Origin of the sequence: Pseudomonas sp. BP01 (assembly GCF_022760795.1) — a bacterium.
Lineage (GTDB): Bacteria > Pseudomonadota > Gammaproteobacteria > Pseudomonadales > Pseudomonadaceae > Aquipseudomonas > Aquipseudomonas putida_Q.
This window is the reverse complement of the sequence record NZ_JAFBKA010000002.1, coordinates 228,423-318,268: the sequence shown is the minus strand read 5'-3', so window position 1 is coordinate 318,268 and position 89,846 is coordinate 228,423. Positions and strand designations below refer to the sequence as shown.

The 89,846-nt window shown below is 61.3% G+C and carries 92 protein-coding genes and 2 pseudogenes (1 of these 94 only partly in view); 44 read left to right on the top strand and 50 right to left on the bottom strand.

The genetic code is table 11. The features are described from left to right. Positions 1–126 precede the first annotated feature (126 nt). A pseudogene (locus JOY50_RS03580) lies at positions 127–291 on the top strand (alanine:cation symporter family protein); the annotation flags it as partial. A 244-nt stretch (positions 292–535) separates the two neighbouring features. Here JOY50_RS03580 and JOY50_RS03575 read toward each other — a convergent pair. The 8 genes from JOY50_RS03575 to JOY50_RS03540 all read right to left on the bottom strand — a co-directional run bounded on the left by JOY50_RS03575 (position 536) and on the right by JOY50_RS03540 (position 10,620). Beyond that, on the bottom strand, positions 536–2,056 hold the full coding sequence (locus JOY50_RS03575; RefSeq protein WP_243054785.1) for a class I adenylate-forming enzyme family protein: 1,521 nt from the start codon (positions 2,054–2,056) through the stop codon (positions 536–538). A gap of 80 nt (positions 2,057–2,136) precedes the next feature. After that, complete coding sequence (locus JOY50_RS03570; protein ID WP_243054784.1) at positions 2,137–3,588, bottom strand: aldehyde dehydrogenase family protein; 1,452 nt, start codon at positions 3,586–3,588, stop codon at positions 2,137–2,139. 59 nt (positions 3,589–3,647) lie between these two features. Then, complete coding sequence (locus JOY50_RS03565) at positions 3,648–4,859, bottom strand: cytochrome P450 (RefSeq protein ID WP_243054783.1); 1,212 nt, start codon at positions 4,857–4,859, stop codon at positions 3,648–3,650. 29 nt (positions 4,860–4,888) lie between these two features. Next, a complete protein-coding gene (locus JOY50_RS03560) occupies positions 4,889–5,842 on the bottom strand; it encodes a PDR/VanB family oxidoreductase (protein WP_243054782.1) in 954 nt (317 codons plus the stop codon). A gap of 96 nt (positions 5,843–5,938) precedes the next feature. Continuing rightward, positions 5,939–6,991: an adenosine deaminase gene (add, locus tag JOY50_RS03555; protein ID WP_243054781.1), complete on the bottom strand. Its 1,053-nt coding sequence runs from the start codon at positions 6,989–6,991 to the stop codon at positions 5,939–5,941. 179 nt (positions 6,992–7,170) lie between these two features. Next, positions 7,171–8,355 carry an MFS transporter gene (locus JOY50_RS03550; protein WP_243054780.1) on the bottom strand — a complete coding sequence of 395 codons (1,185 nt, stop codon included), beginning with the start codon at positions 8,353–8,355 and terminating at the stop codon, positions 7,171–7,173. A gap of 34 nt (positions 8,356–8,389) precedes the next feature. Next, a complete protein-coding gene (gene tsx, locus JOY50_RS03545; protein ID WP_405045962.1) occupies positions 8,390–9,295 on the bottom strand; it encodes a nucleoside-specific channel-forming protein Tsx in 906 nt (301 codons plus the stop codon). Between the two features lie 779 nt (positions 9,296–10,074). Beyond that, entirely contained in the window at positions 10,075–10,620 is a 546-nt protein-coding gene (locus JOY50_RS03540) for a MarR family winged helix-turn-helix transcriptional regulator (protein WP_243054778.1), read from the bottom strand. 594 nt (positions 10,621–11,214) lie between these two features. Between JOY50_RS03540 and JOY50_RS03535 the strand changes: the two genes are divergently transcribed. Further along, the gene (locus tag JOY50_RS03535; RefSeq protein WP_243054777.1) at positions 11,215–11,565 is read left to right on the top strand and encodes a hypothetical protein; all 351 of its coding nucleotides are present in this window, start codon (positions 11,215–11,217) and stop codon (positions 11,563–11,565) included. Between the two features lie 43 nt (positions 11,566–11,608). Here JOY50_RS03535 and JOY50_RS03530 read toward each other — a convergent pair whose 3' ends face one another. Next, on the bottom strand, positions 11,609–11,890 hold the full coding sequence (locus JOY50_RS03530) for a hypothetical protein (RefSeq protein ID WP_243054776.1): 282 nt from the start codon (positions 11,888–11,890) through the stop codon (positions 11,609–11,611). A gap of 1,008 nt (positions 11,891–12,898) precedes the next feature. On the opposite strand from JOY50_RS03530, the gene JOY50_RS03525 reads away from it, so the two are divergent. Together JOY50_RS03525 and JOY50_RS03520 are read left to right on the top strand one after the other, a co-directional pair. Then, on the top strand, positions 12,899–14,242 hold the full coding sequence (locus JOY50_RS03525; RefSeq protein ID WP_243054775.1) for an MATE family efflux transporter: 1,344 nt from the start codon (positions 12,899–12,901) through the stop codon (positions 14,240–14,242). A 53-nt stretch (positions 14,243–14,295) separates the two neighbouring features. Beyond that, positions 14,296–14,937 carry a TetR/AcrR family transcriptional regulator gene (locus JOY50_RS03520; RefSeq protein ID WP_132840321.1) on the top strand — a complete coding sequence of 214 codons (642 nt, stop codon included), beginning with the start codon at positions 14,296–14,298 and terminating at the stop codon, positions 14,935–14,937. Between the two features lie 34 nt (positions 14,938–14,971). Here the strand turns inward: JOY50_RS03520 and JOY50_RS03515 are convergent, their stop codons facing one another. Together JOY50_RS03515 and JOY50_RS03510 are read right to left on the bottom strand one after the other, a co-directional pair. Continuing rightward, entirely contained in the window at positions 14,972–17,686 is a 2,715-nt protein-coding gene (locus tag JOY50_RS03515) for a glycoside hydrolase family 3 protein (protein WP_243054774.1), read from the bottom strand. Continuing rightward, positions 17,683–17,925 (bottom strand): hypothetical protein, encoded by a 243-nt coding sequence (locus tag JOY50_RS03510; RefSeq protein ID WP_132840317.1) that lies wholly within the window; start codon positions 17,923–17,925, stop codon positions 17,683–17,685. Before JOY50_RS03510 ends, JOY50_RS03515 begins: the two co-directional genes overlap by 4 nt. Positions 17,926–18,414: 489 nt before the next feature. On the opposite strand from JOY50_RS03510, the gene gspE reads away from it, so the two are divergent. From gspE to JOY50_RS03445, 13 genes are read left to right on the top strand one after another with little or no spacing between them, the layout of a single operon-like run. Beyond that, positions 18,415–20,103: a type II secretion system ATPase GspE gene (gspE, locus tag JOY50_RS03505; protein WP_028613744.1), complete on the top strand. Its 1,689-nt coding sequence runs from the start codon at positions 18,415–18,417 to the stop codon at positions 20,101–20,103. 1 nt (position 20,104) lies between these two features. Then, positions 20,105–21,304, top strand: a complete 1,200-nt coding sequence (locus JOY50_RS03500; RefSeq protein WP_132840314.1) for a type II secretion system F family protein — start codon at positions 20,105–20,107, stop codon at positions 21,302–21,304. Between the two features lie 10 nt (positions 21,305–21,314). After that, entirely contained in the window at positions 21,315–21,737 is a 423-nt protein-coding gene (gspG, locus tag JOY50_RS03495; RefSeq protein ID WP_132840312.1) for a type II secretion system major pseudopilin GspG, read from the top strand. Positions 21,738–21,739: 2 nt separating this feature from the next. Beyond that, positions 21,740–22,180, top strand: coding sequence for a GspH/FimT family pseudopilin (locus JOY50_RS03490; RefSeq protein ID WP_028613741.1), 441 nt, complete (start codon positions 21,740–21,742; stop codon positions 22,178–22,180). Further along, positions 22,177–22,539, top strand: a complete 363-nt coding sequence (locus tag JOY50_RS03485; RefSeq protein ID WP_028613740.1) for a prepilin-type N-terminal cleavage/methylation domain-containing protein — start codon at positions 22,177–22,179, stop codon at positions 22,537–22,539. Before JOY50_RS03490 ends, JOY50_RS03485 begins: the two co-directional genes overlap by 4 nt. Further along, positions 22,536–23,144, top strand: a complete 609-nt coding sequence (locus tag JOY50_RS03480; RefSeq protein ID WP_243054773.1) for a prepilin-type N-terminal cleavage/methylation domain-containing protein — start codon at positions 22,536–22,538, stop codon at positions 23,142–23,144. The genes JOY50_RS03485 and JOY50_RS03480 overlap by 4 nt, the downstream gene beginning before the upstream one ends. Beyond that, positions 23,141–23,854 carry a general secretion pathway protein GspK gene (locus tag JOY50_RS03475; protein ID WP_243054772.1) on the top strand — a complete coding sequence of 238 codons (714 nt, stop codon included), beginning with the start codon at positions 23,141–23,143 and terminating at the stop codon, positions 23,852–23,854. Before JOY50_RS03480 ends, JOY50_RS03475 begins: the two co-directional genes overlap by 4 nt. Continuing rightward, entirely contained in the window at positions 23,851–24,894 is a 1,044-nt protein-coding gene (locus tag JOY50_RS03470) for a general secretion pathway protein GspL (RefSeq protein ID WP_132840306.1), read from the top strand. The genes JOY50_RS03475 and JOY50_RS03470 overlap by 4 nt, the downstream gene beginning before the upstream one ends. Then, positions 24,875–25,489, top strand: a complete 615-nt coding sequence (gene gspM / locus JOY50_RS03465; RefSeq protein ID WP_132840304.1) for a type II secretion system protein GspM — start codon at positions 24,875–24,877, stop codon at positions 25,487–25,489. Before JOY50_RS03470 ends, gspM begins: the two co-directional genes overlap by 20 nt. Beyond that, positions 25,486–25,998 carry a hypothetical protein gene (locus tag JOY50_RS03460; RefSeq protein WP_052751906.1) on the top strand — a complete coding sequence of 171 codons (513 nt, stop codon included), beginning with the start codon at positions 25,486–25,488 and terminating at the stop codon, positions 25,996–25,998. Before gspM ends, JOY50_RS03460 begins: the two co-directional genes overlap by 4 nt. Beyond that, the gene (gspD, locus tag JOY50_RS03455) at positions 25,995–28,229 is read left to right on the top strand and encodes a type II secretion system secretin GspD (RefSeq protein WP_238342176.1); all 2,235 of its coding nucleotides are present in this window, start codon (positions 25,995–25,997) and stop codon (positions 28,227–28,229) included. The genes JOY50_RS03460 and gspD overlap by 4 nt, the downstream gene beginning before the upstream one ends. After that, positions 28,226–28,366: a hypothetical protein gene (locus JOY50_RS03450; protein ID WP_165931592.1), complete on the top strand. Its 141-nt coding sequence runs from the start codon at positions 28,226–28,228 to the stop codon at positions 28,364–28,366. The genes gspD and JOY50_RS03450 overlap by 4 nt, the downstream gene beginning before the upstream one ends. Positions 28,367–28,368: 2 nt before the next feature. Then, a complete protein-coding gene (locus JOY50_RS03445) occupies positions 28,369–28,812 on the top strand; it encodes a heme-binding protein (RefSeq protein ID WP_243054771.1) in 444 nt (147 codons plus the stop codon). 23 nt (positions 28,813–28,835) lie between these two features. Here JOY50_RS03445 and JOY50_RS03440 read toward each other — a convergent pair whose 3' ends face one another. Beyond that, complete coding sequence (locus JOY50_RS03440; RefSeq protein WP_132840302.1) at positions 28,836–29,723, bottom strand: MerR family transcriptional regulator; 888 nt, start codon at positions 29,721–29,723, stop codon at positions 28,836–28,838. Between the two features lie 154 nt (positions 29,724–29,877). Between JOY50_RS03440 and JOY50_RS03435 the strand changes: the two genes are divergently transcribed. The 7 genes from JOY50_RS03435 (at position 29,878) to JOY50_RS03405 (ending at position 35,384) form a co-directional block, all read left to right on the top strand. Beyond that, positions 29,878–30,312 carry a PAS domain S-box protein gene (locus JOY50_RS03435; RefSeq protein WP_028613713.1) on the top strand — a complete coding sequence of 145 codons (435 nt, stop codon included), beginning with the start codon at positions 29,878–29,880 and terminating at the stop codon, positions 30,310–30,312. Between the two features lie 115 nt (positions 30,313–30,427). Beyond that, the gene (locus JOY50_RS03430; RefSeq protein WP_132840300.1) at positions 30,428–30,850 is read left to right on the top strand and encodes a nuclear transport factor 2 family protein; all 423 of its coding nucleotides are present in this window, start codon (positions 30,428–30,430) and stop codon (positions 30,848–30,850) included. Next, a complete protein-coding gene (locus JOY50_RS03425) occupies positions 30,847–31,599 on the top strand; it encodes an SDR family oxidoreductase (protein ID WP_132840298.1) in 753 nt (250 codons plus the stop codon). The genes JOY50_RS03430 and JOY50_RS03425 overlap by 4 nt, the downstream gene beginning before the upstream one ends. 6 nt (positions 31,600–31,605) lie before the next feature. Beyond that, complete coding sequence (locus JOY50_RS03420) at positions 31,606–32,853, top strand: NAD(P)/FAD-dependent oxidoreductase (protein ID WP_132840296.1); 1,248 nt, start codon at positions 31,606–31,608, stop codon at positions 32,851–32,853. Next, the gene (locus JOY50_RS03415; RefSeq protein ID WP_132840294.1) at positions 32,850–33,659 is read left to right on the top strand and encodes a DUF1365 domain-containing protein; all 810 of its coding nucleotides are present in this window, start codon (positions 32,850–32,852) and stop codon (positions 33,657–33,659) included. Before JOY50_RS03420 ends, JOY50_RS03415 begins: the two co-directional genes overlap by 4 nt. Then, complete coding sequence (locus JOY50_RS03410; RefSeq protein WP_132840291.1) at positions 33,634–34,896, top strand: cyclopropane-fatty-acyl-phospholipid synthase family protein; 1,263 nt, start codon at positions 33,634–33,636, stop codon at positions 34,894–34,896. Before JOY50_RS03415 ends, JOY50_RS03410 begins: the two co-directional genes overlap by 26 nt. Next, positions 34,896–35,384 carry a DUF2878 domain-containing protein gene (locus tag JOY50_RS03405; RefSeq protein WP_243054770.1) on the top strand — a complete coding sequence of 163 codons (489 nt, stop codon included), beginning with the start codon at positions 34,896–34,898 and terminating at the stop codon, positions 35,382–35,384. Before JOY50_RS03410 ends, JOY50_RS03405 begins: the two co-directional genes overlap by 1 nt. On the opposite strand, the gene JOY50_RS03400 is transcribed toward JOY50_RS03405, so the two are convergent. The 6 genes from JOY50_RS03400 to JOY50_RS03375 form a co-directional block, all read right to left on the bottom strand. Further along, positions 35,322–35,504 carry a DUF2256 domain-containing protein gene (locus tag JOY50_RS03400; RefSeq protein ID WP_132840289.1) on the bottom strand — a complete coding sequence of 61 codons (183 nt, stop codon included), beginning with the start codon at positions 35,502–35,504 and terminating at the stop codon, positions 35,322–35,324. The genes JOY50_RS03405 and JOY50_RS03400 overlap by 63 nt on opposite strands. Then, entirely contained in the window at positions 35,501–37,027 is a 1,527-nt protein-coding gene (locus tag JOY50_RS03395; protein ID WP_132840286.1) for a cryptochrome/photolyase family protein, read from the bottom strand. The genes JOY50_RS03400 and JOY50_RS03395 overlap by 4 nt, the downstream gene beginning before the upstream one ends. An 8-nt stretch (positions 37,028–37,035) precedes the next feature. After that, complete coding sequence (locus JOY50_RS03390) at positions 37,036–37,341, bottom strand: DUF6482 family protein (RefSeq protein WP_132840283.1); 306 nt, start codon at positions 37,339–37,341, stop codon at positions 37,036–37,038. Next, positions 37,338–37,874 (bottom strand): DUF3833 domain-containing protein, encoded by a 537-nt coding sequence (locus tag JOY50_RS03385; RefSeq protein WP_243054769.1) that lies wholly within the window; start codon positions 37,872–37,874, stop codon positions 37,338–37,340. The genes JOY50_RS03390 and JOY50_RS03385 overlap by 4 nt, the downstream gene beginning before the upstream one ends. A 2-nt stretch (positions 37,875–37,876) precedes the next feature. Further along, positions 37,877–38,416, bottom strand: a complete 540-nt coding sequence (locus JOY50_RS03380; protein WP_132840277.1) for a chalcone isomerase family protein — start codon at positions 38,414–38,416, stop codon at positions 37,877–37,879. Between the two features lie 97 nt (positions 38,417–38,513). Beyond that, entirely contained in the window at positions 38,514–39,074 is a 561-nt protein-coding gene (locus JOY50_RS03375; protein WP_028613702.1) for a hypothetical protein, read from the bottom strand. Positions 39,075–39,261: 187 nt separating this feature from the next. Here JOY50_RS03375 and chrA point away from each other — a divergent pair, with 187 nt between their 5' ends. After that, on the top strand, positions 39,262–40,479 hold the full coding sequence (gene chrA / locus JOY50_RS03370; RefSeq protein WP_132840274.1) for a chromate efflux transporter: 1,218 nt from the start codon (positions 39,262–39,264) through the stop codon (positions 40,477–40,479). Positions 40,480–40,505: 26 nt separating this feature from the next. On the opposite strand, the gene JOY50_RS03365 is transcribed toward chrA, so the two are convergent. From JOY50_RS03365 to JOY50_RS03335, 7 genes are read right to left on the bottom strand one after another with little or no spacing between them, the layout of a single operon-like run. Next, complete coding sequence (locus JOY50_RS03365; RefSeq protein WP_132840271.1) at positions 40,506–41,870, bottom strand: ATP-binding protein; 1,365 nt, start codon at positions 41,868–41,870, stop codon at positions 40,506–40,508. Further along, positions 41,867–42,529, bottom strand: coding sequence for a response regulator (locus JOY50_RS03360; RefSeq protein ID WP_132840269.1), 663 nt, complete (start codon positions 42,527–42,529; stop codon positions 41,867–41,869). Before JOY50_RS03360 ends, JOY50_RS03365 begins: the two co-directional genes overlap by 4 nt. Positions 42,530–42,531: 2 nt before the next feature. After that, positions 42,532–43,173: a hypothetical protein gene (locus tag JOY50_RS03355; RefSeq protein ID WP_132840266.1), complete on the bottom strand. Its 642-nt coding sequence runs from the start codon at positions 43,171–43,173 to the stop codon at positions 42,532–42,534. Continuing rightward, a complete protein-coding gene (locus JOY50_RS03350; protein WP_132840264.1) occupies positions 43,170–43,976 on the bottom strand; it encodes an SDR family oxidoreductase in 807 nt (268 codons plus the stop codon). The genes JOY50_RS03355 and JOY50_RS03350 overlap by 4 nt, the downstream gene beginning before the upstream one ends. Then, positions 43,963–44,643, bottom strand: coding sequence for a TenA family transcriptional regulator (locus JOY50_RS03345; protein WP_132840261.1), 681 nt, complete (start codon positions 44,641–44,643; stop codon positions 43,963–43,965). Before JOY50_RS03345 ends, JOY50_RS03350 begins: the two co-directional genes overlap by 14 nt. 8 nt (positions 44,644–44,651) lie before the next feature. After that, complete coding sequence (locus JOY50_RS03340; protein ID WP_132840259.1) at positions 44,652–46,115, bottom strand: AMP-binding protein; 1,464 nt, start codon at positions 46,113–46,115, stop codon at positions 44,652–44,654. After that, positions 46,105–46,782: a thermostable hemolysin gene (locus JOY50_RS03335; RefSeq protein ID WP_132840256.1), complete on the bottom strand. Its 678-nt coding sequence runs from the start codon at positions 46,780–46,782 to the stop codon at positions 46,105–46,107. Before JOY50_RS03335 ends, JOY50_RS03340 begins: the two co-directional genes overlap by 11 nt. A 104-nt stretch (positions 46,783–46,886) precedes the next feature. Here JOY50_RS03335 and JOY50_RS03330 point away from each other — a divergent pair, with 104 nt between their 5' ends. Beyond that, positions 46,887–47,312, top strand: coding sequence for a potassium channel family protein (locus JOY50_RS03330; RefSeq protein WP_132840254.1), 426 nt, complete (start codon positions 46,887–46,889; stop codon positions 47,310–47,312). 150 nt (positions 47,313–47,462) lie between these two features. Next, entirely contained in the window at positions 47,463–48,536 is a 1,074-nt protein-coding gene (locus JOY50_RS03325; RefSeq protein ID WP_138736572.1) for an NAD(P)-dependent alcohol dehydrogenase, read from the top strand. A 2-nt stretch (positions 48,537–48,538) separates the two neighbouring features. Here the strand turns inward: JOY50_RS03325 and JOY50_RS03320 are convergent. The 6 genes and pseudogenes from JOY50_RS03320 to JOY50_RS03295 all read right to left on the bottom strand — a co-directional run. Beyond that, a pseudogene (locus tag JOY50_RS03320) lies at positions 48,539–48,614 on the bottom strand (KUP/HAK/KT family potassium transporter); the annotation flags it as partial. 6 nt (positions 48,615–48,620) lie between these two features. Beyond that, complete coding sequence (locus tag JOY50_RS03315; RefSeq protein ID WP_132840249.1) at positions 48,621–49,364, bottom strand: energy transducer TonB; 744 nt, start codon at positions 49,362–49,364, stop codon at positions 48,621–48,623. Positions 49,365–49,366: 2 nt separating this feature from the next. Then, entirely contained in the window at positions 49,367–49,810 is a 444-nt protein-coding gene (gene tolR / locus JOY50_RS03310) for a protein TolR (protein ID WP_028613700.1), read from the bottom strand. Positions 49,811–49,823: 13 nt separating this feature from the next. Further along, positions 49,824–50,534, bottom strand: coding sequence for a protein TolQ (gene tolQ, locus JOY50_RS03305; protein WP_132840245.1), 711 nt, complete (start codon positions 50,532–50,534; stop codon positions 49,824–49,826). A gap of 67 nt (positions 50,535–50,601) precedes the next feature. Beyond that, the gene (locus JOY50_RS03300; RefSeq protein WP_405045961.1) at positions 50,602–52,488 is read right to left on the bottom strand and encodes a phytase; all 1,887 of its coding nucleotides are present in this window, start codon (positions 52,486–52,488) and stop codon (positions 50,602–50,604) included. 34 nt (positions 52,489–52,522) lie between these two features. Further along, the gene (locus JOY50_RS03295) at positions 52,523–54,988 is read right to left on the bottom strand and encodes a TonB-dependent receptor (protein WP_132840239.1); all 2,466 of its coding nucleotides are present in this window, start codon (positions 54,986–54,988) and stop codon (positions 52,523–52,525) included. 370 nt (positions 54,989–55,358) lie between these two features. Between JOY50_RS03295 and JOY50_RS03290 the strand changes: the two genes are divergently transcribed. The 3 genes from JOY50_RS03290 to JOY50_RS03280 all read left to right on the top strand — a co-directional run bounded on the left by JOY50_RS03290 (position 55,359) and on the right by JOY50_RS03280 (position 58,789). Continuing rightward, entirely contained in the window at positions 55,359–56,759 is a 1,401-nt protein-coding gene (locus tag JOY50_RS03290; RefSeq protein WP_243054767.1) for a metallophosphoesterase family protein, read from the top strand. Positions 56,760–56,852: 93 nt separating this feature from the next. Continuing rightward, positions 56,853–57,773, top strand: a complete 921-nt coding sequence (locus JOY50_RS03285; RefSeq protein WP_132840234.1) for a GGDEF domain-containing protein — start codon at positions 56,853–56,855, stop codon at positions 57,771–57,773. Beyond that, positions 57,770–58,789, top strand: coding sequence for an AraC family transcriptional regulator (locus tag JOY50_RS03280; protein ID WP_243054766.1), 1,020 nt, complete (start codon positions 57,770–57,772; stop codon positions 58,787–58,789). Before JOY50_RS03285 ends, JOY50_RS03280 begins: the two co-directional genes overlap by 4 nt. A 23-nt stretch (positions 58,790–58,812) precedes the next feature. Here the strand turns inward: JOY50_RS03280 and JOY50_RS03275 are convergent, their stop codons facing one another. Then, on the bottom strand, positions 58,813–59,667 hold the full coding sequence (locus JOY50_RS03275; RefSeq protein ID WP_138736566.1) for a Ku protein: 855 nt from the start codon (positions 59,665–59,667) through the stop codon (positions 58,813–58,815). Positions 59,668–59,785: 118 nt separating this feature from the next. Beyond that, complete coding sequence (locus tag JOY50_RS03270; protein WP_132840227.1) at positions 59,786–60,736, bottom strand: GlxA family transcriptional regulator; 951 nt, start codon at positions 60,734–60,736, stop codon at positions 59,786–59,788. A 105-nt stretch (positions 60,737–60,841) separates the two neighbouring features. On the opposite strand from JOY50_RS03270, the gene JOY50_RS03265 reads away from it, so the two are divergent. After that, the gene (locus tag JOY50_RS03265) at positions 60,842–61,639 is read left to right on the top strand and encodes an SDR family oxidoreductase (protein ID WP_243054765.1); all 798 of its coding nucleotides are present in this window, start codon (positions 60,842–60,844) and stop codon (positions 61,637–61,639) included. Between the two features lie 172 nt (positions 61,640–61,811). Beyond that, the gene (locus tag JOY50_RS03260; RefSeq protein WP_243054764.1) at positions 61,812–62,819 is read left to right on the top strand and encodes a zinc-binding alcohol dehydrogenase family protein; all 1,008 of its coding nucleotides are present in this window, start codon (positions 61,812–61,814) and stop codon (positions 62,817–62,819) included. Positions 62,820–62,826: 7 nt separating this feature from the next. On the opposite strand, the gene JOY50_RS03255 is transcribed toward JOY50_RS03260, so the two are convergent. The 3 genes from JOY50_RS03255 to JOY50_RS03245 are packed head-to-tail and all read right to left on the bottom strand — an operon-like array spanning position 62,827 to position 65,842. Beyond that, positions 62,827–63,771: a LysR family transcriptional regulator gene (locus JOY50_RS03255; RefSeq protein ID WP_132840221.1), complete on the bottom strand. Its 945-nt coding sequence runs from the start codon at positions 63,769–63,771 to the stop codon at positions 62,827–62,829. A gap of 16 nt (positions 63,772–63,787) precedes the next feature. Further along, positions 63,788–64,831, bottom strand: a complete 1,044-nt coding sequence (locus tag JOY50_RS03250) for a methionine synthase (RefSeq protein ID WP_132840219.1) — start codon at positions 64,829–64,831, stop codon at positions 63,788–63,790. Positions 64,832–64,855: 24 nt separating this feature from the next. Continuing rightward, positions 64,856–65,842, bottom strand: a complete 987-nt coding sequence (locus JOY50_RS03245; protein ID WP_243054763.1) for a DUF1852 domain-containing protein — start codon at positions 65,840–65,842, stop codon at positions 64,856–64,858. A 275-nt stretch (positions 65,843–66,117) separates the two neighbouring features. Between JOY50_RS03245 and JOY50_RS03240 the strand changes: the two genes are divergently transcribed. Next, positions 66,118–66,783 (top strand): tellurite resistance TerB family protein, encoded by a 666-nt coding sequence (locus JOY50_RS03240; protein WP_243054762.1) that lies wholly within the window; start codon positions 66,118–66,120, stop codon positions 66,781–66,783. Positions 66,784–66,854: 71 nt separating this feature from the next. Here the strand turns inward: JOY50_RS03240 and JOY50_RS03235 are convergent, their stop codons facing one another. Further along, entirely contained in the window at positions 66,855–67,166 is a 312-nt protein-coding gene (locus JOY50_RS03235) for a hypothetical protein (RefSeq protein WP_019473310.1), read from the bottom strand. A 296-nt stretch (positions 67,167–67,462) separates the two neighbouring features. Between JOY50_RS03235 and JOY50_RS03230 the strand changes: the two genes are divergently transcribed. Next, positions 67,463–67,972 carry a ProQ/FinO family protein gene (locus tag JOY50_RS03230; RefSeq protein WP_132840213.1) on the top strand — a complete coding sequence of 170 codons (510 nt, stop codon included), beginning with the start codon at positions 67,463–67,465 and terminating at the stop codon, positions 67,970–67,972. 27 nt (positions 67,973–67,999) lie between these two features. Here JOY50_RS03230 and JOY50_RS03225 read toward each other — a convergent pair whose 3' ends face one another. Next, complete coding sequence (locus JOY50_RS03225) at positions 68,000–68,935, bottom strand: LysR substrate-binding domain-containing protein (protein ID WP_243054761.1); 936 nt, start codon at positions 68,933–68,935, stop codon at positions 68,000–68,002. 123 nt (positions 68,936–69,058) lie between these two features. Here JOY50_RS03225 and JOY50_RS03220 point away from each other — a divergent pair, with 123 nt between their 5' ends. The 3 genes from JOY50_RS03220 (at position 69,059) to JOY50_RS03210 (ending at position 72,278) form a co-directional block, all read left to right on the top strand. After that, positions 69,059–69,694, top strand: coding sequence for a glutathione S-transferase family protein (locus JOY50_RS03220; RefSeq protein WP_243054760.1), 636 nt, complete (start codon positions 69,059–69,061; stop codon positions 69,692–69,694). Positions 69,695–69,713: 19 nt separating this feature from the next. After that, on the top strand, positions 69,714–70,739 hold the full coding sequence (locus JOY50_RS03215) for an LLM class oxidoreductase (protein ID WP_243054759.1): 1,026 nt from the start codon (positions 69,714–69,716) through the stop codon (positions 70,737–70,739). Between the two features lie 405 nt (positions 70,740–71,144). Next, positions 71,145–72,278: an aminotransferase class V-fold PLP-dependent enzyme gene (locus JOY50_RS03210; RefSeq protein WP_243054758.1), complete on the top strand. Its 1,134-nt coding sequence runs from the start codon at positions 71,145–71,147 to the stop codon at positions 72,276–72,278. Positions 72,279–72,456: 178 nt separating this feature from the next. Here the strand turns inward: JOY50_RS03210 and JOY50_RS03205 are convergent, their stop codons facing one another. Then, positions 72,457–72,729, bottom strand: a complete 273-nt coding sequence (locus JOY50_RS03205) for a PepSY domain-containing protein (RefSeq protein WP_019473302.1) — start codon at positions 72,727–72,729, stop codon at positions 72,457–72,459. 159 nt (positions 72,730–72,888) lie between these two features. Here JOY50_RS03205 and JOY50_RS03200 point away from each other — a divergent pair, with 159 nt between their 5' ends. After that, positions 72,889–73,581 carry a DUF421 domain-containing protein gene (locus JOY50_RS03200; protein ID WP_019473301.1) on the top strand — a complete coding sequence of 231 codons (693 nt, stop codon included), beginning with the start codon at positions 72,889–72,891 and terminating at the stop codon, positions 73,579–73,581. A gap of 67 nt (positions 73,582–73,648) precedes the next feature. Here the strand turns inward: JOY50_RS03200 and JOY50_RS03195 are convergent, their stop codons facing one another. The 3 genes from JOY50_RS03195 to JOY50_RS03185 are packed head-to-tail and all read right to left on the bottom strand — an operon-like array spanning position 73,649 to position 75,476. After that, complete coding sequence (locus JOY50_RS03195) at positions 73,649–74,455, bottom strand: DUF3618 domain-containing protein (protein WP_132840200.1); 807 nt, start codon at positions 74,453–74,455, stop codon at positions 73,649–73,651. Further along, complete coding sequence (locus tag JOY50_RS03190; RefSeq protein ID WP_019473299.1) at positions 74,452–74,880, bottom strand: phage holin family protein; 429 nt, start codon at positions 74,878–74,880, stop codon at positions 74,452–74,454. Before JOY50_RS03190 ends, JOY50_RS03195 begins: the two co-directional genes overlap by 4 nt. Continuing rightward, positions 74,880–75,476, bottom strand: a complete 597-nt coding sequence (locus JOY50_RS03185) for a hypothetical protein (protein WP_132840198.1) — start codon at positions 75,474–75,476, stop codon at positions 74,880–74,882. Before JOY50_RS03185 ends, JOY50_RS03190 begins: the two co-directional genes overlap by 1 nt. Before the next feature lie 131 nt (positions 75,477–75,607). On the opposite strand from JOY50_RS03185, the gene JOY50_RS03180 reads away from it, so the two are divergent. The 4 genes from JOY50_RS03180 (at position 75,608) to JOY50_RS03165 (ending at position 80,147) form a co-directional block, all read left to right on the top strand. Next, positions 75,608–76,159 carry a hypothetical protein gene (locus JOY50_RS03180; protein ID WP_243054757.1) on the top strand — a complete coding sequence of 184 codons (552 nt, stop codon included), beginning with the start codon at positions 75,608–75,610 and terminating at the stop codon, positions 76,157–76,159. A gap of 267 nt (positions 76,160–76,426) precedes the next feature. Continuing rightward, positions 76,427–76,954, top strand: coding sequence for a (2Fe-2S)-binding protein (locus JOY50_RS03175; RefSeq protein WP_132840196.1), 528 nt, complete (start codon positions 76,427–76,429; stop codon positions 76,952–76,954). Further along, a complete protein-coding gene (locus tag JOY50_RS03170) occupies positions 76,951–77,952 on the top strand; it encodes a xanthine dehydrogenase family protein subunit M (RefSeq protein ID WP_132840194.1) in 1,002 nt (333 codons plus the stop codon). The genes JOY50_RS03175 and JOY50_RS03170 overlap by 4 nt, the downstream gene beginning before the upstream one ends. Continuing rightward, positions 77,949–80,147 carry a xanthine dehydrogenase family protein molybdopterin-binding subunit gene (locus tag JOY50_RS03165; protein WP_243054756.1) on the top strand — a complete coding sequence of 733 codons (2,199 nt, stop codon included), beginning with the start codon at positions 77,949–77,951 and terminating at the stop codon, positions 80,145–80,147. The genes JOY50_RS03170 and JOY50_RS03165 overlap by 4 nt, the downstream gene beginning before the upstream one ends. A 9-nt stretch (positions 80,148–80,156) precedes the next feature. Here JOY50_RS03165 and JOY50_RS03160 read toward each other — a convergent pair whose 3' ends face one another. Then, positions 80,157–80,876 carry a DUF72 domain-containing protein gene (locus JOY50_RS03160; RefSeq protein WP_243054755.1) on the bottom strand — a complete coding sequence of 240 codons (720 nt, stop codon included), beginning with the start codon at positions 80,874–80,876 and terminating at the stop codon, positions 80,157–80,159. Between the two features lie 226 nt (positions 80,877–81,102). Between JOY50_RS03160 and JOY50_RS03155 the strand changes: the two genes are divergently transcribed. Then, positions 81,103–82,452: an SDR family oxidoreductase gene (locus JOY50_RS03155; RefSeq protein ID WP_243054754.1), complete on the top strand. Its 1,350-nt coding sequence runs from the start codon at positions 81,103–81,105 to the stop codon at positions 82,450–82,452. Between the two features lie 32 nt (positions 82,453–82,484). Here the strand turns inward: JOY50_RS03155 and JOY50_RS03150 are convergent, their stop codons facing one another. The 7 genes from JOY50_RS03150 to JOY50_RS03120 all read right to left on the bottom strand — a co-directional run bounded on the left by JOY50_RS03150 (position 82,485) and on the right by JOY50_RS03120 (position 89,436). Further along, positions 82,485–83,825 (bottom strand): sodium:proton antiporter, encoded by a 1,341-nt coding sequence (locus JOY50_RS03150; RefSeq protein WP_132840185.1) that lies wholly within the window; start codon positions 83,823–83,825, stop codon positions 82,485–82,487. 180 nt (positions 83,826–84,005) lie between these two features. Further along, on the bottom strand, positions 84,006–85,952 hold the full coding sequence (locus tag JOY50_RS03145; RefSeq protein ID WP_132840183.1) for a response regulator: 1,947 nt from the start codon (positions 85,950–85,952) through the stop codon (positions 84,006–84,008). After that, positions 85,942–86,817: a sensor histidine kinase KdpD gene (locus JOY50_RS03140; RefSeq protein ID WP_132840181.1), complete on the bottom strand. Its 876-nt coding sequence runs from the start codon at positions 86,815–86,817 to the stop codon at positions 85,942–85,944. Before JOY50_RS03140 ends, JOY50_RS03145 begins: the two co-directional genes overlap by 11 nt. After that, a complete protein-coding gene (locus JOY50_RS03135) occupies positions 86,810–87,826 on the bottom strand; it encodes an ATP-binding protein (protein WP_132840178.1) in 1,017 nt (338 codons plus the stop codon). The genes JOY50_RS03140 and JOY50_RS03135 overlap by 8 nt, the downstream gene beginning before the upstream one ends. Then, positions 87,817–88,221: an anti-sigma regulatory factor gene (locus JOY50_RS03130; protein ID WP_019473915.1), complete on the bottom strand. Its 405-nt coding sequence runs from the start codon at positions 88,219–88,221 to the stop codon at positions 87,817–87,819. Before JOY50_RS03130 ends, JOY50_RS03135 begins: the two co-directional genes overlap by 10 nt. After that, positions 88,218–88,580, bottom strand: a complete 363-nt coding sequence (locus tag JOY50_RS03125; RefSeq protein ID WP_016500103.1) for an STAS domain-containing protein — start codon at positions 88,578–88,580, stop codon at positions 88,218–88,220. The genes JOY50_RS03130 and JOY50_RS03125 overlap by 4 nt, the downstream gene beginning before the upstream one ends. A gap of 4 nt (positions 88,581–88,584) precedes the next feature. Further along, positions 88,585–89,436 carry an STAS domain-containing protein gene (locus JOY50_RS03120; RefSeq protein WP_019473916.1) on the bottom strand — a complete coding sequence of 284 codons (852 nt, stop codon included), beginning with the start codon at positions 89,434–89,436 and terminating at the stop codon, positions 88,585–88,587. A gap of 273 nt (positions 89,437–89,709) precedes the next feature. On the opposite strand from JOY50_RS03120, the gene JOY50_RS03115 reads away from it, so the two are divergent. Further along, positions 89,710–89,846, top strand: partial view of a type 1 glutamine amidotransferase domain-containing protein gene (locus JOY50_RS03115; protein WP_243054753.1) — the 5' portion only. It continues 403 nt past the right edge of the window; only the first 137 of its 540 coding nucleotides appear in the window; its start codon is at positions 89,710–89,712; its stop codon lies off the right edge, out of view.

Genomic DNA, 89,846 nt, shown 5'->3' with positions numbered 1-89,846 from the left:
CTTTCTCGGTCACTTGCTTGACCGCTTCGATCTTGAATTCTTCAGGGTAACGCTGACGACTCATGGCACCTCCTATTTGGGCCTCATTATGAGGCTTGGAGGTGTCTACGAAACCAGGGGCGATTCAGACAACCAATTTCTCAAGGTGTGGTACAGGCGTTTAGCGTGTTCTTCGACACGTTCGTCATTTGTACCTGTACTGCTCTGGTGATCCTGTTATCCGGCTTCTACACCACCGGCTGTGCCGGTGACGGTCTGGTTCTGACCCAGAACTCACTCGCTGCGGTTATCGATCAGGGTGTCTAGGCTGAACAATCCCCAGCCCCGTTAGATGACCGCAGTTGTGTTTAGCCACCGCTAAACCTGGCTATGGCGATGGGGCGCGCTACTGGGCCCCATTGCCTGCATTGCCAAGGTTCAACGTGAATGCGAGCCTACCGCCTTCACCGCAGATCTGCATTTGCGCGAGAAAGGCTCTGCATCGACCTGAGCAATGCTCACCATGACTACCCGGACGGCACTACTCACCGTGGCTTTAACCTCGCAGGGCACGGCGAAGAATCTTCCCCGTGGAGGTCACTGGTAAAGACTCGATGAACTCGATGATCCTTGGAACTTTATAAGATGCCAGTTCACGTTTGCAGTGAGCCATCAACTCTTCCTCCGAGCAGCTCATGCTCGGCCTCAACACCACAAAAGCCTTCGCCAACTCACCTTTCATAACATCGGCTACAGAAACAACAGCCGACAGGGCGACGGCCGGATGCTTCGCCAATGCCTGCTCCACCTCCGCAGGATAGATGTTATACCCAGCAGTAATGATGATATCCTTGAGCCTGTCGACAATGTAAATATACCCCTGCCCGTCGATAGTTGCGATATCACCCGTTCTCAACCACCCGCCGGGCAAGATACTGGCTTCGGTCGCGTCTTTGTTGTTGTAATAGCCGAGCATTACCGTTACACCGCGTAACTGCAGTTCCCCCGATTGGTCATGGGAGAGTATTTGCCCAGGATCAGCGCAGTCGGCAACGCGCACCTCCAGCCCGGGGAAAGGCATACCGACAGAACCAGGTTTAGAGGGGAGGTACGGTGAATGAGTGGTGGCCGGCCCCGCCACTTCTGTCATGCCCCACAGCTCAAGGAGGGGGCAGCCAAATACTTCGGTAATTTCTTCGACCTTAGAAACCGGCATGCTTTGGCCGCCTACCGTACAGCGACGAAGCGAGCTGAAATCAACATCCCCAACCTCCGGGTGCCCCATCATGTAGTGATACATGGTCGGCACACCCTCAAACAGGGTGGCTTTCTTTTCCTGTATTTTTCGGAAAGCCCAATCAACCTCAAATTTTCTGGTAGTTATTAACGCCATGCCTACCAAGAAGCATGAGTTCATGACGACGTTGCCGTACACATGTGGGAAAGGTAAAGCGCTGATTACTCGCTCACCTTCGCTTCTGACATGAATCGTTGAAGAGTGAGCAATACTGTGGAAAACGGCTGCATGCGTTAACATCGCCCCTTTGGGGGCACCTGTCGTTCCAGAGGTGTACGCGATTGTCCATAGATCGCCCGGCTCCAGATCGACAGGCAGCATCCCCTTAGACGCAAGTAGATCATCAAAGGTTAAAGCCCCTTGATGCATTGAGGTTTTCTGTGATCCATTCGCGTGAATCAGACACGTGAGCGTGGTGCTCTCACCTACAACTGCACTGAGCCTGGCGCAACGTTCTGAAGGACCGATGAAGCATTTGGCCTGACAATCGGCAACGATGTAGGCGACCTCTTCGGTGCTCAGTAGAAAGTTAGCGGGTATGACAACCGCGCCGACGCGAGCAATCGCATAGTATGCAACCACCCACTGCCAATCATTTGGGAGATGGAGAATTACGCGATCACCCCGACCAATGCCACGCTCGCTGAGCCCGCTAGCAAAACGGCCTGCCAGATCGTCTACTTCCTTGAACGTCAGGGTCGCCTCATCGGTTTCAAGCGCGACAGAGGCTCCGAAACGTTGGGCAGCGTTGATCGTCAGCAAGCTAATTATTGGTTTCATCAAATGAACCTTTTATTTTCCATAGCTAATGCAGCAGTCGCCAGGAAGCCACTTCCTGGCGACGATGTTAATCCAACCGATCAATATTCACGCGCCATCAGTGTCTGCAAATTTGTATATTCTGCAAGACCATCCAAGGCATTCTCTATACCGAATCCAGACTGCTTATGCCCCCCGAAAGGCGTGCATGGCGAAAACTGGTGAATTTGGTTAATCCAGACTGTTCCAGCCTGAATCTGTGCAGCCAGTTCCTGGGCTTTCACCAAGTCCCGCCCCCAAATGGAGCCCGCCAGACCAAAGGGTGTATCGTTCGCTCGACGAATGACTTCATCATATTCGCTGTATTTCAGAAGTGGTAGCAGTGGCCCAAACGCTTCCTCAGTGACACAGCGAGCGTTGTCAGGCGGGTTATCGACAATGGTGACTGGGATACAGTAGCCTGGCGCGCTTGGGACATCTCCACCTGTCAGGAACTTGAGTCCTTGCTGTTTGCTGTGTGCTATCAACTCACACACTTTATCAAACTGCATTTTATTCTGGATGGGCCCCAGGTCGGTGGCCGCTCCCAATCCATTGCCCACTCGAATTGTCTCAGCATATCTTTTCAGCGCTTGGGCAAATTCATCATAAATCGCTTCATGCACGAATAGCCTTTTGGTAGCGACGCAGAATTGACCGCTATTCTGGAATGCCGCCCAGAACAGTTTTTGCGCAGCATCCTCCACATCCACGTCAGGTAAAACGATCGCCGGGTCGTTACCCCCAAGCTCCAGGGTGATTCTCTTCAGGTTTGAAGCAGCACTTTGCATCACTTTGCGCCCGGTCTCAGTGGAGCCAGTGAATGCCACCTTCGCGACATCAGGGTGTTCGGTGAGGACTTGCCCCAGTTCGTTGCCGCCCGCGACGACATTCAGCACTCCCGGAGGCAATACCTGTTGTGCCAATTCACCAAACCAAAGGGTACAAAGGGGGGTGAAAGGTGACGGCTTCACAACAATGGTGTTACCCGCAGCCAAAGCTGGGGCGATCTTCCAGATGGCGAGCAACAACGGGAAATTCCATGGCGTGATTGCTGCGACTACCCCTAGTGGCACATGACGAGTGACAATCACCGATCCTTGGCCATCTTGTCGATGGGACTCCGGCAGCGTCTGGTTGGCAACTTCACGCAGCCAGTGGATGCACCCTCCAATCTCCCACTCAGCACCCTTGAGAGGCTTCCCTTGTTCGAGTGTGAGGAGATTCATGAATGCTGTTTTGTTGTTCTCGATGAGATCTGCCAACTGTGAGAGGCAAGCTCGCCGCTCCTCACCTGGCACATGCCGCCAGCGCTCGAAAGCACTGCGCGCAGCGGCCACCGCTTCTCGCATCGTATCAACATCACCCACCGAGTGAGAGGTCAGCACCTGCTCGGTTGCTGGGTTCAACACATGCGAGGTTTCAACAGTGCTTACTAATTTGCCATCAATCGATAATGGGAATTGGGTTTTAGGCAGCAAAAGCGTTGGGAAGGATTCAGAGATTAGAGTCATTTTTGTTCTCTCAAGGGGCGTTTTCCAACAGCTAAATTCAGGTCGACTTGATCAATCGATTAAATCGTTACCTTCAAAGACTGCACTGTGATGTTACGGGCAGTAAACGTTTGTTCCAGCGGTGCAATCAAAGCCAGGTCTGGGAATTCTTCCGCCAGTGTAGCGATACCCTCTTCAAGCTCCAGGAGGCTCAGTAGCATACCAAGGCACATATACACGCCGCCCCCAAAGACGAGGTGAGGACGCTCGCTAACTCGGCCTAGGTCGTAGCGTGCAGCTTCAGGCAGACCCGTCGTATCACGTTGAGCGCCTAATATGGACACAGAGATCCATGAACCCGCGGGAATACTGACGCCGTTCACCACGGTGTCAATGTTTGCTATACGATTGATGGTGGTAACTTTAGGCGTGATCCTAATCGACTCATCGATGGCATTTTTAATGAGCCCCGGGTTGTCCTTGATGTGCTGCCAACGCTCAGGCACCGATAGCAGATGATGCATCGTCAACGCAAACTGGTTGCCCGTATTATCAACACTTGCCTCCAACAGCATGGCGACATTGTTCACGAGTTCGTCGTGGGAGAGCGCACCTTCTTCCCGCTTGCCAATCAGGTAGGATACGAGGTCGTCGCCTCGATTCAAGGTGCGCTCGGCAATTAGATTTTCGGTGTACGTTTTCAGTCGATTGCCGGCGCTGATGATACGATCTCGATTTTTCGGATCCTGATCAAAGATCGTAAGAATCTCATCTGAGGTATGGGCTAAAAACGCCGCATCTTCATCGGGGCGAGCAATCAACCTGCAGAAGAGGTACGCGGGCAGTACGAGGCAAACATCCCGGGCAAGATCCAGCGCCCCCTCTTTGGCAGAGATTTTGACCCGTGAGCGTACGATATCCCGGACGTGCGAACGCCAGCGCCCAATTGCACGGGGGCCGAAAAACTCTAAGAAAATACTCTTAAGCTTCACGTGAGCAGGGCCCTGCACGTTTGCGAGGGTGCTCCCCATATGGTGATAGATCCACCCGTCCTCTGGTGTCAGCCCGGAATTTTCACTCAACTTACCGAACGGAGAGGCAAAATCCCTACTGCGCAAGATGCTCGAGGCTTCTGCATAGCGAAAAATTTCAAAGCCCCGAATACTACGTGCGCCCCACGATTCCAATCGGCATGCGTCAAGAGTGGCTAACAGCGCCTCCCCCTCGCCGAGATCTCCATCGCTTGCCCAAGTCACTACCGGCAATTCAGCCGTAACCAACAGATCGTTCATTTAATATGCTCCCCTTCCGCAAGCCGTGTTTATAAATCCAGTACAAGATTGGCTGTCTTGGCCCTGGAGCAACAAACCAGCATCTGATCGTTGTGAGACTTCTCAGTATCCGAAAGGAACTGATCCCGGTGATCAGGAATACCATCCAGGACCCGGGTCAAACATGATCCGCAAACACCTTGCTCGCAGAAAACAGGCACCTCAACGCCTGCAGCGATCAGAGCAGTTGCAATGCTCTCGTCTGGACCTACCTCAATGGTTACCCCGCTACGCAAAGCCGTGACCCGCGCTGCTTCATTGACCACGGATGAGTCGATAGCGGCAGCAAAAAACTCCCTATGTATACATTCATCCTGCCAACCTAAATCTTTTGCAGTAGCCAGCACCGCCTCGATAAGCCCAGCAGGCCCGCACACATAGACATGGACACTTGAGGAGGGATTTGCCAACGCGCTCTTCAAATCCAATGTTGAACCGGTTTCATCAAATGCATAATTAACAGCACCGCTGACCAAGCTTGAGTTCAAGCGATCGACGAATGCGGCAGAGCGCTGCGAGCGAGCGCCATAATGCATTTCAAATGACTTGCCCTGTCGCTGCAGTGCCTCGGCCATGGCAAGAATCGGGGTGATACCAATGCCACCCGCGATCAAAATCGAGTGTTCCGCTTCCACATTTAAAGGAAAATGATTTCGAGGTACCGAAATTCGCAGCGTGGACCCCACCCCGATAGTTTCGACGATCCCTCGGGAACCACCACGGGAGTTGGGGTCGTTGAGGACGCCAATTTGATAATTAGGGCTATCAGGCGACTGGCAAAGAGAGTATTGGCGCACGAGCCCGGGTGCAACTTCTACATCAATATGCGAGCCCGCGTCGACACGGGGCAGTTGAATATTTTGCATGGACGACAAGATGAAGCAATATACCTCACTTGCCTCCTGCCACTTCTCGACGACATTTACTTCAAGCCAATTCTGCATGACGCACCTCAATCTAGACTTCACGCCTGGCACAGCGGCACAACTAAGCCCCCAACCCCCCAATGACTACCATTGGGCTACAGGGCCAGCTGAGCGCTACACGCTCACCGACGTTAATTTGTTGTATTTATTCACTAAAGCCTGTGCTTCTTCTTCCCAAGCGGCGCGCAACGCTAATTTAGTTTTGTCGTCAAGCCAGGAAGCTTCAATACTACGGACAGCCAATTTGACCATGTTTTCAACCGGCAGACCTAAAGACAGGTACTCGCCTGTGAGATCACACTGAAAAAAACCTGGGTCATCCGTATTAATCATGATATTCAGGCCTGCATCAAGCATGGCATGAATAGCATGTGATCGGTCAGAAGGGTCTTTCCAGATGGTCGTGTGCCGTGTCGTCGTTGGGCAGCACGTAAACCATATGCCACTGTGCTTATAGCGAGAAAGTAGATTTTCATCATCTACAACGTGATAACCGTGATCAATTCGATCGCAACCCAACACTGCAACACAACTGCGCACATAGGTGCTTGGCCCGTCTTCACCGGCATGTGCCGTAAGGCGAAGGCCTGCACGAGCCGCTGCCTGATAAAGCTCACGGTACTCATCAGGTGGGTAGGGATGTTCTGCGAACTCTAGGCCGATACCCACAACTTCGGGAACTCGATACGATTGCACCATATCCAAGAACTCGAGTCCCGCTTTAGCACCCAGCATGCGATTGTGCGAAGGGATGACGAAGGACGTGATACCAAATTCCTGACGCGCGTCATTCATACCCATGATTATTCCATCCATCATGGATTTATACGACATGACCGGGTGTGACGATGGACTGAAGAAGAACTCGACATGCCTTGCGCCATGGCTGGCCGACTGCCTCAGCATTTCATAGGTTGTCCGCCGGAAATCATCCTCATCCAACATCACCGAGAATGTCAAACTCGCCACGCGAATGAAATCATCCAAGTTTTTGAAATCAAATACGACAGCAGGATGGACATCGGGCGGCAGTTGTACACCGTGCTTATGCGCGAGTTCAATCAGGGTACGCACAGACATGGCGCCCTCCAAATGCAGATGCAACTCTGCTTTTGGAAGGGCTTTCACCAGTTCGTACAATTCGTTCTTTTCATCAACAGGACTCATGGTCTCACCTAACGAGTTGACAGTTTCAACAACTCAACAGCTGTCCTTAGCCGTTAAGTCATCACATTCTCAAAAACCGCAAATGTAGTCAAGGCCTTTACTATTTTTCTCGCAAATGCGCCTGAACGTGTCTATCTCGGCACTTACAGTGGTCAGAGTAAGCTGGAGAGCAGCTATTTCTAGTGGGTTTCGATGATTTTCTTCGACGCGACGCCCCTCCGCTGCCTGAGAATCAGGAGCAGGATCGGCAACACACATGCAAACTGCAGACTGGCACCCAGGATACCGAGTTGTCCGAAGCCCTGGCTCAGATCCGTGAAAGCGGCAATTACCATCGGGCCGATAAGCAACCCCAGAGAGTCTGCACTCCCCACTGCGGCGGTCGACCTGCCGGTACTGTCAATGTAAGCGGAGTACATGCGGGCGTAAGCCATCAAGAACAGGTAGATCGTCGACATCACAATGACAGTGATCCACCACCCCGTTACCGTAGTTTTGACATATTCCAGCATGCACACGCCCAAGACAGTAGTGGCAATGAACATCGGCCAGACGGATTTATTTTTTGCGAAAATGGCGGTAGCGATAAAGGGCGCGATCGCGGATACAAGTGTGGCCACAGATGCACACAGACCTACGGCTGGTGCAGACAGACCGTTAGCCTCGCCGACTTGCTGGAGGTAGATCCACCCCGAACTGCATGCCACGCTGGCAAGCAGGCAGAGAATGAATACTGCTACGTTGCTCGCGTCAACTTTGAAACCTTGCGAGAACGTTTTTTCTGCAAGCTTTTCAATTTTTGTGCCAGGCAGTATGAAAGCCAGTGGCAGGGCAATCACTGCCAAAATGGTATTGAACTGGAAAATGGTCGTCATCCCCAGCGTGCCTTCGAGTGCAGGCACCACAAGGAAGCCCAGCCATGTAATCAGCGCAGTCACACCCCCCACCCAAGAAAGGAATTTAATGCCACCCTGCATCTGAGCGAGGCTTGCCAGACCCAAGCCAATACATAACCCTTTACCCACGCCCGCTAACGCCCTGGCCGCTACCACGACAGCGAAGGAGTCGGTGAGTATCGAGATCACTTCGCCAGCCAAGAACACACTCACCGCAACTATCATTGTCGTGCGAGGACGCAGTTTAGCCAGGATGGCTGATACCGATAAGGTCAGCAGAGAGATACAGCCAATTTCAGCAGTGGTGGCAATTGTTGCAGTGGCACTGTCCACATTGAACTTTACAATGATCGCATTGAAAATCATGGGTATGCCCATGATGGTAAAATAAGCGAAGCATGGCAAAAGCAAGCCTGCAAGGCGTTGCGCCAGCGTTGCCTGGTACCGGACCGATTGTTCAATAGCCATTATCATTCCCCAGCTCTATTCATTATAGGAAATTTTAGAATTTATAACCAAGCCCGACGGTATAACCTATGCCATCAGCGTTAGCTTTGAACGGTCCATCACCGTAATCGATTTCCGCGCCATCTCGGTAGTAACTGCTATTGTGGAAGTAATAAGCCGTGAGCATCACCTGAAAATGCCCATCCAGATAGGTAAACCGGTTCGCCAACACCAACGAATTATCGGCGTATGCGCCTCCCTGCTTTTCTTTTGTTTTCGAGTCAAAATCGTAATTGGTGTAACCCGAGTAACTCAAAGAACGACCACCGCCAAAATCTGCAACGGGTAAATTGTAGTTGAATTGAGCGCGGTATCCGTCCCAGCTGTATTCGGTGGCGGCGCTGTAATTCTCCCAGTTGCGTTTGGCGTATAGATTGAAGGACAGATTCAGCGGACTGCGGGTTTCAATATCCGTACCCAACCCGGAGTACAAGACATTCGACCTACTCTGCGACGTATCGCCATGGTCATATAACCAGTCAAACGCCACATAAAACTCTTTGAATGGGCCGAATGCGAAGCTTCGCCCGGCGAGTCCGTCTATCGATATTCTGGGTTCATGCTCCATGAATAATGGCGAGCCGTCGTCCCATGCTCCGTGATCGTTCTTGTTTCCTACACCGAAAATTTTCGGCAGGTCGATATAACCGTAATACTCGAGAACACCTGTTCTGCCATAGTACTCATACTCAGCATAAACGTCGTCAACAGGCTTGGGACCAAACTTGATATTACTCGAACCCACGACACTTACGCTGTGTGAGAAAAAGTCTCGACTAGGCGGGGTGCGCTCTTCGGTGGTGAGTGTCGGGTCGAGACTTTGGCCTTGGGCGCTCGTACTGGCTAAGTCCTCACTCACCCTTGAATCAGCAACCGCACTAGCGGTTACCAAAGTACTCATCAAACCTACGAGAACGCCAGCATGAATTACCCGAACGCTTCGCGATGGAGCAGCACCACTCAAACCAAAACGATCATTGATTTCGTACATGAGTAAATCACCAAGATGGATCTACAAAAGCCGCCCTAGACACGGGCGAGACCATTTTTATTTTTTTTCCAGACCTTAGTTGCGCATTCACCACACCTCCGCTAGCAAACCCCCGATATAGTTAAGGCCTTAACCATGTGATTAAGGCATTAAGCAGTTTGCATGCCAACGCGTTGCCGTGGCCTGGAAAGCGCCGTCCGGGGAAGATGATTTGCTCATGGAGCAAGAGGTGCGCACTGAATCGGTGCTAATGCCCCGAAATGCCACAGTACGCAGGCCGCCAAGGCGTAGATGGACCGACAACGGACCTCAATGCGCCTGGAACTGAAAACTGGGAGCAGAGTGGACTACCCATCACTTGGATGTCGCTCCGAGCTCCGAAACGCGCATGTGAATTCGGGTATTGCTACTGATGTACACAGTTGGATTGCGCCGGGCGACGCTGAATCAGTTCATGGACTTGCCCTGGGCTGAGAAACGACAGCAATTTGCGTCGTCACAATATAGATGCATCACAACTGCTGTTGTGACGGAGCGCTCTAGGACGTGATTTGGGATGATGCTGGCGATCCGGTGAAGCCTGGTTGCCTGCAGTTTGAAAGTGTTACCGTCTGGGTCGAAGGTCGGTCGAGTGCCTGCCTTGAAAAGTAGGGGAGACGTGAAGACACCAAAGTCGATCTCACCCTGGGTTACTTACGACGTTTGGCATCCTGACCACCTTCAGCAAGCTTAGCCAGCAAACCTACCAAGGTTGAGACCTCGTCACCTGTGAGCGCGCTCACCCACGTGCAATAGCGATCATTGGTCTTGACGAAGATGGCTTCAAACTCTGCCCTACCAGAAGGCGTGAGGTTGAGAATGACAGAACGACCATCATTCGGATGGCGCGTCCGAGCCAGATGACCCGACCGTTCGAGCGTATTGGATATACCAGAGATGGTTGCGCGGCTCACGCCCATCAGCGATGCAGCAGTCGACGCTTCTGCTGGCCCGATCAGCCATAAGATCCAGCACAGATGGAAACCAGATGAGCTGATACCTTCTGGCCGCTGCACTGCGGCCTCCAGATCGTAGAGGAGCGCATCAGAGATCCGGATCAGCATGAGCACGAGGCGACTTGCCGGGATGTCGATGGCTGGCAGATCGCTCGCTGTGATATCCAAGGCGGTGTCGATAAACCCGACGACATCATTATCTTCGCAGCGTTCGATAAGCTCCTTTCTCAATTTACTCATACTGTCCTCACGCTGCAGATTGACCGCTGATCTTATAGAATAATGGGAGTCTCTGCTAGAGGGTGGTCACAAACTCGATATCCAGGTTTTGGTGGCTCCCTATGCTAGAGGTATTAGCAACCGCGCCTTTGTGATCACCGTATCGTCACGATTGGACCGGAGCCCTCGCTGGCTCAATCTCGAGCCATTCGCCGTGATTAGTGTTTGAAAATAGCCGTACCTCACCCCTACCCTAAACTTTTTTAGCGCTATCGTTAGACGAATAAGTTAACAATTCACACCATAAGCTTATACCTGATCCTTATAACAATTTTCCCAAATTAAGGTCAGAGCTTGACCCTTTAAAAAAACTCACCTTGCCATTTAATCGACAAGCACCACTAGCATATAATTAAGCGTGACTAGCACATAGCATTAACTAATATCAAAACCCGCCGCAGTAAGTAATGGCAGCATGGAACCGAGCCTAGGTATCGATGTCACCATCATTGGATTCGAAAAATGATTTTTCGGACCCCCGGCTCGCTCGACAGAGGTCTTACATTGAGGCCCCGCCAGCGATTCTAGGATGAACGCAGCTGGAGGCTGTGTGCCATGAATTCAATAAGAAGCTCTTATCACCCTATTGATGCCGCGATGCTGTGGTGTGATCTTGCCGCCTACCAAGAAGAGGTACGGCGTGCCGACCTACTGGTCTGGTTCGTGCGTACTTTTCCTGATCAGAGACCCTCATTCCTGTTTCCTCCAAATCCTCATCATTCAGGATGCGTCAGCTTGAACGCTCATTTGGTGCAGGAAGCAGAAATTGACGCTTCCCAGCGCACCATTGAAAAGCTGCGCCAAAGAGCTCGCAGTAACTACCGAGGAAACGGCAACGCTTTTGAGGTGCAACAGAGAGTTGTCAGAACGGTTGGATGCCTGCGGTATTCCTTCCGAGGCCTCTGAGAGAATGCACAACACCATCGTCGGTGCCATGCTGGAGGCCACGCTAGGAAAAACGTAAGGCGGCCAAGTGCAATCCATCTATCCCGGCCAAGCGGCCTTGGTGGAAGAAATCACCCGCCGTTTCCCGGGAGTGAGCGGCCTTAGCAAAAGTACCCTTGATCGGAGATTTGCCGAGGCTCGTCGCCATTTCGCGCAGGTTTTCCGGGCGTAACGCAGCATTGTCAGGCAATGCCGGCCATTGCCTGACAATGTTTTTTCCCGTCACAAAGCCTTCCCCTCCCCCCTCGACCTCGAAGACACCGGTAGAACCGCCGTCACTGCTCAATACAGGCCTGACGGATCCGGACGAGCGCCTCAGGGTCTGGAAGCTGAAGTCCCCGGAGAAACGAACTGCGCAGGACGTTAGAGAAAGACTCCAGGAAAGGGAAAATCGCCGACCATGACCAGGGAACGCCTGACGATCCTTGATTCCATGCGCCGCAACGTACCGGAAGACAGCGTCGCCATCAACGATAGTTCTCGAGCAGTCGGACAGGTTCTGCCACGCCGTGGAGGTATACTGAAATCCAGTGTGCACCACCTCGATAGCTGTCAGAAATCGCCATTCTCGATTGCGCATCCCACTGAGGGTATCAGCAGGTACTTATGCGGGTACATTTTTGCTTTCGCGAAGCCGAAATGCCGCCCTAGAGCAACGCCGAAATGTTTTTCTGATTTATGCCCGCTCGGGCTTGCCGCGGATTTAGCGCTCTCTCCGAGTAGGGGTATTTCCCCGTGAGCTGGATTTTCATCGCCCATAAAAGAATCCAGTCACCGCTAAGTGACTGGATTCTTTGGAGTTGTTTGGTCGGGACGGAGTGATTCGAACACTCGACCCCTTGCACACCATGCAAGCGGCGTTTTGGCAACCCGAAAATATCAGCTCAATGCTTTTTTCGACCAAGTGGGAAAGCAACACGCCAGAGGGTACCAGCACAAGACTCTGGACATCCCGCCGGCGATCGTAGCCCGCAGCTGCCAGCGAAGGAACGCGGTGTAGTAATACCAGGTGCTTGGCACCCCGCGCTGAGCAACCAGCTACCCAACCACCCTCCCACGCAAGCCGAGCCTGACGTACACTGAAAACCGTGGGCGGCCATTCTGCTTCACGTCAGAATTCGCCAATCACGGTCGCCCGCGTACCAAGCGGGACTGGGGGCATAATTGGGGGCACATATTCCATTTTCCGCGCTGAAGCCTGCGTTCTAGAGACCTGTCCAAATGTTCTTTGGGGACCCCGACAGCTTGTGAGCCCCCTTCAGAATCGAGCTGGTCCGCCCGCTGGCGAATCCACATGAAGATCCCGACCACCACTTTTACCCGCGGCGTCATTGGCCACCATGTGCTGGTGATGTCATCGACCAGCGCCCTCGCCCTGCTCGCCATATTTCTCACGGACATCCTGACACTCACCTACATCGCAATGCTGCGGGACGAGGCGCTGGTGGCCGCCGTCGGCATTGCCAAGACACTGGCGTTCTTCAACTCCAGCCTGGTAGCCGGCATCATCGTCGCCGCAGGCACCATGATTTCGCGTCGCGTCGGCCAAGGTGCATGTGCCTCGTTACCGGCACTGGTTACACACATGCTGATACTGGCGACACTGGCCTCGGCCCTGGTGGCATTCATCCAGTGGCTGTTTCTGGGTTTCTTTGCCGGTTTGCTCGGGGCCAATGCCCCAACGTCCGGCGTTGCCCGCCAGTTCATAGCCATGACCCTGCTGGCCTCACCCCTGATGACCATCACACAGGCCGCTGCCCAGGGGCTACGTGCCTGCGGGCATAGCGTGCGGGCACTGGCCGTGGTACTGGCGGCAGCCATGTGCCTCGCAGTCGTCGACCCGCTGCTGATCTTCGTGCTCGACTTCAAGCTGTGGGGTGCCGGCCTGTCTTGCCTGCTTGCTGCGGCAACAGGCGCCCTGCTTGGCCTACAGCAACTGCACCGGCATGTGGGACTGACCGCCAGGATCCGCTGGCGCCTGCTGCGCCTGTACGGCGGCAGAATCAACCGCGTCGCCCTGCCCTTCACCCTTGGCAGCCTGGCCATGCCGCTGGCGCTTACCTACACCATGGCGCAACTGGCCACCTTCGGCGTTTCGGTCATGGCCGGCATGGCGCTGATGGACCGCGTCCTGCAGATCGCCTATTGCCTGTATTTCGCCCTGCCGGGCGCGCTGGTCCCGATCCTCGCGCAGAACCTCGGCGCCGGCGATGGCCTGCGTGTGCAGGCAACGCTGCGCAGCGCCTGCAAGGTGGTGCTAGGCCATGGGCTGGCGGTCTGGGCTGTGCTGCTACTGGTGTCTGGGTGGTTGGGGCCACAGTTCGGGCTGTCCGGTCCCGGGCAGCATCTGGTCGAACAGCTCTGCCGCTTCGGCCCCGGGCCGTGGCTGTTGATCGGCCTGGATTTCATCGCGATTTCGCTGTTCATCAGCCGTGGGCGGGTCTGGTGGGTGCCGGCTTATGCCTGGCTGCGCGCCACCTTGGGCACGGTGCCTTTCATCTGGGTGGGTGCGCAAGCCTACGGTGCCAGCGGTGTCATGCTCGGCCTGTGGTGCGGCAACGCGCTGGTAGCCCTGATTTCGATCGCCACTGCCGTGACCGTCAACCGCCGTGGCAGGTATTGGGCGCATGAACATTAGATGTTTGTCATAATCAGCGCCTCGCATTCTTCAACACAGTTCCCAGTGGATTTATGTCAGAACAGGACCACACCGAAACAGCTGACGCGCCGGCAACCAAGCGCCGCCGCGCGCCCAAGGGCGAAATGCGCCGCGCTGCGCTGCTGGATGCGGCAACGCTGGTGTTCGCCAAGGATGGCTATGGCGCGGCCTCCATGCGTGATGTCGCCGAGCTGGCCGGCATCACCACGGTCGGCCTGCTGCACCACTTTCCCAACAAGGTCTCGCTGCTGCGGGCGCTGATCGACCGCCGTGATCAACGGGTCACCGAGCAGTTCGCCGAGCTGGAGCTGGCGCCGACGCTGGACAGCTTCCTGGCTTTCGTGCGCATGAGCATGCGCTTCAGCGTGCAGAGCCTGCCGGAATGCCAGGCGGCGATGAAAATCAGTGTCGAGAGCCTGTCGGAACAGCACCCGGCCTGGCCTTGGTACAGGGAAAAGTTCGAGCTCACGCATGCCCATGCCCACGCGCACCTGACCACGCTCGTGGAGCATGGCCAGGTGCGTGCCGACGTCGACCTGAAGGCACTGGCCACGGAGATCTTCGCCGTCATGGACGGCTTGCAGATCCAGTGGCTGCGTGGCCCGGAACAGGTCGATGTCAGCGCAACGTTCGACGCCTACCTGCAACGCCTGGCTAACGCCATCCGCGCCTGAACGGCCGGCTCGTCCCTGAGCCGGCACGGCTGCATCAGTAGGCTTGCGAGGCGCTGACCTGCACGGCGGCACGCAGCGGTGCCGGCAGCGGGTTGCTGTCGCGGGTGGTCAAGTGCTGCGGGATCAGGGTCAGCAACGTGCGCTGTAGTGCCAGGTGCTCGGAGTCCGGGCCCACCCAGACCTTGAACTTGCCGGCATCGACATCCCAGCTATCGCTGTTCTGCACGAAGTACGCCAGCGAGCGCGAGTCGATCGGCAGGCTCACGGTCTTGCTTTCACCGGGCTGCAGATACACCTTGGTGAAGCCCTTGAGCTCCTTCTTCGGACGGTCGGTCTGCGGGTCGATCGGCTGGATGTATAGCTGGGCGACTTCGAAGCCTGCCTTGTCTCCGGTGTTGGTCAGGGTGAACCTGGCATCGATGGTGTTGCCAGGCGTCATCACGTTGCTCGACAGTTTCAGGTCCGAATAGTCGAAAGTGGTGTACGACAAGCCGAAGCCGAACGGGTACAGCGGTTTGCTGTGACGCTTGTCGTAGCCACGGTAGCCCAGGTACAAGCCCTCGCTGTAGTCGATCTCGGTCAGCGGGTTGTCACCGCGGTAGGCGGTCGGGTCCGGGTACGAAGCATAGCTGGGGTTGTCTTCGATCTGCTTGTCGATGGTCACCGGCAGCTTGCCGGACGGATTTACCTTGCCGTACAGGATCTCGGCCAGCGCCTGTCCACCCTGCTGGCCCGGGAACCAGGCATGCAGCGTGGCGCCCACCTTGTTGGCCCAAGGCTGCATGTTGGCGACACCGCCGCCGTGCATGACCACGATGGTGTTCGGGTTGGCCTTGGCAACGAACTTGATCAGGTCGGCTTGCTGGTCTGGCAGGTCATAGCCATGGTCAGAACCTTCGCCTTCGTTCTCGTAGTTGGTGCCGGCGGCAACCACCACGGCATCGTATTGCGCCAGGTCTTCTGGCGGGCGCAGCGACGCCCAGCTCATCTGCACGCCGGCCAGGCCACCCAGTGCCGGGGTGAAATTACCTTGTACGCGGCGGTATTCGAGCTTGACGGTGTACGACTTGCCGGCCACCAGTGCGGCGCTCTGGCCGGAGGTGACCAGGGCATTGACCACGTCGGAAGAGTACGGCACGCCGTCGCTTTCCAGCACTAGCTTGTCGTTGACCCACAGCTTGTACGGGCCATCGGCGCGCACCTTGAACACCTGCTTGCCAGAGATGGTCGGTTTGATGGTCGCGGTAAAACGCGCAGAGAACGCGCCGGCGGTCGGGCTGAAGCCACTCACGGCGGTGCTGCCGTTGTTGGTCTCGTTGGTGCTGGTGGTCCAGTTCAGATTCACACCGGGTTCTACTCGGGCCAACGCCGGCGAGCCGCTCAGGGTGGCATTGTCGAAGTACTCGGCTTTGACCCCGGCATTGCTGACGTTGCCTTTGCCGCTGCTCGGCTGGTACCACACCGACGCTTTGGGGTTCAGGCTCAGTGCTGGCAGATAGGTGACATTACTGCTGCTCGAGGCCAGCTGCTGCAAGCCGCTGAGCTCGGTCACGTAACTGTTGGGTGGCGAGTTGGCGGTACCGAACGGCGAAGCCGGTGCCTGGGCGGCCCAGTCACCGATCACCGCAATCTTGGCCGTGCGCGCCAGGGGCAGCAACGGCTTGCCGGAAGCAGTGTCAGCGTTGCGCAGCAGCACGATGGACTCACGCGCCAGGTTCAGCGAGGCGCGCTGCCCGTACTCGGTGTGTTCCAGCGCCTGCGCGGTATTCATGTGCTCCTGCAGGTCGTAGCTGACGATACCGCGCAGGTTGCGCTTGACCTTGTCGTCGATCACGTTCTGGGTCAGCTGGCCGCTCCACAGATACGGCAGCAGGTTGGCTTCGGTGAACTGCAGGCCCGACGGCATATCAATGTCGGTGCCGGCCCACGCCCCTTTGAATGGGTCGTGAATGGCATTGAAGTCGCTGATCACCATACCCTGGTAGCCCCACTCGCCCTTGAGAATCTCGGTGATCAGGTGGTGGTTTTCACAGGCGTAGTCGCCATTGACCTTGTTGAACCCGCACATGATCGAGGCGACGTTGGCATTCTTCACCATCGACTCGAAGCCCGGCAGGTACAGCTCGCGCAGGGTGCGCTCGTCGGCCACCACGTTGACCGCCTGGCGGTTGGCCTCCTGCTCGTTGGCCAGGTAGTGCTTGCCGCTGGCCTGGATGCCCTGGGCCTGTATGCCGTTGACCACGGCCGGTGCCAGCACGGCACCGAGGAACGGGTCTTCTCCGCTCAGGTATTCGGCGGAGCGCCCATTGTAAGGCGTGCGGTACAAGTTGACCCCTGGCGAGAGCATCTGCTGGCCGCCGGAAATACGCGTTTCATAGGCAATGGCCAGGCCAAACTCCTTCGCCCGATTGATGCTCCAGCTCGCCGCAAGTGCCGACTGCGAGGGGTATTGCGCGCCGAAGGTGGCATTGTTGACGTGCACGCCCATCGACGAGTCGTAGGCCACGGTGCCCTGGATGCCCCACTTGAGCAGCGAGGGGATCATGTGGCCGTCATTGACCCGGGTAAAGTTGATCTTCTCGGCCATGTTCATGTTGTCGAGGATCGAGCTGACCCGCGCCTCGACTTCGTTGCCCGTGGTCGGTGCTGCGGCCAGGGCGCTCGACGCCTGTATCACGCCAAGCGCCAACAGGCTCAGGCCCAGGGTGTGTTTCAGAGGGTTCACGCGGCGGTTCCTTGTACGGCTCATGGCTGGCTGACCTGCGGCGGAGCATCGCTGGTGTCGACGGGGGCATCGACCATGGCGTTGGAGCCGGCGGCCTCCTGGCTGACCCGGTCTACGCCCGTGATGCGTGCGCGCTGGGTATCGAGCTGTTCACGCGCGTTCTGGGTAGTCGCCTGCTGACGGGCAGTCGAAGTGTCTGCAAAGGCATTGATATGCGTGGCCAGCAGCGCCGAACAGGCGAGCGACAGCATTAGTCTATTCATCGAATAGTTCTCGATTAAAGGGTTTGAAATGAACGACATGGCCCGGGCCCAGGCATGCAGCCGGCGTAAGTCTGGGCACTGCGAGAAAAAGTTCAAGTCACAGAAACATTCAGCCGAGTGCGCAAGCTAAATAGTGATAGAAAAGTCAGTTAAATCTGGTTAATCGCGGTTCTTCAGAGCACACCAAAGCATGAACTCGCCCAATAAAATTATTTTTAATTGCTGCGTAATGAGTTTCATTGGCAGGTTTAGTCTTTGTTGTGACGTTTAAAGCCATTTTTCTCCATTCACTAAACCTAGTTGCAGATAGGTTTAGCGATCTGATAAGCTCCCGTCGCCGCCAGGAAAGTCGACGATTAATATCGGGCATTTATCCCGTTGCGCACTCTATTGCGCCTCGAAAGGTAACGACGTATTCTCCGGCCACCTTCAAATCAGCAACTAATTAAATGCCGCCATATAGCCAGCACATTGCATAAAGCCATCACCATGACCTTTAAAATCCCTACCCCCGACGCGATATGTAAGTGGCTGCTAAGTGCAAGCGCACTGCAACCGGCTGATATACAGCGCGCCGTTCGGTTGGGTGTGGCACAGGGCATTTCCGAGGATGAAAAACTGCACACGCTGCTGCGCCTGGGGGCGGTCAAGGATGGGCAGATGGCAGCCGCCTACGCTCACTTGCTCGGTGTTGCACGCCTGGCTGACGAAGTTGTAGAAATGGCGCCTGCTGTCACCGAGCGGTTCGCCCGTCACCATGGCGTGGTTACCCTGAGCGAGACCGCCAGCCACCTGCGCGTGGCGGCTGCCGTTCCGCTGTCTGCCTACGCACTGTCGGCGCTGGGCTATCACGCCGACAAAACTGTCGAGCCGGTCATCGCCACTGCCGAACAGGTGGCCGGGTTGATCGAACAAGCTTACGGCGCTGGTCGTTCGGCCATGGGCGCACTGGTCGAGGCGCTGGACGACGAAAGCGTCAGCGATGGCGATATCGAGCATCTCAAGGACATGGCGTCCGAGGCGCCGGTGGTGCGCATGGTCAACCTGATGCTGCAGCATGCCGTCGACCAGCGCGCCTCGGACATCCACGTCGAGCCCTTTGAAAGCCAGCTGAAGGTGCGCTACCGGGTCGATGGCGTGCTGCTCGAGGGCGAAGCACCACCCAGTGGCTATGCCGCGGCGATCATTTCGCGCCTGAAGATCATGGCCCGCCTGGACATCGCCGAGCGCCGCCTGCCTCAGGATGGCCGGATCATGCTGCGCATGCAGGGGCGCGAGCTCGACCTGCGGGTGTCCACCGTACCCACCAGCTTCGGCGAATCGGTGGTGATGCGCCTGCTCGACCGGCAGACCGTCAGCTTCGACTTCGCCAGCCTCGGCATCAGCGCCCAGGTCCTGCGCAGCATCGAGCAGTTGCTGGCACGCCCGCACGGGATCTTTCTGGTCACCGGCCCGACCGGCTCGGGCAAGACCACCACGCTGTACACCGCGCTGTCCGGCCTGAACAGCTCCGAACGCAAGATCATCACTGTCGAAGACCCGGTCGAGTACCAGCTCACCGGTATCAACCAGATCCAGGTCAAACCCGCGATCGGCCTGGGCTTCGCTACCGCCCTGCGCTCGATCGTGCGCCAGGACCCGGACGTGATCATGATCGGTGAAATGCGCGACCTGGAAACCTGCAGCATCGCCATCCAGTCATCACTCACCGGTCATCTGGTGCTGTCGTCGTTGCACACCAACAGCGCGGCGGCGAGCATCACTCGCCTGCTTGACATGGGCGTCGAAGGCTACCTGCTGGCCTCTACCCTGCAAGGTATCCTCGCCCAGCGCCTGGTGCGCCGCCTGGACCCGCGCACCCGCATCGCCTTCGAAGCACCAGCAGAACTGGTCGAGCGCCACCAGCTGCAGCGTTACACCGAGCAGCGACCGATCCTGTTGTACCGCCCCGACGAACAAAGCCCTGGCGGGGGCTACCATGGCCGCAGCGCAATCACCGAGCTGCTGGTGATGGACGATGAGTTGCGCAGCCTGCTGATGCGCCAGAGCGATGCCGCTAGCCTCGAGGCTGCGGCGCGGGACAAAGGCCTGGTCACGCTCTACGAAGAAGGCCTGCGCCAGGCCCTGGCCGGCATCACCTCGCTCGAAGAAGTGCTGCGCGTGACGGGTGGCGACTGAGATGCCGGTATATGCCTACAGCGCGCTGGACAGCGAAGGCCGCAAGCAGCGAGGCGAAGTGCAGGCCACCGACCAGGCACTGGCCGCACGCCAGTTACACCAGCGCGGCCTCCTGGTGCTCAGCCTCAAGCCAGGCAGCCGCCTGCTGCGCGCCGGCAGCCAACGCAGTGTGCTCAAGCCTGCCGAGCTGATCAGCTTCACCCAGCAGCTCACCACCTTGATCAGTGCCGGCCAGCCACTCGATAAAGCCCTGGCCACCTTGCTGAAGAACCTGCGCAAGCCCGCAGCAAAAGCCTTGCTCGAACGCGTGCGCGGCCAGGTCAAGGCCGGCCAGCCGTTGTCGCTGGCACTCGAGGAGCATCCGGCGACATTCACCCCGTTCTACACCAGCCTGGTGCGTGCCGGTGAAGCCGGCGGCGTATTGGAAATCACCCTGGCGCAACTGGCCAGCTACCTGGAACGCAGCCACACGTTGCGGGCCGAAGTGCTCAACGCGCTTATCTATCCGGCGTTTCTGGTGATCGGTGTGATCGGTTCGCTGGGCTTGCTGCTGGCCTACGTGGTGCCGCAGTTCGTGCCGATCTTCCAGGACCTCGGCGTGCCGATCCCCTGGGTAACCCGGGCCATCCTGGCGTTGGGCGACGTGGTCAACGCCTGGGGGCTGGTCAGCCTGGGCACGCTGAGCGCAACCTTCTGCCTGCTCCTCGCGACACGCCGCAATCCGCAACGGCGCATCGCCCAGGACCGCTGGCTGTGGCGCAGCCGACTGCTCGGTCCACTGCTGCAGAAACTCGAAACCGCACGACTGGCGCGAACCCTCGGCACCTTGCTGAGCAACAGCGTCACCCTGCTTGCTGCGCTGTCGATCGGCCGCGATGTCAGCGCCAACCAGGCGTTGCGTGAACACGTCGGGCAGGTTGGCGAAGCGGTCCGCCAGGGCGGCAGCCTGCCTCATGCGCTGGCTGCCGACCCGCTGCTGCCTGACCTGGCCTTGCAGATGATTGAGGTCGGCGAGCAATCCGCCAGCCTCGGCGCCATGTTGCTCAAGGTCGCGGATGTGTACGACATCGAAAGCAAACGCACCATCGACCGCCTGCTGGCGGCCCTGGTGCCGACCCTGACCATCGTAATGGCGGTACTGGTGGCAGCAATCATGCTCGCCATCATGCTGCCGCTCATGAGCCTCACCAGCACAATCTAGGAAACCGCCCATGCGCTCCCGCTCCCGTTCTACCGCCCGCCAGGCGGGCTTCACCCTGCTCGAAATGCTCGCGGTCATCGTCCTGTTGGGCATCGTCGCGACCATCGTTGTGCGCCAGGTCGGCGGCAACGTCGACAAGGGCAAATACGGCGCCGGAAAGGCGCAGCTGGCCAGCCTCAGCATGAAAGTCGACAGCTATGCCCTGGACGTCGGTGCCCCGCCGGCCAACCTCGACCAGCTGCTACACAAGCCCGCCAGCGCTAGCCAGTGGGCCGGCCCCTACGCCAAGCCGTCCGACCTGCTCGACCCGTTCGGGCATGCCTTCGCCTACCGCTACCCTGGCAAGCATGGCAGCTTCGACCTGATCTTCCTCGGCCAGGACGGCGCCCCGGGCGGCGAAGGCTACAAGGCCGACCTGGGCAACTGGCAGTAACCATGGGCGCGCCGCGGCACCACCAGCGTGGTTTCACGCTGTTCGAACTGTTGCTGGTGATCGTGCTGGTGGGCGTGGCCACGTCAATATTGGCGGTCGGGGTCGGCCGCGGCTTGCACAGCGCCCAGGAACGCACTGCCCTGTCGAACATGGTCAGCGCCCTGCGCAGTGCGCGCGTGCAGGCAATCGGCAGCGGCCGGCCCGTGCGTGCCGGCTTCGACCTGCAGCGGCGCCAGGTATTGATGGCCGGGCATGCACCCGCCGGCTGGCCTGAAGATTTCACCGTGCGCCTGAACACCGCCGAAGGCCTGGGCGCCGCATTCGAGTTTTACCCTGATGGCGCTGCCAGCGGCGGCAACATACAGATTGCCCGTGGCGAGCGGCGCTGGCGCATCGACGTCGGCTGGCTGACCGGCCGCGTGACGCTGAAGGCACTGCCATGAACAGGCAGCGCGGCTTCACCCTGCTGGAAATGCTCGCCGCTATCGCCCTGCTGGTGATCGCCGCGTCGGTCCTGCTCGGCGCCTTCGCCCAGAGTGGCCGCTCGCTGCAACAGGTGGCGCGCGCCGACCGACACGACAGTGCCGCACGCTCGCTGATCGATGACTTCGACCTCGGCGCACTCGAGCCCGGCCCGCAGCGTGGTCGCTGGCAAGGCCTGCCGTGGACCCTGGAGGTGAGCCAGGCAGTGACTTCGCCAGGGCGCGTAACCCTGTACCGGCTCGACCTGACGGTCGGTGAAGGCCGTCACGCCTCACACTACAGTACCTTGCGAGCCCGCACCTCAGAGGCGGGGCAATGAAGCGCCAGGCCGGCTTCACCCTGCTGGAAGTACTGGTGGTGATCAGCTTGCTGGGGCTGCTGCTGGGCCTGGTCGGCAGCGCCCTGGTAGCCTCGACCCGCGCAGTGGCCAAAGCCCAGCGCTACAGCGACAGCCTGGATGAACACCGCGCCGCACAACGTTTTTTGCGCCAGTCCCTGAGCCAGGTACTGCCGCTGACCGGGCGCACGGCCGAAGGCCGTCACACCAGCACCTTCGAAGGTGCCGGCGACAGCGTGCTGTTCTATGCGCCACTGCCAAGCTCGGTGGGGGGCGGGTTATACCGCCAGCGCCTGCGGGTAAGCGGCCATCGCCTCGAAGTGCAATTGGCCAGGCTCGATGGCCGACAGCTGCAGGCGTGGGGCGAGCCACAGCGGCTGCTGGATGGCGTCGAAGCGTTGAGCCTGCACTACCGCGGCTACACCCCGCTGGGCAAGGCGACCGGCTGGCTGACGCAATGGCCCTGGCCAGAGCGGGTGCCGCAGGCAATACGGGTGGACCTGCGCCTGCACGGCAGCCAGCAAGCCTGGCCCACCCTGCAGGTGAACCTGCTGCTGGACCTTTCCGGCGACGGAGGCCGGCCGTGAAGCGCCAGCGCGGTGCCGCGCTGTTGCTGGCGTTGTGGGTGATCGCGCTGCTGAGCGTGCTGCTCGGTGGCCTGGCCGTGGCCGTGCAACTGCAACAGCGCCAGGCCCTCTGGCAAGGCCGCCAGACCCAGGCGGCACTGGCCGCACAGGCCGGCCTGGAGCTGGCCGTGGCCAATCTGCTGGGGCGCGGGCCCCAGCGCTGGCAGCCCGATGGCCAACTGCATGCCGAGCAGTTCGCCGGCAACACCCTGCGCATCAGGGTTACCAGCGAACGCGGCAAGCTCGACCTCAACGCGACCCCGGTCGCACCGCTCGAACGTCTGCTGCGCGCCGCTGGCGCCAGCGCCGCTCGGGCCAAAACCATCACCCACGCTTTAAGGACGAGGCGCAACCAGGTACCCCTGCGAATGCTCGAAGAATTTCGCCAACTGCCCCGCATGGACTATGCGCTCTACCAGCGCGTGCTGCCGTCGATAACCGTGTGGGCCGGTACCGCCGAGCCCGACCCGGGCCTGGTCGAGCCGCAACTGGCCCGTGCGCTCGGCCTTCGCCGGGGCCAAGGCCAGGCCTCCGACCCCGGGCAGATCCTCAGCGTCTACAGCGAGGCGACCCTGGCAGGTGGCTTTGCCGCGCATGTGCAGGCCACCTTCGTCCTGCTACCGGCCCACGCGGGTGGCAAACCGTATCGCGTGTTGCGGTGGCAGGAATGACCCTCGTGCCCCCACGCTGCTCGGCAGCATTTGCCGCCTACCGGCGATCCTGCGCTGCAGGTTGGCAACAGAGCCTTGCCAGGCGCTGGCTGCTGGCCTGGCGCATGGAGCTGACCGGCCTGTTACCGGCCGTGCTGGCCGAACGCCTCGGTCGGCGCAATGCGCCGCAGGTACTGCGCTGGCCCTTGCCAACCGAGCTTCAGGCCAGCTACCCCGCTGTACTTGTGCTCGATCCCCGGCAAGTGCTGGCGCAGCGCATCAGCCTGCCGCTGGCGGCCACGCGCAACCTTGGGGAAGTGCTGACCTACGAAATCGACAAGTACACCCCCTATACCGCCGAACAGGTTCACTTCGTCGCCCGGGTGGTGCGCCGACAGCCACCGAACGCCGAGGTCGAACTGGTGGCCATCGCCCGCCAGCGCCTCGATGCCCTGCTGGAAGCGTGCCGTGAACGCAACCTGCCACTGGTGGCCATTGACGTTCAGGGCAGCGACGGCCAGCGCCTGGGGCTGGACCTGCTACCCGCAGGCAGCGATACCGGCCTGGCCCGCCCTTCCCGCCTTGATCAGGGCTTGTGGCTGAGCCTGGCGGCCTGCTGCCTGCTTCTGGCCGGCGGGTTCATCGACCAGCGCCAGAGCCTGGTGGCGGCCATGCAGCAGCAAGTGGCCAGCCAGCGCCAGGCGGTGCAGCACATTGAACAATTGCGCCAGGCACTCGACAGCAGCGTCGGCGCCGCCTCGTACCTGGCCAGCCGCAAGGCCGGCCAGCCCACCGTCAGCGCGCTGCTGGCAGACCTCACCGGTTGCCTGGGTGACGAGACCTGGATCGAGCAACTGGAAGTCCACGAAACCGGCGAGGTCACGTTCTCCGGCCAGAGCGCGCGCAGCAGCGCCGTGATCACCCAGGTCAAGGCCTGCAAGACCCTGGAGCATGCCCAGTTCCAGGGGGTGATCCTGCCGGACAAAGCCACCGGGCTGGAGCGTTTTTCGATCAGCGCCCAGCTCAAGCGGGAGGTGCCCCATGCGCCCGTTCAACCCTAGGGAACGCAAGATCGTCGCGCTTGGCGTGCTCGGCCTGTTGCTCTGGGCCGGCTGGTACCTGTTCGTCGACAGCCTGCTGCTTGCCCCGCTGCGCGACCTCGACGAACAGGCGCAGACACTGCGTGAACAACAACGTCGCTACGCCAGCCTGATGCTTCAGCAGCCGCAACTGGAAGCGCGCCTCAGGCAGGCGCGCAACGACCCGGCGCAGCGCAACAGCCTGCTGCCCGGTGACGACCCCAACGCCGTGGCTGCCGATCTCATGCAATACGCCGTCGAGCAGGTCCGCCGCCAGGCCTCGACCGGTGCAGGCTGCGAGGTGACCCAGCGCATGCCGATTGCCCCCGCCGAACGCGATGATGCCCAGGCCGAGCCCTATCGGCCGGTCAAGGTCAGCCTGACCCTGGCATGCGCAATCGAACCGCTGGCCGCACTGCTGCATGCCTTGGAGTACGGCCAGCCGAGCCTGTTCATCGAGCAGCTGAGCATCCGCCGCAGCACCAGCGCTGCAGCACAGAGCCCGGCCGGGCACCTTGAAGTGCACCTGCTGATTCGCGGCTACCTGCAGGCAGCAGGCCAAGGGGGCCAGCCATGAAAGTACCGGCCATGCGCCTGGCACTGCTGACCGCCAACGTGACGCTGCTGGCCAGCGTAGCCTGGGTGTTCGCGACACCCGCCCAGCCACACTGGTTCGAAGCGCATGCACGCTCGAACACCGCGCCAAGCCAGCCGCCCGTGCGCCTGGTCGAGCCGGGCAAAGCGCAGCTGGCGGCCGTGTGGCTGCACCCGCTGTTCAGCCCGGGCCGCCAGCCGGACGCCCATGGCCCGCAAGGGCAGGCTCCGGCGCTTGCCGGCATGATCTTGAGCGGTGTGCTGCTGGACGGAGAAAGCCGCTTCGCATACCTGCGCGAAGGCCGCAAACCGACAACCAAGGTCGCTCTGGGCAGCACCCTCGCCAGTGGCTGGACCTTGAGCCAGCTCGGCACCACCAGCGCCACCTTCACCCGCGCCGGGCAAACCCAAACGCTCAGCATGCCGTTGCTACGCCTGCCGCCGCCCTCCACCACTCCCGCCATCACCCTTCCGCGTACGACGACACCATGACCATGCCGCATTTCCCCCGTTTCTCTCTCCTTACCCTGCGGGCTCCTTTGCTGGGCCTGAGTGTTGCCGTCACATTGGCCGGCTGCGCCCTGCCGCGGCAAGATCTACACGGTGACCCGGCGCTGCTGCAGGAAGCTCTGGAAGGTGCCGATGCGCCGGCGCCGGCGAGCAAACCGGACGACACCCCGGTTGCGCCCAGGGAGAGCACCGCGCCCACCCGACAGATCATTCAGGGCAACCAGCGCTTCACCCGCCCCGCCAGCAGGCCGGCGGCCAGAGCCGCCAGCGACCAGGGCGATATCGTCTTCAACTTCACCGACCAGCCGATCGAGGCGGTGATCAACAGCGTGATGGGCGATCTGCTGCATGAGAACTACAGCATCAGCCAGGGCGTGAAAGGCAGTGTCAGCTTCTCCACCTCCAAACCTGTGAACAAGCAGCAGGCGCTGTCAATTCTGGAAACGCTGCTGTCCTGGACCGACAACGCCATGATCCGCCAAGGCGACCGCTACGTGATCCTGCCCGCCGACAAGGCTGTGGCCGGTAAGCTGGTCCCAGAAGTCGCCGTGGCGCAGCCCCCAGGCGGCCTGGCTGCGCGGCTGTTCAACCTGCGCTACATCGGTGCCAGCGAAATGCAGAAGCTGCTGCAGCCGTTCGTGCGTGACAATGCCTTCCTGCTGGTGGACCCGGCGCGCAATGTGATCAGCCTGGCCGGCACCCCGGAGGAACTGGCCAACTACCAGGACACCATCGACACCTTCGACGTCGACTGGCTCAAAGGCATGTCGATCGGCGTGTACGGCCTGCAGCGCGCCTCGGTGGCCGAACTGATGCCGCAACTGCAGAAGCTGTTCGGCCCGGACAGCGGCATGCCGTTGTCCGATATGGTCAAGTTCATGCCCAACGAGCGGACCAACTCGATTGTCGCTATTTCGTCGCAGCCGCAGTACCTGCAAGAGGTCGGCGAGTGGATTCGGACCATCGACGAAGGCGGTGGCAACGAGCCGCAGCTGTTCGTCTACGACGTGCGCAACATGAAGGCCGCCGACCTGGCGCGCTACCTGCGCCAGATATACGGTTCGGGCAAGGTCAGCGACGACCCGGCGGCCAAGGTCGCCCCAGGCCTGAAGACCACCAGCCTGACCTCGCTGAACGGCACCGGCACCCAGGGCCTGAACGGCAGCGGTATGACCGCCCAGGCTGACAAGGCCGACGACGAGCAGAGCGAAGCGTACGACGAGCCCTCCGACCAAGGCAGCGACAGCGAAACAGGTAGCGCGTCCGCAGAAGCGGGCGAAAGCGACGTCAAGAGCCTTGCCGAGTCGGTGCGCATCACGGCGCAGAAAAGCAGCAACCAGCTGCTGGTGCGCACGCGACCGGCACAGTGGAAAGAAATCGAAGCCGCGATCAAGCGCCTGGACAGCCCACCCCTGCAAGTGCAGATCGAAACCCGCATCCTCGAGGTCAAGCTCAGCGGCGATCTCGACCAGGGTGTGCAATGGTATCTGGGCCGCCTGGCAGGCAATTCCTCCAGCACCAGCGTGGCCAACGAAAGCGGCAGCCAAGGTGCCTTGGGCGCCGGTGGCGTGGCGCTGGGCAGCAGTTCGATGTTCTACTCGTTCGTCAGCAGCAACCTGCAAGTCGCCTTGCGCGCCCTGGAGACCCGTGGCCTGACCCAGGTGCTGTCGGCGCCATCGCTGGTGGTGCTGAACAACCAGCAGGCGCAGATCCAGGTCGGCGACAACATCCCGATCAGCCAGACCACCGTCAACACCAGCACCTCTGACACCACCCTGAGCAGCGTCGAATATGTGCAGACCGGGGTCATTCTCGACGTGGTGCCGCGCATCAATCCAGGCGGGCTGGTGTACATGGACATCCAGCAGCAGGTCAGCGACGCCGATGACAGCGCGGTGACCACCACCCAGCCCAACCCACGCATCTCCAGCCGTGCGGTGTCGACCCAGGTAGCGGTGCAGAGTGGCCAGACGGTCTTGCTCGGTGGCCTGATCAAGCAGGACAACACCAAGTCAGAGACCCGTGTACCCGGACTGTCGAGAATTCCAGGCCTCGGCTGGCTGTTTGGCAGCAGCTCCAAAAGTCGCGACCGTACCGAGCTGATCGTGCTGATCACCCCCAAGGTGGTGAACAACCCGGAGCAGGCACGCCAGGTCACCACTGACTACCGCCAGCAAATGCAGTTGCTGAGGAGCCAAGTCAAAGGAACATGACAGCAGCCGTTGCGTTCTGGATATGCAGGGCCGGCACCGCGTACAACCCGAAACTGGTGTCAGACTTCAACTCGCTGAAATGGACCGACCTCTATACCCGCGACCGTGTGGCTGAGCTTGGTAAATGGACCCTTTGAACATGACGACGCTAGACTTCGAACTGGCCACGCAACTGGCCGCCACCACTTTGCGCCACGCCCGGGCCCTGGGCGTGCGGCCGCTGGCAGCCGCGGTGCTCGACGGTGCGGGTCACCCACTGGCGGTACTGCGCGACGAACATGCCAGTTTCCTGCGCCCGCAGATCGCCACCGGCAAGGCACGCGGCTGCCTGGGCTTGGGCGTCGGCGGCCGTGAACTGGCGCGTCGTGCGCAGGCCATGCCGGCATTCTTCGATGCCATCAACAGCCTCACCGACGGCGAGGTTATCCCGGTGGCGGGCGGCATCCTCCTGCGCAACATCGATGGCCACCTGCTGGGCGCCATCGGTGTCAGCGGCGACACTTCGGACAATGACGAGCGCTGCGCGCTGCTGGCCATCGAAGCGCTCGGGCTGATTGCCGACACTGGCGAGGTTCAGGCTTGAACGCAAAGGGCCAAGCCCATAGGTCAAACGTCAAGAACCCCACGGTGCAAGGCGCTCAGCACGCGCGCGGCGTCTGCGCCTCGCTCGTCCAGCAGGCATAGCGGGATTGCGCTCAAGGCTGGCTGCGAATCGGCCAGCCCCTCGCCAATCAAGGCCAGCGGGCACACAATGTCCATCTGCAACGACCGTAAGCGCTTGGCCAACGTGGGGCTCACCGGCGCCTGAACTTTGATCACCAGTGCCGCAGGCTGCATGGCCGCACACACGATGGGGAGCTCTTCCAGCGGCTGCCCGCAACCGAGCACTTCGATGCGCTGTTGCTCGCTGCTCAACAGTAGCCCGGCGCACAACACACTGAGTTCGGCTTGCCCATCGGTACCTGCTAGCAAAACCTGCGGCGCATCCACCTGGTTCATCTGCAAACGCAGCAGCAAGCGGGCGCGCAAGAACGTGTCGAGAAACAACCATTGGCTACGCTGGCCAGGCGCGGAGGCTGAAGCCAGCTCATGCCAAACTGGCATCAGCACTTCACGCAGCACGGTGGCCTTGGGCAAGAGTGTGAACAATTGACCATGGATCCCCTCCAGTGCCGGCCCGTCGAATGCCTTGGTTGCGCGCACCACGGCGGCGCGCCAATCGTCAAAGGCCGAATGCTGCTGCACAGACGCCTCAGGCTGGCCTGCGAGCAGATCGCCGACCTTGCTGATGGGCAGGCCGTTGGCCGTCCAGCGCAAGATGTCGCGTATGCGCTGGACATCCCGGGCCGTGTACAGGCGATGGCCGCCCTCGGTGCGCTGCGGGCGTATCAACCCATGGCGGCGCTCCCAGGCACGCAAGGTCACCGGATTGATGCCGGTCAGGCTGACCACATCGCGCATCGGTAGCAAATCAGGTGGGGTGGCGTCTGTCATAACGAGGGGTCATCCGGGTAATGGCTCATTCTAAACCCAGATGCACCTTCTGCGGTGAGCCTGCTTGGTTCATCATGCAACAAACGGCGCCGAAGCCTTCTGCACAGAAGCTACGCTGCGCATATCGCATACGAAACGCCTGTAGGTGGGCCCCATGATCAACGCAAAACTTCTGCAACTAATGGTCGAGCATTCCAACGATGGCATCGTCGTCGCCGAGCAGGAAGGCAATGACAGCATCCTTATCTACGTCAACCCCGCCTTCGAACGCCTCACCGGCTATAGCGCCGACGATATCCTCTACCAGGACTGCCGTTTTCTTCAGGGCGAGGATCATGACCAGGCGGGCCTGGCAACCATCCGCGAGGCGATCCGCGAAGGGCGCCCCTGCCGCCAGGTGCTGCGCAACTACCGCAAGGACGGGAGCCTGTTCTGGAATGAGCTGTCCATCACGCCCGTGTTCAACGAAGCGGACCAGCTGACGTACTACATTGGCATCCAGCGCGATGTCACCGCGCAGATATTCGCCGAAGAAAAGGTACGCGAGCTGGAGGCTGAAGTGGCTGAACTGCGCCGGCAACCGGGCTAGGCCAAGGGCTGACAAAAAACCTGTACAAGCCCCATGGCTTGTATAGATTAATGCTTAGGTTTCAGCTATACCTGTACAACAAACCACTTTTGTACAGCATGGCCTGGAGCCCAGCATGTCAGCATACCTACAGCAATTCGCCGAGCGCTTCGCCAGCCTCGATGGGGCGCACCTCGACACGCTGGAAAAACTGTACAGCGAAGATGTTACCTTTCGCGACCCTTTGCATCACATACAGGGGCTGCAGGCCCTGCGAGCCTATTTCGAGCAGTTGTACGCCAACGCCAGTGATATTCGCTATGCCATCACCAGCGCCGACGAGGTGAGGCCTGGGCAGGGCTACCTGCGCTGGACACTGCAGTTTTGCCACCCCCGCCTGGCCCGCGGCCAGCCGATCACGTTGCAAGGGTGTAGTTGCTTGCATTGGCGCGAACGCGTGCATTTTCACCAGGACTATTTCGACGCCGGCGCCCTGCTTTATGAACACCTCCCCGTCATGGGCGGTGCAATTCGCTGGCTCAAAGGCAGGCTGGCATGAGCCGCTGCTGGCTGACCGGCGCCAGTAGCGGTATCGGTGCCGCACTCGCACACATCCTTTTGGAGCAAGGCCATCAGGTTGCCTTGGGCGGGCGCCATGCCGATCGCCTTGCCCCTCTGGCCGAAAAATTTCCCGGGCAGGCATTGCTGGCCGTTGGCGATCTTGACAACCCGCAGCAGGTCGCCGGGATCGCCGCACAGATCGAGCAGGCCTGGGGCGGGCTGGACATGGCCATCCTCAATGCCGGCACCTGCGAATATCTGGAGCCGGGGCATTTCGATCCCGCGTTGGTCGAACGTGTAGTGCGCACAAACCTGCTGGGCGTCAGCTACTGCCTGGCGGCGGCACTGCCTCTGCTTCGCACCGGCCAGCGCCCCCACCTGGTGGTTATGGGCAGTTCGGTGACCTGGCTGGCCCTGCCCCGCGCCGGCGCCTATGGCGCGTCAAAGGCTGCGGTGCGCTACCTGGTGGAGTCACAGCGAATCGACCTGGCTCGCGAGGGGATCGCGGTCACCCTGGTCAGCCCTGGCTTCGTCGACACGCCACTGACACGTCGCAACGATTTCCCCATGCCGCAGCTGTGGACTGCGCAGCGCGCCGCCCGGCATATCGCCAAGCGCCTGCCCCGGCGCCCACTGGAAATCAATTTCCCCGGGCTTTTCACCCTGGTGTTGCGCCTCTTGGGGGCGCTACCCGCGCGCCTGCGTCTGGTACTCGGCCAACGCCTCGCCCGCCATGAACAGGAATGATGATCCATGCGTATCGCAATCATCGGCAGTGGCATCGCAGGGCTGACCTGCGCCCATCTGCTGTCACGCAAGCACGAAGTAACGGTTTTCGAAGCCGAGCAGTGGATCGGGGGCCACACGCATACCCTCGATGTGGTCTGGAAGGGCCAGCGCCATGCAATCGATACCGGCTTCATCGTTTTCAACGACTGGACCTACCCCCAGTTCATCCGGTTGCTCGACCAGCTCCAGGTCACTTCGCAGCCGACCGAGATGAGTTTTTCCGTGCATGACCCGGTTACTGGCCTGGAGTACAACGGCCACGACCTGAACACACTGTTTGCCCAACGCCGCAACCTGGTGTCCCCGGGTTTCTGGGGCATGATCCGGGATATTCTGCGGTTCAACCGCCAGGCACTGGCCGACCTGGAAAACCAGCGTATCGACGCCGACACCACCCTGGGCGCCTACCTTCAGGCACAGCGCTATGGGCAGCGCTTCATCGACCACTACATCGTGCCGATGGGGTCGGCGATCTGGTCGATGTCCCGCGCCGACATGCTTCACTTCCCCCTTGAGTTCTTCGTGCGTTTCTGTCGCAACCACGGCTTGCTGTCGGTCAACCAACGCCCACAGTGGCGGGTGATCAAAGGCGGCTCGCGCAGCTATGTCGCGCCGCTGTGCCGACCGTTCGCTGATCGCATCCGCCTCAATTGCAGGGTTCACCGGGTCAGCCGCGACGAAGGTGGCGTGACCCTCGTGAGCGCGGCCGGCACCGAACGCTTCGACAATGTGGTGTTCGCCTGCCACAGCGACCAGGCGCTGGCACTGTTGGAAACCCCCAGCACACTGGAACGCGCCGTGCTCAGCGCCATCGGCTACGCAAGCAACGACGTGGTGCTGCACACCGATACCCGTCTGCTACCACGCCGCAAGAGCGCCTGGGCAAGCTGGAACTACCGCCTGGGCGGCCCAGAGCAGGCTCCCGCCGCGCTGACCTACAACATGAACATTCTGCAAGGTATTCAGGCACCGACAACCTTCTGCGTGAGCCTCAACCAGACCGCACTGATAGACCCAGCGCAAGTGATCGCCCGCTTCCAGTATGCCCATCCGCAGTACAGCATTGCGGCGTCCGCCGCCCAGGCGTGCCAGGCACAACTGCAAGGCCTGCAGCACAGTTACTTCTGCGGCGCCTACTGGGGCAACGGCTTTCATGAGGACGGGGTGGTCAGCGCGCTGAAAGTGGCTGCGCACTTCGGGGAGCAACTGTGAACAGCAGCCTTTGCCTGGGCTGGATCAGCCACCGTCGGCTGACGCCGCGGCTGCATGCTTTCCGCTACCGGATCGGCATGTTCTACCTGGACCTGGACGAACAAGCCTGGCTGATGGGCCTGTCACGCTGGCTGGGGCGTTGGCGCCTGGCACCGCTGTGCTGGCGCGAAACCGACTACCTGCCAGCGCAGACCCGCCACGGCGAAACCCTGGCCCAGGCCGCACGCTTGCTGGTCGGGCAAGCCACGGGGCATATGCCCGAAGGCCCGGTACAGCTGCTCACGCAACTGCGTTGCTGGGGGCTGTCGTTCAACCCGGTGAGCTTCTATTTCTGCCATGACCGCGACGGCAGCCTGAAAGCGATCCTGATGGAGGTGCGCAACACCCCGTGGCGCGAGCGTTTTCATTACGTGCTGCCGGTGCAAGAGAGCCTAGGCAGGCCCTTCACCGTGGCCAAAGCCTTCCATGTTTCGCCGTTCATGCCACTGAACATGGACTATCACCTGCGCTTTTCCCTGAGCGCGGACCATGTACGCATCCACATGCAGAACTGGCAAGACGGCCGCAAGGTGTTCGAGGCCGACCTCGCCCTGCACCGTCAGCCACTGGATGGCATTGGGCTGCGTCGGTATGTCATGACCTTCCCATGGATGAGCCTGCGCACTGTCTCGGCCATCTACTGGCAGGCGTTACGCCTGTTACTCAAGCGCACCCCCGTGCATGACCACTCCACCCGCCAGCATGACCTGGCGCTCGGCCAACCTTGCGAGGACCCTGTCGATGTCGAATCCCACCCTGAGCGTTAGTAAGTTCGCAGGCCTTGCGCCATTGCTCGGCGGGCTGGCACGAAGCGCCGTTCTCGCCCAGCTGGGCAAGCTGCGCCACGGCCACCTGCGCCTGCTCAGCCACGGGCAGCAGTGGAGTTTCGGTGATGCCGAAAGCCCGTTCCAGGCCGAGGTGGAGATCCTCGATGACGCCACCTGGAGCCTGATCGCCGGCAATGGCTCGATCGGTGCTGGCGAAGCCTACATCCACGGCTATTGGCGAAGCCCCGACCTGGCGCTGGTGACGCGCCTGTTCGTCGCCAACCTTGAAGTGCTGGACGCGCTCGAGGGTGGCCTGGCCCGCTTCGGCCGCCCTGCCCTGCGGTTGCTGCACCGGCTCAACCGCAACAACAAGCGCGGTGCCCGGCGCAACATTCTGGCGCACTACGACCTGGGCAATGCCCTGTTCGAACGGCTGCTGGACCCCACCATGATGTATTCGGCCGCGCAGTTCGAGCAAGCCGGGCAAACACTGGAGCAAGCCCAGTTGCACAAGCTGGAGCGCATCTGCCAGAAGCTTGAACTGCGCCCTGACGATCACCTGCTGGAAATTGGCAGTGGCTGGGGTAGCCTGGCGATCCATGCAGCCACCCGATACGGCTGCCGGGTCACCACCACGACGCTCTCCGAAGCGCAGTACAGCCATACCCTGGCGCGCGTTCAGGCCCTGGGGCTGGAGCAGCGCGTGAAGGTGCTGCGCGAAGACTACCGCGACCTTCAAGGCACCTTCGACAAACTCGTGTCGATAGAGATGATCGAGGCTGTCGGCCACCGCTACCTGCCCGTGTATTTCCGCCAGTGTGCCACGCTGCTCAAGCCCGACGGCCTGATGCTGTTGCAGGCGATCACCATCCGCGACCAGCGCTACGCCCAAGCGCGGCGCTCGGTCGACTTCATCCAGCGCTATATTTTCCCCGGTGGCGCCCTGCCCTCGCTGAGCGTGTTGCTTGACACCGCCAGCCGACACACCGCACTCAACCTTGTGCACATGGAGGATTTCGGCCAGGACTATGCCCACACCTTGCGGCATTGGCGTGAAAACCTGCGTCAGGCGCGCACAGCATTGGCGGACCTGGGCTACGACGAGATGTTCCAGCGCCTGTGGGAGTTCTACCTCTGTTACTGCCAGGGCGGTTTTGAGGAGCGCACCATCGGCGTTGCGCACCTGCTGTGGGCAGCGCCACTGGCACGGCGCGCCCCCTTGCCTGACGGTGCCTGATGCCCGGGCGCTGGCTGGTCGCCAATGCCGTCTGGTTACAGGCCGGCTGGTGGATCTGCGTGCTGGGCGCCGAACGCCCCTGGCTATTGCTGCTGGTGATCGCGGGTGTGGCGGTGCACTTGCGCCTGTGCCCGGACGTCACTGCCGAATTCAGGGCGCTGTTGCGCGTCACCTTGGCCGGGTGTGTGCTCGACAGCGTGCTGGGGGCAATGGGCGTGTTCGGTTTCGACGCTTGGCCGCTGCCACTATGGCTGGCGCTGCTGTGGCTAGTGCTGGCCAGCGGCATGCGCCACAGCCTGGCATCGGCTGGCAGGCACTGGCGGATCGGTGCGCTGCTGGGCGCACTCGGCGGCCCCCTGGCCTATTTAGGCGGCGCAAGGCTTGCGGATGTGGCCCTGCCGTTGGGCGCGCTGCAAACCGGCCTGCTACTGATGCCGATCTGGGCCTTGGCCCTGCCCCTGCTCGCGCGCCTCGCGGCGCGGCGCTGACCTGCGGCATCGGTCGGAGCAGTAGCGCACCTGCTGCCAACAGCGAGCCCAACGCTTGCGCCAGTTGAACGGCCGGCCACACACCACGCAGACCTTGCTGGGCAAAAGGCTCTTTTTCATAACGCCTGCTGCGCATCGAGCTGCGCCAACAGTGTCTGGCCACGCTGCCACACAGCGTCTCGCCGGCTAGCCGTCATGCCATCGAGGCTACGATAGACCAGAGCCAAACGCGGGTTCGTCGACAGCAGAGGGCGATGGCGGATGAGAAAATGCCAGTACAGGGCATTGAACGGGCAGCCATCGTCCTCGATAACAAGATCAACCTTGTAACTGCACGCCTTGCAATGGTCGGACATGCGCTGGATGTAACGACCACTGGCGCAGTAAGGCTTGGACCCCAGGTAGCCACCGTCGGCGTGCATCACCATGCCAAGCGTGTTGGGCAGCTCGACCCAGTCGAAGGCATCCATATAGACCGCCAGGTACCACTCGCAAATCGCGGTGGGTACGATACCGGCCAGCAAGGCGAAGTTACCGGTCACCATCAGCCGCTGGATATGATGCGCATAGCCCAGCCGCAGGGTCTGCCCGATGGCTTGCTCCATACAGCGCATGCGGGTGCGCCCGGTCCAGTAGAATTCAGGCAACGCGCGTTGGTTGCCAAGGTGATTGAGCCCGGCATACTCCGGCATTCGCAGCCAGTAGACACCGCGCACATACTCACGCCAGCCGATCAACTGGCGAATGAAGCCTTCAGCTGCATTAAGCGGTACTCGCCCCTCGCGCCAGGCCTTATCGACCTCCTCACACAGACAACGCACATCCAGCAGCCCGATATTGAGCGCTGCACTGATGCGCGCATGGAACAGGTACGGCTCACCCTCGGCCATTGCGTCCTGGTAGTCGCCAAAAGCCGCCAGGCCGAAATCCAGAAAGTGCTGCCAGAGCTGCTGTGCCTCGGTATGGGTCACGGGGTAGTCGAAGCCGTCGATGGCCCCGTAGTGATCGCTGAAGCGCTGACGTACCAAGGCAACCACCGCTGCCGTGATTCCGTCCTGCGGGAAATGCGCAGCAAACGGCCCACGCAACTGGCGTGGCAATGACTTGCGGTTGTCGCCATCAAAATTCCACGTGCCACCTGCCGGGCTGCCGTCGGGCTCCATAAGCAGGCCGGTTCGCTTGCGCATACCACGGTAGAAGTGCTCCATACGCAGCTGCCGACGCTCATGAGCCCAGCGCGCGAAGGCTTCGCGGGAGCACAGAAAACGCCTGTCGCGATGCCACACCAGGGGCAAGGCCGCATCACGCAAAGCCTGCTCCAGGCGCCACTCCCCGCACTCGGTCAGGTGAATATGCGTGGCGCCCAGGGCGTGTTGCCAGCGACGCAATTCGCCAACGATGCTACCGCTGTTGCCGTCAGCATCGAGCTCGACATAATGCACTTGCCAACCCCGCTCGCGCAGGGCCTGGGCAAAGTGCCGCATGGCGCTGAAGATCAGAACGATCTTCAGCGGATGATGCGGCACGTACCGGGCCTCGCCCTCCACCTCCGCCATCAAGACAGCATCGCGCGCAGGATCAAGGGCCGCCAGGCTTGCCAGGTCGAACGACAGCTGGTCACCCAGCACAAGGCCCAGACGCATCGTTCGGGCTACCACTGGCTTGTGAGCGTTACCGGTACGCGCAGCGGTGCAACGGGGCCGTCACGTTGCCCGCACATCTCATCATGCACCACCTGCTGTACCAGCATGCAGGGCACTGGTGGCAGGTCGGCCAGCAATTGCCGCAGCTCGGTAGTGGAGCGCACACGAACGGGCTGCCCATGGGCGTCGCACAACGTCACGGGGCCTGCGTCGGTCAAGGCGCGCAAGAGGTAAAAACCACCCTCCAGCGACAGCAGTTCCAGTTCCTTGGCTTCGCCGGTGGATACCAACTGGGCAAGCGCGATCAGGTTCATGGTGTGCCCTCTGGCAGGCGGCGGAAGAACAGGGTGATCTGGCCGATCTCCACGCCCAGCTTGCTCATGCTCGAGCGGTTGATCAGGGTGTCGTCATCCATGAGGTACATCCAGTCGTCCAGGTCTACCTGCCAGTGCCGCCCATCAACCGGCAGGTCCAACTGGTAACGCCATCGCAGCGCGTTACCCGCCACTTCGCCGCGCGCCTCACCGATCACGTCCCCCGCGGTTCCGCGCCAGCGGCCAGGCCCGTCAGGCACCAGCATCCAGGTACGCTGCTGGCGAGTGCCATCGCTGTATAGAAAATGCTCGTCCAGAATCAGCCGCTCACCTTCGCGGCGGCTGTCGATGCGCACGTGGAAGCGCTTGACCACCTCCCCGGACCGCTTCTGGAACATCCCCCAGGCCTGCACCGGCCGCGAGAAGAATGCCGCCAGGTCGAGTTTCGGTTGCTCCTGGGCATAGTGCTCCACACCGACATTGCCACAGCTGCCCAGAAGCAGGCAGGAAGCCAGCAACAGTACTTTGTACATGTTCATGTTCCTCGGTCGTTGCCAGCCAGCCCCAGTAGGCGCTGACGCAGTTGGGTATCCCTGGCACGGGGGTCGAGCCAGATGGCAAAGAACGCTCGGGCAAAGACCGGGTCGGCGATTTCGCGGCTGAGTTTACCGTCGACGTAAAAGCGGCAACCCTGCCCCGGCAGGTACAAGCCCGTAATGCGCATGCCGGGGCGCACGTCCACGAATGCCTGTTCAATCGCATGGGTCCACGCCGTGCGTTGTTGCGACGTTATGCTGCCACCGTTGAGGCGGCGCATTTCCTCGAGGGTGGCCTGTACCAATGTGCCCTTGGACAACGATCGGTGATAGAGGAGCTCAAGGGCGAAAGGCTGGTTCCAGTCATGAACTGGCCCTGCTGTCCATAATTGGGCTGTGTAAAGACGCAGGCCAAACCAGGTGAACTCACCCACGCCCAGGCGTTTTGCCGCAGGCAACTCCGCTCGCCAGTCCGCCGCTGCCGTCGACAGGGCAGCCAGTAGCAGACAAAGGCAGGTCCAACGAGCACGGTGCGCCATGCTGACCTCGATCACACCCAAATACTGTACAACAATAGCACGCTGTACAGTTATTACGCCGCACTGTATAGATTTTAATGGACGCAGTCACCCTCGATCACGTGAGTAGCGATATCACCAGGTCCGCAATATTGATAGGTACGAATGCCACGGTAAGCAGCGCATAGGCCTTGCGCGAGCTGGCTGCAAACACACACAGCGGGATCACGATCATGATCACGTCAAATGCGCCCCAAAGCGCCAGGGGCGAAACGCCGAACAAGAGAATGTTGACGATAAACCCAAGCAGGTAATAGCCCGACAGGAACAGCAGTGCGTATCGGCCATCCTGCTCGAAATACACGCGAAGCCCTTCGAGCTCGTCCTCACTTCGGCTGGGCAACACCAGCGCCGAGGCAACGAACAGCGCAAGTGCCAGCAACACCAGCAGCAAAAATTCCTGGAACGAAAAGGTCCCCCTTACTTGCGGCAGCGTATTGACCGCCCACCAGAAATCCATCTGGGTGGTGAACAGCATGACTGCCCAGACCAGGGCAACCCAGTCTGGGGTTGCGTTGCGACGGATACGGAAGACGGTTAGCGCCCCAAGAAGCAGGCGTGTGACAGAAAGGCCCAACACCATGGACAAGACGGTGGCAACGATAGGGAAATTGCTCATGGGGCCTCCAGGGGATCAAGACTCTGGACAGCGTAGGTGGCGAACAGCAGACTTTGCACAAATGAGTACGGCTTCTTGGGGGTTGTCGCAGGATTTTCAGTGCCTGTAAAACCGATCCCCACAACAAGCCTCAAGGCAGGCTGTACCCCACCAAAAACTGCAGCGTCACTCACCCAAGGAGCCTGCCTTGTCAGAACGCACTCAGTGCGGCGTGAAGCCCAGCGACTCTGCCTGGTCGGTGTTTCTGGTGTTCTTGCGCCTGGGCCTGACGTCTTTCGGTGGCCCCATTGCGCACCTGGGTTACTTTCGTGAGGCATTTGTAGCGCGCCGCCAATGGCTCAGTGAACGCAGTTATGCCGAGTTGGTCGCCCTGTGCCAGCTGCTTCCCGGGCCCGCGAGCAGCCAGATCGGCATCGCCCTGGGCCTCTCACGGGCCGGGTTCACGGGCGCTTTCGCTGCGTGGGCAGGGTTCACATTGCCATCGGCCCTCCTGCTGACGCTGTGTGCTCAGGGCCTCGGTACATGGGGAGGTGGCGCCCCAAGTGGCCTGTTGCACGGCCTGAAAGTCGTCGCAGTCGCTGTGGTGGCCCAGGCGGTGTGGGGCATGGCACGTAGCCTTTGCACCGATGTTGCGCGCGTAACCATCGCCCTGCTCGCTGCCTGTACCGCGCTGCTGTGGCCCAACGCAATCGGGCAGATAGCCGTGATCTCAGGCTCGGCCATCACAGGCTTGATCCTGCTCAAGCCTCCGGGCTCCCCGGCAGGGGAAGCGCTGCCGATTTCAGTCAGCCGAAAGGCCGGGCTGGCAGCGCTAGTACTGTTCTTTGCCTTGTTGGTCGGCTTGCCGCTATTGACCCGCATCTGGCCCTCGCAAGCACTGGCAATGGTCAACGCCTTTTATAGCGCAGGCTCGCTGGTATTCGGCGGCGGGCATGTCGTTCTACCGTTGCTTGAGTCCGCCACAGTGGCCAAGGGCTGGGTCGTAAATGACACCTTTCTGGCAGGTTATGGCCTGGCGCAGGCCATACCGGGCCCACTCTTCACGTTTGCAGCCTTCCTGGGGGCATCCATGAGCGTGCAGCCGTCCGGCTGGGTTGGCGCGACCGTTGGCATTCTCGCCATCTTCACCCCCTCCTTCCTGTTGGTGATCGGAGTATTGCCCTTCTGGGAAACACTCCGGCGAAGCACCCGCAGCCAGTCAGCGCTTGCCGGTGTAAACGCCGGTGTGGTCGGGCTTCTGCTGGCTGCCTTGTACCAACCGGTGTGGACGAGCGCCATAGCCAAGCCAGCAGACTTTGCATGGGCGCTGATCGCCTTGATGGCCCTGATGTTCTGGAAGTGGCCTGCATGGTTGGTTGTCCTGGGCTGCGGCGGGTTCGGTTGGCTGCTGAGCAGCACCGTCTAGGGGCCTTTGAGACGGTATCGTGCAGCTCACTGCAAAGGAAGCGATACGATGGCTGCCAGCCCGCCAGCAGCCCTGTTTTCCAGGCGCACCTGCCCACCCAGCCGCTCGACGATGGTGGCCACGATGGATAACCCCAGCCCTGCGCCATTGGGGCTATTGCGGCTATAGAAGCGCTCGAATACCCGCACAAGATTCGCCTCGTCTATGCCCGGCCCTTCGTCTTCGACAACGAGTTCGAAGTGAGTGGCCAGGCGCCTGAGTGATACCGTGATGCGCCCGCCAGGCGGTGAATGCTCCACCGCATTGGAAACCAGGTTCTGCAAGGCGATGCCCAGCGCTCCGGCATCAATCATCAGGCCATGGTCACCTTCGCTGAGATCGAGCGAAGGCTCCAGGCCGCGATCGAGTATCCAGGGTGTGAGATCCGCCAGTACATCGGTGACCACTTCGCCCAGATCGACACGGGTGGTGACGCGCTGGCCGAGGCGCGGTTCGACGCGGGCAAGGGTCAGCAACTGGTTGACCACCCGGGTCAGCCGGTCCACACCGCCAATCAGAAAACCGAGGGCTTTCTGGCGCTCGGCATCGGTACTGGCGGCCTGTGCGTTTTGCGCATGCAGGCGCAGGATCGCCAGAGGGGTGCGCATCTCATGGGCCGCGTCGGCAATGAACCGGTGCTCGCGCCGTAGCAGGTCCTCGATCTGCGCCAGCAGGCGGTTGATGGCAGCCTGCATGGGCTCAAGCTCTGTCGGTAACGGCACCAGTTGCAACGGCTCCAGAGAGTCGGCATGGCGCGCACGAATCACGTCGGCCATGTTCTGCAACGGGCGCAACCCCCAGCCGATGGCCGCCCAGACCAACAGCGCCAGGCCCAGGCTGCCGAGCAAAAACGGGAACAGCGTATGGCGTACGATGCGATCGATCAGGTCGTAACGCACATCGTCGCGCTCACCCACCCAGATCACCCACTGTTTTTCGGGCACCGGTAAAACGAAGCCGCGCCATTGTTCGCCACCGCTGGCAAAGTCATAAAAGCCCGGCGCCGTAGGCGGTGGGTCGAGCGTCGGTGCACTGGGCGTGTGCACCAGCAGCCGTGCTCCGTCACCCCATACCTGGAACGCCAGCTTGCTTTCGTAGGGGTGGCCCACACGATGGCGCCCGGCCTTGCCCAGCGCCTCGTTGAACGCCCGATACAGCTTTTCGCGGTTGCCATCCTGTACCGGCAGGTTCATCACCCCCTGCAACAGCCGGGCATTCTGAGCCATGTGGGCATCGTAGACTTCGTTGATCTCGCGCCGGCTGTCGTGATAGTTGTACAGCGCCAACAAACCGGTGCCGAGCAGCATCAGCACCATCACCCGCCACAGCGTGCGCTGGCGCAGCGAGCTCATACCTTGCCCTCGACCAGATAACCGATACCGCGCACCGTGCGGATCAGGCCGTTGAACAGCTTCTTGCGCAGGTGATAGATGTTCACTTCCAGCGTGTTGCTCTCAGGCTCCTCGTCCCAGCCATACAGCAGCTGGGTCAACCGCTCACGCGTGAACACTTTGCCCGGTTGCGCCAGCAACTCGTGCAGCAGGCGATACTCCTTGGGCGTCAGTATCACAGGCACGCCGTTGTAGTGCACCTGCTGGGTGGCAGGGTCCAGGCTTACACCTGCGTGCTCGATGAGCACCTTGGCCCGCCCGGCGCTGCGCCTGAGCAAGGCGCGCAGGCGGGCCTTGAGCTCGTTGAGGTCGAACGGCTTGACCAGATAGTCGTCGGCACCGGCATCCAGGCCAGAGATACGGTCCTCGGTCGCATCGCGCGCGGTGAGGATCAGTACCGGCAAGCTGTTGCCCCCTGCCCTCACCCGTCGCAGCAGCTCGATGCCGCCCAACCGCGGCAGCCCGAGGTCGAGGATCACCAGGTCGAACATTTCGTGTTGCAGGGCATGCAGCCCGCTCAGGCCATCGCGCAACCAGTCGAGGGTGTAGCCCTCTTGGCGCAACCCGTCGCAGATCCCCTCGCCCAGGGCGGTATCATCCTCAACCAGCAGCAGCCGCATGTTCAGTCCTGTTTGTCCTTGATGGCCTTGAGTAAAGCATCGATATCGCCACGCCGGCCCTGGTCGGCCAGCTCCCGGCCTGGCCGTGGTGGCGCCTGGCGTGCTTTTTCCAAGGCGGCAGTGGCTTCAGCGTAGCGTTTTTGCCGGTAGAGGTGGTCGGCCCAGAAGTAATTGCTGTCAATACCGTTGGGGTTTATTTGCAGCGCCTTGCGCAACAAGGTGTCGGCCTTGTCACTGTCACCAAAACCGATGGGCCAGCCAGGCACCTGGTCGTACAAGGCACCGAGGCTGGTATAAGCCGAGCCCTGCAGGGCATTGGGGTCGAGTTTCATGGCCTGTTCGAGGCTGGCCTTGGCCGACTTGACCTTGCCCAGCGCCCCCAGGCCGCCGGTGGCACCCGCCCAACTGCTGTTGATGATGCCCTCCCAGATCAAGGGTTCGGCCGAGCCCGGGTGCTGGTGAACCAAAGTGGAAGCGTCCGTTGCGAGTTTCTCGAACGCATCGGCGCGTTTGTCTTCAGGCGCCTGGTACTGAACCTGTGCCCAACGCTGCTGCAAAGAAGCCAATTGCTGGCTTCCGGCCTGGTCCAGGGCCCAGGTGAGCGGTGCGAACGCCAGCAGGCCAGCGATAAACAGACGTTTCATTTGATCGACTCCTTCGAATGGCTAACGAGGTAACGACGGATCACCGGCAGTTGCTTGCGCAGCGCACGGTCGACCACGCCGGGCAACATGCCGTTGATGCGCACGAAGAGCTTTTCCGGCCAGCCCAGATAAAGCTCGCTGCGTTCTGACTGCACGGCCTTGAGCACAGCGCGGGCCACATCTGCCGGGTCGTCCATGCCGACCTTCAGCGCCTGGTTGAGGGCCGTGGCGGCAGTGCTGTTCATTGCGGTGCGGGTCGCCCGGGGTGCGGCGTACATGACATTCACCGAGGTATCGGCCAGTTCGCGGCGCAGCGCCTCAGAGAAGCCGCGCAGGGCAAACTTGCTGGCGCAGTAGGTGGCATAGCCGGGGTAGCCGATCGAGCCATAAGTGGAACCGACGTTGACGACCATCGCCCTGGGTTGTGCGCGCAGCAATGGCAAGCAGACACGCGTCAGTTGCAGGGCGGCTTTAAGGTTGATGTCCAGCAGCTCGTCCAGGGCCTGCTCGTCGATCTGGTCGAACAGGGCAAAACGGTTCACGCCCGCGGCATTGATCAGGACGTTGACCCCGCCAATCTCCCGGGCACGGGCAAGTACCTGCTCACGCCCGTCATGGCTGCGCAGGTCGGCCGGCTGCCAGAGCAGCCTGTCGTGATAACGGTTCATCAAACTGGCGAGCTTGCCCAGCTGCCGGCTCACCGCCAGTACCCGGGCATCGGCTGCGCACAACTGTTCGGCCAGTTCCAGGCCGATGCCGCCGCTGGCACCGGTGAGTATCACCACACACTCAGGCAAGCGCATGACGCACCTCTTGCAGGCCCGCACGCGGCAGCCCCTGGAACATGTCGGTATACAAGCGGTAGACCACTTTGGCTGCATGGATCACAGCCCGCTGGTCTTCAGCATCATCGAGGCGGTCCATCAGTTGCCTGTAGGTGACCATGTGGTCCTGGTCCAGCGCGCCATGGGAGCTGAGGTAGCTGAAGGCCCTGTCGGGCAACGCCAGCGTGCTCTGGATGGTGCCCGCGGCCTGGGTGGCCAGGGCAATGCTGGTACCTTCGAGCACATTGACCATGCCAAACAGCCCGACCGGGTTGCCACGGGCGATCACGTCGTAAAGGTAGGCGACCATCAGCTCGATCGGCAGCGCCGGCCGACCGTCACGTACTGCTTCCCAGTCGCCACCGCAGGCATTGATGTCATTGAGGATCCACTGCTCGTGGCCGTACTCCTCCTCGATGTATTCGCACACGGCGCCGCGCAGCCATTCCAGGCGCGAAGGCAGGCGTGCCCCGCACGCCATCATCAGCGGCACGGTATGGCGGACGTGGTGGTAGGCCTGAGTCAGGAATGCCACATAGCTGTCGAGGCTGACGTGCCCCGCCAACGCATCGCGTATGACTGGCATGGCAAACAGGGCCTGACGTTCCTGGGTGGTTTGCATTTGCAGGGTATCGAAAAAGGACATGGCAGACCTCACAACGGGATATCGGATAACAGGGAGTGGTAATGCCGCAGGATGGCCTCGCGGCGCGGGCGGCCATTGGCGGTCAAGGTGTCGTCGGTACTGGACAAGGGACACGGCAGGCGACGCCAGGCATGCACCCTGGCGTAGTCCGGCAGCGAGGCATTGCATTGCTGCACGGCCTGGTCGATGACGGTCTCGGGGGTAGCGGGGTCCAGCGGCCAGAGCAATGCCAGGTTCTTTGGCAGGGCCTCGCCATGCACGAACGCCTGGGCGATTACACCGCTCTGGGTCAGTTCGGCCTCCACCCATTCAGGGTTGACGTTGCGCCCGAAGCTGGTGATGAACTGGTGTTTCTTGCGGCCATCGAGGTACAGGTAGCCCTCCTCGTCGAAATGGCCGAGGTCGCCTGTAGCCCACCAGCTGTCGAAGACGGGTGGTTCCTCCAGATAACCGAGCAACACCGAGCCCGCCACCAGCACCTCCCCGTCCTCGGCGATACGCACCTGCACATGGGGCAGCGGTTTACCGACACTGCCTCGACGGGTTGCGCCCGGCCGGTTCAAGGCCACCACCGAAGCGCACTCGGACAAGCCATAGCCCTCGAACACCGGCAGGCCGATCGCTTCGGCTCGGGCCAGCAGGCTGGGCGCTACGCGGGCACCACCAACCGCAACGAACCGCAACGCCCCCACCCTCATCAGCCCACGCTCGATGGCCGTGATCAGCCCCATCAACAGCTGAGGCACCAGAATCAGGCTCTGCGCGCCGCTCAGGGCGATGGCCGCCAGCAAGCGCTTGAAATCGACCTGGCTGGCACCGACCATGCCCAGTTGCGCCTGGGGGTACAGCAGCACACTCGCCCCGGCCATCAATGCGGCGTAGACCCCGAGGTTTTCCAGCAGCACACCAAACGGCAGCACCGCCAGGTAACGTTGAGGTTCACTGGGCCGGCTGGCCACTTCCAGCTCCCGGGCTACACGTAACAAGGCTTCGACAGACAGGCACACGCCTTTGGGCTTACCTGTGCTGCCAGAGGTGTAGGTGATCTTGGCGGTACCGGCCGGCAGTACCACTGCGGGCTCTGGCTCGCGGACCCAGAACGCGTCCTGCTGGGCGAACCCCAGCTCGGCGAGCGCACCGCGCCATTGCGGGTCGCACAGCACATGGCTGGCACCACTCTGCCCGATGCAATGGCTGAACTGGGCAGTACTGAAGAACGACGGCACGATCACACAGGGACGCTCGGCAAACAGCGCCGCCAGGTCCCAGAACAGCAGCTGCGGGCCATTATCCAGGGCCAGTACCAGCGGGCCGGGCGAGCGCGCGCGCAAGCTATGGGTGCGCAACCCCACTTCGGCCAGCAACTGCCTGAAGGTGAAGCGCTCGGTGGCCCCTTGCACGGCAATTGCATCACCGTGATCGCGGGCAAACGTGACCAGCAGTTGATGCAAGCGCTCCAGTTCATGCGGCATGGCCAGTCTCCCGAAAGGCCGTCGGCAACCCCAGGCGTTGGAACACCCCTGCCTTGCTCAAGGCATCAAAGCCATGACCGATGCTGCCGGCAAAGACTTGCGGATGCTGAGCGTAATAGGTACCCCATTGGTCCACCTGCCCATTCAGCCGAGCCGGGTCAGCCGACGCCAGTACCGACGGTACCAAGCCCAGGCGCTGGAAACTGTTGATCAGCGTCGTCGCGCCGGTGAACGCCACCCACTTCAGGCCGCGTGTGGCCAGCAGCCAGGTCACCGCTATGATCATGATTCGCGCGCTACCGGCACTGAGCGAGGCCAGGTTGCCGACTTCGACCATGCTCTCACGCTCAAGGGTGCAGCCCGCCACCCGTGAAACTGCAGCTTCCAGCGGCTCATCCAGATAGTGTTCGAGAAACAGCGGCCCGCTGCCGGCCAGGCGCAAGCCTGCGGCAGCAATCAGCCGGCCATGGCTGTCGTGCAACGCCAGCAGTTCTGGGAGGTAATGGTGCACATCAGCATGATGCACGCTGGCAAAACATTGATGAATGAAGTGCTCCAGCTCATCACGGCCGGGGGCCTCGTGCAGATGAAGCGACAAGTGGGCGTGATGGTCGACGTGGCTGCCGATAGGCAATGGGAGCAGACTGCTCCACTGAGACTGGGTCATGAAACTCCCCCGTTCGGGTTTGATGGGGTGAGTATCAGCGGTCAATCTGAAGGGAATCTGAAGTCACGGATTAGACTGATGTCAGGGCCACAGGGGAGCCGTCGATGTTTACCGTCACACTGATCAACGCGCTGGTCGTGGTGCTGGTGGTGGTGATTCACTACGAATGCCTGCTGCGCCTGAACGACTGGCTACCCCGGCTCAAGCTCTGGAGCCGGTTTCGCATCGTCATCGGCGTGTTCGGCGCGTTGGTCGCCCACGCACTGGAAGTCTGGTGCTTTGCCCTGGCCTATTACCTGATGGCCAATGCCAAAGGCTGGGGCACGCTGAGCGGCAACTTCGATGGCACATTCATGGACTGCGTGTACTTCTCATTCACCACCTACACCACCATCGGCTTTGGCGATATCGCGCCAACTGGCGACCTTAAATACCTCACAGGCCTGCAGGCGCTGACAGGCCTGGTCATGATCACCTGGACGGCCTCCTTCCTGTTTCTGGAAATGCAGAAGTACTGGAAGGCCAAGTAGTGAGGCGTAGCTCTGTCAGCCCGGCAATTGACAACTATCAAGCATGCAACCGCCGTTTGCCGCCCACCTGACGGAAATCCAGACTTTTAGGCATTTGGGGCGCACCCTTTACTTGCCAACACATATTCAGCGATGCCCCGGAGGCATGCCATGGCACTCATGAAAGCGGCCATTTTCGTCGAAAAGAACCGCATCGTACTGGACGACAAACCCATCCCCGAGATAGGCCCGCTAGATGCGTTGATGCGCATCAGCACCACCACAATCTGTGGCACCGATGTGCATATCCTGCGTGGCGAGTATCCAGTGGCAAAAGGGCTCACCGTCGGCCATGAGCCAGTAGGTGTCATCGAAAAACTGGGCTCGGAGGTACTGGGCTTCCACGAGGGGCAGCGCGTCATCGCCGGCGCCATCACCCCCAGCGGCCACAGCAATGCCTGCCTGTGTGGCTGCGGCGCCCAGGACGGCGCCGGTACTGTGCATGGTTTCAAGGCCATGGGTGGCTGGAAGTTCGGCAACATCATCGACGGGTGCCAGGCTGAATACGTTCGAGTGCCTGACGCGATGGTCAACCTCTCCCCCATTCCCGACGGGCTCAGCGACGAACACGTGCTGATGTGCCCCGATATCATGTCCACTGGTTTTTCCGGTGCAGAACGCGGGGGTGTGACAATTGGCGATACCGTCGCCATATTCGCCCTGGGCCCGATCGGCCTGTGCGCAGTCGCCGGTGCCAAAATGCTGGGCGCCACCACCATCATCGGCGTGGACACGGTGACGGCGCGCATGCGTGTGGCACGCGAAATGGGTGCCTCGCACGTGGTCGATTTCAAGCAAGGCAACGTGGTGGAACACATCATGGCGCTGACCGATGGCCGTGGCGTGGATGTGGCCATCGAAGCGCTGGGCACCCAGGCCACGTTCGAATCGGCACTGCGCGTGCTGCGCCCCGGGGGTACGTTGTCCAGCCTGGGCGTATACTGCGCCGACCTTCGCATCCCCCTTGATGCATTCGCTGCGGGACTTGGCGATTACCGCATCGTGACCACACTGTGCCCCGGCGGCAAAGAACGCATGCGCCGGCTGATGGCGGTGGTCGCCAGCGGCCGTGTAGACGTTTCCCCGTTGGTCACCCACCGTTTTCGGCTCGACGACATCGAGGCTGCCTACGAATTGTTCGCCCACCAGCGCGACGGTGTGATGAAGGTGGCGATAACGCCCTGAACCTAGCGGCACGTAGCCCAGCTGGATGGCCTGGCGCGTCAGGGAAAACGCGCCGGTAATCACCGGCTGGGAGGCGATTGAGATTCATCGAATCTTGTATGTGAAGGTATTTTTTACATTGGCCACCGCTACCGCCCGCCCATCCACCACCCGAGGCTGGTAACGAAAGCGCTTCGCCGCCGCCAGCGACGGTTTGACGAACAACGGGTGGCACTGGCCCACCACCTGCGGATCGCTGACCTGCCCCTGCGGCGTGACCGTGTAGGTGACCGTGCATTCCCCCTCGATATTGCGATCCAGCGCCCGCTGCGGGTAGTCCGGCGCCTCCTTGGCGATGGGTAGATACTGGCGGCTGGCCGACTCGGCTGCGGCACGAGCCTGGGCAGCAGCCTCTCGCGCCTGCTGCTGCCGTGCCTGCTCTTGTTGCGCCAGTTGCCGCTCGCGCAGCTCAGCCTCTTCGCGTTGCTTGCGCGCCTGTTCCTGTTCCTGACGCTGTTGTTGATCGCGCTTCTGTTGCAGATCGCGCTTCTGCTGCTGCACACGCTTGAGTGCCAATGCGGCCTCATCCACGACCGGCATCTGGGCCTTGGGCGTCGGCAACGCGGGCTTCTCGACCACAGGCTCGGGCGCCGGCGGCTCAGGCACCGCTACGGGTGCCGGCACGTGCACCAGTTGGGTGTGGATCACCGCTGCCGGTACCGGTTGCAGCACCGGCGTATGCGACAGGTTGAACAGCACATAGACCAGCCCCGCGTGCAGTGCAAACGCCACACCAAACGCCATACCGTGGTCGCGCCAGCTGGCAGGGTCAAAAGTCAGCTTGCTCATGGTTACGGCGCCTCGGTGATCAGGCCCAGGCGGCTGACACCGCCGCGTTGCAGCTCGGCGATGCCTGCCACCACTGCGGCATACTCGGTGTTGCGGTCGGCGCGCAGGTACACCTGGGTCTGCGGGTCCTGGGCGACGATGGCTGCGATCTTGTCGCGCATCTGCGCGGTGTCCACGGCGCTATCGGTCTGGCGGCTGGTGTCGACCTCGCTGCCGAGGTTCCAGTAATAGCTGCCATCGGCCTTCACCGAGAGCGTGACGATCCGCTGCTGGCTGGGTGCCGGCAGTGCCTCGGCGGCCACCTTGGGCAGCTCGATCTGCACGCCCTGTACCAGCATGGGCGCAGTGACCATGAAGATCACCAGCAGCACCAGCATCACATCGATGTACGGCACCACGTTCATTTCGGCCTTCAGGCCATGCTTGCGGACGGGTCTGGCGAGCATCGCATGTTCCTCCTCAGGCCGCTGCCGCCAGGTTGCTGGGCTGGCCTTGCAAGCGCCGTTGCAGGCGGCCTTGCAGTTCGTTGCCAAAGGCGTAGTAGCGGCTGATCAAGGTCTGGCTGCGCGCCGAGTAACGGTTGTAGGCCATCACTGCCGGAATCGCCGCAAACAGGCCTATGGCGGTGGCGATCAGCGCTTCGGCAATACCGGGGGCCACGGTCGACAGGGTCGCCTGCTGCACCTGGGACAACCCCAGGAACGAATTCATGATGCCCCACACGGTGCCGAACAGGCCGATGTAGGGGCTGACCGAGCCGACCGTGGCGAGGAACGGCAAGCCCTGCTCCAGGCGCTCTTCCTGCTCGGCGATGGTCACTAGCAGGCTGCGTTCGACGCCTTCCAGCACGCTGTCGGGCTGCTGGCCAGGTTGCAGCTGCTGGAACGCCTGATAACCAGAGACGAAAAGCTGCTGCAGCCCGGCATCGACGTGAGGCTGTTGCGCCTTGATGCCCTGATACAGCTGGCCGACTTCGCTTTCGCGGAACTGCTTGAGAAATGCCCGGCTGTGCGCTTCGCTACGGCGCAGACGGCTGCCACGCTGGATGATCAGGTACCAGCTGAGCAGCGAGGCCAGGGCCAGGCATAGCATGACGGCCTGGACCACCAGGCTGGCTTCGCTGACCAGGCCCCAGACGGTGGTGTGTTCGAGCGGATTTGGGGTTTGCATGGGGGTGTCCTTTCAATGTGAGTCTTAGTCAAAGGCAATCAGGTTGCGCTGGCATGACAGGCGGCCGTTACTTCAGGCCCAAGGCTTCGGCCACTGCCGCCCACGGCACGTACTTGTAGTTCTGGTTGCCTTCGGGCATGCGCTTGCGACCGTCCTGCACGACCAGCAGGCCCTTCGCCCAGGGGCCGCCGAGGTTGGCCGAGGTCACGTCGAGGCCGTCGGTCTCCGAGGCGCCATCAATACCGCGCTGTGCGTCCAGGCTTACCTGGAAGCCGCCGCGCAGCCGGTACGGTGGTTTGGCGTCGACCACCACATAGCTGTCGTTGCCCTGGCTGGAGATCACCAGGTAATCGCCCCCTTTGCCGTGGTACAGCGCCAGGCCTTCGATGTCGTCCTTGACCAGGCCGCCCACGCCGATCACTTTGTCCAGGCGGGTCGGGCCGTCGCCACGGGCGTCCAGGGCCCAGACCGCTACGTCTTCTTCACCGATGAACAGGCGCTGGTTGCGGTCGTCGGCCACGCAACCTTCCGACTGGGTCGCGGTGCTGAAACTGCGCACCAAGGTGCCGCCCGCCTGGCCGCTACTGCCGTCGAGGCGGTATTGAACAAAGCGGCCATCCTTGTCATTGGCGATGGCGTAAATGGCCGCATCGGCATCCTTGAACAGGCACAGGCCGTAGATTTCCTTGAGCCCGGTCGGCACCTGGCCGATGTCGCTCAACTGGCCGCTGGCCGGGTCGATGGCGAACAGGTGCAGGCTGTTGCGGTCACGGTTGCTGGCCACGGCCAGGTCGACCTCACGTTCGCCAAGCTGGAAGCCATTACGCACGTCGACATTGTTCAGGCGGCCCACACGCAAGTCCTGCAGCTGCTTGCCGTGCAGGTCGTAGGCCAGCAGCCCGCCTTTCTTGTCGGTACCCAATACCCGACTCAGTTCGGGCTGGCGCGCGTTGACCCAGATCGCCGGGTCGTCCGCCGCATCGCCAAGGCTGGGCACGCCGTCGGTCTGCACCTGCGCGTTGATCTGTACCACGGGAGGCGCAACCGGCGCTGGCGTTGGCGTCCAGCCCAGCGTCGCAAAGTGCGTGCCCTGGTCGTCGGCCAGCAACAGTTCCAGGCCTTTGCCTTTCACACGGGCACTGATCTGTTCGGGCTCTTTCAGCCCTTGCAAGCTCAGGGCTCCATGACGCAGCCATTGACCGGCGCGGCGCTGGTACAGGTGCAAGGCACTGGCGGCCGGGTCCAGCAGCATCAGGCCCCCGGGCACCAGGGCCACGCCGGCGGCGGCCTTGGCCAGGCTTCCGAACGGTGCCACCAGGTCCACCGGCTCGCGCACCAGGGGTGCTTCGGCAGCAGCTTCGTAGCGCCACAGGCCGACGTTTTCTTCGTTTACGTACAGGCTATGGCTTGCATCATCCGCCTGGCAGAACCCGCTCTGCGGCGGCAGGCTCAGGGCGCGCACCTGGCGTGCTTCGGCCAGCGGCTGGCCATGTTCGGCGACCAGCCACTGCTCACCCATGCCCTCCTCGCCAACCAGGAACAGGAAGTCGTTGGCGGCGCTGTCGCGGTACAGGCACAGGCCCTCGATGGCATAGCGGGTCTTGGGCAGGTAGCGCGGGGCGCCCCAACCGCTTTGTGCATCGAAGCGGGCCAGCAACGCCTGTTGACGCTTCTTGTCGACGGTAGCAACCATCAGGCCGGTGCCATCGGGGCGGTGGTCAAGGGTTTCGAAGCGGCCCGGCAACTCGCCAAGTACGCGGCCCTGGCGGTCAACCAGCTGCAGCCCCATGGCGTTCAGTTGCAGGCGTTCGGCCTGCTTGAGCGCCGGGGTTGGAGCCAGCCACTGGCTGGTTTCGCTGTCGATGACGCTGCGGTCGAGTGTGAAGCTCGGCGCCGCGTTGGCACCGGCGTGGGCCAAGGCGACGTACAGCCCCAGCATGGACAAAGTGAACATACGCATGAGCAGGCAATATCCCTGAAGGGTGCGGTCAGAAGTGGGTGAGCGTCAGGCCGACCTTGTAGGTCGGGCCGTATTCTTCGTACTGGGCGTTGTAGCGACGGTGGCCGCTGTACACGTAATAGGACTCGTCGGTGATGTTCTGCGCCTCGAAGGTCAACTGCAGCTCGGGGGTCAGGAAGTAGCCTGCCTTGAAGTCCACGTGCAGCTGGTCATCGGCATACTGGTCGTGGGCCTTGTCGTCGATGGCACCCAGCTCCAGCAGGTAGCCCGACTTGTAGTTGGCGGCCAGGCGCATGTTGAAGCGGTCGTTTTCCCAGCCGACCATGAAGTTGCCCACCGTGTCGGACTGATTGGGCAGGTCGATGCTGCGCTTGCCGGTAGGCCCTTGCAGGGTGGCATCAGACTTGCTGAGGGTAAGGTTGGCGCCTAGCAGCAAGCCGTTCCAGGGTGCCGGCAGCCAGTCGAACTTCTGCGAATACGCCAGCTCCAGGCCATACAGCTTGGCGCCGCCACCGTTCTCGAAGGTGAGCGCTTCGTCGAAGTCCACCCAGTCGCCAGTGCCCGCCAGGTCGGTGCTGTAGATGAAGTGGTCGATATCCTTGTAGAACAGGAACGCCGAGGCGGTGCCGGCGCGGCCCATGTAGTGCTCGATGCCCAGGTCGAAGTTCATCGACTCCAGCGGTTTGAGTTCGGGGTTGCCGAACGACGCATCGTTCTCATCGATGACAAAACCCGGCGCCAGCTGGCCGAAGGTTGGCCGTACCACGGTGTTGGTCCAGGCAGCCCGAATGGCCGTGGCCGGCGACAACTGGTAGCGCGCGTGCAGGCCTGGCAGCCAGTGGTCATAGCGATTGTTGCTGCTGACGTTCTCGTACACACCGTCGCGCAGGCCAGTACCTTTGGCCTCGAACCTGGTACCTTCGTAACGCAGACCGGCAATCAGGCGCCAGTCGCCGATGTCCAGCGTGTTCATCAGGTACGCCGCGTTGATGTCCTCGCTCATGTCGAAATCATTGATGCGCGAGGCTTCCTCATCGTAGTAGGCCGAACGGTCGAGGTCACCGATCAGGCCCTTGATTGCGCTGGCGCTGATGCCGTTGCCGAAATTGCCCAGGGCGTAGTCGACATTGCTGCCCTGATAATCGGCAAGGCTGATGTCATCGAACCCGTCATAGGCCCAGGTTTCGGTGTCGCTGGTCTTGTCGCGGCGGCTGAGCTTGCCGCCAAACTTGACCTGCGAGGCGTCGGCGAAATCGTAGTCGCGGGCAAGGTCCAGGCGGATGTTCTTTTCCTGGTCCTTGCCGTCAACCTTCTCCCACTCCACTTCGTCGAGGGTGAACCGGGCCGGGTCGTAGAAGTCGTTGCCCACGTTTAGCCGTGGCTTGCGCGTGCCGTCGAAACCGACCTCGTCGAAATCGCCGACGAACCTGGCGCCGGCAATGCCACCCGGATCGTGCTCGGTGGCCTGGCTGTAGCCGGCCTGGGCACTGATGGTCCACTGGTCGAGGATGCGCTCGCCGCCAAGTACGTAGGACTGGATTTCCTGAGTGTCCTCGCGCGATTTCAAGTCGCGCCAGCCTTCGGCCTCGCCACGCTGGCCGGAACCCTGCGGGTCGGCGAACTCCAGCCCTTGGGCGTTGCGCGTCTCGGTGTCCTTGAACTTGCTGTAGAGGGTGCGCAGGTAGTAGCTGGAGACGTCATCCGGCTGGTAATCGAAGTTCAGGCCCAGGCCGGTGCGCTCACGGGTAATCTGGTAGTCGCGGGCCTCGACCTCTTCCAGCCGGGCGCCGTCCTCGAAATCCCAGTTACCGCCGGTTTCGACGTTGTCCGAGCCAAACTTGCGCTTCTGCCAGCTAAACGCCGCTGCCACGCCAAAGTTGTCGATGCCGTCTCCCAGGCTGAAGCGGTCGCTGACCGCGCCGGAAAACTTCGGGCTGTCGCGGCTGACGTTGGTGTCGTGGCTGGCTTCGCCGGTAAGGGTGTAGAACAGCCCGTCATGGTCGAACGCCGACAGGCTCTCGACTTCGATGGTGCCGCCGAGGGAGTTGGCGTCCATGTCCGGGGTCAGGGTTTTGACCACCGACAGCGACTGCACCAGCTCGGCGGGCAGCACATCCAGTGCCACGGCGCGGCGGTCGCCCTCGGGGGCCGGTACCAGGGTGCCGTTGATGGTCACACTGTTAAGGTCCGGGGCGATACCGCGGACGCTGACGAAGCGGCCCTCGCCCTGGTCGCGCTCCACTGACAGCCCGGGGATGCGCTGCAGGGCTTCGGCGGCATTGTCGTCGGGCAGTTGGCCAACACCATCGGCATGCACCACGCTCTTGATGCTGTCGGCGCTTTTCTGCTCGCGCAGCGCCTTGTCGATGCTCGCCGCCTGGCCGATCACCTCGACCCGCTCGACCGCATCTTCCGCCCAGGCTGGGGCGGTGGTAATGGCAACGGCCAGCAGGCTGACCCGGAATCCGGCGTTGCGGATGTGACGAAACGGCATTGCCACCTTGAAACCCTCGCTTGCAGTGACCCGATGAACCCGGGAATGGCTGCGAAAGCTAGAAAGTGTGTGTGGCACTTGCGTGACAGCGCTGGGCTGGGCGGCTTGAAAACGCGGCTTTCACGCTGTTTTCGGCGCAATTTGAGCTGATATGACCTGAGGCCCGCTGCGGCACTGGCGATGCTCTGCAAACCTGTGGCGCAGCTGTGGGGCCGGTCCGGGGGCCCTGGGCCGTAACCGACCACTTGAAATCGCGTTTTTTCCTGACGATCAGCTGAGCCAAATCGACCCCCCGCCCGGTAACAGAACCGTCATCCGCCTTTGTTTCCTTTGCGCCCATCACGCCTTCCGGGCTCATCGAGGAAACCCCATGCACCGCCCCCTGCTACTGGCCGCCCTGCTCTGCGCCGCACAGGCTCATGCCCAGGCCAATGACTCCGCTGCGATCCCGCGCTCCGCCGGCCTGCCCTACGCCGCCGGCCAGCTGGCCGACCGTATCGTGCTGACCCCCGGCCAGAACGCCGCCACGCAGATGGCCATCAGTTACCGCACCGACCTGGCCCAGGCCGACGCAGTGCTGGAGCTGGGCCCGGCCCTCGCCGGCCCTGCGCTGGCAGCCAAGGCCAGCCCGTTGAGTGGCAGCACCCAGCGCCTGGACAGCGACAACGGCCCAGCCAACTACCACCAGGTGCGCCTGGACCACCTGCAACCAGACACCGCCTACGTCTACCGGCTCAAGGGCAGCGCGGGCTGGAGCGAATGGCACCAGTTCCGCACGGCCAAGGCCACGTTCGCGCCGTTCTCGTTCATCTACCTGGGCGACACCCAGAACGACATCCTCGCCATCGCCTCGCGCACCATTCGCCAGGCGCTGCGCAGCGTGGCGCACCCTGCCCTGGTGGTGCACGCTGGCGACCTGGTGGCATCGCGCGACGACCTCGCCCACGACGATGAATGGGGTGAATGGAACCAGGCCGGCGGCTGGTCGTACGCTGCCATCCCACAGCTCACCGCCTTCGGCAACCACGAGTACCTGGAAACCCTCAACCCCGATGGCAGCGAAAGCCGCAGCCTCAGCCCCCATGTAACGGCGCAGTTCGCCCTGCCGCGCAACGGTGCCCCCGGTGTGGCGGCAACCAGCTATTTCAGCGATTACCAGAATGTGCGCTTCGTGGTACTGGACGGCACCTCGGCGCTCGACCTGGGCACCCTGCAAGCACAGACCGACTGGCTGGAGCAAACCCTGAAAAGCAGCAAGGCACAGTGGAACATCGTGGTCATGCACCAGCCGGTCTACACCTGTGCCCGCCCCGAAGATACCGAGCCGCTCAAGGCCGCCTGGCAACCGCTGCTGGAGCGCTACAAGGTCGACCTGGTACTGCAAGGCCACGACCACTGCTACAGCCGCCTGACCCACGCCGAAGGGCGCCAGGCCACGCGTGCCGCACAGCAGGCCAGACAGGCAATCGGCCCGGTGTACATGGTCTCGGTGACCGGCTCGAAGATGTATGGCCTGAACGACCGCGCCCGCCACCAGCCGGACCGCACGGCCGAAGACACCCAGCTGTACCAGACCATCGCGGTCGAGCAGAACCGCCTGCAGGTGCGCACCTATTCGGCTGACGACCAGCTATACGACGCGTTCGATATCACGCGTGATGCCAAAGGGCGCAAGTTCTTGCAGGAATCCAAGCTGGCGCTGGCCAACGAACGTTACTGCAAGGCCAGCGTAGGGCCGGACGGGCTGCCGTGCACGGCCCGCGGCAAGTGAGCGTCATCGGATTGAGATAAACGCCTTGCATGCTGCTGTGCCTGTGCCGGCGACGGTGCCAGCACAGGCAACAACACACTTACAGGACACCCCATGCGCCTCAGCCCCCTGTTCAAACAGCACGCCCTTACGCTGGTCGGCCTGGTACTGGCCGCCAACGCCGGCCTGCTCGTTTACCTCGCCGCCGGTACGCTTAAAGCCTGGGCCGAGATCAACTGGATGGACGTCGCCGGCGAGGGCGGCACTTGCCTGATCCTCTGCGGCTGGCTAGTGATGCTGCTACGCGGGCGCCCTGCTGGCCGGGTCACCCGCCTGCTTTCCCTGGGCCTGTGCTTCATCGCCTTCTCGATGTGGATGGACACCCTCGACGAATTCATCCGCCTGCCCGACGACGCGGTCTGGGACAACTGGCTTGAGACTGCGCCCATGCCGCTGGGCATGCTGCTGCTGACCCTGGGCATGTACCACCTGCAGCAAGAACAGCACGCCATCACCGCGCAGATGCGCAAGCGTGAGCAACTGTTCCGCGAGCACCGCCTGTTCGACAAGCTCACCCCGCTGTCCGGTGCCCGGTACCTGCGCCAGCACCTGCAGCAGGCCATTGCCCAAGCCGCCAGCGAACAGCAAGCACTGTCGCTGATCGTCGTCGACCTGGACGATTTCAACCAGATCAACCAGCGCTATGGCCAGGAAGAAGGCGATCTGGTGCTGCAAGTGGTCGCCCAACTGCTGCTGCTCAACCTGCGCCAGCAGGACATACTCTGCCGCCTGGCCGGCGACCGCTTCGTCGCGGCGCTGCCCAACACCGGCGAACGCCAGGCCCAGGCCATGGCGGAGGCGCTGCGCCAGAGCATCGCCCACCTCGCCCATCACACCGGCCGGCATGGCGAACGCTTGCACCTGACAGCCACGGTGGCCAGCGTGATGGCGCTGGACGAAGACGAAGACCACCTGCTGAAACGCCTCAACTACACCTTGGCCCAGGCCAAGAGCCGCAAGGCGTGCCAGGCATGAATGGCTATGACGGCGACAGCCGCTTCATCACCGCCCACCACCTGCCAGCTGCGCTAATCGACCTGGCGCGCTCGCGGCAGATCGATACCCATCACCTTCTACGCGGCTGCGGGCTGTTCTATGACGACGTCGTCGGCGGCAACGCGCTGATAAGCCCACAGCAGTTCCTGCGCCTGATCGGCAATGCGCAGCGGCTGCTCGATGCCGACGACAGCAGCTTTCTCTACGGCCAGCGTCTGTGGCCCGGGCACCACGGTGCCGCCAGCCTGCTGCTGGAGCAAGCGGATCACCTGCTGCAAGCCTTGGAGCGCATCGATCAGTACCGCGCCCTGCTGTCCCCTTTGCTCAGCCCGGTCCTGCGCCTGGATGAGCAGTACTTGCACCTGTACTGGCGGGAAAGCTGCGCCATCGGCGAGCAACGCCGCTTCCTGCTGGAGTCCAGCATGACCGCGGTGGTCGCCCTCGCGCGCCGCCAGCAGCAAGAGCATCTGCCTTGGCGTTTCCAGTTCAGCCATGCCGAACCGGCCTACGTCGAACAGTATTGGGTGCACTTGGGCGATTCCCTGGCTTTCGACCGCCCATCCACAGTGATGAGCCTGCCACGGGAATACCTGCTGCGCGCCTGGCCTGGCGCCGGGTCAACCGCCCAGCACGTGGCACGCCAAGCCTGCGATGCCCAGTTGGCGGCCTGGGGCTGGCGGGCAAGCTTCCTCGACCTCGTCTACGAACACCTGCTGGGGCTGATTCGCCAACCGTTGAACCTTGAACGGGTGGCGGCCGCCTTCGCCACCAGCCCCGCTTCGTTCAAGCGCCGTCTGGCCCGTCATGGCTCCAACTTCCAGGAACAACTGGACCAGGTGCGCTGCGACCAGGCGCTGTACCTCTACCAGGTCAAGGGCTACAGCAACGATGCTGTGGCCCGGTACTTGGGCTTCAGCGACAGCACCAACTTCCGCCGTTCGTTCAAGCGCTGGACCGGGCGTGTGCCGAGTGAACTGGAAGCCTTGTGGGCCTGATGGGGAGCTGAACAACCCCGCCTTCAGGAAGCCTTGCGCGGCCGTTTGGCAGCCGGCTTCCCGCCCTTTTCCTTGTCCTTGTCCTTGTCCTTCCCGCCGAGGCTGCGCTTGAGCAGTTCGGTGAGGTCGAGGATATCCGCGCCTTTTTCCGCGCCGGTGCCCTCCCCTTTGTCCACCGTCTCGATCTTGCCTTTGCTGGCCTTCTCTTCCACCAGGTCCAGGATGGTCTGGCGAAACGCATCATGGTACTCATCCGGCGCCCATGACCCGCTCATGTCTTCGACCAGGCGCTTGGCCATGGCCAGTTCGCGCTTGTCGACCTTGACATCGGTCACGCTCTTGTCCAGCTCAAGGGTGTCCACGCCACGCACCTCCTCGGGCCAGCGCAGGGTGATCAGCACCAAGGCGTCCCCCAGTGGCCGCAGCAGCGCCAGGTGCTGGCGGGTATGCAGCACCACGGTGGCCAATGCCACCTTGCCGGTGCTCTCCAGCGTCTCGCGCAGCAGTGCATAGACTTTGCCGCCGCGGCGGTCGGGGCTCAGGTAATAGGGGGTGTCGAAGTGCTGTAGCGGAATCTCGCCAGCCTCGACAAACGAGAATATATCGATGGTCTGGGTCGCCTCGGGGCGCGCGTCGCGGATCTCTTGCTCACTGATCACCACGTAGCGGCCCTTTTCGTACTCCACACCTTTGACAATGTTGTCCTTGTCGATTTCCTTGCCGGTGACCTTGTTCACCCGCTTGTAGCCCACTGGCTCCATGCTTCGCTTGTCGAGCCAGTCAAAATCCACCCGCTCGGAGCTCACCGCAACATTGAGCGAAACGGGAATGTGCACCAGCCCGAAACTGATCGCGCCCTTCCAGATGGCCCGCGCCATGTCGACCTCCTATGCCTTCAACAGTGTAACGGCCCCATTAATGAATTTGGACTGGCTGCAAGTGCGAAGGTTTAGTCTGGTTGCTTGATGGCAATGAGATAGGTCGGCCCCCTTTTCATCATATGGAGACCAACCGCCGAGCATCCCTTCGCACGGCTTGAGGGGGCACACCAAAACCACGGATGAACACCTCCCGCATATGCCGGCGGTCCCTGAAGCCGGTCTCCCTGGCCACTACGTCCAGGCTGTGCAGACTCTGCTCGATCATTAGCCGGGCAGCCTCCAGCCGCAGGCTCTCGACGGCCCTGGCAGGGGATTGTCCGGTCTCGGCGGTAAACACCCGGGTGAACTGCCGCGGGCTCAGGTGCACCACGTCCGCAAGCTCTTCCACGCTCAATGGGCGGCTGAGGTGCTTGCGTGCGTAGTCCAGCGCACTCTGGATACGGTCCGATTTGGGTGAGAGCGTCAACAGTTCGGAGTGTTGGGACTGCCCGCCAGAACGACGTTGGTGCATGACCAGCTTGTGCGCCACCGACCTGGCTATTTCGCTGCCCAAGTCCTTCTCCACCATGCCCAGCGCCATGTCCAGGGCAGCGGTCATGCCAGCGGACGTCCATATCGGCCCATCGACGATGAAAATCCGGTCTTCCTCGACATCGATTTCAGGGTGCAGCTCGCGCAACTTGGGCGCATAAGCCCAGTGGGTGGTCGCGCGCCGGCCATTCAGCACGCCGGCTTGCGCCAGCATGAAACAGCCGGTGCAAAGGCCTGCCGTGCGACGCGCACCGTCGACAAAACCACGCACGCTGGCCAGTACCTCCTCGCTGGGCGGCGTCAGAGGCGTCAGTGTGCCGGTGACCATCCAGGTGTCGGCCAAGCCCGGCGCACCCAAGGGCAGCGTGTCGATATGCATCCCCAGGGATGAGCGCACCGTGCCGCCCCCGATGGAAAAGTTCTGGATCCTGTAAACCGCTTCGCCCGCCACGATATTGGTGAGCTCAAACACGGTTTGCGTCGCCAAGGACATGATCTGGAAGCCTTCGGTGATGAGGTAGCCGACCCGATGCATTGCTGATGCCCTCTGCGCTATGTCCTAAAACCGCACTATATGCGTCGTTCAAGACAAAAACCACCTGCTGCATGATGGCGCCATACCAACCAGCGGAGCATCAGCATGACGCAGCAATTCAAAGGCACCGCGCTCATTACGGGCGCCTCGACCGGCATCGGTTCGATCTATGCAGAGCAGCTGGCCCGTCGGGGCTACGACCTGGTGCTGGTGGCACGCAACCGGGACCGCCTCAATGCATTGGCTGGCCGCCTTACCACCGAAACCCGGCAGAACGTGGAGGTGTTCCCGGCAGACCTGGCCAATGCAGATGACCTGGCCAAGGTAGAACGCAAACTGCGCGAAGACGCCAGCATCAGCATGCTGGTGAACAACGCAGGGATCGGCACCCATACCAGCCTGCTGGAAAGTGACGTTGAGCGCATGGCGCAAATGATCACCCTCAACGTCACCGCCCTCACCCGCCTTACCTATGCAACTGTTCCCGGCTTCGTCGCGCGCAAGCATGGCGCGCTCATCAACATCTCGTCCATCGTCAGCCTGGCACCCGAACTGCTCAACGGCGTGTACGGCGGCAGCAAGGCCTACGTCACCGCCTTCACCCAGTCGCTGAACAGGGAGCTGGCGGACAAAGGCATCAAGGTTCAGGCAGTACTGCCTGGGGCCACCGCGACCGACTTCTGGCAGACCGGTGGCTTGCCAGTCGAGAACCTGGACCCAGGCATCGTGATGTCTGCCCAGGACCTGGTGGACGGTGCCCTGCAGGACTTCGACAACGGTGTGCTGATCTCCCTGCCGTCGGTGCACGACCTGCAGGCCTTCGATCACTACGAAGCCAGCCGGCAAGCCTTGTTCGGCCAGCTGTCCAGCAACCAGCTCGCAAAGCGCTACAGCGCCAAGTGATCAGCAGTCAGAGCAAACGTGGTCGAGGATTGTGGAGCGACCAGCCAGGCCACGGGCGCTTCACACCATTTTCATTGCAAGCGAGAAAGTCTTACTCCACTCAGGCTGTTTTTTGAGTGAATCGAATCGAATAGTCTGAACCCACTTTTCGCATCCCCAAGAGGCAGCGCCAATGAAGGCAGTCGTTTACACCCAGCCCGGTTTACCCATCCAGGACCCACAATCGCTGTATGACGCGCAACTGCCCACGCCCCAACCGGGTGCCCGCGATCTGCTTGTCGAAGTCAGGGCAATCGCCGTCAACCCGGTTGATACCAAGATCCGTGCAAGCCGTGGTGGTGAGCAACCACAAGTGCTCGGTTGGGACGCTGTCGGCGTTGTCCGCGAGGTAGGGCCGCAGGTAACGTTGTTCCAGCCGGGCGATGAGGTTTTCTACGCCGGTGCCATTGACCGCCCTGGCAGCTACAGCGAGCTTCATGTGGTGGACGAACGCATTGTCGGGCATAAGCCCCGCAGCCTGGACGACGCAAGCGCCGCCGCTTTGCCGCTGACATCCATTACCGCCTGGGAACTGCTGTTCGACCGCCTGGGCGTTGAAGAAAACGGTGGCAAGAACCAGAGCCTTTTGGTGATCGGTGCCGCCGGCGGGGTTGGCTCGATCCTGGTGCAACTTGCCCGCAAGCTCACCCAGCTTACGGTCATCGGCACCGCCTCAAGGCCCGAAACCCAGGCCTGGGTCCAGGAAGCGGGAGCCCATCATGTGATCGACCACCGCGAATCGATTCCACTTCAGCTGCAAGCGCTCAACCTGGCCCCGGTCGATTACGTCATCAGCCTGACCCACACTGACACCTACCTGCCGCAACTGGTGGAAGTGCTTCGTCCACAAGGCAAGCTCGCGTTGATCGACGACCCCGCGCAACTGGATGTCATGCCGCTCAAGCGCAAGTCGCTCTCACTGCACTGGGAACTCATGTTCACCCGTTCGCTGTACAAGACCGAAGACATGATCAAGCAGCATCAGCTACTCGATCGGGTTTCGCAGCTGGTCGATGATGGCGTGCTCAAAACCACCCTCGGCGAGCATTACGGCACGATCAACGCCGAGCACCTCAAGCGCGCCCACGCCATGATTGAGAGTGGAAAAGCACGCGGCAAGATCGTGCTGGAAGGGTTCTGACGCCCTGTCATGCGCCCGACGGCCACGCAGCGCACCCGGACACTGCATTGACGCCTTCCAGCGTCGCAAACGAAATGTCTTTCGCCGTGAGCAGGAAATCACTCATGTAAGGCACTTCGAGCATGTCGCTGCGTACCGCCGCGAACAGCGTGGCCTGCAACCCTTCTGCGCACAGGCGCCTGGCCAGGACATAGCCGCGGGTGGTGTACTCATGCACCGCCCAGTTCGGCAGGCAGCAAACACCACGGCCGCTGGCCACCAACTGCATCATCATCACGGTCATTTCTGCGGTACGGACCTGGGCAGGTTCGATGTCGGCCGGGTCGAAGAAACGGGTGAAGATGTCCAGGCGGTTTCGCTCGATCGGGTACGTGATCAAGGTCTGGCTGGCGATGTCGGCGGGCTCCAGATACGGTTTTTCGCGCAGTGGATGATGCTTGTCGATGGCCAGCATTGCCTCGTACCCGAACAACGGCACGTAGGTGATACCCGGCAGGGTCACAGGGTCGGAAGTCACCACAAGGTCCAGGTCCCCGCGTTCAAGGGCCGGCAGCGGTGCAAACGACAACCCCGACGCCAGGTCCAGCTCAACTTCCGGCCAGGCGCAGCGAAACTCGTCCAGCGAGGGCATCAGCCATTGATAGCAGCTGTGGCACTCGATCGCGATGTGCAGCCGGTCGGCCGAGCCGCCAGCCAGCTTGCTCAGATTGCGCTCCGTGGTGCGGATCAGTGGCAGCACCTGGTCGGCCAGCTGCAGCAGCTTGAGGCCCGCTGTGGTGAAGCGTACCGGTTTGGACTTGCGCACAAACACGGGCATGCCAACGCGACTTTCCAGCTCCCGGAACTGGTGCGATAACGCCGACTGGGTCAGGTGCAGACGTTCGGCGGCCTCGGGCAGGCTGTCCGTTTCGCGCAAGGCATGCAGAGTGCGTAGGTGTCTCAAGTCAATCATGAGCAGAAGGCAACGCTCACGCCGCACCAAGGTTGCTAGAGAGTTCTCTGCGGACGATTTCTGCACCCGCACTCAACGCTCTGAGCTTGCCGCTGGCGACCCTACGCGGTAAGGGCGCCATGCCACAGTTGGTGCAAGGATAGAGCTTGTCTGCCTCTACAAATTGCAGGGCCTTGCGCAGGGTATTGGCCACTTCCTCGGGTGTTTCAATGGTGTGGCTGGCCACATCAATCGCGCCGACCATCACCCTCTTGCCTCGGATCAGCTCAAGCAGGTCCATGGGTACATGGGAGTTGTGGCATTCCAGCGAAATGATATCGATGCTGGACTTCTGCAGCCTGGGGAAGGCTTCTTCATACTGCCGCCACTCTGATCCCAAGGTCTTTTTCCAGTCCGTGTTGGCTTTGATGCCGTAGCCGTAGCAGATATGCACAGCGGTTTCACACTTGAGGCCTTCGATGGCCCTTTCCAGGGTGGCAACGCCCCAATCATTCACCTCATCAAAGAAGACATTGAAGGCAGGTTCATCAAACTGGATGATGTCAACACCGGCAGCCTCTAGCTCCCTGGCTTCCTGGTTAAGAATCTTGGCAAACTCCCAGGCCAGTTTTTCGCGGCTTTTGTAATGGCTGTCATACAGCGTATCGATCATGGTCATGGGGCCTGGCAGCGCCCATTTTATCGGCTGCCCGGTCTGCTGACGCAAAAACTTGGCATCTTCGACAAATACCGGCTTTTGCCGGGCCACAGCACCCACCACTGTGGGGACGCTTGCATCATAACGATCACGGATCCGGACCGTCTCGCGTTTCTCGAAATCGACGCCGCTCAGGTGCTCGACGAAGGTCGTCACAAAGTGTTGGCGCGTTTGTTCACCATCACTGACGATATCAATACCGGCGTATTGTTGCTCCTGCAATGCCAAGCGCAGGGCATCCTGCTTGCCTTCAATCAATGCCTCATCTTGCAGTTTCCAGGGTGACCAGAGCGTTTCGGGCTCTGCGAGCCAGGAGGGTTTAGGCAAACTGCCGGCAGTCGAAGTGGGTAACAACTTTTTCACGAGGGAAGACCTTATATAAGTTAATCAGCAGCAGTAATTGGCGGACCACTGCTCAAGCATCGCGTGGTGCGGTTTGATAAAGTGCTCCTCGACAAACTGCCCCTGCTCGATGGCCAACCGACTACGCTCCTCCCGGTCATAAACAATACGGGTCAGCGAGTAATCCTGATGCTGCAAGCTGGGTTGATAGCATTTACCGGCGGCAGAGTTCGCATTGTAGATTTCGGGCCGATAGATTTTCTGAAAAGTATCCATGGTGCTGATGGTGCTGATGAGCTCAAGGTTGGTGTAATCACTGAGCAAATCGCCGGAAAAATAGAAGGCCAACGGCGCAACGCTGTTTGCCGGCATGAAGTAACGCACCTTCAAACCCATCTTCTCAAAATAGGTATCCGTCAACGAATACTCATCCTGCTGATATTCAAAACCCGACACAGGGTGCTGGTTATCCGTTCGATGGTAGGTCTTGCTGCTTGAAACACTCAAACAGATGACGGGAGGCTTGTCGAAGTGCGCCTTGTAAGTACTTGAGTTGACGAAGCGCTTGAACAGCTTTCCATGCAGCTCGCCGAAATGGTCTGGGATGCTGAACACCGCCTGGTTTGCATTGTGTCCCAGCAGCAGCACGCTAAAATCGTAATCGCGCACGTAGGATGAAAAATTATTCCCCACCATGCCCGCAAACCGCTCGCCGGTGTGTCGGTCGATAATGCTGGTTTTCAATATTTCAATAAGGGGCAACGCCTGATCCACGCCTTCAGCACCGATACCCATCTCGACAGAAATGATGTCAAGCTCGACGGCGTAGCGGTCGCCCTTGGGATTGTCCCAATGCGCCAATGCGTTGAAGCGGTTATCTATCATCTTCAAGGTGCTGCGCAAGTTCTCTTGCCGGCTCGCACCTCTCGCCAGGTTGGCGAAGTTGGTAGTGAGGCGCGTCTTTTCGGAGGGTTGATAATGCTCATCAAAGCGAATGCTCTTGATGGAAAAACTGAAGTCTTTATTCGTCATGGCGGGAAGCCCACTCAAATATCCATATACTCTGTAACTGTCCTGCAGTTTAGGTTGGGGGATTGACCGTGGGAACTGAATTGATTTCACAGAACCTTTAGTCACGCTCATGACGCCCGCGGGAATAACGCGAAACATGACCGGCCGGGCCATTAGCGCGGGTTGGACATCTCCTGCGAGAAGCCCTCTCCAGTCGGCCAGACGGTCATGGCGAAGCGCCTTGAGAGGGCTATCGTTGCTTGTCTGGACAACGACTACCCAGCGAGGGCGGTGCCATGAACACCAGTGATCTACTCGAACAGTTACTTCGGGCGGGGCAAGGTTCACGAGCGCGTGAAGGAAACAGCGGCCTGCCATGGCAAAACGGCCTTGGCGGCCTGGGCGGCTTGCTGGGTGGTCTGTTAGGTGGGCGTGGTGGTGGCAGCACGGGCGGCTTGCCCCAGGGGCGCTCCACGGGTGGCACCAATTTCGCGGCACTGGCGTCGTTGGGCATGATGGCGTTTCAGGCCTACCAAAGCTGGCAGCGCAGCCAGGCGGCAGCCCCGCAACAGGCGCTACGTACTGTCGATCAATTGGCCGGCCCCGAGGCCGAAGACCACAGCCATGCGATCCTGCGAGCACTGATTGCGGCAGCCAAGGCAGACGGCCGCATCGACCCGCAGGAAGAACAGCTGATCTACGCGGAAATAAAGCGTCACACCAGCGACCCGCAACTGCAGCAGTGGCTGGATGATGAAGTCAGCAAGCCACTTGATGTTGCTGAAGTGGCCCAGTCCGCCCACGACCCGGCCATGGCCGCAGAAATGTACCTGGCCAGCGTGATGCTGATGGATGACCAGCAAGATGCAGAGCGGGCCTACCTTGATGAACTGGCCGGCGCATTGCAAATCGACCCGGCATTGCAGGTGCATCTGGAACAGCAGGCCAAGGCAACGGCCTGAACGAATCTGAAGCCGCTACGCGGCCCGCTCGCACCAGGGTGGCTAGCCACCCTGGTGCGCATCAGCGACGATCAGCGGTCTTGGTCACGCTGTGGGTTATCGCGCTGCGACTGCTGACCTCCCATGCGGTCTTTATCAGCCTGGTTCTGCTTGTCGGTCATGCTGTCTTCCTGCCGGCCGCCTTTGCTTCCGCTATCGCGGTCCCAGTCCTTGTTCATCTTGTCCTCGGGCTTCTGCCCTGGCTGGTTCTGACCTTGTTGCTGCTGGTTGGGCATGCCACCACCCGAGCCTTGACCGCCCTGCTGGCCGGTACCTGCGGTGTTGTTGCCAGTACCGCTATTGGCATTGCCCTGGTTGGCGCCCTTGTCTTGATTATTAGCCATGATCGCTTACCTCAAGTCAGACACAGAAAGGCCTGTGTGCTTCATACGACTGCGGCCTTGCAGGCGTGGATGTATTTATTCGCGGCCTTTCGGATGAGCGATACCAAATGCAGCGACTTGATACTGCGCGGCACTAAATACCGATGTGCCGTAGGACCGGGACTGAGCCTTCGTCCGGCGAAAGGCACCCGCTTTGGCCAGGAAAATTGGCACAATTCATCTGTTTAGGCTGATCTATGCCGCTGCATGGCATATCCTTGTGCCTCGCAATCAACTTCGAAGCAGTGAATTGAACAATGGGTTTTGAACAACTAGCCGAGCTACGTGACCGCCTGCGGGCGGAGAAAGTGCAGGAAAAGGCCGATAGCACCAATCAGCCCAAGCGCAAGGCCCCGCCACAGGCCAAGCCTCGTGAGCAGGACCCGGCGGTGGCAGCGATCTGGCCATTGCAGAAGCATTTTCCATTGGCCTTCCCTGTCAATCCGGCCCCCAAGGTTCCGCTCAAAGAGGGCATTTTCAAGGATGCCGAGCAACACCTGGAACTGCTCGGAATCACCCGCGAACAGCTCAAGCTGGGCATTTCTACCTGGTGCAAGGGAACCCGCTACTGGGCAAGCATGGTGGAGAATGCCCCGCGCCTGGACTTGAATGGTCAAGTCGCTGGCATTGTGACCGCCACTCAGGCGACGCATGCGAAGCAGCAGGCTGCGCGGCATCGCAGCCAGGACCGACGAAATCGTGCGAAGTCGAAGGCGCGTGTTGCGGCCCCCGCTGCCGAGAGCGCAGCGCCGCAGACTTCGAGCTGAATACAGTCGCGCCCTGCCCGGTGCCTGTCAGGATGAAACCCACAGGGAACTGGGCTGGGCGTGTGACTGAGGATCGCTATCGTATTCAAGCTGCGCCTGAAGCCAGTCGATGAATGCCCGTACATGGGGCCGGCTCAGGTTCTCTTGGCGGGTAACCACGTAATAGGCGAAGCGCGAAGGCCAAGGCCGGTCTACCGCTACCACCAATCGGCCGTTTCGCAGGTCTTCCTCCGCGTGCTGCGCCTGTACCAGCGCGATGCCCTGGCCACTGGCGGCCGCGCGTAGCAAAAGCAGGTCTTCGTCAAAACTCGCCCCTCGGCGGCTGCGGTGGTCGGGCTCGACACCATGAGCCTGCAACCACAACGCCCAGTCCGCACGGTCGGCATCTTGCAACAGTGGGTAGCGCAGGCAGTCCTGCGGCTCATCCAGCGCCGGCCCGCCCGCAAGCAGGCCAGGGCTGGCTACCGGCAGCAGCACAGGCGCCAGTAGCGGTATCGATTCCAGCCCAGGGTAATCGCCCAGGCCATGGCGCAGGGCAATATCGACAGGATCACGATGCAGGTCGACAAGCTCGGCCGTGGACTGCACACGCACGTCGATTTCCGGGTGCAGTGTATTGAAATCCACCAACCGGGGCACAAGCCAGCCAGACGCGAATGAAGGCTGGGTGCTGATCGTAAGGGTTTTAGCGCGAGTGAGCGCCTCCAGGTCCAGCAGCGCGCTTTCGATCTGGCCAAAACCGCGTGAAAGCCCAGGATAAAGGCTCGCTCCAGCCTCGGTAAGCTGCACCCCATAGCGGCTCCGGGTCAGCAGGATGACGCCAACACGGTCTTCCAGCAGACGAATCTGTTGACTGATTGCGCCCGGTGTAACCCCCATACGCTCGGCGGCGGCCTTCAGGCTGCCCAGCCGAGTGGTTTCGGTGAAAGCGCGCAATGCGAGCAACGGCAAGACCGCACCCATAGTATTCCAACCTTAGAAAAACTGATGTTAGCGAGTGAAAGGATCGTTAGTAAGCCTGCTGGCTGATGCCTAGCATAGCGTTCAGCCATACAAACTCGAATCAGTTTTTTTAAGGTGAATACCATGCAGGGTCCTTCATTCGAGCTGTACACCGACAGCTCCCCCAACGGCTTCAAGATCACCATTGCCCTGGAGGAGCTGGGACTGCCTTATCGTCTCATCCACGTGAATATCGACCTGGGAGCACATAAACAGGCTGACTTTCTGGCACTCAACCCGGCAGGCCGCATCCCGGTATTGGTAGACCGCCAAGCCGGCATCGTACTGTTCGAGTCAGCAGCGATTCTGCTGTACCTGGCGCAGTACAGCGGGCAGCTGCTCGAACAGGCCGCACAACCCCGCTGGATGGCGATTACCTGGCTGATGCACCACAGCGCCAGCATGGGCCCTTTACTTGGCCAGCGCGTGCACTTCGACTGCTTCGAGGCCATACCCAACCCTGCGGCGCAGAAGCGCTACCGCACCCTCACCGAAGATGCCTTCGCACTCCTTGACCAGCAACTCGCCACCCGTGCGTGGCTGGCCGGCGAATCCTATTCGATTGCAGACATTGCCAACTTCGCCTGGTTGCACATTGCCGCGATCGTGGGGTTCGACTTCAGCCCCTATCACCACCTGAATCGCTGGTACCGAGAAGTCGAGAAGCGCCCATCCGTACAACGCGGTATCCGTCTCCCCGCGCCAGCCATTGGCCCCTGAACCCCTGCAAGGATTGCCCATGAACCTCATCAACAGCAAAGGTGCCAGCGCCGATGCCTTTGCCCAGCATCCCGGTTACCGTCGCATGTTCGCCCAGGGTCAGTTGACCCTGGGCATCTTCCTCCCGCTTCGTTTCCATGACGGTGACATGGCTGTGCTCCGTGGACAGGCGCAGCTGGTCAATGAAATCGACCGCCTGGGCTTCGCAGCCGTATGGGTACGCGATGTCCCCTTGTACGACCCGGCATTTGGTGACGCCGGCCAGGTATTCGACCCGTTCACCTACCTTGCCTATCTGACAGCTCATACCGCTAACATTGCCTTGGCCACCGGTAGCGCGATCTTCGCCCTGCGCCACCCCATCGACCTGGCCAAAGCTGCGGCAAGCCTGGATTGCCTGTCAGGTGGGCGCCTGGTGCTGGGTATTGCATCGGGCGACCGCCCCATCGAGTTCCCCGCCTACGGCCTGCCCCATGAGACGCGTGGAGAGCGCTTCGCGCAAAGCGTGGACTACTTCCGTCAGCTATTGGCTGGCCAGCCTGCGCCAATCCATTCGCCACTCGGCCAACTCGATGGCGCGCGGCTGCTCCCGCACCCCGTTACCGGGCGCATCCCGTTGCTGGTGACCGGCTCGTCACGCCAATCCCTGCAGTGGCTTGGCGAACAGGCCGATGGCTGGATTACCTACCCCGAAGCCACTCATAACGTCCTTGGTCCGCGGCGCTTGGCGGAAAAGATCCGGGCTTGGCGAGCAGCCATTCCTGGCGGTGGTTTCCGTCCGCATGTCACCAATGAATGGATTGATCTCGATGAAGACCCGCATTTCCCGCGCACGCCGCTACAGGGTGGCTACGTGTTGCGCACTGGCCGCAACGGGTTGATCGCACTGCTACATGAGTGGCGCGAAGCCGGGGTCAATCATGCTGCATTGGGCATGCAGATGGCCAAGCGCCCTTCACAGGAGATCATCCAGGAGCTGGCAGAAGAAGTACTGCCGCTGTTTCCATCGCTGAGGGGGCCAGCACCCCATACGCAAAACTGGTAGCCACTGTGGGTTTCAACGGAGCGCTTACCGTCTGTTGGCCTGAGGCAGTACATTGAGAGCGGCTGCCTTCGACCCATAGCTGCCATTGCGAAAGCACTGCCATTGCTCTTTTTCCGAGGCCGGCGCGAACCCGGTGGGAGCGGGTTCACCCGCGAAGCAGGCAACGCGGAGGCTGGCACGGGCTTCGCCCGTGTTCGCGGGTAAACCCGCTCCCACAAAGATCAGCTCTGACACGACTGGCAACTATGGATCGCAAGCGGCCATTCATTCATGGCCGTAATCGGCATTCCAATCGTTGAAGGCTTGCATCATCCTCTGCCTGGTCGATAAGACCTCCTGTTACCAAGGTTTATTCCGCCTACGCTACAGAGATGTCACTGACATCTCTGCCCAAGGAGTCACCCCATGTCCACGCTTTATCCCAGTAATGATCCTGAGGGGCTGATCGAGTACTCGGTGGTCTATACCGACCGCTCGCTCAACCACATGTCACAAACCTTTCAAGGCGTGATGAAGAACATTTCCAGCACGCTGAAACGGGTCTATGGCGCCCAGGCTGTTGCGGTAGTGCCGGGCAGCGGTACATTCGGCATGGAATCGGTAGCGCGACAGTTTGCCACCGGCCAGCAATGCCTGGTGATACGCAACGGCTGGTTCAGTTATCGCTGGAGCCAGATCCTTGATGCGGGCAACATTCCGGCGGCCACCACAGTGCTGAAAGCCCGACCGGTCGATGCGGGGCGCCAGGCCGCCTACACGCCCCCGCCGCTGGAGGAAGTGCTGGCGAGCATCCAGGCGCACAAGCCGCAGATCGTCTTTGCCCCCCACGTTGAAACCTCATCCGGGATTATCCTGCCCGACGATTACCTGCGGGCCGTCGGCGACGCGGTGCATGCGGTGGGTGGCCTGTTCGTGCTGGACTGCATCGCCTCCGGCACGCTTTGGGTTGATATGCACAAGTGCGCAGTCGACCTGCTGATCAGCGCACCGCAAAAAGGCTGGAGCGCCTCCCCTTGCTGTGCCCTGGTGATGCTCAGCGCGTTGGCCCTGGAGCGCATCGAGCACACGCAGAGCAGCAGCTTTGCCTGCGACCTGAAAAAGTGGCTTCAGATCATGCAGGCCTACGAACAAGGCGGACATGCCTACCATGCAACCATGCCCAGCGATTCGCTGGCGCGGTTCAACGACGTGATGAACGAGATGCAAGCCTACGGTTTCGAGAAGGTGCGTAGCGAACAACAAGCGCTGGGTGATCGGGTGCGCGCCATGCTGACCGGCAAAGGTATCAAGAGCGTGGCCGCAGCCGGCTTTCAAGCCCCGGGGGTTGTGGTGAGCTACACCGATGATGCCGACATCAAGAGCGGCAAGAAATTTGCCGATCACGGCTTGCAGATAGCCGCCGGCGTGCCGTTGCAATGCGACGAGCCGGCCGACTTCCAGACCTTCCGCATCGGTCTGTTCGGGCTCGAAAAACTGCACAACATCGAGCGTACGGTCAGCACTCTTGAGCAGGCCCTTGATGAAGTGATGGCGGACTAAGTGATCCGGCGGGGAGCCCGTGAAACGGGCTACGCGCCGGATGGCACGGGCTTCGCCCGTGTTCGCGGGGCAAGCCCGCTCCCACAGAGACCTTAGGCACAGAGACCTTGTGCCACAGCCTCCCTATTGCAGAGACACCGCATGCCGCATAGACCTCGTACCACCGTTGAACAGATGATCAATGATCCAATTCATCCTTGATGATCTTGCCGTCATGGGGATCGACCTGGAATTCGTACTGCTTGCCGTCAGCTTTCATGCCCTCACCTTCCCAATGGCCGTCATCGGCCTCGATCTTGGTGATCTGCGTGTAGCCGGCACCTTTCAGGGTCGCCTCTGCCTGATCCTTGGTCACCTTCCAGTCTGCCCCAGGCTGATCAGCCCATGCTGCAGTGCTGGCCAATGCGCCGGCCATGGCCAGGCCTGTGAACAGTCGAGTCATCGCTTTCATCGCTAACATCCTTTTTCATGAGGTTAAACGGTCTGACTGGCGCGCCAATGCCGCGGTTCAGTTTGATTTGATGCCCGCCGCACCTATCAATCGATGAACCAGGGCTGCACGAAAACAGTCAACCCATTACCTGACAATGACGGAAGGATGGGTGAGCGAATGGTTTCGTTTGATCTGCAACGGATGCTGATAGGCGAGTTCCCATTTACCTTTCTTCTGGAAGTTGCCGTCCGTGCTTCGGCGGCCTTCCTCGCCGTGTTCCTGTTTCTGAAATTCAGTGGCCGACGCGGGATCAGGCAGCTTTCCCGTTTCGAGCTCGTAGTGATTCTTACCTTGGGCTCTGCCGCCGGCGATGTGACCTTTTACGAAGATGTGCCTCTGCTTCCGGTGGCCCTGGTTTTCCTCACACTCTTTCTGCTTTATCGAGGCACGGTCTACCTCATGAGACGAAGCAGAACCTGCGAAGCCTGGATCGATGGGCTGCCCATTACGGTAGTCAAAGATGGCATGTACGAGATTCATTCGCTGCGTCACTTGAACATTTCACCGAATGAACTGTTCATGGAACTCCGCCAACAAGGCGTCGAGCATCTGGGCCAGGTTCGCCTGGGCCTTCTGGAAACCGATGGCGATCTCAGCCTGTATTTCTACGACCAGGAGGACACACGACCCGGCCTGTCGGTGCTGCCGGTTGAACACCGTCCGGAGTACCTGTCGCCGCCCGGCGCCGGCTTGCACTGCTGCGTCAGCTGTGGTTTTCCGACCTATCATGAAGCGCACGACACAATGGCATGTACACGCTGCGGTCATACGGTGTGGTCACCTGCATTGGTCACTGTGCGCAACCGCTAGCGGGTTTCGCCCAAAGGTGCCAGCCTTCTGCATTGGCAGCAAAGGCTGGCACTGCACGTCCAACCGATCAAGGCGTGAAGCCCAGGCCAGCGGAAAGGTCTGAGCCTTGTGGTTTGCCGGCTTGCTGGGGCTGTTGCTGCTGGCCCGCCTGATCGAGCGATTGCTCGACAGATGCCTTCGCCTCGCTGGCTTTTTCCTTGAGCGTGTCGGTCAAACGATCACTGCTGGCGCCCATCAGCTGATCTTCCTTGCGGGTACCGGGCAGCGCCGCCCCCAATGCAGCGCCCAGGGCCATGCCCAAGGCAGCCAACACGAGCGGTTGCTCCTGGAGCAGATGATCGAACTGACCCTTCAGCGCCGTAGCCTGGTCTGCGACCTTGTGTGCAGAGTCGCGCAGGGTGCCTGCCGAAGCGCCCACGGAATCGCGTACGCCGCTGCCAAGATCATGGGCCCGTTCGCGTACGTCATGGGCTTTCATGCTCACCTGCTGCCTGGCATCGTGCACCGCCTCCCCCGCATGGGCAAACGCATCCTTTACCGTATCCACGGCGTCTGTCAGTTTTTCGCCCAATCCGGGGCCCTGGTGCGCAGGCCCAGGGTTGAAGGGGCGGTTCTGGTTCAGGCCCAGCCAGACCAGGCCCAGTACAGTCAGGGTAGCGGGTACGGGGTTGTTTTTGAGAGTAGTGCCCAGGTTTTGAAAGAATTCGCCGCCATTGCCCTTGCCGTAGGCCAATAGCCGGTCGACCATCTGGCCTGGGCTAAGGCGCTGTTCAAGCGCATCCATCAGGTCGCTGATGTGCTCGCGCTTGGCATTGATTTCCTGCTCGAGCAGGTCCGGGGCTTTTTGCGCGTCATGTTCAAAGGAAGTGGTCATGGCAATTTCCTCTTCAGCGTGTCCTTGTCCTGTTGCATCGCGTGTAACGTGCGCTCAGGGGCCAGGTGCGCAGGCTCGAACTGCTTTTTGCCGGACTGCAGCATGATGAACCCTATCACCACGGTGATCGCGCCCACGATCAAGGCTGCAAGCCAGGGTTCGACTACCATGGCCAATGCGTAGACCGCCGCCAGCAGCAGGATGATAAAGCCCGCCAGTACCACGATCGCACCCGCCGCAACCGCCGCCGTGCCGGCCTTGAGCGTGGCAAGGTTGTGCTGCAGTTCGGTTTTGGCCAGTGCCAGTTCCTTGGTGAACAAATCCGGTACTTCCCGCATCAACTGGCGCAACAGGCCTCCGACGCCGACGGCGTCGTCTTCCGGCGTGTGCAATCCCGGTGTGGCATGCATGGGATCTTTGTTCATCATTCACCTCCTTTGAGCGGGTCGCGCTCGAACGGGCTGCCGCTGACCGGCGTGCCTGCACCAGCCCCGACCGGATCGACAGGGGTGTAAGGGTGCCGGATGGAAACGTCGCTACCGCGATCAGGCGTCACGGCCTGCGCAGGGGGTGACGAGTGCCCCTCATGGGATGTGGCCGCAGCCTGGGCGCCATGGCTGGCGCTGGCGCGTATGAACCGCGACACTGCAAACCCCACCGCTACGCTACCGGCCAGGAACAGCGCGGGGTTGCTCCGCGCCAACTGGGCACCGCGCTGCAGCAGGTGCTCGGCACTTTCATGGCGTACCTGTTCGGCAAAGTCGCCCATGCATTCTGCGGCCTGGCTGAGGTATCGCGAGAGCCCCAGCGTGTCGTTGTCTTGCAGCGCTGCTGCGGCCGAACGCACCCCTTCCTCAAGCGAATCAAGCTGATCTGCTGCGCTATCGCGGTAGTGCTCGAATTGCTCGCTGCCTTTCTCCCTTGCCTCACCAAGCAGCGCACCTGCCTCATTGGTGATGGCATGCACATGATCCTGAGTGTTGCCGGGTGGGGACGTTGAGCTTTGATCGGTCTTGTCCATCGTCATGCCCTCGTAGCTGACTGTTGAGCGAATGCCACAACAATGACTGGGCATTCATTCGGGGGACGCAGGCATGACGACGGGAGTTCAGAGTATGTGATCTATGACATTTACCTGAAGGCTCAAAAGAAATGACGCGATTAACCTGCGGCACTGGAGCCGGCGCAGAGGCTTTGGATGCGCTGGTAATCAGCGCCAGCAAGGGCATTCCGTTTGTCGGTACCGACGCACGGTTCGCCGCCGGGCAGGACGAAGAAGAAGTGAACAACCCAAAGAGGAGATTCACCATGAACATCATCAAGGCCCATTCACTGCTACTCGTACTGTGCATCGGTGCCAGTGCACCGTTGGTGTTGGCAGCCACCGACATGAACGACCAACGCGCACCTGGTGCGCAGACACAGGACAACGGCCCGATGGATGGCACCGGCTCCGGCACGCCTGGGGATGGCATGGGAACCGGGTCTGGCGGTACGGGGACCAATGGCACCGACAATACTGGGGGTGACGGGACCGACAACGGCTCGGGGACGGGAACCGGCGCGGGTAACGGCACGGGTGGCGCCCCAGGTAGCGGCACAGGATCGGACGCCGGCAGCGGAGGCTCGGGCGGTTCTGGTTCTGGTTCTGGTTCTGGTTCCGGCTCGGGCGCTGGCGGTAGTGGCGGTGGTTCAGGCGGTTGAGCCAACCACCCAAATCTGCCTGCGATCATTCAAACCTGAAAGCTGTCGCGATCCCTGTGGGAGCGGGCAAGCCCGCGAAGCAGACTACGCGGTGCTGGCACGGGCTTTCGCCCGTGTTCGCGGGAAGCCCCGTTCCCACAGGGACTGTACAAGCTTCTAGACCCAGGCACGGGCACTTCGGCCAGATCGGCTGAACGTTTGCACAGCTGGCCCGGTCGCACCACAGAGATGCAGTCAACTGTGCAAGACCGACCGTGAGGACCATCCATGAGCGCAACCGCCCCCGAGGGTGTCGTAGAACACCCCATCCGCCTGACCCTCAATGGTCAGCCCCGATCACTGCAGGTGCACCCCTGGACCACGTTGCTCGACCTGCTGCGTGAGCAACTGGACCTGGTAGGCACCAAGAAGGGCTGCGACCATGGCCAGTGCGGGGCCTGCACAGTGTTGCGTGATGGCAAGCGTATCAACGCCTGCCTCACGCTGGCGATCATGTGCGACGGGGCCGAGCTGGTCACCATCGAAGGGCTGGCCAGCGACGGCGAGCTGCACCCCGTGCAACGCGCCTTCATCCGCCATGATGCCTTCCAGTGTGGCTATTGCACGCCGGGGCAGATCTGTTCTGCAGTCGGGCTTGTTAACGAAGGGCATGCCGACAATCGCGAGGCCATTCGCGAGCAGATGAGCGGCAACCTTTGCCGCTGCGGTGCCTACGGCAACATCGTCGCGGCAGTGGAAGAAGCCATGCCATTGATGAAGGACGTGGCCCAGCCGCAAGGCGGGACGAACCCATGACGCCATTCAGTTATCACAAGCCCGCATCGGTCAGCGAAGCTGTCAGCCTGGCAGACGCCACCTCGCGCTTCATTGCCGGTGGTACCAACCTCGTCGACCTGATGAAGGAAAACGTGGTTCGCCCCAACCGCCTGATCGACATCTCCGGCCTTGGCCTGAACGGCATCCAGCCCACCTCGAACGGCGGCGTGCTGATCGGTGCATTGGTGAGCAATGCCGACCTCGCCTGGGACCCGATCATCCAACAGCATTATCCACTGCTGTCAGAGGCCATTCTGGCTGGGGCATCACCTCAGTTGCGGAACATGGCCAGCACCGGTGGCAACCTGCTGCAACGCACCCGTTGCTATTACTTCTATGACACCGGCACCCCCTGCAACAAGCGCGAACCGGGCAGCGGATGCCCAGCGCGTAAGGGCTTGAACCGTATCCATGCCATTCTCGGCGCCAGCGATGCCTGCGTCGCCACGCACCCCTCGGACATGTGCGTTGCACTGGCGGCGCTCGAAGCTGTGGTGCATGTACAGGGGCCAGCCAGTGAACGCAAGATACCCTTCGCGGATTTCCACCGCCTGCCCGGCGACGCCCCGGAGCGCGACAACCAACTGGCAACCGATGAACTGGTGGTCGCCATCGAGTTACCGCCCCCTGTATTCGAACACCATTACCGTTATCTGAAGATTCGCGACCGCGCCTCCTATGCGTTCGCACTGGTATCAGTCGCCGCGGCCTTGAGCCTCGATGACGGCGTGATCCAGCAGGCTCGGCTGGCATTGGGCGGCGTTGCCCACAAACCGTGGCGGGACACGGTTGTAGAAACGATGCTGGCCGGCCAGGCGCCTTCGCAAGCGCTTTTCACCCAAGCCGCACACACCCTGCTGCAAGGGGCACAACCCCTGAGCCACAACGGCTTCAAGGTAACACTCGCGCAACGTGCAATCGTTCGGGCATTGAGCGAGGCAGTGCTCGGTGCCGCAGCCGGGGGGACAACACCATGATCGACACCACACCCATAGTCGGCACGCCCCTGGACCGCGTGGACGGCGTCGCCAAGGTTACAGGGCAGGCGCGCTACGCAGGTGAATACCCACAAGCCGGGCTGCTCCATGGCAGCGTCGTGTGCAGTACCATCGCCTGTGGTCGGGTGCTCGCCATCGACCATTCACAGGCAATGCGCGTGCCCGGGGTAGTCGCTGTGCTGGACCATGGCCATCGGCCGCACATTTCCAGTTATGACGACGATTACAGTGACGCCGACTCGGCCGAGGGGTCGCCGTTTCGCCCCTTGTTCAACGACCGCGTGCTCTACAGCGGTCAACCCTTGGCCCTGGTGGTAGCCACAACCCTTGAGGTGGCGCGATACGCAGGCTCGCTGATCAGAATCGACTATGCCGAGGAGGCCCACCAGACAGACCTGGGTGCAGCCCGGCAGTCGCATGAGGCACCCGCCGAAACACCGGCACCGCGTGGCGATTTCGCCGGGCAGTTTACCGCTGCGCCGGTGCAGATAGATGCCACCTACCTGACGGCCAACGAGCATCACAACCCGATGGAGCCCCATGCTTCGACCGTGCACTACAAGGCCGACGGCACCCTCGAAATCCACGACAAGACCCAAGGCACGCAAAATTGCCAGGACTACCTGCACAAGGTGTTCGGCCTGCCCAAGGCCAACATTCGCGTGCGCGCGGCATTCGTCGGCGGCGCCTTCGGCTCGGGCCTGCGCCCACAGTACCAGTTACCGCTGGCCGTGATGGCGGCGTTGCATTTGCAGCGCTCGGTGCGCGTCACGCTGACTCGCCAGCAGATGTTCACCTTCGGCTACCGGCCCCGCACCGAGCAGCGGCTGCGTCTGGGTGCTGACGCAAGCGGGCGGTTGCTGGCAATCGCCCACGATGCACTGGGCCAGACATCACGCTTCGAAGACTTTACCGAGCATCTGGTGGAATGGAGCGGCATGCTCTACCAGTGCGACAACGTTGCGCTCAGCTATCGCCTGGCGCCGCTCGATGTATACACCCCGCTGGACATGCGTGCCCCAGGGGCCGCGTCAGGCATGATTGCCCTCGAATGCGCCATGGATGAGCTCGCCTGCGCCGCGCAGATCGACCCGCTCGACCTGCGCCGGCGCAACTTCGCCGCCAACAATGGCAATGAGGGCAAGCCCTACTCCAGCAAGGAGTTGCTGGCATGCTACCAGCAAGGTGCCGAGCGTTTCGGCTGGCAAAACCGCAACCCGCAACCGCGCAGCATGCGCAATGGCCACCAGCTGATCGGCTGGGGCATGGCCGGCGGGGTCTGGGAAGCCATGCAGATGAAGGCCAGCGCCAAAGCCTGCATCAATGCCCAGGGGCACCTGACCGTCAGTAGCGCCACCACCGACATCGGTACCGGCACCTACACCGTAATGACCCAGATCGCAGCCGATGCAGCCGGCATCGGGGTGCAGGATGTCACCTTCGTGCTGGGGGACTCCTCCCTGCCGACAGCACCGCTGCAAGGTGGCTCGTTCACTGTGTCGTCGGTGGGCTCTGCCGTGCGCCAGGCCTGCCTGGTGCTGCGCAGCAAGCTGCTGGAACATGCGCGCAACTCGTATCCCGAAGTGGCCGGCACCCCCATGAAGCAGATCGTCTTCGCCGAGGGCTACCTGCATGCGGGCAGCCATCGCCTGGCCCTGGCGGAAATAGTCGCCAGCGCTCCGGGGCGAAGTTTCGAAGTGCAGATAGAAGCTGAGCCGGGTGCCAGGCGCCAACCCTTCTCCACCGCGACACATTCGGCGGTCTTTGTGGAGGTGCATGTTGACGAGGACCTTGGCACGATCAAGGTCACCCGGGTGGTCAGCGCCGTCGCAGCAGGACGGGTGGTCAACCCGAAAACCGCGCGCAGCCAGATCCTGGGGGGCGTGGTGTGGGGCGTGGGCATGGCCCTGCACGAGGAAGCCTTGACCGATCACCGGTTGGGCCGCATCGTCAACCACAACCTGGCGGAGTACCACATCCCGGTCAACGCGGACAGCGGCGATATCGAGGTGATCTTTGTTGAAGAGAACGACGACATCGTCAACGAGCTGGGCTCCAAGGGGGTGGGTGAAATCGGCGTGGTCGGGGTGGCGGCGGCAGTGGCGAACGCTGTTTACCATGCCACGGGCAAGCGTGTGAGGGCTTTTCCGATCACGCTCGACAAGGTGCTGTAATCGAGTACATCAACGCCTTTGCAAGCAGGCCTGGGTCGCCAGTGCGTCGCCCTGGGCCGCTCCGCTTGCGGTGTTGTCGAATACGCACCAGGTCGGTAGTTGCAAGCTGTCGCGCTTCTGCAGCTGGGTAGCCAGGCGCTGCAGGTAGTCGCTGCCATAAGCGCTGCGATAAATCTGTGGCTCACCGTGCAAGCGCCAATAGGCCAGGCCCTGCCAGCCGCCTGGCTGGGCATCCACACCAAAGCGCGAGGGGCTGGCCGCGACTTGGGCAACCTGAAAGTCGACGAGCACCGACTGCGCTGCCGCCCATGATCGGTGCCGCGGCTCGACCGCCAGCCCTCCCCCATAACGCGCGCGCAGGTCGGTGAAAAACGCATGAACAACGTCAACTTCAAACGCCAGCGACGGCGGCAACTGCACCAGCAGGCACCCAAGGCGATCGCCCAGATGCCCGCACTCATCGAGAAACCGCTCGAGCAGGCCCGCACAGCCCTGCAAGCGGTGCTCATGGGTGATGGCCTTGGGTAACTTGACGGCAAAACGAAAGTGCTCAGGCACCGACGCAGCCCATCGGGCATAAGTTTGCAACCGATGAGCACGGTAGAACGAGGAGTTGATTTCGACCGCGTTCAATCGGCCCGCGTAACGCTGCAAATGGGTCCCATGCAGGGGGAAGTGTTCGGCATGCAGCCGTGACAGGTTCCAGCCTGCGCAACCAAGATGAATCATCCTGAGCGTCCCTCTTGCGCATCATTCGTGCCCTCTCCTAGTCGAGGCTCGGGTACCCAGAGAGGTTCACTCGCTGCACACCAGCGGTCATCTTGTAATTCAGCACGCCACTGGAACCCCTGACCTGAACTTTACAGCGCCCCACGCATTCCCCTGCTTACCCGATGCCTTTGTACACAGCGAAGGTTGAACGCTTGCTGACACACTTCGAAAGGGGTTCTGCACCATGATCGATCAAGCGACAGGCATGAAACCAGGCGAACGCTACTGCGTGGAGAACATCGAACGCGCCCATCAATTCCCCGGTTACTTTCAGGACGGCAAATATTACCTTGGCCCAGAACTGCTGACTGCAGTCGGCTGGCTCGAAGGGACCACGTTCATTTATGACAGCCTGGATGCAGAAGGCGAACCGGTCTTTGCGGACCGGGTAGCGGGCACCATCGAGGGCTTGAAACTGGTGCTGGTCGACGGCACCGCCCTTGAGCTCTCGATGATGGAAGCCAGCGCCACCCTCGCGCCTGCGCCTGAGGACATCGAGCCACCCCAGGCTGCCGAGCCTGCACCGCCTGCACCGCCCGTATCGACAAAAGGCCCGTTGCGCGGCAAGGTCGTGGTCATCACCGGCGCTTCAAGTGGCATCGGCAGGGCCGCTGCGCATGCCTTTGCCTGCAAAGGCGCTCGCCTGGTGCTTGCTGCGCGGGATGAGGAAGCGTTATTCGACGTGCTGGACGAGTGCACTGATTGCGGTACGGACGCCGTGGCAATCGCTACCGATGTCAGCCGCAGCGACCAGGTGCAGGCGCTGGCTGCGCAGGCTGCCGAGTTTGGCCATGGGCGGATCGATATCTGGGTCAACAACGCCGGCGTCGGCGCGGTCGGCAATTTCGAGGACACGCCACTGGAGGCGCATGAGCAAGTCATTCAAACCGACCTGATCGGTTACCTCCGTGGCGCCTACGTCGCCCTTCCCTATTTCAAGGCGCAACGCAGCGGCATCCTGATCAACACGTTGTCACTCGGGAGCTGGATCGCGCAACCCTATGCAGCGGCCTATTCGGCGAGCAAATTCGGCCTGCGTGGCCTGACCGACGCGCTGCGCGGAGAACTGACGGCGTTTACCGACATTCATGTCTGCGATATCTATCCTGCGGTCATGGATACCCCGGGTTTCGGGGATGGTGGCAACTACACTGGCCACACGCTGACGCCCCCCGGGCCAGTCTACGACCCGGAGCTGGTGGCCAAGGCCATGGTGGCTTGCGCCATCTCCCCTCGTGCGCGCACCACGGTCGGTGCAACCGCTCGCCTTGCCCACCTGGCCAGCTACCTCGTCCCGGGGCTGCCGCTGCTTTCAGGATGGCTGACCCGCTGGGGGTTGAGCCGTAGCCCCAGCGCCGGAACATCGCCCGGTAACCTGTTCGAACCGCCGAGTGACCGGCGCAGTGTGGACGGTGGCTGGAGAGCCCGAAAAGACAGGACAGCGGTGTTGGTGAGTGCCGCCGTGCTCGGGGCCATTGCCGGGTTTGCGATCACTCATTTGCAGCGCCGGCGCCGCCAAGGGGTCGACCGTTAAGCATCAAAGACAAAGGGTTTGAAGCGCCCTCATCACGCCCGCTGCTTCCACGTTTCGTATCGGGCAAGCAGCGGCTGAACGCTCAACCCATGCAGCAGTATGCTCAACGCCACCACTGACAACACCAGGTTGGTGCTCTGTGCCGCATAGCCAGGAGGCAGCCCATGGTCAAGGGCATAGAAGAGGTAGTAAAAGCTACCGATACCCCGGATGCCAAACCAGCCAAGAAGCCCACGTTGGCGAATATCCAGCATTCCCCGGACCGGGAAAAGCACAATGCTCAAGGGGCGAATCACCAGGAACAGCGCTCCGGCGATCAGCAACGCCCGCCAGTCCCAATGCTCTATCAGCACCACCCCGAGCAAGGTCACGAGAAAAACCTCCATTGCACGCTCGATCAGGCTGCCGAAGGCCAGCATGTCCCCCAGCATGATCCCCGCTGCGACCTGAGAATCGTCCAGCCCTCGCACATCACCTTTGACAGCCAGCTCCGGCGCCACATGCTGGTGCCCCACTACGGGCTGCACCAAATGTTCGGCAGCCGGCTCCTCCGGGTTGCTGGATGTATGAGCCTCCGCCTGGCGCAAACCCAGCCCAGCGGCGAATACGGCGAGAAACCCATAGGCCTGGATCGTTTCGGCAAACACATAGGCCAGCGCGATCAGTGCCAGGGCCAGGTAATCGTTGGGCGATACGGTACTGTCGTCGTTGCGCAGTCGCAGGAAGAGTGTGAGTTTGCCCAGCCCGCGCCCCATCCAGTAGCCAAGCAGCAGACCAGCACTCACTGCCCACAGCATGTCCTTCAGCAACCAGTCGCCGAGCCAGGCCTGCCCGGGGTTCTGTTGCAGGAGCAGCCCAAGGATGACGAAGGGAAAGGCCACTCCGTCGTTCAAGCCAGCCTCCCCCGACAAGCTGAAACGCACAGGATCATCGTCCTGGGCATCGGCCACCTGCACAAGTGTTGCAAGCACGGGATCTGTGGGTGCGAGGATCGCCCCGATCAGCACTGAAATACCCCATTCAAAGTTCAGGCCGTAGTGCAGCAGCAACGTTACGCCACCGATGCAGATCATCATCACAGGCCCCGCCAGGTAAAACGCGCTCCACCATCGGCGGTCGTGCAAGGGCAAGCGCAATTTCAGGCCGCTGAAGAAGAGGGAAAATAACACCGCGACCTCGGTCAGGTGCTCCATCCATCCCTTGGAACTGCTGACATCCAGGTGGAGTAAACCAAGCCCGGATGATCCCAGCCCGATGCCCAAGGCCAGACACACCACCGAGGATGTCACCGGGATCCAGCGTAAATAGGAGGATGAGAGCGCCAGCAGCAGCAAGACTGCGCCCAGCATGGCGAACCATACGATGAAGGTCATCTGCGCAGTTGCCTTGGTGAAGTGCTCGATTATGGTTTGACTTACCCTGGCGACGGGTCGTTCAGCTGCGATAACCGGTTCCCCGTAAACAACCTGAGGAAGCGGGCTTGTCCCGCTAACCACGGCGCAGTCGGGGCCATATTGACCGGCCTTATGCAGGCAGTTGCTGCAAAGTGAACGTCATGTCGCATGACCCAGTGCCCGGCGGACCTTGACGAGCAGTTCGCTGATCTGGAACGGCTTGATCAGCAGGTCCATGCCACTGCCCAGAAACGCCTGGCGGTCCAGGGCGGTCTCCGCGTAGCCGGTCATGAACAGCACCGGCAGCCCCGGCCGGTAGGTCCGCGCCATATCGGCCAGCTCGCGGCCGCTTATGCCTGGCAGGCCGACATCGGTCAACAACAACTGAATACCGGCATCTTCACGCAGATGACCGAGGGCCTGCTCGATGGTTTCGGCCAGCACGCAGCGATATCCTGCATCGGCCAGTACTTCTGCCACTGACAGCCGCACCGAAGCCATGTCCTCGACCACCAGCACATATTCACCGGCGCCTTGCTGGTCGACTTGCGGGCTGGGCGCCTCGCAAGACTCCTGCTGGTTGCTGGCAGGCAACATCAGGGTGACTTCAGTGCCCAGCCCCGGCGCGCTGTGGATCGACACGTGCCCGCCCGACTGGCGGGCAAAACCGTAGATGGTCGATAGCCCAAGACCGGTACCTTGTCCTACCGGCTTGGTGGTAAAAAATGGATCGAATACCTTTTCCAGCAGCTCCGGCGCGATACCACAACCATCATCGCGTACCGTCACCGCCACATAAGGGCCATCCCGCAGGTTGGGGTCACCGAGTGAGAAGGCCGCCGCCGTATTCACCCAGATATGCCCGCCCTTGGCCAAAGCGTCGCGGGCGTTGATCACCAGGTTGAGTACCGCGCTCTCCAGCTGGATGGGGTCGACCAGCGCAGTGGTGGGCTCGTGTGACAGCTCCAGTTGCAGCACGATTCGCTCACCAATGGTGCGATTGATCAGTTCCTCCAGCGAGCGAACCCGCTCGTTGATGTCCACCGGCCGCGTGTCCAGGGGTTGCTGCCGTGCGAAGGCGAGCAGCCGATGAGTCAGCGAGGCAGCGCTCATGGCAGAGCTCAAGGCCGCGTCGGCGTATGCAGGGACCTTTTCGATACGGTTCTCTGCTACCCGTTTACGAATCAGCTCCAGGCTGGTGATGATGCCGGTCAACAGGTTGTTGAAGTCATGGGCGATACCGCCTGTCAGGCTGCCCAGAGCATCCATCTTCTGCAGCTGCAACAGTTGCGCCTCGGTCTGCTCACGCTGGGCCGTTTCCCGCGCCAACTGGGTGTTTGCGTCCTCCAGGCGCGCCAGATGCGAGCGCTCGCGGTGGCGATGCTCGGTGACGTCCTCGACAAACACCAGGCACAATCCCGGCTCCCGGTAGGGCGATAGCTGCCACTCGGTATCCCGGGGCATGCCGCCCACGTGCATGCCTAACGTGCCGCGCCAGCGCTGCCCCGCAAGCAGGTGCTGACGCAAATCGGCGATGGCGGTCTGCTGGTCATCGGCGAAGCATTCCTGCAACGCATCGGGGTTGCGGTTGTCCTGGATCAACTGCTCGAAGGCATGGTTGCATTCATGCACCTTCAGCCCTGCATCAACCACGGCGATCGGGGCTGACACATTGGTGAAGATTTCCCGAAAACTCGCCTCGCTTTCCCGCAAGGCCCGCTCAGTGTCACGTACCCGTAGCAGGGTACCCAGGGTGGCCACCAGCACGTCGGCGTCCACGGGATGAACCAGGTAGGCGTCGGCGCCTGCATCGAGCCCGGTAATGATGTCACCCGTCTGGATCGACGCCGCCGACACGTGGATCACGGGTAGCAAGGCCGTTTCGGGCCTGGCACGCAGCAACCGGACGATATCGAAGCCGCTCATGTCCGGCAGGTTGACGTCCAGGATCAGTGCATCGAACTGCTCGCGGCCGATCAACGCCAGCCCCTCGCCGCCGGTGCCAGCCTCCATCACCGTGTAGCCATGCAGTGCCAGGCGGCGGCGCAGCGCATAGCGTGTGGCGGCGTTGTCGTCGACAATCAGCAGGCGGATATCAGCGTTCATCAGCGCTCTCCGGGGCCAGCGCCATCGGCAGAATGACAAAAAAACACGACCCGCTGCCAGGCGTGCTTTCCACCCCCACCTTCCCGCCCAGCAGCGCCGCAAAACGTTTGCACAGCGACAGCCCCAGCCCAGTGCCACGCAGGCGTTTTTGCAGCGGCGAGTCCACTTGGGCGAAGTCTTCGAACAAGCCGCCGAGCAGCTCGGGGGCAATACCAATCCCCGTATCGCTCACGGCAAAGCGGACCTGGTCGTTACCCAGAAGCTGCGCCGACACGCGCACTTCACCGCGGGTGGTGAACTTCAAGGCGTTGGAGATGAAATTGCGAAGGATCTGCGCCAGCTTCTTGTCATCGGTATACATCTTCGGCAGGCCCTGCGGCTCTTCGAAGATCAGGTCTACCGCGCCGGTGTCGACGATCGGGCGGAACATGCCGCGCAAGGCCGCGAACAGGTCGAGCATATCGAACCAGGCAGGCGATATGGTGATGCGGCCGGCTTCGATCTTGGCAAGGTCCAGCAGGTCGTCGACCATATCGCCCAGTTCACGCGTCGCGGTATTGATGAACGCCACCTGCAACTGCTGCTCCTTGCTCAACGGCCCGTCTACCTCGTCGGCGAGCAGGCTGGTGATGCTCAGGATCGAACCCAAGGGCGTGCGGAACTCGTGGCTCATGTAGGAGAGAAAGCGGCTTTTCAGGTCCGACGCCTGGCGCAGTTGCTCAGCCTGGCTGTCCAGCTCCGCATACAGCGCCAGCACCCCCTGGTTGGTGTCCTCCAGCTCGGCGCGCAGCGCCTGGTTTTCGGCCTGCAAGCGGATGACGAGGTCGGCCTGCTCGGCGCTGTTGTTGGATGATGGTTCAGCCATGCACGGTCTCCAGGTCAATGACCAACACCGTCACGTCATCCCGCCCACGGCAGAAATCGCGATGCAGTACGGCGGCTATAACCGCCGGGTGGCGGTGAACAAGCCCGCGGTAGGTTTGCAGATTCCAACGAGACTGCAGGCCGTCACTGAACATGATCAACAGATTTCCCTTCACGTGAGCGTAGTCGAACACCTGGCCCTTGCGGTATTGCCCGCCGACGATGCCCGGGTGCGAGGCCAGGCCGCGAGGCCGTTCGGTGCCGACCAGGGTTGCGCCGATATTGCCGATGCCGATAAACGACAGGCGGTCGCCGGTACCGTCGTACTGGGCGATGGCAGCCGCACCGCCACGGGTGCCGGCCATTGCATGATGCATCTCGCCAAGCACGTGCTCCGGCGCGCTGAAGGGCCCCAGGGTAAAGGCCTGGATGCCCGCCTTGGCCGCACGCTCGGCCTCCTCGCCATGGCCAAGGCCATCGATCATCACAGCGCTGAAATGCTGGTCGGCAAGCGTTACGTGCCAGCTGTCACCGCAGGCCGGGTCATCATGCAGCGAATGCTGGGTCACGCCGATGCGTATATCCCTGGCCGTATGATCTTGCCGGTAAATGCGCGCCAGTACCACAGCACCCTTCGCGTCGGCGTGCACGTCAAACACTTGCGCCAAGCGGCTGACCGCCCCCAGCCCGATGCCCTGGGTGCCGCCGGTGGAATAGCCATCAGCCAGGCAGCTGGCCAGGTCGAACCCGTGGGCACGGTCTACCGCCACCAGCTCCATTCCCGGATCGGCGCCATGCGCAAGCACGCGTATATGCAATTCGCCACGCTCGGCGTGCTTGAGCACATTGCTGGCAAGCTCGGTGGCAACAATGGCCGCACGGCCAGCGTCGGCGGCAGAGAAACCAAGCTGCTCGGCCAGCTTCTGGACAACACGCCGGGCATGCCCGACCTGGCTGGCCTCATCAAGGCGCAGCACCTGCGTCAAACTCGCTGCCAGGTTCACGCCCATCGGGTGATCGTTACCCGGGTGCCTTGCCCGGGAGTGGTGTCCAGATCAAATTCGTCTACCAGCCGGCGAGCGCCGGTCAACCCCAGGCCAAGCCCGCCGCCTGACGTCCAGCCATCGGTGAGGGCCAGTTTGACGTCGGCAATGCCCGGCCCCTCATCACGAAACACCAGGCGCAGGCCAACCCGCCCGGCTTGTTCGATGACCTCCCAGTCCATGTCACCGCCGCCACCGTATACCACGGTGTTCCGTGCCAGCTCACTGACAGCCGTGACCAGTTTGGTAAGGTCGACCAACCGCATGCCGCAGTCAGTGGCAATCTTGCGGGTCAGCTGACGGGCCAGTACCACGTCCTGCTCCAGGCGTACCGGCTGGCTGCCGCTTTGGCGGATGCTCATGAGTGGCCTACCCGCTGCCGCAACAGATGCATGCCGCGGTCGACATTCAGTGCAGTGCTTACCCCGGGCAAGGTCAGGCCAAGTTCCACCAGGGTGATGGCCACCGCGGGTTGCATGCCGACCAGCACCGTCTCGGCATCCATTATCCGTGAAAGGCCGGAAATACTGGCGATCATGCGGCCAATGAACGAGTCGACCATATCCAGCGCGGAAATATCGATCAGCACGCCGCGGGCTGAAGTCTGGTCGATTCGGTCGGTAAGATCGTCCTGCAGGCGCAGCGCCAGTTGGTCGTGCATGTCGACCTGAATGGTTACCAGCAGGAATTCACCCATTTGCAGAATGGGAATACGCTCCATCGCCTCACACCTTCTCGCCAGTGCTGGTACCCAGACGCGAAAGCGCCAGCTTCAAGGCGTCAGCAAGGTTGGACTTGGTGGTCAACGTGCCCAGATCAAGGCCCAGGTGCACGATAGTCTGGGCGATTTGCGGGCGAACACCGCTGATGATGCAATCGGCGCCCATCAAGCGGATGGCCGTCACGGTCTTGAGCAGATGCTGGGCGACCAGGGTGTCCACAGTTGGGACACCGGTGATATCGATGATGGCAATCTCGGAGCCGGTATCGACAATGCGCTGCAGCAGCGACTCCATCACTGTCTGGCTGCGTTGCGAGTCGAGTGTGCCGATCAACGGCAGGGCCAGTACGCCCTCCCAGAGTTTGACCACCGGGGTGGAAAGCTCAAGCAACTCTTCCTGCTGGCGCTTGATCACGCCTTCGCGGTTTTTCTGATAGGTGCGGATGGTGTGCAGGCCGAACGCATCGAGCAACTGGGAGATTTCCCACAGTTGTTCGGCCAGCAGTGCTGGTTTTTCTCCGTAATGGGCCTGCAACAACCTGAACAGCGGCCCCTTGAGGGCGAAGATGAAATAGGCCGTCTGGTGCGATTCCTGCCCGACCTGGGCACGGCTTGCAGACAGTTTTTCGAGGAAGCGCCGGGCTTCCTCCCAATCTTGCGCACCAATCTGCGTACCGGCCTCCTTGCGCAGCCCGTCAATCACCAACTGCAGGAAGTCATGCGTTTCCTGGCGCAAGTCGTGTTCACGAATATTGCGTGTCGCGCCATTGGCCTCCAGGGCGCTGATCCATTCCGCCAGCAACTGCGCCTGATTACCGACAATTGCTTCCAACGTGCTGTTCTGCAGTGCTGCCATGTGCGCTTCGCTCCTGAAAAATGCCTGGCCGGCTCACCAATGTTTGCGCCGGCTTCGACAATGACATCTACCGGTGAAGATAGTTGTGGCGCTGATCAATAATTTCATTGCGCCATCTTCTGTGACGCTAACTGTAGGCCAAGTTACCGGTGCGCGTTACCGCCGGGCCCAAGGTCCAACCCATGGCAGAACGAGCCGCCGAGCATCGAGCAGGAACTTTGCTCGCTGTTCGCAGGCCCCTATGGAAGGCCTATCAGTAAGAGGAAACACATGATGAGTGCACAACTGAACGGCAAGCGCGTGGCCTTTCTGGTCACCGATGGCTTCGAGCAAGTAGAACTGACCGGCCCGCGTGAAGCGCTGGAAAACAGTGGCGCAGTGGCGGATATCCTGAGCGACAAGGAAGGCAG

Coding starts and splice junctions, on each gene's coding strand:
- JOY50_RS03575 (WP_243054785.1), bottom strand. CDS start 2,056: ATGAAACCAATAATTAGCTTGCTGACGATCAACGCTGCCCAACGTTTC.
- JOY50_RS03435 (WP_028613713.1), top strand. CDS start 29,878: ATGATCAACGCAAAACTTCTGCAACTAATGGTCGAGCATTCCAACGAT.
- JOY50_RS03520 (WP_132840321.1), top strand. CDS start 14,296: ATGTCAGAACAGGACCACACCGAAACAGCTGACGCGCCGGCAACCAAG.
- JOY50_RS03210 (WP_243054758.1), top strand. CDS start 71,145: ATGTCCACGCTTTATCCCAGTAATGATCCTGAGGGGCTGATCGAGTAC.
- JOY50_RS03470 (WP_132840306.1), top strand. CDS start 23,851: ATGACCCTCGTGCCCCCACGCTGCTCGGCAGCATTTGCCGCCTACCGG.
- JOY50_RS03300 (WP_405045961.1), bottom strand. CDS start 52,488: ATGTTCACTTTGTCCATGCTGGGGCTGTACGTCGCCTTGGCCCACGCC.
- JOY50_RS03490 (WP_028613741.1), top strand. CDS start 21,740: ATGGGCGCGCCGCGGCACCACCAGCGTGGTTTCACGCTGTTCGAACTG.
- JOY50_RS03485 (WP_028613740.1), top strand. CDS start 22,177: ATGAACAGGCAGCGCGGCTTCACCCTGCTGGAAATGCTCGCCGCTATC.
- gspE (WP_028613744.1), top strand. CDS start 18,415: ATGACCTTTAAAATCCCTACCCCCGACGCGATATGTAAGTGGCTGCTA.
- JOY50_RS03220 (WP_243054760.1), top strand. CDS start 69,059: ATGCAGGGTCCTTCATTCGAGCTGTACACCGACAGCTCCCCCAACGGC.
- JOY50_RS03570 (WP_243054784.1), bottom strand. CDS start 3,588: ATGACTCTAATCTCTGAATCCTTCCCAACGCTTTTGCTGCCTAAAACC.
- JOY50_RS03255 (WP_132840221.1), bottom strand. CDS start 63,771: ATGATTGACTTGAGACACCTACGCACTCTGCATGCCTTGCGCGAAACG.
- JOY50_RS03395 (WP_132840286.1), bottom strand. CDS start 37,027: ATGCGTCTGGGCCTTGTGCTGGGTGACCAGCTGTCGTTCGACCTGGCA.
- JOY50_RS03550 (WP_243054780.1), bottom strand. CDS start 8,355: ATGGCTATTGAACAATCGGTCCGGTACCAGGCAACGCTGGCGCAACGC.
- gspG (WP_132840312.1), top strand. CDS start 21,315: ATGCGCTCCCGCTCCCGTTCTACCGCCCGCCAGGCGGGCTTCACCCTG.
- JOY50_RS03510 (WP_132840317.1), bottom strand. CDS start 17,925: ATGAATAGACTAATGCTGTCGCTCGCCTGTTCGGCGCTGCTGGCCACG.
- JOY50_RS03460 (WP_052751906.1), top strand. CDS start 25,486: ATGAAAGTACCGGCCATGCGCCTGGCACTGCTGACCGCCAACGTGACG.
- JOY50_RS03340 (WP_132840259.1), bottom strand. CDS start 46,115: ATGCCGCATGAACTGGAGCGCTTGCATCAACTGCTGGTCACGTTTGCC.
- JOY50_RS03315 (WP_132840249.1), bottom strand. CDS start 49,364: ATGAGCAAGCTGACTTTTGACCCTGCCAGCTGGCGCGACCACGGTATG.
- JOY50_RS03360 (WP_132840269.1), bottom strand. CDS start 42,529: ATGCGGCTGCTGCTGGTTGAGGATGATACCGCCCTGGGCGAGGGGATC.
- JOY50_RS03355 (WP_132840266.1), bottom strand. CDS start 43,173: ATGAAACGTCTGTTTATCGCTGGCCTGCTGGCGTTCGCACCGCTCACC.
- JOY50_RS03245 (WP_243054763.1), bottom strand. CDS start 65,842: ATGACGAATAAAGACTTCAGTTTTTCCATCAAGAGCATTCGCTTTGAT.
- JOY50_RS03275 (WP_138736566.1), bottom strand. CDS start 59,667: ATGGCGCGGGCCATCTGGAAGGGCGCGATCAGTTTCGGGCTGGTGCAC.
- JOY50_RS03145 (WP_132840183.1), bottom strand. CDS start 85,952: ATGAACGCTGATATCCGCCTGCTGATTGTCGACGACAACGCCGCCACA.
- add (WP_243054781.1), bottom strand. CDS start 6,991: ATGAGTCCTGTTGATGAAAAGAACGAATTGTACGAACTGGTGAAAGCC.
- JOY50_RS03375 (WP_028613702.1), bottom strand. CDS start 39,074: ATGAGCAATTTCCCTATCGTTGCCACCGTCTTGTCCATGGTGTTGGGC.
- JOY50_RS03190 (WP_019473299.1), bottom strand. CDS start 74,880: ATGAACAAAGATCCCATGCATGCCACACCGGGATTGCACACGCCGGAA.
- JOY50_RS03140 (WP_132840181.1), bottom strand. CDS start 86,817: ATGGCTGAACCATCATCCAACAACAGCGCCGAGCAGGCCGACCTCGTC.
- JOY50_RS03200 (WP_019473301.1), top strand. CDS start 72,889: ATGGTTTCGTTTGATCTGCAACGGATGCTGATAGGCGAGTTCCCATTT.
- JOY50_RS03260 (WP_243054764.1), top strand. CDS start 61,812: ATGAAGGCAGTCGTTTACACCCAGCCCGGTTTACCCATCCAGGACCCA.
- JOY50_RS03430 (WP_132840300.1), top strand. CDS start 30,428: ATGTCAGCATACCTACAGCAATTCGCCGAGCGCTTCGCCAGCCTCGAT.
- gspM (WP_132840304.1), top strand. CDS start 24,875: ATGCGCCCGTTCAACCCTAGGGAACGCAAGATCGTCGCGCTTGGCGTG.
- JOY50_RS03195 (WP_132840200.1), bottom strand. CDS start 74,455: ATGACCACTTCCTTTGAACATGACGCGCAAAAAGCCCCGGACCTGCTC.
- gspD (WP_238342176.1), top strand. CDS start 25,995: ATGACCATGCCGCATTTCCCCCGTTTCTCTCTCCTTACCCTGCGGGCT.
- JOY50_RS03205 (WP_019473302.1), bottom strand. CDS start 72,729: ATGAAAGCGATGACTCGACTGTTCACAGGCCTGGCCATGGCCGGCGCA.
- JOY50_RS03170 (WP_132840194.1), top strand. CDS start 76,951: ATGACGCCATTCAGTTATCACAAGCCCGCATCGGTCAGCGAAGCTGTC.
- tsx (WP_405045962.1), bottom strand. CDS start 9,295: ATGAGTACTTTGGTAACCGCTAGTGCGGTTGCTGATTCAAGGGTGAGT.
- JOY50_RS03565 (WP_243054783.1), bottom strand. CDS start 4,859: ATGAACGATCTGTTGGTTACGGCTGAATTGCCGGTAGTGACTTGGGCA.
- JOY50_RS03410 (WP_132840291.1), top strand. CDS start 33,634: ATGTCGAATCCCACCCTGAGCGTTAGTAAGTTCGCAGGCCTTGCGCCA.
- JOY50_RS03330 (WP_132840254.1), top strand. CDS start 46,887: ATGTTTACCGTCACACTGATCAACGCGCTGGTCGTGGTGCTGGTGGTG.
- JOY50_RS03270 (WP_132840227.1), bottom strand. CDS start 60,736: ATGCATCGGGTCGGCTACCTCATCACCGAAGGCTTCCAGATCATGTCC.
- JOY50_RS03230 (WP_132840213.1), top strand. CDS start 67,463: ATGGGTTTTGAACAACTAGCCGAGCTACGTGACCGCCTGCGGGCGGAG.
- JOY50_RS03180 (WP_243054757.1), top strand. CDS start 75,608: ATGACGCGATTAACCTGCGGCACTGGAGCCGGCGCAGAGGCTTTGGAT.
- JOY50_RS03335 (WP_132840256.1), bottom strand. CDS start 46,782: ATGACCCAGTCTCAGTGGAGCAGTCTGCTCCCATTGCCTATCGGCAGC.
- JOY50_RS03365 (WP_132840271.1), bottom strand. CDS start 41,870: ATGAGCTCGCTGCGCCAGCGCACGCTGTGGCGGGTGATGGTGCTGATG.
- JOY50_RS03130 (WP_019473915.1), bottom strand. CDS start 88,221: ATGAGCATCCGCCAAAGCGGCAGCCAGCCGGTACGCCTGGAGCAGGAC.
- JOY50_RS03185 (WP_132840198.1), bottom strand. CDS start 75,476: ATGGACAAGACCGATCAAAGCTCAACGTCCCCACCCGGCAACACTCAG.
- JOY50_RS03535 (WP_243054777.1), top strand. CDS start 11,215: ATGAATTCAATAAGAAGCTCTTATCACCCTATTGATGCCGCGATGCTG.
- JOY50_RS03405 (WP_243054770.1), top strand. CDS start 34,896: ATGCCCGGGCGCTGGCTGGTCGCCAATGCCGTCTGGTTACAGGCCGGC.
- JOY50_RS03450 (WP_165931592.1), top strand. CDS start 28,226: ATGACAGCAGCCGTTGCGTTCTGGATATGCAGGGCCGGCACCGCGTAC.
- JOY50_RS03120 (WP_019473916.1), bottom strand. CDS start 89,436: ATGGCAGCACTGCAGAACAGCACGTTGGAAGCAATTGTCGGTAATCAG.
- JOY50_RS03325 (WP_138736572.1), top strand. CDS start 47,463: ATGGCACTCATGAAAGCGGCCATTTTCGTCGAAAAGAACCGCATCGTA.
- JOY50_RS03350 (WP_132840264.1), bottom strand. CDS start 43,976: ATGCGCTTGCCTGAGTGTGTGGTGATACTCACCGGTGCCAGCGGCGGC.
- JOY50_RS03525 (WP_243054775.1), top strand. CDS start 12,899: ATGAAGATCCCGACCACCACTTTTACCCGCGGCGTCATTGGCCACCAT.
- JOY50_RS03445 (WP_243054771.1), top strand. CDS start 28,369: ATGACGACGCTAGACTTCGAACTGGCCACGCAACTGGCCGCCACCACT.
- JOY50_RS03150 (WP_132840185.1), bottom strand. CDS start 83,825: ATGACCTTCATCGTATGGTTCGCCATGCTGGGCGCAGTCTTGCTGCTG.
- JOY50_RS03235 (WP_019473310.1), bottom strand. CDS start 67,166: ATGGCTAATAATCAAGACAAGGGCGCCAACCAGGGCAATGCCAATAGC.
- JOY50_RS03160 (WP_243054755.1), bottom strand. CDS start 80,876: ATGATTCATCTTGGTTGCGCAGGCTGGAACCTGTCACGGCTGCATGCC.
- JOY50_RS03265 (WP_243054765.1), top strand. CDS start 60,842: ATGACGCAGCAATTCAAAGGCACCGCGCTCATTACGGGCGCCTCGACC.
- JOY50_RS03155 (WP_243054754.1), top strand. CDS start 81,103: ATGATCGATCAAGCGACAGGCATGAAACCAGGCGAACGCTACTGCGTG.
- JOY50_RS03135 (WP_132840178.1), bottom strand. CDS start 87,826: ATGGGCGTGAACCTGGCAGCGAGTTTGACGCAGGTGCTGCGCCTTGAT.
- JOY50_RS03440 (WP_132840302.1), bottom strand. CDS start 29,723: ATGACAGACGCCACCCCACCTGATTTGCTACCGATGCGCGATGTGGTC.
- JOY50_RS03500 (WP_132840314.1), top strand. CDS start 20,105: ATGCCGGTATATGCCTACAGCGCGCTGGACAGCGAAGGCCGCAAGCAG.
- JOY50_RS03345 (WP_132840261.1), bottom strand. CDS start 44,643: ATGTCCTTTTTCGATACCCTGCAAATGCAAACCACCCAGGAACGTCAG.
- tolR (WP_028613700.1), bottom strand. CDS start 49,810: ATGCTCGCCAGACCCGTCCGCAAGCATGGCCTGAAGGCCGAAATGAAC.
- JOY50_RS03540 (WP_243054778.1), bottom strand. CDS start 10,620: ATGAGTAAATTGAGAAAGGAGCTTATCGAACGCTGCGAAGATAATGAT.
- JOY50_RS03385 (WP_243054769.1), bottom strand. CDS start 37,874: ATGTACAAAGTACTGTTGCTGGCTTCCTGCCTGCTTCTGGGCAGCTGT.
- JOY50_RS03560 (WP_243054782.1), bottom strand. CDS start 5,842: ATGCAGAATTGGCTTGAAGTAAATGTCGTCGAGAAGTGGCAGGAGGCA.
- JOY50_RS03280 (WP_243054766.1), top strand. CDS start 57,770: ATGAATGGCTATGACGGCGACAGCCGCTTCATCACCGCCCACCACCTG.
- JOY50_RS03285 (WP_132840234.1), top strand. CDS start 56,853: ATGCGCCTCAGCCCCCTGTTCAAACAGCACGCCCTTACGCTGGTCGGC.
- JOY50_RS03165 (WP_243054756.1), top strand. CDS start 77,949: ATGATCGACACCACACCCATAGTCGGCACGCCCCTGGACCGCGTGGAC.
- JOY50_RS03225 (WP_243054761.1), bottom strand. CDS start 68,935: ATGGGTGCGGTCTTGCCGTTGCTCGCATTGCGCGCTTTCACCGAAACC.
- JOY50_RS03175 (WP_132840196.1), top strand. CDS start 76,427: ATGAGCGCAACCGCCCCCGAGGGTGTCGTAGAACACCCCATCCGCCTG.
- JOY50_RS03240 (WP_243054762.1), top strand. CDS start 66,118: ATGAACACCAGTGATCTACTCGAACAGTTACTTCGGGCGGGGCAAGGT.
- JOY50_RS03390 (WP_132840283.1), bottom strand. CDS start 37,341: ATGAACCTGATCGCGCTTGCCCAGTTGGTATCCACCGGCGAAGCCAAG.
- JOY50_RS03215 (WP_243054759.1), top strand. CDS start 69,714: ATGAACCTCATCAACAGCAAAGGTGCCAGCGCCGATGCCTTTGCCCAG.
- JOY50_RS03295 (WP_132840239.1), bottom strand. CDS start 54,988: ATGCCGTTTCGTCACATCCGCAACGCCGGATTCCGGGTCAGCCTGCTG.
- JOY50_RS03380 (WP_132840277.1), bottom strand. CDS start 38,416: ATGGCGCACCGTGCTCGTTGGACCTGCCTTTGTCTGCTACTGGCTGCC.
- JOY50_RS03125 (WP_016500103.1), bottom strand. CDS start 88,580: ATGGAGCGTATTCCCATTCTGCAAATGGGTGAATTCCTGCTGGTAACC.
- JOY50_RS03480 (WP_243054773.1), top strand. CDS start 22,536: ATGAAGCGCCAGGCCGGCTTCACCCTGCTGGAAGTACTGGTGGTGATC.
- tolQ (WP_132840245.1), bottom strand. CDS start 50,534: ATGCAAACCCCAAATCCGCTCGAACACACCACCGTCTGGGGCCTGGTC.
- JOY50_RS03425 (WP_132840298.1), top strand. CDS start 30,847: ATGAGCCGCTGCTGGCTGACCGGCGCCAGTAGCGGTATCGGTGCCGCA.
- JOY50_RS03290 (WP_243054767.1), top strand. CDS start 55,359: ATGCACCGCCCCCTGCTACTGGCCGCCCTGCTCTGCGCCGCACAGGCT.
- JOY50_RS03515 (WP_243054774.1), bottom strand. CDS start 17,686: ATGAGCCGTACAAGGAACCGCCGCGTGAACCCTCTGAAACACACCCTG.
- JOY50_RS03420 (WP_132840296.1), top strand. CDS start 31,606: ATGCGTATCGCAATCATCGGCAGTGGCATCGCAGGGCTGACCTGCGCC.
- JOY50_RS03400 (WP_132840289.1), bottom strand. CDS start 35,504: ATGAAAAAGAGCCTTTTGCCCAGCAAGGTCTGCGTGGTGTGTGGCCGG.